Annotated in this window: 103 protein-coding genes, 1 tRNA gene and 6 pseudogenes (1 of these 110 running past the window's edge); 15 read left to right on the top strand and 95 right to left on the bottom strand. The window is 40.5% G+C overall.

All coding sequences use genetic code 11. From position 1 onward, the window contains the following. Positions 1-791, bottom strand: the 5' portion of a protein-coding gene (locus tag OC529_RS10410) for an Rpn family recombination-promoting nuclease/putative transposase (RefSeq protein WP_262082107.1). It extends 172 nt beyond the left edge of the window; only the first 791 of its 963 coding nucleotides appear in the window; its start codon is at positions 789-791; the stop codon falls past the left edge of the window. Positions 792-989: 198 nt separating this feature from the next. On the opposite strand from OC529_RS10410, the gene OC529_RS10405 reads away from it, so the two are divergent. Together OC529_RS10405 and OC529_RS10400 are read left to right on the top strand one after the other, a co-directional pair. Next, positions 990-1,967, top strand: coding sequence for a Gfo/Idh/MocA family protein (locus OC529_RS10405; RefSeq protein ID WP_262082106.1), 978 nt, complete (start codon positions 990-992; stop codon positions 1,965-1,967). Further along, positions 1,964-3,046 carry a DEAD/DEAH box helicase gene (locus OC529_RS10400; RefSeq protein ID WP_262082105.1) on the top strand — a complete coding sequence of 361 codons (1,083 nt, stop codon included), beginning with the start codon at positions 1,964-1,966 and terminating at the stop codon, positions 3,044-3,046. Before OC529_RS10405 ends, OC529_RS10400 begins: the two co-directional genes overlap by 4 nt. A gap of 79 nt (positions 3,047-3,125) precedes the next feature. Here the strand turns inward: OC529_RS10400 and OC529_RS10395 are convergent, their stop codons facing one another. The 9 genes and pseudogenes from OC529_RS10395 to OC529_RS10350 all read right to left on the bottom strand — a co-directional run bounded on the left by OC529_RS10395 (position 3,126) and on the right by OC529_RS10350 (position 20,905). Beyond that, complete coding sequence (locus tag OC529_RS10395; RefSeq protein ID WP_262082104.1) at positions 3,126-3,746, bottom strand: hypothetical protein; 621 nt, start codon at positions 3,744-3,746, stop codon at positions 3,126-3,128. A 96-nt stretch (positions 3,747-3,842) separates the two neighbouring features. Further along, the gene (gene tuf / locus OC529_RS10390; RefSeq protein WP_001040724.1) at positions 3,843-5,039 is read right to left on the bottom strand and encodes an elongation factor Tu; all 1,197 of its coding nucleotides are present in this window, start codon (positions 5,037-5,039) and stop codon (positions 3,843-3,845) included. Positions 5,040-6,143: 1,104 nt separating this feature from the next. Continuing rightward, entirely contained in the window at positions 6,144-7,013 is an 870-nt protein-coding gene (gene gla / locus OC529_RS10385) for an aquaglyceroporin Gla (RefSeq protein ID WP_112444212.1), read from the bottom strand. A 218-nt stretch (positions 7,014-7,231) separates the two neighbouring features. After that, positions 7,232-7,472, bottom strand: a pseudogene (locus OC529_RS10380) (ATP-binding cassette domain-containing protein); the annotation flags it as partial. Between the two features lie 160 nt (positions 7,473-7,632). After that, positions 7,633-8,001: pseudogene (locus OC529_RS10375) on the bottom strand (hypothetical protein); the annotation flags it as partial. A gap of 7 nt (positions 8,002-8,008) precedes the next feature. Then, positions 8,009-8,368 (bottom strand): annotated as a pseudogene (locus OC529_RS10370) (hypothetical protein); the annotation flags it as partial. Positions 8,369-8,377: 9 nt separating this feature from the next. Beyond that, on the bottom strand, positions 8,378-9,316 hold the full coding sequence (locus tag OC529_RS10365; protein WP_262082102.1) for an Rpn family recombination-promoting nuclease/putative transposase: 939 nt from the start codon (positions 9,314-9,316) through the stop codon (positions 8,378-8,380). A 601-nt stretch (positions 9,317-9,917) separates the two neighbouring features. Next, entirely contained in the window at positions 9,918-12,710 is a 2,793-nt protein-coding gene (locus OC529_RS10360) for a G5 domain-containing protein (RefSeq protein WP_262082101.1), read from the bottom strand. Positions 12,711-12,811: 101 nt separating this feature from the next. Beyond that, complete coding sequence (locus OC529_RS10350; protein WP_316043913.1) at positions 12,812-20,905, bottom strand: mucin-binding protein; 8,094 nt, start codon at positions 20,903-20,905, stop codon at positions 12,812-12,814. Positions 20,906-21,368: 463 nt separating this feature from the next. On the opposite strand from OC529_RS10350, the gene OC529_RS10345 reads away from it, so the two are divergent. From OC529_RS10345 to OC529_RS10315, 7 genes and pseudogenes are all read left to right on the top strand, one after another. Then, positions 21,369-22,268 carry an Rpn family recombination-promoting nuclease/putative transposase gene (locus OC529_RS10345; protein WP_262082100.1) on the top strand — a complete coding sequence of 300 codons (900 nt, stop codon included), beginning with the start codon at positions 21,369-21,371 and terminating at the stop codon, positions 22,266-22,268. Between the two features lie 209 nt (positions 22,269-22,477). Continuing rightward, positions 22,478-23,497, top strand: coding sequence for an Rpn family recombination-promoting nuclease/putative transposase (locus OC529_RS10340; protein WP_262082099.1), 1,020 nt, complete (start codon positions 22,478-22,480; stop codon positions 23,495-23,497). Positions 23,498-23,705: 208 nt separating this feature from the next. Then, positions 23,706-24,692 carry an Rpn family recombination-promoting nuclease/putative transposase gene (locus OC529_RS10335; protein WP_262082098.1) on the top strand — a complete coding sequence of 329 codons (987 nt, stop codon included), beginning with the start codon at positions 23,706-23,708 and terminating at the stop codon, positions 24,690-24,692. Positions 24,693-24,697: 5 nt separating this feature from the next. Then, positions 24,698-25,144 (top strand): annotated as a pseudogene (locus OC529_RS10330) (hypothetical protein); the annotation flags it as partial. A gap of 5 nt (positions 25,145-25,149) precedes the next feature. Next, positions 25,150-25,572, top strand: a pseudogene (locus OC529_RS10325) (hypothetical protein); the annotation flags it as partial. A 324-nt stretch (positions 25,573-25,896) separates the two neighbouring features. Then, the gene (locus tag OC529_RS10320) at positions 25,897-27,615 is read left to right on the top strand and encodes a phospho-sugar mutase (RefSeq protein ID WP_000121692.1); all 1,719 of its coding nucleotides are present in this window, start codon (positions 25,897-25,899) and stop codon (positions 27,613-27,615) included. Between the two features lie 111 nt (positions 27,616-27,726). Beyond that, on the top strand, positions 27,727-28,074 hold the full coding sequence (locus OC529_RS10315) for a thioredoxin (RefSeq protein WP_138702464.1): 348 nt from the start codon (positions 27,727-27,729) through the stop codon (positions 28,072-28,074). 277 nt (positions 28,075-28,351) lie between these two features. Here the strand turns inward: OC529_RS10315 and OC529_RS10310 are convergent, their stop codons facing one another. The 6 genes from OC529_RS10310 to OC529_RS10285 all read right to left on the bottom strand — a co-directional run bounded on the left by OC529_RS10310 (position 28,352) and on the right by OC529_RS10285 (position 35,212). After that, complete coding sequence (locus OC529_RS10310) at positions 28,352-29,188, bottom strand: amino acid ABC transporter substrate-binding protein (protein ID WP_173253534.1); 837 nt, start codon at positions 29,186-29,188, stop codon at positions 28,352-28,354. 12 nt (positions 29,189-29,200) lie between these two features. Beyond that, on the bottom strand, positions 29,201-29,830 hold the full coding sequence (locus OC529_RS10305; protein WP_173253535.1) for an amino acid ABC transporter ATP-binding protein: 630 nt from the start codon (positions 29,828-29,830) through the stop codon (positions 29,201-29,203). Between the two features lie 9 nt (positions 29,831-29,839). After that, the gene (locus OC529_RS10300; protein WP_031222863.1) at positions 29,840-30,481 is read right to left on the bottom strand and encodes an amino acid ABC transporter permease; all 642 of its coding nucleotides are present in this window, start codon (positions 30,479-30,481) and stop codon (positions 29,840-29,842) included. Positions 30,482-30,626: 145 nt separating this feature from the next. Next, complete coding sequence (locus tag OC529_RS10295; protein ID WP_173253536.1) at positions 30,627-31,856, bottom strand: tetratricopeptide repeat protein; 1,230 nt, start codon at positions 31,854-31,856, stop codon at positions 30,627-30,629. Continuing rightward, positions 31,846-33,012 (bottom strand): AI-2E family transporter, encoded by a 1,167-nt coding sequence (locus OC529_RS10290; RefSeq protein WP_173253537.1) that lies wholly within the window; start codon positions 33,010-33,012, stop codon positions 31,846-31,848. The genes OC529_RS10295 and OC529_RS10290 overlap by 11 nt, the downstream gene beginning before the upstream one ends. A gap of 223 nt (positions 33,013-33,235) precedes the next feature. Continuing rightward, positions 33,236-35,212, bottom strand: coding sequence for a peptide ABC transporter substrate-binding protein (locus OC529_RS10285; RefSeq protein ID WP_173253538.1), 1,977 nt, complete (start codon positions 35,210-35,212; stop codon positions 33,236-33,238). Positions 35,213-35,408: 196 nt separating this feature from the next. Between OC529_RS10285 and OC529_RS10280 the strand changes: the two genes are divergently transcribed. Continuing rightward, positions 35,409-36,422 carry a lactonase family protein gene (locus tag OC529_RS10280; RefSeq protein ID WP_262082097.1) on the top strand — a complete coding sequence of 338 codons (1,014 nt, stop codon included), beginning with the start codon at positions 35,409-35,411 and terminating at the stop codon, positions 36,420-36,422. 46 nt (positions 36,423-36,468) lie between these two features. Here the strand turns inward: OC529_RS10280 and OC529_RS10275 are convergent, their stop codons facing one another. From OC529_RS10275 to mltG, 13 genes are all read right to left on the bottom strand, one after another. Then, a complete protein-coding gene (locus OC529_RS10275) occupies positions 36,469-36,888 on the bottom strand; it encodes a F0F1 ATP synthase subunit epsilon (RefSeq protein ID WP_000068041.1) in 420 nt (139 codons plus the stop codon). Between the two features lie 10 nt (positions 36,889-36,898). Next, positions 36,899-38,305 carry a F0F1 ATP synthase subunit beta gene (gene atpD / locus OC529_RS10270; protein ID WP_000094360.1) on the bottom strand — a complete coding sequence of 469 codons (1,407 nt, stop codon included), beginning with the start codon at positions 38,303-38,305 and terminating at the stop codon, positions 36,899-36,901. Between the two features lie 85 nt (positions 38,306-38,390). Continuing rightward, a complete protein-coding gene (locus OC529_RS10265; RefSeq protein ID WP_173253307.1) occupies positions 38,391-39,269 on the bottom strand; it encodes a F0F1 ATP synthase subunit gamma in 879 nt (292 codons plus the stop codon). A 15-nt stretch (positions 39,270-39,284) separates the two neighbouring features. Next, the gene (atpA, locus tag OC529_RS10260) at positions 39,285-40,790 is read right to left on the bottom strand and encodes a F0F1 ATP synthase subunit alpha (protein ID WP_023942963.1); all 1,506 of its coding nucleotides are present in this window, start codon (positions 40,788-40,790) and stop codon (positions 39,285-39,287) included. 14 nt (positions 40,791-40,804) lie between these two features. After that, a complete protein-coding gene (locus OC529_RS10255) occupies positions 40,805-41,341 on the bottom strand; it encodes a F0F1 ATP synthase subunit delta (protein WP_173274608.1) in 537 nt (178 codons plus the stop codon). Continuing rightward, the gene (gene atpF / locus OC529_RS10250; protein WP_112444247.1) at positions 41,341-41,835 is read right to left on the bottom strand and encodes a F0F1 ATP synthase subunit B; all 495 of its coding nucleotides are present in this window, start codon (positions 41,833-41,835) and stop codon (positions 41,341-41,343) included. The genes OC529_RS10255 and atpF overlap by 1 nt, the downstream gene beginning before the upstream one ends. Before the next feature lie 13 nt (positions 41,836-41,848). Beyond that, positions 41,849-42,565, bottom strand: coding sequence for a F0F1 ATP synthase subunit A (gene atpB / locus OC529_RS10245; protein WP_000392851.1), 717 nt, complete (start codon positions 42,563-42,565; stop codon positions 41,849-41,851). A gap of 34 nt (positions 42,566-42,599) precedes the next feature. Further along, a complete protein-coding gene (locus OC529_RS10240) occupies positions 42,600-42,800 on the bottom strand; it encodes a F0F1 ATP synthase subunit C (protein ID WP_001054562.1) in 201 nt (66 codons plus the stop codon). A gap of 255 nt (positions 42,801-43,055) precedes the next feature. Continuing rightward, a complete protein-coding gene (locus OC529_RS10235) occupies positions 43,056-43,214 on the bottom strand; it encodes a hypothetical protein (protein ID WP_173274609.1) in 159 nt (52 codons plus the stop codon). Between the two features lie 44 nt (positions 43,215-43,258). Further along, positions 43,259-43,669, bottom strand: coding sequence for a GNAT family N-acetyltransferase (locus OC529_RS10230; protein WP_173274610.1), 411 nt, complete (start codon positions 43,667-43,669; stop codon positions 43,259-43,261). Between the two features lie 100 nt (positions 43,670-43,769). Next, complete coding sequence (locus OC529_RS10225; protein ID WP_173282867.1) at positions 43,770-45,134, bottom strand: amino acid permease; 1,365 nt, start codon at positions 45,132-45,134, stop codon at positions 43,770-43,772. A 75-nt stretch (positions 45,135-45,209) separates the two neighbouring features. Continuing rightward, positions 45,210-45,692, bottom strand: a complete 483-nt coding sequence (gene greA, locus OC529_RS10220) for a transcription elongation factor GreA (RefSeq protein WP_000818760.1) — start codon at positions 45,690-45,692, stop codon at positions 45,210-45,212. Positions 45,693-45,753: 61 nt separating this feature from the next. Further along, the gene (gene mltG / locus OC529_RS10215; RefSeq protein WP_262082096.1) at positions 45,754-47,418 is read right to left on the bottom strand and encodes an endolytic transglycosylase MltG; all 1,665 of its coding nucleotides are present in this window, start codon (positions 47,416-47,418) and stop codon (positions 45,754-45,756) included. Between the two features lie 207 nt (positions 47,419-47,625). Here mltG and OC529_RS10210 point away from each other — a divergent pair, with 207 nt between their 5' ends. Then, positions 47,626-48,792: an IS30 family transposase gene (locus OC529_RS10210; RefSeq protein ID WP_262081844.1), complete on the top strand. Its 1,167-nt coding sequence runs from the start codon at positions 47,626-47,628 to the stop codon at positions 48,790-48,792. Between the two features lie 293 nt (positions 48,793-49,085). Here the strand turns inward: OC529_RS10210 and OC529_RS10205 are convergent, their stop codons facing one another. The 15 genes and pseudogenes from OC529_RS10205 to OC529_RS10135 all read right to left on the bottom strand — a co-directional run bounded on the left by OC529_RS10205 (position 49,086) and on the right by OC529_RS10135 (position 65,433). Continuing rightward, a complete protein-coding gene (locus OC529_RS10205) occupies positions 49,086-49,643 on the bottom strand; it encodes a GNAT family N-acetyltransferase (RefSeq protein WP_262082095.1) in 558 nt (185 codons plus the stop codon). After that, positions 49,640-50,104 (bottom strand): GNAT family N-acetyltransferase, encoded by a 465-nt coding sequence (locus tag OC529_RS10200; RefSeq protein ID WP_041171089.1) that lies wholly within the window; start codon positions 50,102-50,104, stop codon positions 49,640-49,642. Before OC529_RS10200 ends, OC529_RS10205 begins: the two co-directional genes overlap by 4 nt. 9 nt (positions 50,105-50,113) lie before the next feature. After that, the gene (murC, locus tag OC529_RS10195) at positions 50,114-51,448 is read right to left on the bottom strand and encodes a UDP-N-acetylmuramate--L-alanine ligase (RefSeq protein WP_262082094.1); all 1,335 of its coding nucleotides are present in this window, start codon (positions 51,446-51,448) and stop codon (positions 50,114-50,116) included. Positions 51,449-51,458: 10 nt separating this feature from the next. Continuing rightward, positions 51,459-52,076, bottom strand: coding sequence for a cystathionine gamma-synthase (locus OC529_RS10190; RefSeq protein WP_262082093.1), 618 nt, complete (start codon positions 52,074-52,076; stop codon positions 51,459-51,461). Positions 52,077-52,123: 47 nt separating this feature from the next. Beyond that, the gene (locus OC529_RS10185) at positions 52,124-55,222 is read right to left on the bottom strand and encodes a DEAD/DEAH box helicase (RefSeq protein ID WP_262082092.1); all 3,099 of its coding nucleotides are present in this window, start codon (positions 55,220-55,222) and stop codon (positions 52,124-52,126) included. A 92-nt stretch (positions 55,223-55,314) separates the two neighbouring features. Continuing rightward, positions 55,315-56,481, bottom strand: coding sequence for a MalY/PatB family protein (locus OC529_RS10180; RefSeq protein ID WP_262082091.1), 1,167 nt, complete (start codon positions 56,479-56,481; stop codon positions 55,315-55,317). Positions 56,482-56,488: 7 nt separating this feature from the next. After that, positions 56,489-57,583: a cystathionine gamma-synthase gene (locus OC529_RS10175; protein WP_262082090.1), complete on the bottom strand. Its 1,095-nt coding sequence runs from the start codon at positions 57,581-57,583 to the stop codon at positions 56,489-56,491. Positions 57,584-57,721: 138 nt separating this feature from the next. Next, entirely contained in the window at positions 57,722-57,871 is a 150-nt protein-coding gene (locus tag OC529_RS10170; RefSeq protein WP_262082089.1) for a hypothetical protein, read from the bottom strand. Positions 57,872-57,945: 74 nt separating this feature from the next. Beyond that, the gene (locus tag OC529_RS10165) at positions 57,946-58,401 is read right to left on the bottom strand and encodes a hypothetical protein (RefSeq protein ID WP_262082088.1); all 456 of its coding nucleotides are present in this window, start codon (positions 58,399-58,401) and stop codon (positions 57,946-57,948) included. Positions 58,402-58,715: 314 nt separating this feature from the next. Continuing rightward, positions 58,716-59,438 carry an ABC transporter ATP-binding protein gene (locus OC529_RS10160; protein WP_262082111.1) on the bottom strand — a complete coding sequence of 241 codons (723 nt, stop codon included), beginning with the start codon at positions 59,436-59,438 and terminating at the stop codon, positions 58,716-58,718. Positions 59,439-59,624: 186 nt separating this feature from the next. Continuing rightward, positions 59,625-60,359, bottom strand: a pseudogene (locus OC529_RS10155) (ABC transporter ATP-binding protein); the annotation flags it as partial. 48 nt (positions 60,360-60,407) lie between these two features. Further along, positions 60,408-61,454 carry a DUF6895 family protein gene (locus OC529_RS10150; RefSeq protein WP_262082087.1) on the bottom strand — a complete coding sequence of 349 codons (1,047 nt, stop codon included), beginning with the start codon at positions 61,452-61,454 and terminating at the stop codon, positions 60,408-60,410. Beyond that, on the bottom strand, positions 61,448-61,612 hold the full coding sequence (locus OC529_RS10145; RefSeq protein ID WP_160313820.1) for a hypothetical protein: 165 nt from the start codon (positions 61,610-61,612) through the stop codon (positions 61,448-61,450). The genes OC529_RS10150 and OC529_RS10145 overlap by 7 nt, the downstream gene beginning before the upstream one ends. 35 nt (positions 61,613-61,647) lie before the next feature. Further along, the gene (locus tag OC529_RS10140) at positions 61,648-63,606 is read right to left on the bottom strand and encodes a peptide ABC transporter substrate-binding protein (protein ID WP_119942163.1); all 1,959 of its coding nucleotides are present in this window, start codon (positions 63,604-63,606) and stop codon (positions 61,648-61,650) included. A gap of 204 nt (positions 63,607-63,810) precedes the next feature. Then, positions 63,811-65,433: an oligosaccharide flippase family protein gene (locus OC529_RS10135; protein WP_262082086.1), complete on the bottom strand. Its 1,623-nt coding sequence runs from the start codon at positions 65,431-65,433 to the stop codon at positions 63,811-63,813. A gap of 105 nt (positions 65,434-65,538) precedes the next feature. Here OC529_RS10135 and OC529_RS10130 point away from each other — a divergent pair, with 105 nt between their 5' ends. After that, positions 65,539-66,984 carry a UDP-N-acetylmuramoyl-L-alanyl-D-glutamate--L-lysine ligase gene (locus OC529_RS10130; protein ID WP_262082085.1) on the top strand — a complete coding sequence of 482 codons (1,446 nt, stop codon included), beginning with the start codon at positions 65,539-65,541 and terminating at the stop codon, positions 66,982-66,984. 45 nt (positions 66,985-67,029) lie between these two features. Here OC529_RS10130 and OC529_RS10125 read toward each other — a convergent pair whose 3' ends face one another. From OC529_RS10125 to OC529_RS10045, 17 genes are all read right to left on the bottom strand, one after another. Continuing rightward, complete coding sequence (locus OC529_RS10125) at positions 67,030-67,224, bottom strand: CsbD family protein (RefSeq protein WP_262082084.1); 195 nt, start codon at positions 67,222-67,224, stop codon at positions 67,030-67,032. 101 nt (positions 67,225-67,325) lie between these two features. After that, complete coding sequence (locus OC529_RS10120) at positions 67,326-67,976, bottom strand: DUF1803 domain-containing protein (protein ID WP_262082083.1); 651 nt, start codon at positions 67,974-67,976, stop codon at positions 67,326-67,328. Further along, complete coding sequence (locus OC529_RS10115) at positions 67,960-68,472, bottom strand: YiiX/YebB-like N1pC/P60 family cysteine hydrolase (protein ID WP_262082082.1); 513 nt, start codon at positions 68,470-68,472, stop codon at positions 67,960-67,962. Before OC529_RS10115 ends, OC529_RS10120 begins: the two co-directional genes overlap by 17 nt. Before the next feature lie 86 nt (positions 68,473-68,558). Continuing rightward, complete coding sequence (locus tag OC529_RS10110) at positions 68,559-69,494, bottom strand: manganese-dependent inorganic pyrophosphatase (RefSeq protein WP_262082081.1); 936 nt, start codon at positions 69,492-69,494, stop codon at positions 68,559-68,561. A gap of 82 nt (positions 69,495-69,576) precedes the next feature. Next, a complete protein-coding gene (locus OC529_RS10105; RefSeq protein WP_218757479.1) occupies positions 69,577-69,864 on the bottom strand; it encodes a GIY-YIG nuclease family protein in 288 nt (95 codons plus the stop codon). Beyond that, the gene (locus OC529_RS10100; RefSeq protein WP_033685376.1) at positions 69,854-70,603 is read right to left on the bottom strand and encodes a tRNA1(Val) (adenine(37)-N6)-methyltransferase; all 750 of its coding nucleotides are present in this window, start codon (positions 70,601-70,603) and stop codon (positions 69,854-69,856) included. The genes OC529_RS10105 and OC529_RS10100 overlap by 11 nt, the downstream gene beginning before the upstream one ends. Before the next feature lie 53 nt (positions 70,604-70,656). Further along, positions 70,657-71,016, bottom strand: coding sequence for a S1 RNA-binding domain-containing protein (locus tag OC529_RS10095; protein ID WP_000689593.1), 360 nt, complete (start codon positions 71,014-71,016; stop codon positions 70,657-70,659). 1 nt (position 71,017) lies between these two features. Continuing rightward, complete coding sequence (locus OC529_RS10090) at positions 71,018-72,418, bottom strand: bifunctional Cof-type HAD-IIB family hydrolase/peptidylprolyl isomerase (RefSeq protein WP_262082080.1); 1,401 nt, start codon at positions 72,416-72,418, stop codon at positions 71,018-71,020. A gap of 82 nt (positions 72,419-72,500) precedes the next feature. Beyond that, a complete protein-coding gene (locus OC529_RS10085) occupies positions 72,501-73,004 on the bottom strand; it encodes a GNAT family N-acetyltransferase (protein ID WP_262082079.1) in 504 nt (167 codons plus the stop codon). A 150-nt stretch (positions 73,005-73,154) separates the two neighbouring features. Continuing rightward, positions 73,155-73,394 carry a 30S ribosomal protein S18 gene (gene rpsR / locus OC529_RS10080; protein ID WP_000068664.1) on the bottom strand — a complete coding sequence of 80 codons (240 nt, stop codon included), beginning with the start codon at positions 73,392-73,394 and terminating at the stop codon, positions 73,155-73,157. A 31-nt stretch (positions 73,395-73,425) separates the two neighbouring features. Next, on the bottom strand, positions 73,426-73,896 hold the full coding sequence (ssbA, locus tag OC529_RS10075; protein WP_000609606.1) for a single-stranded DNA-binding protein SsbA: 471 nt from the start codon (positions 73,894-73,896) through the stop codon (positions 73,426-73,428). Positions 73,897-73,907: 11 nt separating this feature from the next. Beyond that, positions 73,908-74,198 (bottom strand): 30S ribosomal protein S6, encoded by a 291-nt coding sequence (gene rpsF, locus OC529_RS10070; protein ID WP_001151785.1) that lies wholly within the window; start codon positions 74,196-74,198, stop codon positions 73,908-73,910. A gap of 152 nt (positions 74,199-74,350) precedes the next feature. Continuing rightward, complete coding sequence (asnS, locus tag OC529_RS10065) at positions 74,351-75,694, bottom strand: asparagine--tRNA ligase (RefSeq protein ID WP_262082078.1); 1,344 nt, start codon at positions 75,692-75,694, stop codon at positions 74,351-74,353. Between the two features lie 19 nt (positions 75,695-75,713). Beyond that, complete coding sequence (locus tag OC529_RS10060) at positions 75,714-76,079, bottom strand: VOC family protein (protein ID WP_218764233.1); 366 nt, start codon at positions 76,077-76,079, stop codon at positions 75,714-75,716. Then, the gene (locus OC529_RS10055; RefSeq protein ID WP_262082077.1) at positions 76,072-77,259 is read right to left on the bottom strand and encodes a pyridoxal phosphate-dependent aminotransferase; all 1,188 of its coding nucleotides are present in this window, start codon (positions 77,257-77,259) and stop codon (positions 76,072-76,074) included. Before OC529_RS10055 ends, OC529_RS10060 begins: the two co-directional genes overlap by 8 nt. After that, the gene (locus OC529_RS10050; RefSeq protein ID WP_262082076.1) at positions 77,256-77,744 is read right to left on the bottom strand and encodes a DUF5590 domain-containing protein; all 489 of its coding nucleotides are present in this window, start codon (positions 77,742-77,744) and stop codon (positions 77,256-77,258) included. The genes OC529_RS10055 and OC529_RS10050 overlap by 4 nt, the downstream gene beginning before the upstream one ends. A 292-nt stretch (positions 77,745-78,036) precedes the next feature. Continuing rightward, positions 78,037-79,233 (bottom strand): MFS transporter, encoded by a 1,197-nt coding sequence (locus tag OC529_RS10045; RefSeq protein WP_262082075.1) that lies wholly within the window; start codon positions 79,231-79,233, stop codon positions 78,037-78,039. Between the two features lie 420 nt (positions 79,234-79,653). Between OC529_RS10045 and OC529_RS10040 the strand changes: the two genes are divergently transcribed. Further along, on the top strand, positions 79,654-80,202 hold the full coding sequence (locus OC529_RS10040; RefSeq protein WP_173283216.1) for an NADPH-dependent FMN reductase: 549 nt from the start codon (positions 79,654-79,656) through the stop codon (positions 80,200-80,202). A 126-nt stretch (positions 80,203-80,328) separates the two neighbouring features. Here OC529_RS10040 and yaaA read toward each other — a convergent pair whose 3' ends face one another. From yaaA to OC529_RS10000, 8 genes are all read right to left on the bottom strand, one after another. Continuing rightward, positions 80,329-81,057 (bottom strand): peroxide stress protein YaaA, encoded by a 729-nt coding sequence (gene yaaA / locus OC529_RS10035; RefSeq protein ID WP_173283218.1) that lies wholly within the window; start codon positions 81,055-81,057, stop codon positions 80,329-80,331. Positions 81,058-81,135: 78 nt separating this feature from the next. After that, positions 81,136-81,300: a YczI family protein gene (locus tag OC529_RS10030; protein WP_049511965.1), complete on the bottom strand. Its 165-nt coding sequence runs from the start codon at positions 81,298-81,300 to the stop codon at positions 81,136-81,138. Between the two features lie 177 nt (positions 81,301-81,477). Next, a complete protein-coding gene (locus tag OC529_RS10025) occupies positions 81,478-83,073 on the bottom strand; it encodes a hypothetical protein (protein WP_262082074.1) in 1,596 nt (531 codons plus the stop codon). A gap of 11 nt (positions 83,074-83,084) precedes the next feature. Then, the gene (locus OC529_RS10020; RefSeq protein ID WP_083989349.1) at positions 83,085-83,495 is read right to left on the bottom strand and encodes a peptide deformylase; all 411 of its coding nucleotides are present in this window, start codon (positions 83,493-83,495) and stop codon (positions 83,085-83,087) included. Between the two features lie 115 nt (positions 83,496-83,610). Further along, positions 83,611-84,402 (bottom strand): glutathione-dependent disulfide-bond oxidoreductase, encoded by a 792-nt coding sequence (gene yghU, locus OC529_RS10015; protein WP_262082073.1) that lies wholly within the window; start codon positions 84,400-84,402, stop codon positions 83,611-83,613. Between the two features lie 12 nt (positions 84,403-84,414). Further along, on the bottom strand, positions 84,415-87,111 hold the full coding sequence (locus tag OC529_RS10010) for a cation-translocating P-type ATPase (protein WP_262082072.1): 2,697 nt from the start codon (positions 87,109-87,111) through the stop codon (positions 84,415-84,417). A 221-nt stretch (positions 87,112-87,332) separates the two neighbouring features. Then, positions 87,333-88,310 carry a glycosyltransferase family 2 protein gene (locus tag OC529_RS10005; protein WP_262082071.1) on the bottom strand — a complete coding sequence of 326 codons (978 nt, stop codon included), beginning with the start codon at positions 88,308-88,310 and terminating at the stop codon, positions 87,333-87,335. A 1-nt stretch (position 88,311) separates the two neighbouring features. After that, on the bottom strand, positions 88,312-89,745 hold the full coding sequence (locus OC529_RS10000; RefSeq protein ID WP_262082070.1) for an ArnT family glycosyltransferase: 1,434 nt from the start codon (positions 89,743-89,745) through the stop codon (positions 88,312-88,314). Positions 89,746-89,905: 160 nt separating this feature from the next. Here OC529_RS10000 and mntE point away from each other — a divergent pair, with 160 nt between their 5' ends. Continuing rightward, positions 89,906-91,090, top strand: a complete 1,185-nt coding sequence (gene mntE, locus OC529_RS09995) for a CDF family manganese efflux transporter MntE (RefSeq protein ID WP_262082069.1) — start codon at positions 89,906-89,908, stop codon at positions 91,088-91,090. A gap of 36 nt (positions 91,091-91,126) precedes the next feature. Here mntE and OC529_RS09990 read toward each other — a convergent pair whose 3' ends face one another. The 8 genes from OC529_RS09990 to cdaA form a co-directional block, all read right to left on the bottom strand. Next, entirely contained in the window at positions 91,127-92,998 is a 1,872-nt protein-coding gene (locus OC529_RS09990; RefSeq protein ID WP_262082068.1) for an ABC-F family ATP-binding cassette domain-containing protein, read from the bottom strand. Then, complete coding sequence (locus tag OC529_RS09985) at positions 92,995-94,194, bottom strand: CCA tRNA nucleotidyltransferase (protein WP_316043912.1); 1,200 nt, start codon at positions 94,192-94,194, stop codon at positions 92,995-92,997. The genes OC529_RS09990 and OC529_RS09985 overlap by 4 nt, the downstream gene beginning before the upstream one ends. Beyond that, positions 94,191-94,958, bottom strand: coding sequence for a 4-hydroxy-tetrahydrodipicolinate reductase (gene dapB / locus OC529_RS09980; protein WP_262082067.1), 768 nt, complete (start codon positions 94,956-94,958; stop codon positions 94,191-94,193). Before dapB ends, OC529_RS09985 begins: the two co-directional genes overlap by 4 nt. A 163-nt stretch (positions 94,959-95,121) precedes the next feature. Continuing rightward, positions 95,122-95,970, bottom strand: coding sequence for a DegV family protein (locus OC529_RS09975; RefSeq protein ID WP_173234782.1), 849 nt, complete (start codon positions 95,968-95,970; stop codon positions 95,122-95,124). A gap of 1 nt (position 95,971) precedes the next feature. Then, on the bottom strand, positions 95,972-96,346 hold the full coding sequence (locus OC529_RS09970; RefSeq protein WP_001050088.1) for a DUF1149 family protein: 375 nt from the start codon (positions 96,344-96,346) through the stop codon (positions 95,972-95,974). Between the two features lie 73 nt (positions 96,347-96,419). Beyond that, complete coding sequence (gene glmM / locus OC529_RS09965) at positions 96,420-97,772, bottom strand: phosphoglucosamine mutase (protein WP_262082066.1); 1,353 nt, start codon at positions 97,770-97,772, stop codon at positions 96,420-96,422. A 24-nt stretch (positions 97,773-97,796) separates the two neighbouring features. Beyond that, complete coding sequence (locus tag OC529_RS09960; RefSeq protein WP_262082065.1) at positions 97,797-98,576, bottom strand: YbbR-like domain-containing protein; 780 nt, start codon at positions 98,574-98,576, stop codon at positions 97,797-97,799. Next, entirely contained in the window at positions 98,563-99,420 is an 858-nt protein-coding gene (gene cdaA, locus OC529_RS09955; RefSeq protein ID WP_262082064.1) for a diadenylate cyclase CdaA, read from the bottom strand. Before cdaA ends, OC529_RS09960 begins: the two co-directional genes overlap by 14 nt. Before the next feature lie 135 nt (positions 99,421-99,555). Here cdaA and OC529_RS09950 point away from each other — a divergent pair, with 135 nt between their 5' ends. After that, complete coding sequence (locus OC529_RS09950; protein WP_262082063.1) at positions 99,556-100,524, top strand: NAD(P)/FAD-dependent oxidoreductase; 969 nt, start codon at positions 99,556-99,558, stop codon at positions 100,522-100,524. Positions 100,525-100,557: 33 nt separating this feature from the next. Here the strand turns inward: OC529_RS09950 and whiA are convergent, their stop codons facing one another. From whiA to codY, 18 genes are all read right to left on the bottom strand, one after another. Then, on the bottom strand, positions 100,558-101,469 hold the full coding sequence (gene whiA, locus OC529_RS09945) for a DNA-binding protein WhiA (protein ID WP_262082062.1): 912 nt from the start codon (positions 101,467-101,469) through the stop codon (positions 100,558-100,560). Then, the gene (locus OC529_RS09940) at positions 101,466-102,443 is read right to left on the bottom strand and encodes a YvcK family protein (protein WP_172929042.1); all 978 of its coding nucleotides are present in this window, start codon (positions 102,441-102,443) and stop codon (positions 101,466-101,468) included. The genes whiA and OC529_RS09940 overlap by 4 nt, the downstream gene beginning before the upstream one ends. Then, positions 102,440-103,330, bottom strand: a complete 891-nt coding sequence (gene rapZ / locus OC529_RS09935) for an RNase adapter RapZ (RefSeq protein ID WP_261026475.1) — start codon at positions 103,328-103,330, stop codon at positions 102,440-102,442. The genes OC529_RS09940 and rapZ overlap by 4 nt, the downstream gene beginning before the upstream one ends. Positions 103,331-103,381: 51 nt before the next feature. Continuing rightward, complete coding sequence (locus tag OC529_RS09930; RefSeq protein ID WP_001140420.1) at positions 103,382-103,762, bottom strand: RidA family protein; 381 nt, start codon at positions 103,760-103,762, stop codon at positions 103,382-103,384. 10 nt (positions 103,763-103,772) lie between these two features. Further along, a complete protein-coding gene (yihA, locus tag OC529_RS09925; RefSeq protein ID WP_000422580.1) occupies positions 103,773-104,360 on the bottom strand; it encodes a ribosome biogenesis GTP-binding protein YihA/YsxC in 588 nt (195 codons plus the stop codon). Positions 104,361-104,368: 8 nt separating this feature from the next. Beyond that, entirely contained in the window at positions 104,369-105,601 is a 1,233-nt protein-coding gene (gene clpX / locus OC529_RS09920; protein ID WP_262082061.1) for an ATP-dependent Clp protease ATP-binding subunit ClpX, read from the bottom strand. Positions 105,602-105,632: 31 nt separating this feature from the next. Beyond that, positions 105,633-105,803, bottom strand: coding sequence for a hypothetical protein (locus OC529_RS09915; RefSeq protein ID WP_049511125.1), 171 nt, complete (start codon positions 105,801-105,803; stop codon positions 105,633-105,635). Next, positions 105,803-106,309 carry a dihydrofolate reductase gene (locus OC529_RS09910; protein ID WP_262082060.1) on the bottom strand — a complete coding sequence of 169 codons (507 nt, stop codon included), beginning with the start codon at positions 106,307-106,309 and terminating at the stop codon, positions 105,803-105,805. Before OC529_RS09910 ends, OC529_RS09915 begins: the two co-directional genes overlap by 1 nt. A 131-nt stretch (positions 106,310-106,440) precedes the next feature. Next, positions 106,441-106,959: a Dps family protein gene (locus OC529_RS09905; RefSeq protein WP_262082059.1), complete on the bottom strand. Its 519-nt coding sequence runs from the start codon at positions 106,957-106,959 to the stop codon at positions 106,441-106,443. 237 nt (positions 106,960-107,196) lie between these two features. Continuing rightward, positions 107,197-108,687 carry a choline binding-anchored murein hydrolase LytC gene (lytC, locus tag OC529_RS09900; protein ID WP_262082058.1) on the bottom strand — a complete coding sequence of 497 codons (1,491 nt, stop codon included), beginning with the start codon at positions 108,685-108,687 and terminating at the stop codon, positions 107,197-107,199. 33 nt (positions 108,688-108,720) lie between these two features. Further along, positions 108,721-109,479: a triose-phosphate isomerase gene (gene tpiA, locus OC529_RS09895; protein ID WP_138702052.1), complete on the bottom strand. Its 759-nt coding sequence runs from the start codon at positions 109,477-109,479 to the stop codon at positions 108,721-108,723. A 97-nt stretch (positions 109,480-109,576) separates the two neighbouring features. Next, entirely contained in the window at positions 109,577-110,254 is a 678-nt protein-coding gene (locus OC529_RS09890) for a DnaD domain-containing protein (protein WP_173226800.1), read from the bottom strand. A gap of 8 nt (positions 110,255-110,262) precedes the next feature. Beyond that, the gene (metA, locus tag OC529_RS09885) at positions 110,263-111,207 is read right to left on the bottom strand and encodes a homoserine O-succinyltransferase (protein ID WP_262082057.1); all 945 of its coding nucleotides are present in this window, start codon (positions 111,205-111,207) and stop codon (positions 110,263-110,265) included. A gap of 182 nt (positions 111,208-111,389) precedes the next feature. Continuing rightward, positions 111,390-111,902: an adenine phosphoribosyltransferase gene (locus OC529_RS09880; protein ID WP_001049318.1), complete on the bottom strand. Its 513-nt coding sequence runs from the start codon at positions 111,900-111,902 to the stop codon at positions 111,390-111,392. 272 nt (positions 111,903-112,174) lie between these two features. Further along, positions 112,175-113,305 (bottom strand): ABC transporter ATP-binding protein, encoded by a 1,131-nt coding sequence (locus tag OC529_RS09875; RefSeq protein ID WP_000229957.1) that lies wholly within the window; start codon positions 113,303-113,305, stop codon positions 112,175-112,177. A gap of 288 nt (positions 113,306-113,593) precedes the next feature. Beyond that, positions 113,594-113,679: transfer RNA gene (locus OC529_RS09870), tRNA-Leu, on the bottom strand. An 80-nt stretch (positions 113,680-113,759) separates the two neighbouring features. Continuing rightward, positions 113,760-114,335, bottom strand: coding sequence for a cysteine hydrolase family protein (locus OC529_RS09865; RefSeq protein ID WP_262082056.1), 576 nt, complete (start codon positions 114,333-114,335; stop codon positions 113,760-113,762). Beyond that, positions 114,335-115,123, bottom strand: coding sequence for a GTP-sensing pleiotropic transcriptional regulator CodY (gene codY, locus OC529_RS09860; protein ID WP_000940732.1), 789 nt, complete (start codon positions 115,121-115,123; stop codon positions 114,335-114,337). Before codY ends, OC529_RS09865 begins: the two co-directional genes overlap by 1 nt. Positions 115,124-115,343 lie beyond the last annotated feature (220 nt).

Here is a 115,343-nt window from a genome sequence, read left to right as displayed (position 1 = left end):
TCTGCACGACCGCGTTCAAGACCACGCTCTAACCCTTTTTCTTCAGCTTGTTCCAAGGCATAGTCCTGTGCTAACAAGGCCTGTTCTTCACGCATACGTAGTTGACTAAACATTTTCCTGTCCTCCTCGGACCAGCTCTTATAGTCTAGCAGTTGGTCTGCTTGGCTGATGGCTCGCTCGGGGCGCTGGGTAAAGGGTTTATTCCCAAAAAACTCCAACCACGGCTTGCGAACCTCGTCTTTGCTGGTTTCTCTGTATTTTTTTAATTCCAAGAATGCCATCTTAACCAGATGGTTTTCTTGTCCGTTATTGGTAATGGTTAAAACCTCACCTGTCGTATCCTCTCGCATGCTAAAGCTATGAAAAGCCAAATCATCTGAGAAATAATTGCTATCTACGATTGCAATGGCATAAACGGGGGCGATGTGTTTATAACTCTGGTGGGTATCACCTTCTCGTTGGCGAATTTTTTCTAGGTTTTGATTGACCTGACTGCACAAGTAAGCCCACAGGCGATTGATGAAAAAATTCTGATGATGTACCTGAATCTCAATGATAACCTGTGTCCCATTATCCAACTCTGCCAAGACGTCTATACTGGTATAAAAATCCTGCGCTGAGTAGGGCAGGGAAGGCAAGACGTGAATGTTGCTCCCCTCCAAAATGGTCACATTTTTTGCTGGCAAGTTCAACATATCGCGAATAAATTGACAAGTAATTTCTGGGTTGCTGAAAATCTTCTTAGCAACCAAATCATTAGTTGGGCTGATGCCCGGATGTCTTAAAATCATCCTTTTCCTCCTTCTATTATAGCACATTTTTTAATCTAGGTTTGCTAGATTATCTGCTTCTATCTATTTATTCGTAAAAGAAAGCTTTTCTTCAGAAGAAAGCTAATCGCTTATTTGAAATTTTTTCTCCTCTGTTGGATAGTCTCGTCCATCTATGTTATAATGAAAGAAGGATTTAAAATCGGAAAAGGAGTATCTATGATAAAATTAGGTGTCATCGGCACTGGCGCTATCAGCCATCACTTCATAAAAGCAGCCCATGCTAGTGGAAAATACCAGCTGGTCGCAGTCTATTCTAGGAAACTTGAAACCGCAGCAACCTTTGCTTCTCGCTATCAGAATATCCAACTATTTGATCAATTAGAAGACTTCTTCAAGAGCTCCTTTGATGTGGTCTATATTGCTAGCCCAAACTCCTTGCATTTTGCTCAGGCAAAAGCTGCATTGACTGCAGGTAAGCATGTCATTCTTGAAAAGCCAGCTGTCACTCAGCCACAAGAATGGCTTGATTTGAGACACACAGCTGAGAAAAATAATTGTTTTATCTTTGAAGCAGCTCGCAATTACCATGAAAAAGCTTTCACTATCATCAAAAACTTTTTAGCAGACAAACAAATTTTGGGAGCAGATTTCAACTATGCCAAGTATTCTTCCAAAATGCCTAACTTGTTGACTGGGGAGACACCAAATGTCTTCTCAGACCGTTTTGCTGGTGGAGCTCTTATGGATTTAGGGATTTATCCCCTCTACGCTGCCGTTCGTCTCTTTGGAAAGGCTCAGGATGCAACCTATCAGACTCAACAGCTTGACAATAGCATTGACCTAAATGGTGACGGAATCCTCTTCTACCCAGACTTTCAAGTTCATATCAAGGCTGGGAAAAACATCACTTCCAATCTTCCTTGCGAAATTTACACAACAGATGGAACCTTGACTCTCAACACGATTGAGCATGTTCGCTCGGCTATTTTTACCGACCATCAAGGCAATCAAATCCAACTCCCTATCCAACAGGCTCCTCATACGATGACTGAGGAAGTCGCTGCATTTGCACAGATGATTCAGCAACCAGACCTGAATCTCTACCAAACTTGGCTGGATGATGCAGGCTCTGTTCATGAGCTACTATATACCATGCGCCAGACTGCTGGCATTAGATTTGAGGCAGAAAAATGAAAACCAAACTACCGACTGAATGGCAAGAACTGAGTGACCAACTCGGTTTTCAAGAATTCACCCCCATTCAAACTCAACTATTTGAGCCCCTTCTTGCTGGAGAAAACCTCCTAGGAGTGAGCCCAACAGGAACTGGTAAGACCCTAGCTTACCTCCTGCCAAGTCTTCTCAGACTACAAAAGAAAAAAGCCCAACAACTCTTGATTCTAGCACCAAATACAGAACTTGCTGGACAGATTTTTGACGTATGTAAAACGTGGGCTGAGACTATCGGCTTGACTCCCCAACTCTTCTTATCAGGTTCGAGTCAGAAACGCCAGATTGAACGCCTAAAAAAAGGACCAGAAATTCTGATTGGAACTCCTGGTCGTATCTTTGAACTCATTAAACTTAAAAAAATCAAGATGATGAATGTGGAAACCATCATCCTGGATGAATTCGACCAATTACTAGATGATTCTCAGATTCACTTTGTTGAGAAAATCACTCACTACGCACCGCGTGACCACCAACTGGTCTACATGAGTGCGACGACCAAGTTTGACCAAGAAAAAATTGCACCTAACACACATACTATTGATCTTTCTGACCAAAAACTAGATAACATTCAACATTTCTATATGCAGGTAGACCAACGTCACCGAGTGGATATGCTACGAAAACTAGCTCATGTGGAGGATTTCCGCGGTCTGGTCTTCTTTAACAGCCTATCAGACCTTGGAAGTTCAGAAGAAAAATTACAGTATCGGGAGATCCTAGCTGTTTCCCTCGCTAGTGATGTCAATGTTAAATTTAGAAAAGTCATCTTAGAAAAGTTTAAAGACAAGCAACTGACCCTACTCCTTGCAACTGACCTTCTTGCACGTGGAATTGATATCGATAGCCTAGAATGCGTCGTAAACTTTGATGTTCCTAGAGATATTGAAACCTACACTCACCGCGCTGGCCGTACAGGTCGCATGGGTAAGGAAGGTTACGTTATCACTCTCGTCACTCATCCAGAAGAACTTAAAAAACTCAAGAAATTTGCGAGCGTACGTGAAATTGTCTTGAAAAATCAAGAACTCTATATTAAATAAAGCCCCCATTACTCTATACACATCCAGTGTATGGAGCTTTTTTATAAGCAATTCAATTTTATACTCTTCGAAAATCTCTTCAAACCGCGTCAGCTTCGCCTTGTCTTATGTATATGATACTGACTTTGTCAGTTCTATCTACAACCTCAAAATGGTGTTTTGAGCTGACTTCGTCAGTTCTATCTACAACCTCAAAAACATACTTTGAGCTGACTTCGTCAGTTCTATCTACAACCTCAAAACGGTGTTTTGAGCTGACTTCGTCAGTTCTATCTACAACCTCGAAACCATGTTTCGAGCTGACTTCGTCAGTCTTATCTACAACCTCAAAATGGTGTTTTGAGCTGACTTCGTCAGTCTTATCTACAACCTCAAGACCATGTTTTGAGCTGACTTCGTCAGTTCTATCTACAACCTCAAGACCATGTTTTGAGCTGACTTCGTCAGTCTTATCTACAACCTCAAGACCATGTTTTGAGCTGACTTCGTCAGTCTTATCTACAACCTCAATACAGTGTTTTGAGCTGACTTCATCAGTTCTATCTACAACTTCAAGACCATGTTTTGAGCTGACTTCGTCAGTTCTATCTGCAACCTCAAAACAGTGTTTTGAGCTGACTTCGTCAGTTCTATCTATAACCTCAAAAACATGTTTTGAGCAGCCTGCGGCTAGCTTCCTAGTTTGCTCTGTGATTTTCATTGAGTATTAGTTCAATACCTGAAAAAAAGAACCTTGCAAAGCAAGATTCTTTTAGTGTCTGACTTAAATAATTGTTCTTCTGGGAACTAAATCGAATTAAGCTTCGATTTCTGTAACCATACCTGAACCAACAGTACGTCCACCCTCACGGATAGAGAATGTAGTACCTTGTTCTACGGCGATTGGGTGGATCAACTCAACGTCGATTGTCACGTTATCACCAGGCATTACCATTTCAGTACCTGCTGGAAGTTCGATTGAACCTGTAACGTCAGTAGTACGGAAGTAGAATTGTGGACGGTAGTTGTTGAAGAATGGAGTGTGACGTCCACCTTCTTCTTTAGTAAGGATGTAGACTTCACCTTTGAATTTAGTGTGTGGGTTGATTGAACCTGGTTTAGCGATAACTTGTCCACGTTCGATTTCGTCACGTTGAACACCACGAAGAAGGACACCTACGTTATCTCCGGCAAGACCTTCGTCAAGTTGTTTACGGAACATTTCAACACCAGTAACAACTGCTTTTTGAGTTTCTTCTTTGATACCAACGATTTCGATTTCGTCGTTGACTTTAACGATACCACGGTCGATACGTCCTGAAGCAACTGTACCACGTCCAGTGATTGAGAATACGTCTTCGACTGGAAGAAGCAATGGTTTGTCAGTGTCACGTTCTGGTTCTGGGATGTACTCATCAACTGTGTTCATCAATTCCATAACGATGTCTTCGTATTTAGAGTCACCTTCAAGAGCTTTAAGAGCTGAACCTTGGATAACTGGAAGATCGTCACCTGGGAAGTCGTATTCTGACAATAGGTCACGGATTTCCATTTCAACCAATTCAAGCAATTCTTCGTCGTCAACCAAGTCAACTTTGTTCATGAAGACGATAAGGTGTTTAACACCAACCTGACGTGAAAGAAGGATGTGTTCACGAGTTTGTGGCATTGGTCCGTCAGTTGAAGCTACTACAAGGATAGCTCCATCCATTTGAGCGGCACCAGTGATCATGTTTTTAACGTAGTCCGCGTGTCCTGGAGCGTCGATGTGAGCGTAGTGACGTTTTTCAGTTTCGTACTCAACGTGCGCAGTGTTGATAGTGATACCGCGTTCGCGTTCTTCTGGAGCAGCATCGATAGACGCATAGTCTTTAGGTTGGTTAACTGATGAAGGCAAGCGACGTGCCAAAACAGTTGTGATAGCTGCAGTTAGGGTAGTTTTACCGTGGTCAACGTGTCCGATAGTACCAATGTTAACGTGTGGTTTACTACGATCGTATTTTTCTTTTGCCATTTGAGTAAAAGCCTCCAATAAAATATATTTTATAGATAGACAGTAGGCAATACAGTCTAACTTTCCTTACTATTTTATCAAATTTCAGCTAAATTGCAAGTGTTTTACAACGTTTTTGTGAATTATTCTTGGTAAAAATTTAGCTAGCTAATAGAAAGTACTAAATAGACTTATCCTTCAAGGAGTTTTCAGCATTATCCATCCACTCACTTGCTGAAAATGTAAACAGTCTCTGTTTTATACTACAAAAGCAAACTAGGTAGCTAGGTATAAGTTACTCACAACATCGGTTTAATACTCTTCGAAAATCTCTTCAAACCACGTCAGCGTCGCCTTACCGTAGGTATAGTTGAGACTGGTCAAAAAGTCTTTGCAATCAGAAAACATATAGTATCAGGTCTTGAGAAACCTTGGTACTATACGTTTTATTGTGGGAAGATTTACTTCATTTTCTCCTAAAGTCGAGTTTTTGCCCAACCTCTTCATCTACAACCTCAAAACACTATTTTGAGCTGACTTCGTCAGTTCTATCTACAACCTCAAAGCAGTGCTTTGAGCAACCTTCGGCTAGCTCCCTAGTTTGCTATTTGATTTTCATTGAGTATAAGATTGCAGATAAAACGATAACAATCATAGGACACAGCAGAGCCAATGTCGGTCGAAGAATAGCCCCCTAATCGCTTATTTTATAGCAAAATGAAATAAAAACTGAACATTTTGTTGAGGAAGGCAAATCCATTCCTCACAATGTTTGAGAAAGAAGGGCGGACTATTCCAACTTCAACCCACTATAAAGCAGACTTACAAGATAGGGAACCCATCTCCGATAACATAATATATAGTAGAATGAAAACTGCACAATTTGATTGGGGAATTCAAACCAATTTCTCACAATGTTTTAGAAACAAGGCTCTATTATTTCAACTGCAACCTACTATAATAGACCATTGAAGCTGGAATAGCCCACTGAGACTTCTAAACCACTGCTGGAGAGGAGTTTGTTTAGACTTTCTTTCATTTCCCTAAAAAATCAAAAAGAGAGAACCAGTCTGATCCTCTCTTACTTATAGATGGTGCTCACTCAAATGTTAAAGGAGCTATTTCTTAGAGATAAAGGAATTTGAATACAGCTACTGCCGCAATTGCTGCTGCAATAGGTGCTACTACTGGTACCCAAGAATACCACCATTTTGAATCGCCTTTATGCTCACCAAGAACTGATTTTGGAAGGAAAGCATGAAGGAGACGTGGTCCCAAGTCACGAGCTGGGTTCAAGGCAGGTCCTGTAGGTCCTCCAAGTGATGTTACCAAAGCCATAACGAGGAATCCAAGTGCCAAGTGAGCCACAGAAAGTCCTGAAGCAGTGTGTGGAGCCACCTGTGCTTTAATAGCCAAGTCAGAAAAATCAACTGTTTGTCCTGCTTGTGTTGCCATTTGTTTCATGTATTGAAGCACTTCGGCACCAAAGAAGTTTTTAGTCAAACCAAGAGCTGCAAAGAACAAAACAAATGAACCAACAAACTCGTTTACAAAACCATTAACAGTTGCTGCATAGCGACTTTCTTTTGTACCATGGTCAATACTTGAAATAGTTGAGAAAGTTCCCAAGATGTTATTTGAGTTTTCAGTTTTCAAGTAGAATGGACGGTGTGTTGCCACAACCAAGGCTTGACCAAAGATAGCCCCCAAGACTTGCGCGATAATGTAAGGTACCACTTGTGCCCAAGGGAAAAGACCGCTAACTGCAAGTCCTAGAGTGAAAGCAGGGTTGATGTGGTTCCCAGATACGTTACCAAACATCAAGGCTGGGATCATAACCCCCATACCATAACCAACAGCGATGACGATCCAGCCACTTTGGTGACCTTTCGTACCTTTAAGTTCAACGTTGGCAACTGCACCATTCCCAAGAATGATCAAAATGGCAGTTCCCAAAAATTCAGTGGCATACTTCAGTGCCCATGTGAAATCCATTTGCTAGATTCTCCTTAAAATTTTTTAGATATTCCTTATTTTATCAATTTTTACCCTATTTAGCAACTAGTTTCTGGAAAGATTTTTTAAAAATAATACTCTTCGAAAATCTCTTCAAACCACGTCAACGTCGCCTTGCCGTAGATATATGTAACTGACTTCGTCAGTCTTATCTACAACCTCAAAACAGTGTTTTGAGCTGACTTCGTCAGTCTTATCTGCAACCTCAAAACGGCTATCTTGGGCTAGGTAAGACAGAGAAATATCTTTTTTCTTATTGATTTCTCCGCTAGTTGACTCCTCTTCTCCAACTAAAATCTTAAAAAGAGTAGACTTACCTGCACCATTTTTCCCAACAAGGGCAATCCGATCTCGTTCATCAACCTGTAGGTTGATATTATCAAAAAGAACCTCTCCTGCAAAAGAACGTTCAATTTTATTAGCTTGTAAAATAATCATACAAGTAGTATAGCATGTTTCCCTAAGGCATTCAAGACAATCGTCTTAACCCAAATATCCTAGAAAAACCGGCTCTGCTTATTCTTGGTATTAAAAAGTATTTGGATTATAAACTCTACTTATTTTTTTGCAAGATAGCTAGCTAAACATTTTCGCTCGTTTACAAGAGTGACTCAAACTCAGCGACAGTCATTCCTAACTGCTGGCTGGCAAATTCAGAAGTTAAAACATGTTGACGAACCATGTCTAAGAAGGCAAAAAGTTTTCCACGTTCAAGACCACATTCCAACCCCTGTTCAATACCTTCTGCCCTAGCTTGTTCCAAAGCATAGTCCTGTGCTAACAAGGCTTGTTCTTCGCGCATACGTAGTTGACTAAACATTTTCCTGTCCTCCTCAGACCAGCTTTTGTAGTCCAGTAGTTGATCTGCCTGGCTGATGGCTCGCTCGGGTTCCTGGGTAAAGGGTTTATTCCCGAAAAACTCCAACCACGGCTTGCGAACCTCGTCTTTGCTGGTTTCTCTGTATTTTTAGGTCTTATTTATTACGGTCTTTCAATAGTGACTCAAACTCAGCAACTGACATACCTAATTGCTCACTCGCAAATTCGGAAGTTAAAACATGTTGATGTACTAAATCAAGAAAGGTAGATATTTTCCCACGCTCTAAACCTTTTTCTTCAGCTTGTTCCAAGGCATAGTCCTGTGCTAATAATGCTTGTTCTTCACGCATACGTAGTTGACTAAACATCTTCCTGTCCTCCTCGGACCAGCTCTTATAGTCCAGCAGTTGGTCTGCTTGACTGATGGCTCGCTCGGGTTGTTGAGTAAAGGGCTTGTTCCCAAAAAACTCCAACCACGGCTTGCGAACCTCGTCTTTGCTGGTTTCTCTGTATTTTTATTATTCTTATTTACAATGGTCTTTCAATAGCTCCTCAAACTCAGCAACTGTCATTCCTAACTGCTGGCTGGCAACCTCAGATGTCAGAAGACCTTGGCGAACGAGATTTAGTAGCATAGACAAACTACCTTCAACTTTTCCACGCTCCAGTCCTTGTTCAAGACCACGTTCTAAACCTTGTTCAACCCCCTCAGCCCTAGCGGTTTCCAAAGCATAGTCCTGTGCTAACAAGGCTTGTTCTTCGCGCATACGTAGTTGACTAAACATTTTCCTGTCCTCCTCGGACCAGCTCTTGTAGTCCAGCAGTTGGTCTGCCTGGCTGATGGCTCGCTCGGGTTCTTGGGTAAAGGGTTTATTCCCGAAAAACTCCAACCACGGCTTGCGAACCTTGTCTTTGCTGGTTTCTCTGTATTTTTTTAATTCCAAGAATGCCATCTTGACTAGATGGTTTTCTTGTCCATTATTTGTGATGGTTAAGACCTCACCTGTCGTGTCCTCTCGCATGCTAAAGCTATGAAAAGCTAGATCATCTTGGAAATAATTACTATCCACAATAGCTATTGCGTAAACAGGTGCGATATGCTTGTAACTCTGGTGGGTATCACCTTCACGTTGGCGAATTTTTTCAAGATTTTGATTGACCTGACTGCACAAGTAAGCCCACAAACGATTGATGAAAAAATTCTGATGATGAACCTGAATTTCGATGATAACTTGCGTACCATTATCCAACTCCGCCAAAACATCTATACTTGTATAGAAATCCTGTGCCGAGTAGGGTAGAGAAGGCAAGACGTGAATGTTGCTTCCCTCCAAAATGGTCACATTTTTTGCTGGCAAGTCCAACATATCGCGAATAAATTGACAAGTGATTTCTGGATTGCTAAAGATTTTCTTAGCAACCAAGTCATTGGTTGGGCTAATGCCCGGATGACGTACAGTCATGTTTGCTCTCCTTTCATTATAGCACATTTTTTAATCTAATTTACTAGATTTGATGCTTCTATCTATTTATTCGGAAAAAGAGTAGAAAAAACAAAAGAAATTCAAACTTTATAGCAAAAGGAAATAAACTCTGAACAAATAGGATAGTAAAGTCGAATCAATTTCTAGCAATGTTTTATAAGTTATAATGTTCTGTTCTGAATTTAAGATAACATATAATTTAAAGAGACTGGACCAAAACTCAACTTCCGGAGAAAATAAAGTAAATCTTCCCACAATAAAACGCATAGTCTCAAGTTTTGAACACCTGATACTATGCGTTTTTCTGATTTGAGAGGCTTTTTCTCAGCCTCTTCTTAATCTTATACTCAATGAAAATCAAAGAGGAAACTAGGAAACTAGCCGCAGGTTGCTCAAAGTACTGCTTTGAGGTTGTAGATAAGACTGACGAAGTCAGTTACATATATCTACGGCAAGGCGACGTTGACGCGGTTTGAAGAGATTTTCGAAGAGTATTAGCTTTTCTTCAACCCACTACAGTTGACAAAGAGCCAAAAAAAGAAGATGACGAATCATCTTCTTAAAAACTATGAGTTTTTTTTTAGTCTTCTTTTTTCTTGAAGAATCCTAGTCCTAGACCTGCTAACAAGGTCATGATACCAGCGCTAGCCAAGCTAGCATTCGCTTCTGTACCTGTGTTTGGCAACTCTGCTTTATCAGATGTTTTCGTGGATGTTACACTATCTACTGTCTTTTCTGATGTAGCTGTAGCCACTGCTTCACCTTTTTGTTCTGAAACTTTAGATGGTGCTGGGCTTGGAGTTTGGTCTTTTGGAGCAGGAGTTTGAGCTTGCTTGGTTCTAAACACATGAACTGTCAAGTTATCTCCCTCACGGTGACTCTCAACAAATTCATAGCCTGGAACTTCACCTGCTTCTTGCTTATCAACTGATGGCACTTTCAAGTCTTTTCCGTTTTCATCGCGCCATACTGTACGAATCGCTGGAGTTTCAGCTTTGTTTTGTTTTTCTGGCGTTGAAGTTGATGGCGAACTTGACGGAGTCATTGGATGACTAGTTGGGCTTTCTGGTAAAATTGGAGTTCCATTCGCTACTTTCTCAAATGTATGCGTTAAAATACCTTCTTCTAAGCGACTAGATAGCCACTTGTAGCCTGCAATTTCGCCAGCAAGTTCTTTCTTACCAACTACTGGTTTCTTAAGCTCAGTTCCTGCTGTATCTACCCATAGCGTTACTGGATGCTCTGGGTTTGCTGCTTCGATTGATAAAGCAGCATATACAAACGGAGTAAAATCACTCGTTTTATGCTTGGCTTGAGCTTGGACTTTTTGTTTATTGACAACTGATTCTCGTGGAATGGTTACAGTACCAGTTTTCTTGTCTAATGTAACATTTTCAGGTTGGTTGTCTAAAGTCCATTCGCCACTAGGTTGCTTGGTAAGAGTGAGAACCTCCTCACCAGAGCCATCACTCTTAGGATAGGTGATTTTGACTGTATCCGCATCTTTCTTAGGTGCTTTTACTTCGATGCTTGCTTTATTTGGTTCTTCCACAATAGCGATAGTCGGCGGAGCTACCTTAAGATTTGGTTGGTCTTCAGGCTCAGATGGCTGTCCTGGTTGAGCTGGTGCTTCCTCAGGAGCGGTTGGTTGTTCAGGTTGTGGAGTCTCCGGTGTTTCAACTACTTTTGGTTTTGTTCCGACTGTAATAATTTCCTCTGTTGGTTCTTCTCTTACTACTGTTGGCTTGTTTTCTGTCACAGTTCCGTTGTTTGGATCCATTGTGTACGTTGTAGTTGTTGTTTCTTTTCCTTTTACTCCCACTTGTGTAGTTTCTCGATAATCCTTATCTTTTGTATTATCTTCTACATAACGTGTTGTAAATGGTAATTCTTTTTCTTCTACTTTCGGTTTTGTTCCAACTGTTATAATTTCTTCTGTTGGTTGTTCTGTATCCGTTGTTGGAGCATTTTCTGTGACTGTACCATTCGTTGTATCCAACGTATAAGTAGTTGTTTTTGTTTCCTTACCCTTAACACCTTGTTGAGTTGTTTCTCGATAATCTTTGTCTTTGGTTTTATCTTCTACATAGCGTGTTGTAAATGGTAATTCTTTTTCTTCTACTTTCGGTTTTGTTCCAACTGTTATAATTTCTTCTGTTGGTTGTTCTGTATCCGTTGTTGGAGCATTTTCTGTGACTGTACCATTCGTTGTATCCAACGTATAAGTAGTTGTTTTTGTTTCCTTACCCTTAACACCTTGTTGAGTTGTTTCTCGATAATCTTTGTCTTTGGTTTTATCTTCTACATAGCGTGTTGTAAATGGTAGTTCTTTTTCTTCTACTTTTGGTTTTGTTCCAACTAAAACAACTTTATTAACAGGTTTTTCTGTTTCCTCTGTTGTAGATGGATTCGCAGTACGTGCACCTGTCTCTGGATTGACTGTATAGGTAGTTGTCGTTGTAGAAGTACCTTTTTTACCAGGAGTTTTTTCTATTTGATGTCCTGCAACATCTTGATCATTTGGCTCATAAATCGTTTTAAAATCAATCTCATTGGTTGTGACTGTTGGCTTTGTACCAACTTCATAGATGTCATCGTCTTTATTAGCTGTGTCTCCTTTATTCACATGAATACGATAATACTTAGATAAGACAACTGTTCCATCTTCTTTTACAACATTTTCGTTTGCCTCTGGATTGACTGTTATCGGTTTATTGGCATCTACAATAGTATCTTGATCATCAATCATACCATCAGCTCTATCTGGTTTACCATCGTTATTACTATCATATGTCTCAGTAATATTCGTTACCCCTGAATCAACACGATGAGGATATTTAGGGTCAATTTCACTTATTCTAGGTTCCTTAAAACCTGACCCATCTGTAAGATCGTCACCTGCATGCTCATTTATAGTAGCAGCATCCTCTCTTTTATATTTCTCATCAGTTTGACGATCTTCGTTTTCATCATATAATTTTGTGAATAAATTTTCTAGTTCATTTCCTTCTTCTTCAAAATAACCATCTATTTCACTTTTACTCAGATTATCAGCTTCTTCAGCTTTTAAGATAAAACTTCTACCATCATGACCTTTATGTTTCAATACAGGATCAGTACTTTCAATCTTGTCATTTCCTACATATTTTTTCCCTTTAGGAATTCGTACTTCATACCCATCTGCGTTACTACTTAAATCTGTAATATCCTGAGGCTCTCCCCCCGAGTCATTACCTGAAGCATAAACTGTAACACTTGGTGCCATGATTGCAACACCACCTAGGGTAATGACAGTAGCCACTACACAGGAACCGAAAACTTTTCCAATTTTGCGTAGAGCGTATTTTTTATTCTTAGTTGATTGTCTTGACATATTTTCCTCAATTTTACTTTTATTTTAGTTTCTAGGTTGTTGACTCCGAGCCAAAAGCCAGATAACTCATCCAACTTTTGGCAGGAAGCAACGTTTTTATATTATTCGGATTCATCTTCTTTTTTCTTGAAGAATCCTAGTCCCAAACCAGCTAACAAGGTCAACAATCCTGCCCCAGCTAAGCCAGCATTAGCCTCTGTACCTGTGTTTGGCAACTCCTCTCTCTTACCTGTCTCATAAGTCGGAACTTCTGGATCTGGACTCACTGGAGTTTCAGGTCTTGGAGTATCTGGTTCTGGTATTGGAGTCTCTTGATTTGGTAGTTCTGGGCTTGGAGTAGGAGCACTTGGATGCTCTGGATTTGGTTGTGGTCTCGGCTCCTCAGGTCTATCTGGAATTGGTTCGTTAGGGAGAACTGGCGGTATCTTTTCAAATCTATGAATCGTAATACCTTCCTCCGTTACAGTTGTAATATATCTGTATCCTGGAATATTTCCAGCTTCATGAGTACCTGGTTGATCTGGTTTAAGTGGATTACCATCTTTATCAAACCAGACTGTAATTTTATATTCTGGCTTATCTACAGATGGAGAACCTGCAAAGAAAATATGTGTGACTTTATTTCCTTCCAAACGACTTTCCAACCAAACATGATTTGCAATTCGACCTTTTTCATGTAAACCATTTTCAGTTGGTCTTAAGACATTTCCATTTACGTCAATCCATTCTGTTGTTCCTTCAAATTTAGGTACATCAAGAATATTCGGCATAACACTAACAATCTTACTTTGTTTGTATTTATGTTTTGTTTGCGTATCTACCCATGTCTTCGGTTGAACTTGTTCACTTGGAATGTAAACACGACCATTCGTCGGATTGATAGTCACTCCAACTGGAGATTTTTCAATTTTCCACGTACCATCTTTATCTTTCTTCGTAACGATAGTTTCTTTTTCAGTACTGTTTCGTTTTGTAAATGTAATAGATAAAGTATCAGCATCTTTATTTGGCACGTCAACTTCTACAGTATTACCGCTTGGACGTTCGACAATTCTCGGTGTCGGTGGAATAACATAGATTTGACGTAACTTCACGACAAAGACTTGAGACGGATCTTTTCCTTCTTCATCTTTTACGTTGTCAAATGTCGCTCCATCTTTCAGAGGATTGTCTACTAACTCGTAGTCACCATTATTAACTGGGTCACCTGTTAGTTTCTTCAATGTATCATTAAAGTTTTCTGTTGGGATTTTCTCTCCAGTTTTACCTGTCAGCGACATCCTTGAAGCAACAAGCTCCGTTTCTTTTCCATCTTCGCCTATGACAACAAATTTGACAATAGCTCTTTGTCCATCTGGTGTATACTTGATTGGTGTATCCATCTTAGGATCATTTGGCGTTTCTGGAACCGGTGGCACCTTATATCCTTTTTCTGGATGTTCTGGATCTATAGGTACTAATGGAGTTCCGTTTGGTGTCTTAGGTGTATAGCCTGGAACGTATGGAATCACTGGCACTTTCGGTACTGGTTGCCCTGGTTGTGGCGGAGTGGTTGGATAATCTGGAGTTTTAGGCTTAGTTGGATCATCTGGATCATTTGGATACGGAATTGGTGTCGGTTCTTCTTTTCCTGGTACTTTTGGCACCCATGAACCGATTTTTCTGTATTCAACTACTTCTTCTATTGAATCAGATTCTGGCGTTACCTCTTTAGAAGGTACTGACACTTTATTTGCTAAATATCCTTCTAAAACTGGTGTATCTACTTTAGGGAACTCTTGTTTTTCATGATTCCAAGTTCCAATTTCCGTTAAACCTGTTGTTAGATTAGTTGTTGTATCTCTTGAAAACTCAACCTTATCTACTTTCATCGTGATTTTTTCCGTGTTAAGTTCTGTTCTGACTTCTTTTCCATCTTGAACATCAACTTTAACGTATTTAATTGTACGTGTTACAGTTGTAGACTCTTTATCAGCTGAGATTTTTTCTCTTACTACTAATTTATATGTCTGAGTCGGTTCTTGTTTTCCAGCGTCAGACTCTGTATCATATTTTGTAGTTGCAGTTAGTGGATTTACTGTATCTACAATGTATCCACGATTTCTTAGTGAAGTTATCTTAGCATCAACAGAATTTTTATCAGTTTCTTTAACCGTTTCTCCTGATTTGCCGTTAAATTCTAATTTTTCATTGTCTAGTGGCACTTCTACCCCTGTAGTTACATTAACTACTTTAATTAAAATCTTTTGTGGATTTCCTTCATAAGTAATCGGTGTATCCTTACCTGGTGTTTCTGGTACTGGTGGTACTTTGTATCCTTTTTCCGGATAGTTTGGATCAACTGGTTCTAACGGTTTGTCTCCAATTTTTGGTGTGTATCCAGGTACATATGGAATTACCGGTGTACCAGGTGTGATTGGTTGTCCTGGTTCAGGATATACTGGTGTTCCAGGTTTTGTTGGATCTGCTGGATGGTTTGGATATGGTTTTGGATCGAAATTCGTTCCTTCTGGTGGTGTTACACCTGTTGGCGGTGTTAATACCCATGATCCTAACTTAGTGTACACCACATTTACATTTTGATTTTTAGAAGCTTCTGTTAAGTTTTCACTTGCTGCTACACTTGTTCCATCTGTTGATACCAAATTACCTTGTGAGTCTTGATTTGATTTTAAGATGTATCCTTTTACTACTGGTGATGTTACTTCATCGAATGTTGTGTCATTATCTTTAGCTGTCCATTCTCCATAAGTAATCTCACCTGTTACTACGTTAATCTTAGCTTCACGTGTAAAGGTTACTTTATCTGTTTTTGGCTCTTTTGTTTCTTTACCGTTATCCGTATATGTTAGCTTAGTTCCTGATTCGTCAACATAATTAATTGTACGTGTTACTTCTTTTGTAGTTTCCGCGTTCTTAACTTTATTGATTAAATCCTCTGTCCATACTGGTGTGTTTGGATCAACAGGAGTATTAGGATCTACCGGCACATCTGGATCAATTGGTTTTCCAGGTTCAAGTGGTTTTTCTGGTGTTGGCGGTGTTACTGGTACAAGTTTTTCATGTACTTTCAACTTAAATACTTGAGTAGGATCTTGAGAATCTGAATCTTTTTCACTATCAAATTTTTCTCCATTTTTTAGTGGCTCTTCATCAATAATATATCCACGTTTTTTCAATTCTTCAATTTTATCTTTCAATGATTGAGTAGGAATAACTTCATCAGTTTTACCATTCATTGTTAACTTGTCATTCGTTAATTCAGTTTCCACACTATCCTTGACATTATAAACTTTAACTACTGCTTTTTGCGGATCTGCTTCATACGTAATCGGTGTATTCGTTTCTGGTGTTTTAGGTAAATCTGGAACTTTATATCCTTTTCCTGGATGTTCTGGTTCTACTGGTACCAACGGTTTCAGTGGGTTTGTATTTGGATCTACTGGTTTTGTTGGGTCCGTAGGAACCATTGGTGTGTATCCTGGTACGTATGGAATTACTGGCGGTTCCGGTGTATTCGGATCCTTTGGAATTCCTGGCTCAGGGTATACTGGTGTTCCAGGTTTTGTTGGATCTGTTGGGTGATTTGGATATGGTTTAGGTTCAAAATTACTTCCATCTGGTGGCGTTACGCCTGTTGGAGGTGTTAATACCCATGACCCAATTTTTCTGTATTCAACTGTCACCTCATATGATTCTGTAGCAGGTTGAACAGTTTTATTTTCTACAGATGCGACATTTGCAAGGTAGCCATCTAATACAGGTGTATCAACTTTTAATAACTCTTTTGTTTCAGCATCCCAATTGCCAAATTTTGTTATATATGTTGTCAAACTAGTAGATGCATCTCTTGAAAATTCAACTTTATCTACTTTTGTTTTGATTTTTTCTGTATTAAGTTCTGTTTTGACTTCTTTTCCGTCTTTAACATCGATTTGAACGTATTTAATTGTACGTGTTACTGGTATAATTTCTTTATCTTTTGATATAAGTTCATTTACTACAATTTTGTAAATTTGTGTTGGTTCTGTAGAATCGTCCTTTGTATCATATTTAGTTGTTTCTGATATAGGGTTCTTCGTTGATACGATATATCCTCGTTGTTTTAAAGATGCAATTTTATTATCAACTTTTTCCCTATCTTCTGTTGTTACTACTTGATCAGAAACGCCATTGAATTCAAGTTTTTCTTTAGGTAATTCTACTTCTTCTCCAGTTGTGACGTTTACAACTTTGATAAGAATTTTTTGTGGATTTGGTTTGTACTCAATTATAGTATTATTTTGAGGATCCTTTGGTATTTCTGGTACCTTGTATCCTTTTTTAGGATCTTTTGGATCAACTGGTTCTAACGGTGTTTCACCAATTTTTGGTGTGTATCCTGGTTCGTATGGAATTACCGGCAATTCTGGAGTTTTTGGTTTTTCAGGAGTTCCTGGAGTTTCACCACCTGGGGTCTCATTGCCTCCACCGGGAGTGTTATTTCCTCCTGGGTTCTCAGGTTGAGGGTTTGGTGTTTCTCCTGGATTTACTGGTGTTGTTGGATAATCAGGATATTTAGGTTTTGTTGGATCTGTCGGATTGTTTGGATATGGAATCGGTGTTGGAGTTTTTCCTGGTATTTTCGGTACCCATGATCCTAACTTAGTATAAACAACTTTTTTGTTAATGTTTGTTATTTCACCTGTCTCAGTAGGTTTTGGAGCATCTTGCCCTTCTACTTGTTTAATATCCGCTACATAGCCAGTTTTTAATGGTGTATCGACTGCTGGTAATTGACTTGCTGGATGGCTTTCATCCGTAGTTGCCGTCCATTCCCCATAAGTGATTTTTTTAGTAACCACATTATATGTTGCAGTTCGTTTGAATAGAACTTTATCTACCTTATCTTCTACTCCACTTGGCTCTTCTTGTCCATCCGCTGTTTCTTTCTTAACGTAAGTAATTGTTCTTGTTACTTCTTTTTTAAGATCTGACTCTTTTAGTCCTGTTTCTGGCCATTTTGGTCCTTCTCCGTTATTCGGATCTACTGGATCGTTTGGATTTTTCGGCTCTGTTACTGTTTCCACTTTTTCTCTTACAGTAATCGTATAAGACTGCGTTGGCTCTTCTCCGTCTTTATCCTCTTTGTCGTCTCCTTTTCTTGAATCAGGAGTTCCCTTTGTAAAGGTATTATCGACGATTTCATATCCTAAGTTTTGCAACTCTTTTACTTTGTCTTCTACAGATTTTGATGGGAATTCTTCGCCTACTTCTGTTTCAAGATTTAGCTTATGGTCAACTAATTCGACAGGGTCTCCTGCTTCTTGTTGCTTCTTCACATGAACAACCGCTTTTGCCTTGGCTGGCTCCCCTTCTTCGTAGACAAAGGTTACAATCTTATCAGCTGAAGTTACTTCACCTCTGACAGCTGCTGAGTCATTGTATAGCCCATTATTTAGAGATCTTTTTAGACGGTATTTTTTCTCACCTGCGTTAATCCCACGTAATTGCTTACTTGTTACATCGTAGCTTGACCCAATAAGGGCTTCTTTTTCTACAAGGTAGGTACCATTATCAGATTTTTCTCCAACTTTTTTAGCTTCTTCATCAGATAGTGGTATATCTTGTCCCTGTTCATCGACATACTTGACCTTTACATTCCCTGAGATAGCTTTTCTAACTTCCGATGTTTTCTTACTTTCATCGATTTTTCCTTTGAGTTTTTTCCCTTCTTCTGGTGGAATTTTTTTATCTTCCACCTGTTTATCAATGATCCGTTTGGCTACTTCTTTAGACGGTTCTACCGTATCTTGGATTACTGAGAAGTCGGCTAGGATAGGTAGGTTATATTGAAGTCTTGGACTTTGCTTATTAACACCGACACGCTTTTTATTTTCCGCAAACACTTGTATTTTATAGGCTACGACATCTTTGTCCAATGGAATATCTCCTGTTGAGAAGTATCCACCTTTACCTAGTTTATCCTGATCACCATCAATTTCTTTTTCAATCTCTTTTGATAATTTCTCATCAGAAATTACACTATTACGTATAACGTTTTCTTTTTCAACAAAGTAGGCAGTGAATGCTTTAAGACCATCATCATTCTTCGAATCATGTTGCGCAGCAAGTTCATTAGTATGATATTTTGCATAGTTAGCATCTGTTATTTCACTACTATCAGGTTTTTTAGCTGCTTCCATGTGTGAGCCAAGGATTTTTGCTTCTTTACTTCCGTTTCTTGCTTCCAAGTAAGTGTAGGCGTTTGTGGATCCAAGGGCTGCTTTTAAGGCTGAGATCTCTTTGTTAAGTTCAGTTTTTTTATCGTCATCCGTAGTAGTCTTTAAAAGAGCTTCTTTTGCATCTAGGCTCTCTTTTAACTTAGCACGATGATTCCTCACTTTTTCTGGGTCTGTTTGGAGTTCTAATTGATCTGTATCTCCATGATAGATAATTTTTTTAGCAGTTGGCAATACAAAATCTAATAATTTATAGACACGATCTGAGTCTTTAGATTTATCTGTTTCGTTGCTATTTACCCAGATTGGAGAGTTTTTTTTCACCTCCGTATCCTTTATTTTGTTATTCAATTCATTACGGAATTCATTTGCATATCTAGAAAACGTTTCTTTCAAATTAGTCTCATTTTTGAAGTTTTTTTCATTCAATTTATCCTTATCTATCGGTAACTCAACTATCGCTTCTCCCTTTTCAGCGAGCTCTTTTTCAATAGCAGGTTTTACAGTATTCTTTTGTTGTGCACTTACTTTCGTAACTCCTGGATTTTCTTTCTTATATCGTTCCTCTGCAAGAATATTAACTTTTTTATCGTACTCAAGCTTCAATAATTTTTTAATTACTTTATTAAACTCACTTAAATCTACACCTTGGCTATAGCGTTCTTCATTCTCTACTACTCCGTCAATTCTGTTAATAGTATGGTCATAGATGGTCTCTTCTACTTCTTTTGAAGTATCATTCTTATCCTTTTTAATAGCTTTAACAACAATACGATAGGTCCCTTTTGACCCTTCATAGTCTGAGATATACCCTGTTACAAAGTCGATTTTCAAGCGACTTCCATATTTGGTAGAAAAGGCAGTGAAGGTTTTTTCTATTCCATTGAATCCCTCAATATTTGGAGAATGTTGGAGAATATCTTCCTTCTCTTTTACAGGTAATTTATCAAGAGTATTCCCAGTTCTTTTCTTTGTCTTTATTTCAAACGTAGATCCATCTTGTGCTGTATCAGTTCTATTGGCGATAGTACGTCCTTTGGCAAGCATCAACATGTAATTAAAACGACGATCTAGGGCTTGCTCGTGGAGGTAGACTCGGTCCATGGCGTCAGAACCCAGCATCCCCCCTTGCTCTTTTTCTGTGGTTGAACCCTTTTTATAGTACCAACCAGTGAAATACCCTTGAGCATTTTTCTTACCGATGGCGAACGTTCCGCCGTTTATAGCTTTCCAACCACCGAACTCGTTAATTTCACGAATTTCACCATCTTGTAGTTTATCGCCATCTTCATCTTTAACGACTTTTCCGTCTTTAAATCTCAGTGCATCACCAAGGGTGTTCATATTTCTCAAGTATGAACGCTCATTGTTTTGGAAGTCATCCGGCATATTTTGGATGATTTTGTACATGTACTCAACTGTAGCATTCTCACTAGGAGTATCAAATGTTAAGTTGGCATTCTTATCATCCGACCCCTCTTCTCCATCTTTAGGTACACGTACCCCAGGCTGATTGTCTTTTACTGTGTCACCCTTACGATTGGCATCCAGTAAAGCTGAATCAGTATCTGCTGGGTCTGAACCTCCCTCATTTCCAGAAGTCGGCTCTGATTCAGTCCCTGTAGCGCCAGCTGGTGTCTCTCCTGTATCCCCATCAGGTAATTCTCTTTTACTACGAGTACGAGGTTTCGTACTTTCTGGAGCTACTAGCGGATTTTCAGCTACGGGAGCATTATAGGTGTTTGCTGCTGCATCAGTATTGCTTAGGTCAGGCTTGTTTCCTGTCTTTCCATTTCCAGACTGTTCTGGATCTGTCGGGTTTGCTGTCCTCTCAGCTTCCCTCGCTGACTCCACGCCCTCAGCATGAGCAATCCCAGCTCCCATCAAAAGATAGAGCGCCCCAATGACAACACTAGCTGCACCGACACTCACTTTCCGAATACTGTATTTTAATTGTTTTTCTGGATGATTCATTCTTACACTCCATATATATATATATATATATATATATATATTGTGCCCTATTACTTCCTATATAATAGAATACAATTCATGAATATATTATACACCAGTCGGCTTGAAACTTCAAATTTTTTGAATGGAAGACTAGGAGATAGACGACTCTTTTTACTGAGACCAAAGCTAGGTTAGGAGTCCATCATCAGTAAGTCGACACCAAAGATGAAGCCTCATCATCCTTGCCTTGTCGTGTGCATCTTATGGACTTACTTCCTCCTATCAGCAAGCTCAGCGCCGTGCTTTGAGACCTTTCCAGCTTGCTTTTGGATCTCCATTAACTTTTACACTTATTTCTTTAAAAATGAGACAATTTGACATTTTTTCTACTCTTTTTCTACTTTTTCCCGAATAAATAGATAGTAGCATCAAATCTAGCAAATTAGATTAAAAAATGTGCTATAATGAAAGGAGAAGAAATATGACTGTACGTCATCCGGGCATTAGCCCGACTAATGACTTGGTTGCTAAGAAGATTTTTAGCAACCCAGAAATCACTTGTCAATTTATCCGCGATATGCTGGACTTGCCAGCAAAAAATGTAACCATTTTGGAGGGAAGTAATATTCATGTACTACCTTCCCTGCCCTACTCGGCTCAGGATTTCTATACCAGTATAGACGTCTTGGCAGAGTTGGACAATGGCACGCAGGTTATTATCGAAATCCAAGTTCATCATCAGAATTTTTTCATCAATCGCCTGTGGGCTTACCTTTGCAGTCAGGTCAATCAAAATCTTGAAAAAATTCGCCAACGAGAAGGTGACACTCACCAGAGCTATAAACACATCGCCCCAGTTTATGCTATTGCAATTGTAGACAGCAATTACTTTTCAGATGAATTGGCTTTTCATAGCTTTAGTATGCGAGAGGACACGACAGGTGAGGTCTTAACCATCACCAATAATGGACAGGAAAACCATCTAGTCAAGATGGCATTCTTGGAATTAAAAAAATACAGAGAAACCAGCAAAGACAAGGTTCGCAAGCCGTGGTTGGAGTTTTTCGGGAATAAACCCTTTACCCAGCACCCCGAGCGAGCCATCAGCCAAGCAGATCAACTGCTGGACTATAAAAGCTGGTCCGAGGAGGACAGGAAAATGTTTAGTCAACTACGTATGCGCGAAGAACAAGCCTTGTTAGCACATGATTATGCCTTGGAAACAGCTAGGGAAGAAGGTTTAGAGAGAGGTCGTGCAGAAGGTGGTTTCGCAATGTTAGCAAATCTAGTTCGTCAAGGTATTCTGACTTCCGAGGTTGCCAGCCATCAATTAGGCATGACTGTCGCTGAGTTTGAGGCGTTATTGGCAAGACATGAGTGAGAAATCTGTAAATATTATACGATATGAAAACAATTAAAAAGAATAGCTAAATTTCTTGATGTAAAGAGTTTGGCTATCTTTTTTTATCTAAGATATTGTTATTTTCAGGAAAGTTTGAACTTTTCACTCTCTTTTCCGAATAAATAGATAGAAGCATCGAATCTAGTAAATTAGATTAAAAAATGTGGTATAATAAAAGGAGGAAAAGGATGATTCTAAGACATCTGGGCATCAGCCCAACTAATGATTTGGTTGCTAAGAAAATTTTCAGCAACCCAGAAATCACTTGTCAATTTATCCGCGATATGCTGGATTTACCAGCAAAAAATGTGACGATTTTGGAGGGAAGTAATATTCATGTCTTGCCTTCTCTACCCTACTCGGCTCAGGACTTCTATACCAGTATAGACGTCTTGGCGGAGTTGGATAATGGAACGCAAGTTATCATTGAGATTCAAGTTCATCATCAGAATTTTTTCATCAATCGCCTGTGGGCTTATCTGTGTAGTCAGGTTAATCAAAACCTAGAAAAAATTCGCCAACGAGAAGGTGATACACACCAGAGTTACAAACACATCGCACCAGTATACGCTATCGCAATCGTGGACAGCAATTACTTTTCAGATGACTTAGCTTTTCATAGCTTTAGTATGCGCGAGGACACGACGGGTGAAGTCTTAACTATCACCAATAACGGTCAAGAAAACCATCTGGTTAAGATGGCATTCTTGGAATTAAAAAAATATAGAGAAACCAGCAAAGACGAGGTTCGCAAGCCATGGTTGGAGTTTTTCGGCAACAAGCCCTTTACTCAAGAACCCGAGCGAGCCATCAGCCAAGCAGACCAACTGCTGGACTACAAGAGCTGGTCCGAGGAGGACAGGAAGATGTTTAGTCAACTACGTATGCGAGAAGAACAGGCATTGTTAGCTCAGGACTATGCCTTGGAACAAGCGGAAGAAAAGGGCTTGGAGCGTGGTCGCGCAGAAGGACTTGAACGCGGTCGTGCAGAGGGGATTGAACAAGGTTTAGAGCGTGGTCTTGAACGTGGTCTTGAACGTGGTCGTGCAGAGGGTCGTGAACAAGGACGAGAAGAAGGCATTGAAGAGGGATTAAAAGTAGGTTTAGTAAATCTAGTACGTCAAGGTCTTCTAACACCTGAGGTTGCCAGTCAGCAATTAGGCATGACTGTCGCTGAGTTTGAGGCACTGTTGAAAGAACATAAGTGAGAAATCTGTAAATATTACACGATACAAAAACAACTAAAAAGGATAGCTAAATTTCTTGATGTAAAGAGTTTGGCTATTTTTTTTATCTAAGATATTGTTATTTTCAGGAAAGTTTGAACTTTTCCCTCTCTTTTCCGAATAAATAGATAGAAGCATCAAATCTAGCAAATTAGATTAAAAAATGTGCTATAATGAGAGGAGAAGAAATATGACTGTACGTCATCCGGGCATTAGCCCAACTAACGATTTAGTTGCTAAGAAAATATTTAGCAATCCAGAAATTACTTGTCAATTTATTCGCGATATGCTGGACTTGCCAGCTAAAAATGTAACTATTTTAGAGGGAAGCAATATTCACGTCTTGCCTTCCCTGCCCTACTCGGCCCAGGATTTCTATACCAGTATAGACGTTTTAGCTGAACTAGACAATGGCACGCAGGTTATTATCGAAATTCAGGTTCATCATCAGAATTTTTTCATCAATCGCCTGTGGGCTTACTTGTGCAGTCAGGTCAATCAAAACCTAGAAAAAATTCGCCAACGTGAAGGTGATACACACCAGAGCTATAAACACATCGCACCAGTATACGCTATCGCAATTGTCGATAGTAATTACTTCTCAGATGACTTGGCTTTCCATAGCTTTAGTATGCGAGAGGACACGACGGGTGAGGTTTTAACCATTACCAATAACGGACAAGAAAACCATCTGGTCAAGATGGCATTCTTGGAATTAAAAAAATACAGAGAAACCAGCAAAGACAAGGTTCGCAAGCCCTGGTTGGAGTTTTTTGGGAACAAACCCTTTACTCAAGAACCCGAGCGAGCCATCAGCCAAGCAGACCAACTGCTGGACTATAAGAGTTGGTCCGAGGAGGATAGGAAAATGTTTAGTCAACTACGTATGCGAGAAGAACAAGCCTTGTTAGCACAGGACTATGCCTTGGAACAAGCTGAGGAAAAAGGGTTGGAGCGAGGTCTTGAACGCGGTCGTGCAGAGGGGATTGAACAGGGGCTGGAGCGAGGTCTTGAACGTGGACGAGCTGAAGGGATTGAACAAGGTCTAGAGCGTGGAAAACTTTTTGCCTTCCTAGATATGGTTCGCCAAGGACTTCTGACTTCCGAGGTTGCCAGCCATCAGCTGGGTATGAGCGTCGCTGAGTTTGAGGCGCTATTGAAAAAACATTACAAATAAGACCTAAAAAATACAGAGAAACCAGCAAGGACGAGGTTCGTAAACCGTGGTTGGAGTTTTTTGGTAATAAGCCTTTTACCCAGCGCCCCGAGCGAGCCATCAGCCAAGCAGACCAACTGCTGGACTACAAGAGCTGGTCCGAGGAGGACAGGAAGATGTTTAGTCAACTACGTATGCGCGAAGAACAAGCCTTGTTAGCACAGGACTATGCCTTGGAACAAGCTGAAGAAAAAGGGTTGGAGAGAGGTCGTGCAGAAGGACTTGAACGCGGTCGTGCAGAGGGGATTGAACAGGGCATCGAAAAAGGTTTAGAACAAGGACTTGAACGTGGAAAACTTTTTGCCTTTCTGGATATGGTTCGCCAAGGACTTCTGACTTCTGAGGTTGCCAGTCAGCAGTTGGGCATATCAGTCTCTGAGTTTGAGGCGCTATTGAAGGCCCACCATAAATAAGACCTAAAAAATATAGAGAAACCAGCAAAGATAGCATTCGCAAACCATGGTTGGAGTTTTTTGGGAACAAACCCTTTACCCAGCAACCTGAGCGAGCCATCAGCCAAGCAGACCAACTGCTAGACTACAAGAGCTGGTCCGAGGAGGACAGGAAAATGTTTAGTGAACAACGCAGGCGTGAAGAACAAGCCTTGTTAGCACAGGACTATGCCTTGGAACAAGCTGAGGAAAAGGGCTTAGAACGTGGTCGTGCAGAAGGTATTGAACAAGGTTTAGAGCGTGGACGAGCTGAAGGCATCGAACAGGGATTAAAAGTAGGTTTAGCAAATCTAGTTCGTCAAGGTATTCTGACTTCCGAGGTTGCCAGCCAGCAGTTAGGTATGTCAGTATCTGAGTTTGAAGCCTTGCTGGAAGATTATCACCAATAACGGTCAAGAAAAACATCTAGTCAAGATGGCATTCTTGGAACTAAACATCTAGTCACAGATTACTCCAAACACTGTTTTGAGGTTGTGTATAAAGAGGCTGGGTAAAAGTCTTCTCATAATAAAACGTTTGGTATCAATGTTTTATTATGAGAAGACTTACTTTTTTACTGAGATTGAATTTTTCCTAGCCTCAACATCATATAAACCCCAAATTCAATCTGACCTGGTTTGAAGAGATTTTCGAAGCAGATAAGGTTTTACTAAAACTAAAAAAAATGATATAATCAAACTGATTAAATGTTTTAAAAATAAAGGAGAATTTTAATGTCTTACCAAGAAAATTACCAGAAATGGGTTGATTTTGCGGAGCTTCCTGACTACCTTCGTCAAGATTTGGAAAATATGGACGAAAAAACAAAGGAAGATGCCTTCTATACAAATCTTGAATTTGGTACTGCAGGTATGCGTGGCTTGATTGGTGCTGGTACAAACCGTATCAACATCTACGTTGTTCGCCAAGCTACTGAAGGATTGGCTCGTTTGATTGAGTCAAAAGGCGGAAACGAAAAAGAACGTGGGGTAGCAATTGCCTACGATAGCCGTCACTTCTCACCTGAGTTTGCCTTTGAATCTGCGGCAGTTCTTGCTAAACACGGCATCAAATCTTATGTATTTGAAAGCCTTCGTCCAACTCCAGAACTCTCATTTGCAGTTCGTCACCTCAACTGTTTCGCTGGTATCATGGTCACAGCCAGCCACAACCCTGCTCCATTTAACGGTTACAAGGTTTACGGTGAAGACGGTGGACAAATGCCTCCACACGACGCGGACGCTTTGACTACTTATATCCGTGCAATCGAAAACCCATTTGCAGTTGAAGTTGCTGATGTGGAAACTGAAAAAGCTTCTGGCTTGATTGAAGTTATCGGTGAAGCTGTTGACGTAGAATACCTTAAAGAGGTTAAGGACGTAAACATCAACCCAGCCTTGATTGAAGAATTCGGTAAAGACATGAAGATTGTCTACACACCACTTCATGGTACTGGTGAAATGTTGGCTCGTCGTGCTCTTGCCCAAGCAGGATTTGACTCAGTTCAAGTCGTTGAAGCGCAAGCAACTGCTGATCCAGACTTCTCAACTGTAAAATCTCCAAACCCAGAAAGCCAAGCAGCCTTTGCCCTTGCTGAAGAACTTGGTCGTCAAGTTGGTGCAGATGTTCTTGTTGCAACTGACCCAGACGCTGACCGTGTTGGTGTTGAAGTTCTTCAAAAAGATGGTAGCTACCTTAACCTTTCAGGTAACCAAATCGGTGCTATCATGGCTAAATACATCTTGGAAGCCCACAAAAATGCTGGAACTCTTCCTGAAAATGCAGCCCTCTGCAAATCTATCGTATCAACTGACTTGGTAACGAAGATTGCTGAAAGCTACGGCGCAACCATGTTCAACGTTTTGACAGGTTTCAAATTTATCGCTGAAAAAATTCAAGAATTCGAAGAAAAACACAATCACACTTACATGATGGGATTTGAAGAAAGCTTCGGTTACTTGATTAAACCATTCGTACGTGATAAAGATGCTATCCAAGCTGTTCTTGTCGTTGCTGAACTTGCTGCCTACTACCGTTCACGTGGTTTGACCCTTGCTGACGGTATCGAAGAAATCTACAAAGAGTACGGCTACTACGCAGAAAAGACAATCTCTGTTACCCTTTCAGGTGTCGATGGTGCTGAACAAATTAAAGCGATTATGGCTAAATTCCGTAACAATGCTCCAAAAGAATGGAATGCAACAGCTATCACTGTCGTAGAAGACTTCAAGGCACAAACTGCTACTGCTGCTGACGGTACTGTTACAAACTTGACAACTCCTCCAAGTGATGTGTTGAAATACACACTTGCTGACGGTTCATGGATTGCCGTTCGCCCTTCAGGTACCGAACCAAAAATCAAGTTCTACATTGCAGTTGTAGGTGAAACAAACGAAGAATCACAAGCTAAGATTGCTAATATCGAAGCAGAAATCAATGCTTTTGTAAAATAAGACCCTATAAAAGATGAGACCAAGCGATCTCATCTTTTTTTCGTATCAAATCTAAGCAATTTTAGAAACTTTATGGCATACTAGACTTATCAATGAAAGCGAGGTAATCTCATGGAACAATTTTTAGATAACATTAAAGACCTTGAAGTCACTACAGTGGCGCGTGCGCAAGAAGCTCTTGATAAAAAAGAAACTGCCACTTTCTTTATCGGTCGTAAAACTTGCCCTTACTGCCGTAAATTTGCAGGTACATTGGCTGGTGTCGTAGCTGAAACCAAAGCTCACATTTACTTCATCAATAGTGAAGAACCAAGCCAACTCAATGAATTGCAAGCATTCCGCTCACGCTACGGAATCCCAACTGTACCAGGATTTGTTCACGTTGCAGATGGACAAATCAATGTCCGTTGCGACTCTTCAATGTCAGCACAAGAAATCAAAGATTTCGCAGGATTGTAAAAAATCAGCTAACAAGTCTTAAAATCACAAAAACGCATAATGTAAGGTGCAAAAACCTTGATATTATGCGTTTTATTGTTCCTAAAACAGTTACATCAGCGTTTCGTTACAGCACATTTTAATTTTGGAAGTCAAATCAATTTTTAACAATGGTTTAGAAATCACAGTGGGCTATTCCATATTCAATTATCCAGATTCAATCGCTATTATCGTTTTCCTAGATTACAAAAAAACTGCGTTTTGCTAATCAAAACGCAGTCTCAGCCACTATTTTATCTTACTGTCCTTCTTTTACTTCTTTGGTTGCTACATCTTCTCCAAACCATTTTTGGCTGATTTCTTGGAACTTGCCGTCCTTGTAAAGACTAGAAAAAGCTTCATTTATCTTCTTAACCAGAGTTGTATCTTCCTTACGGGCTCCAACCGCAAAAGCTTCTGTTTCTAGTCCAACTGTAAAGACATTATAATCGTTTAAAACACCTTCTGCTTCTAAATAATAGTTTGCATAGACACGGTCAATCAATAGACCGTCAATTCGATCGTTTTTCAAATCAATCAAGGCTTCATTAAAGGTTTGGTATTGATTCGCTTCCTTATTAGCGACAATATCCTTTAAAATCGCTGGGTTTGCTTCAAAGTCCGCATAACCAGATGAACCGGCTTGAGCTCCTAATGTCTTTCCAGCCATATCCTTTGCAGTCGTGATACCAGATGATTTCTTCGTAACCAATACCTGCTCATTCTTCATATATGAGTTACTGAAAGCTACCTTTTCACGGCGTTCGTCTGTAGCGGAATAGCCATTCCAAATCAGATCAATCGTTCCTTTTGTCAATTCAGCTTCTTTCAAATCCCAATCAATCGGTTGCCAATTTACTGTAATTCCGTATTTTTCAAAAACAGCTGTAGCTAAATCAATATCAAATCCTGCATAAGAACCATCTTTCTGAGCAAATCCCATTGGAACAAAAGTGCTATCAAATCCAATAGTAATAGACTTGTTAGACTGGTACTTAGACCAATTGTCTCCACTAGTTTCGCTAGTATTTTTCCCACAAGCTACTAAGAACAAAGCAGTCATCAGACTGACTAATACAAGCATCCATTTTTTCATCCATTTTTCCTCCTATTTAGGTTCTACTTTCAATAATACATCTGCGATATTTTCCGCGAACTGCAAATCGTGGGTTACCACAATCTGGGTCATCCCAAGTTCCCTATTTTGCAAGATTAGTTTTTCCACTTCCAAGCGCAATTCTGGATCTAGGGCAGAAGTTGGTTCATCGTAGCCAATGATTTCTGGGTCAATCATCATAGCACGCGCCAAAGCCACCCGCTGCTTTTGCCCACCAGATAATGAAAATGGATAGGCATCTGCATGCCCTGCCAGTCCTAACTGTTCCAAGAGTCCACTCGCCTTCTTCTCAGCTTCTTCCTGCTTCATCCCCATGGTCTTCACAGGCGATAAAGTCAAATTGTCCAAAACTGATAAATGAGGGAACAGTTGAAAATCTTGGAAGACAAATCCCAGTAGGTTTCGCTTCTGCAATTCATCCAGCTCTAAAGGTTGTCCATTATAAAAGATTTGCCCTGAATCAATGGTTTCAAGACCCGCAAGCATACGTAAAAGAGTTGTCTTACCGCCACCGGAAGGCCCAACGATAGCCAGGATTTGCTTTTCAGGAATACTTAGACTGAAATTAGATAAAATTTGCTTTTCACCAAATCCCTTATTGATATTTCGTAATTCTAACATGGCAGCCTCCTATCTATAATAACTATACTTCTTCTCAACTTTTTTAGAAATAATTGTCACAATCCCAATCAAAATCAAGTAAATGGCTCCTGCCAAGAACATGGGAACCAGACTGGCGTCACGGTTGGCAGCTGTTCGACTAGCCAAGATAAGGTCTGAAATTCCAAGAGCATAGACCAAAGAAGTATCCTTGACCAAACTCATAACTTCATTAAAGACACTAGGAAGAACGATCTTGGTCACTTGGGGCAAGATAATATAGCGCACTGTGGCAAAGGGACTAAACTTCAAGACCTTGGCAGCCTCATACTGTCCTCTTGGAATAGTGTCAATTCCTCCACGGAAAATTTCTGCAAAGTAAGCTGCATAGTTGAGAACAAAGGCAATAATGGCAGCAGGAAGGCGGTCTAAACGAATCCCAATACTTGGAAGCACATAATAAATAAAAATCAGTTGCAAGAGTAAGGGGGTGCCACGCATAACCCAGATGTAAATGTTAATCAGATAATGGAGGGGCTTCCAATGGACTTGCAAGGCAAAGGCAATCAAAACGCCCAAAGGAATCGAAAATAGCAAGACCAGTGCAAAGACCTGTACAGTCGTGCTCGCACCATTCAGTAAACTCGGTAATATCTCAAATAAATAAGACATACTGCACCTCCTAAAAGTAATTGTTCCTATTATAGCATGAATAAACAAAATAACCAACCATTTTTGTAAAAAAATTCTATCATATACAAATAAAAACCGTAGCTATCAAAAGAGATAAACTACAGTTCTATATGTTTAAACATTCTTACAATCTCTCAAACAGTTCTTGCATTTGCACATCATCTGGAATCAGTTTTAAGTAAGCTTGTGCATTAACTTTTGCTTCCTCAAAGTAGCCCAATTCACGCAAGAGGTAGATATAGTGTTCCAGAAACTCTGGATTGTCCTTTAAATCTCCTGCCAACTCTTGGTAAAGCTCATAGGCAGTATCCAAATCGTCCATTTCTTGATAGGAACGAGCAATCATCCACTTGGTCAAGAGATTTTCTGGCTCTTCGCTCTGCAAGTCTATAATATCCTCATAACGCTCCTGCTCCAGATAAATAGTTGCTAGACGGAGTAAGATTTCTTCCGTATCCTCAGCATCTTCTTTAGCAGTAAGGAGATAATTTTCTGCCCCACTAGCATCATGCAATTCATAAGAGAATTGTGAAGCAGCTAGCAAGAGGCGAGTTTCAAAGGGATTTTTCTCTAAGCCTTGCTTAGCGATACGCAGGGCTTCTTGAACTTGATGTTCCTTATGTAAGGCCTGACTGTACCCATACTCATATCCTTCAAAATCAGGAGAAATGGTATCAAGCTGCTTAAAGTAGAGGGTGGCTTTTTGATATTCTTCTTGATCAAAGTAAAGACTGGCCAGCTCAAAAGCTGTTAGGTCATCGTATTCTAACTCCAGAGCTTTTTCTAAAAACTCAGTAGCCGTTTCAAATTTCCCTAACTGGGCATAGGCAAAGCCAATTCGTTGATAGGTAGAAATGCCTGTTTGCTCATAAATAGTACGATTATCTAACTGGGCATAGCCTTGAATAGCTTCTTGGTAATTTTCCAACTCACTATCCAACTCTGCTAAGCCCAATATCAAGAGAGGATCCTCTGAGTAAGTCAAGGCCTCCAATAATTTCTCACGCGCCACATCTGTCAAACCTTCCAGCTGGTAAAGGTCTGCTTTAAGCGCCAAAGCCGAAATATACCAGTCACTGTCAGCTTGGATTTCCTCTAGATAGGCAAAGGATTCTTCTATTTGACCATCCTCGCTAGCGATTGCTGCTAGATTAAGATGAACCTCTGGAAAGTCCTCTACGATTTTCAGGTAAATTTCCTTGGCCTGAGGATAAAAACCAATCCCTTCAAGATAAGTTGCCAACTCATACAGAAGGTCACTTGGATCATTTTCTAAAGCTTTGACGAAATAATGTTCTGCCTTGGCTAAATCTTGCTCCTCCAAAGCCTGTAACATCTGTTGACTATTGTTCACTCTTGACTTCCTCGCCCTCTAATTCATATAGACCACTGACTACCTTATACCATTCGAAAATGGCTGAAATGACAACCTTAGCAGAGGCATAAACCGGAATACCAAGTAAAACTCCCCAGATACCAAACATAGATCCTGAAGTTAACAAAACAAAGAGAACATTAATGGGATGGATGTTTAATTGACTTCCCAAAATCAATGGAGAGACAAAACGGCCTTCAATAGTTTGTTCTACGATAAAGACAATCACTACTTTCAAAAGCATGACTGGACCAGCAATCAAGCCCAGAACTAAGGCAGGAAGCATGGCTAGGAAGCTACCAAGATAAGGAACCAGATTTAGAATACCGGCAGTAACACCCAGCGTAACCGCATAGCGTAGACCAATGATCTTGAAGAAGATCATAAACATTACTGCAACAATAATAGCCACTGTCACTTGCCCTCGAACATAGTTGGACAACTGTTGATTCACATCTGACAAAACTTGTCCTACAGGTTCTTTCAATTTTGTTGGCATGAATTGGGTCAAATAGTTACGCAAGTCTTTCCCATCACGCAAGAGATAAAAGAGCATGAAAGGAACGATAATCAAGGCAACAATCACTTGAGATGCCCCGCTAATAAAGGCGCTCACCCAGTTGACTGCCTGAGATGAAACCTTACTTGCCCAAACTGTAGCCTGGCTAGAGAAGTTTGTCAAAACTTGTTCTAACTGAGGCCTGAAATCATCTGGTAAACGCTTGGTTACCAAATCATCAATAACCCTATCTGCATCTTCAAGATAGATTGGTACATTTCTTGCGAATGTCAAAACCTGACGTTGCAGATTTGGAATGGCGACTGCCAAGCCCCAAATGATAAAGAGAGCTATGATGACAAAGACAATGCTGATGGCTATGACGCGATTAACCTTACGCTTCTCCATCCAATCAACAATAGGATTCAGTAAATAGTATAGTAAACCAGATAGAATGACTGGCAACATCACAACTGCTAAAAAGTCTAAAACAGGTGAAAATAGAAAACTAATCTTACTTAAAATAAAAAGATTCAATCCCAATAATAAGGTTACTAAAAATACCGTAATGGCCTTGTTATCTAAAAACCACTTAAAAAACCAAGATAGGCTAAAATGTTTCTCTTTTTGCTCCATAAATACTTCCTTTCTATCGTTCTCTCATTATACCATTTTTGAAGTAAAATAACTCTTTTTTTAAGTGCTTATACTCTTCGAAAATCAAATTCAAACCACGTCAGCTTCGCCTTGCCGTACTCAAGTACAGCCTGCGGCTAGCTTCCTAGTTTGCTCTTTGATTTTCATTGAGTATTACATGGAGACAGCGACATAAAAAATCTCCTCAAAAGAGGAGATTCAATTATTCTTGAATATGACGGTCTAAGTTCTTCTGATAATCAGCATTTGATTTGGCTTTTTCATCAGCAAATTTCTTACGGAACTCATCCATTTCTTTAGACGTTACAATCTTGTCTTGTAATTTTTGGTACTTGTAGCTGTGTTCACTTGTCTTATCACCTACCCAACCATCTGCACCGCTACCTGGAACTTTCTTCGTTATTAGCATTTGGGCACCATCTGAGTATACAGGAATAACCAAGGCACTATCTGTTAACCAAGCTTGAGCTTTAGCATATTTAGAATAACGTTTTTGCAGATCTGTTTTCTCACCACTAGCATCCGTAATTAACTCTTTAAACTTATCTAAACCAACAGCTTTGATTGCCGGATTATCTGTACCTGGTGCTACACCAAGTGCTCCTAGAAGAGTTGGGCCAGACGTTGGATCAAATACATCTAAATAGGTTGATGGATCTGCATAATCAGGACTCCAACCACTATTTACATTGATATCCCAATCAATATTGTCAGTTGATGTTGCAAATACTGTCATATTTCCCAATTCATCATCAGAAACTTGTTGAATGTCAATCACTATATTTTCAGAGCCTAAGGCTTCCTCAATGGATTGTTTATAAGATTGGGCTTGACGAATAAAATCTGTCTGAGTAGAGGAAACTGGAAGGTCTAAATGAACGGGGAACTGTACTCCATCGGCTTGAAGTGTTTTCTTAGCAACTTCAAATTTAGCTTTAGCCTTGTCTACATTATGAAGTGAATCTTGTGCATCATCAAGACTCACGTCTTTCCAAGCGCTATCCAACTTATCCAGTTCTTCCTTAGCTACTTGCCCAAACGACTGCTCTCCAACTTGGACAAATGTTGGAGGGGTAAAACTTGTACGTAATTTACGAGGTGCCACTTCGTCCCCAAATACTTGAGATACTGCAGCCGTACGATCTGCAGCGAAAGCCAAGGATTGACGGAAATCTTTATTCAACAAAGCCTTTTTAGTGGATGATTTTTCCACATCACTTGTTTTAGCAGTATGGTTATAAGCTACACGATCAATATTAGTAGACATATAGAATACGCCACCTCTTTGTTGACCATATACAATATTATCCTTGTACTTTTCTTTTAGACGTTCATAGTTGGCAGAATTTTTAAAGAGAGGTGCCGCTGGATAATGTCCTTCATCAAAGCCACGTCCAAGAGAATCGGCATCCTGACCATCAAAGAAAGACAATTTAATATCATCAATAAAGACATTTTGCTTATCCCAATAGTTTTGATTTTTGGTCATCTCAATGGAAGATTTAGATGTCAATCCCTTGAGGAGGTAGGCACCATTATAAAGAATGCTTGTTACATCAGTCGCCTTCCCAAAGTCATCTCCTTTAGAAGCCAAAAAGTCCTCGCTAATTGGGGCAAGAACGCCCATTGTTGTCTTAGAATTCCAGAAAGATTCTGGATGGTTCAAAGTGTAAACAACCGTATAATCATCTGTTGCTTTTACACCAACAGTAGAGAAATCTGTTGTTTTCCCATTGACATAATCGTCCAAACCTTGAACCGAGTCTTGAACCAGATAAAGAGCCTGTGATTTCTTATCAGCTGCGTGCTTCAGACCAGTTACAAAGTCCTGAGCTTTGACTTCACCATACTCTTCGCCTTCATTGGTATACCATTTGACACCCTGACGGATTTTATAGGTATAGGTCAAACCATCTTTTGAAACAGTCCAATCTTCTGCAACTGATGGAACCAGATTCCCATATTGGTCATTTTCAAGTAGACCGTCAATAACGTTCCCTGTGACCTGTTTTGTACTCTTGTTACCAGAAACTGTATAATCCAGAGTCGTAGGATCTGTAGAGAAGACATAGGTATAGGTAACAGGTTTAGTAGCATCTTTACCACCTGTTGAACACGCTGCTAGCATAGCTGCCGAGAGTATAGCTACACCAGCTGCTAGAAAAACTCGTTTTTTCATAGTAAGGACTCCTTTAAACATTTTATGAGTTCATTATAGCACTTTTAAGAAGAAAAGTAAGGAAAACAATCTCAATATTATTATGTTTTTTAAAAAACCAATCAATTATTTTTTAAAGTGCTTACATCTAATTGGATGTCTTTAATTGGCTTGTTTTTGTGATATAATAGTCTTATCTTTATATAGAGGTAGAGTTATGAAAGAAACTGTTTATTTTGGAACTTACACACGTCGTACTTCCCAAGGGATTTACAAGGCTGACTTTGATACAGAAACTGGTCAGCTTTCAAACCTAGAACTTTTTGCAGCTGAGCCAAGTCCAACCTACCTTGCCTTTGACCAGCACCAACACCTATACACTGTTGGTAGTCAAAATGGCAAGGGGGGCATTGCAGCCTATCAAACTGACGGGACTTTATTAAATCACGTCGTTGAGGAGGGAGCCCCCCACTGTTATGTTGCCGTTGATGAAAAGCGTGATTTGGTCTATGCAGCCAACTACCATAAAGGACAGGTCCTTGTTTATAAACGTCAGGAGGATGGGAGTCTTTTACTTAGTGATGTAGATCAACACAGTGGCCAAGGTCCACATGAGAATCAAGCTTCCCCCCATGTTCACTATACAGATTTAACACCTGACCACTATCTAGTGACCTGTGATTTGGGTACTGACCAAGTTATCACTTATGACCTTGATCAAGAAGGGAAATTATCTAAGCTCTATACCTACAATAGTATTCCTGGAGCTGGTTCTCGTCATATTGTTTTCCATAACCACTATAAAATCGCTTATCTCATTTGTGAACTCAATAGCACTATCGAGGTTTTAATCTACGATGGCGTTGGCGAATTTGAACGTATGCAGGTCATTTCAACTTTACCAGAAGCTTACGAAGGCTTTAATGGAACCGCTGCTATTCGTCTCTCTAAAGACGGTAAATACCTCTACGCTTCTAACCGTGGCCATGATTCTATCGCAGTATATACCATCCTTGCGGACGGTAGCTTAGAGTTGCTAGAAATCGTTCCAACACATGGTCAGACCCCACGTGATTTTGATTTGACACCTGACCAAAAATTTCTCATTGCTGTCCACCAAGACTCTGACAATGCAACTGTCTTTAAACGTAATTGTGACAATGGTCGTCTAGCAGAACTTTCCAACGACTTCCATGTTCCCGAAGCAGTCTGCATCCGTTTTGCTCCTTAATAAAACATATAAAAAATGAACTTGGAATTTTCAAGTTCATTTTTTCTTATAGTCTATTTCCGACATTAATACGGTTAATGGCACGTTGCAGTGCAATCTTAGCACGACGTTCTTGGTCAATCAAGTGTTTGTCTTGTGCTTCTTCAATTGCACGTTCTGCACGAAGTTTGGCACGTTCTGCACGACTGATATCGATATCACGAGCACGTTCTGCAGAGTCAGCGACGATTGTGATCATATCATTGGCAATTTCAATAACACCGCCGTTTACTGCAATCCAGTTCACGTGATCTTCGTCATCAATACGTTTTACCTTTACTTCATCAACTGCTAAAACCGCAATCATATTTTCATGTCGTGGCAAGATCCCCATCTCACCATCCAGAGTTCGAACCGATACATAGCTGGCATGGTGATCATAGACGAGGCCATCTGGTGTCACGATCTGGACAGTTAACTGAGCCATAGATCACCTCTTAAAATCCCATTTTTTCAGCTTTTGCAATCACATCTTCGATAGAACCTACACCACGGAAGGCATCTTCTGGCAAGTGATCGTATTTACCATCAAGGATTTCCTTAAAGCCACGTACAGTTTCAGCAACTGGAACATAAGAACCTGGCTGACCAGTAAATTGTTCCGCAACGTTGAAGTTTTGTGACAAGAAGAACTGGATACGACGGGCGCGAGCAACCAAGGTCTTTTCTTCATCAGAAAGCTCATCCATACCAAGGATAGCAATGATATCTTGCAATTCATGGTAACGTTGAAGAACGCGTTTTACTTCAGCAGCAACTGCATAGTGCTCTTCTCCAACAATTTCAGGTGCCAAGGCACGTGAGCTTGAAGCAAGTGGGTCAACAGCTGGGTAGATACCCAATTGTACCAACTTACGTTCCAAGTTGGTTGTTGAATCCAAGTGAGCGAAGGCTGTTGCTGGCGCTGGGTCAGTATAGTCATCCGCTGGCACATAGATAGCCTGGATAGAGGTTACAGACCCCTTCTTAGTTGATGTAATACGTTCTTGCAATTGACCCATTTCCGTAGCAAGTGTTGGTTGGTAACCAACGGCTGATGGCATACGACCCAAAAGGGCAGATACTTCTGAACCAGCCTGAGTGAAACGGAAGATATTATCGATAAAGAGAAGCACGTCTTGGCCTTCTACATCACGGAAGTATTCAGCGATTGTCAAACCAGTAAGGGCAACACGCATACGTGCTCCTGGTGGCTCATTCATCTGACCAAATACCATGGCTGTTTTCTCGATAACGCCTGATTCTTTCATTTCCCAGTAAAGGTCGTTCCCCTCACGAGTACGTTCCCCAACACCGGTAAATACTGAAATACCACCATGTTCTTGGGCAATGTTGTGAATCAATTCTTGGATTAAGACGGTTTTACCAACTCCGGCACCACCGAAGAGTCCAACTTTACCACCTTTAAGGTAAGGGGCAAGAAGGTCGATAACCTTAATCCCTGTTTCAAGGATTTCAGAAGAGGTAGACAACTCATCAAAAGTTGGAGCTTTTTTATGAATTGGCTGACGCTCTGCGTCTTCTGTAAAAGGAGCTTCCAAGTCAATGGTATCTCCCAAAACGTTGAAGACACGTCCCAAAGTTTCTTTACCTACTGGTACAGAGATTGGACGACCTGTGTCCAATACTTCCATTCCACGAGTCAAACCATCTGTTGATTCCATGGCGATAGTACGAACCATACCATCTCCCAACTCTAAGGCTACTTCAAGGACGATTTTTGTTTTTCTTTCGTCATTTTTGTAGACGACAAGTGCATTGTTAATCTCAGGAAGTTTTTCCCCTGCTGCAAACAAGACGTCTACAACGGGACCGATAACCTGAGCAATTTTACCTGAACTCATCTCCTTCTCCTATTCTATATAAGATACTGTCGGTTCCTAGCTAAACTAGGTCCTAAGTTCATTTTCATGCGAGCTGGACTAGACCCTATTCTAAGGCACTAGCTCCTGCTACAATTTCTGTAATTTCTTGTGTAATCGCCGCCTGTCTGGCACGGTTATACTGAATTGTCAAATCATTGATGACTTTCTTAGCATTATCTGTCGCTGTTTGCATTGCTGTCATACCAGCAGCATTTTCAGCTGTCTTAGCATCGATAATAGCACCGTAAATCATACTTTCTGCAAATTGAGGCAACAACTGCTCCAAAATTTCTTCTCGGCTGGTTTCCAATTCAAAAGTCAAGCTATATTCTTCATCCGCTTCATTTGGATCCAAATCCACAATTGGGAGCATTTGTTCCACACGCATCTGGCTTGTCAAGGTATTGACATGGTGGTTGTAACAAACATAAAGCTCATCAAAAAGTTCATTTTGGTACATTTCAACAGTTTTTGAAATAATCTTACGAACTTGATCAAAGCTAGGTTGGTCTGCCAAGCCACGTAGTTCATAAAGTGGTTGAATACCACGGGCCTTAAAGAAATCAGCTCCCATTCCACCGATACAGATCATTTCAAAACTTGTACCGTCTGGGTGGTATTCTTCCTTCAACTCCATAACAGCTTTCAGAATAGAGGAATTATAACCTCCAACCAAACCGCGGTCTGAAGTAATGACGATATAACCTGTCTTCTTAACTGGACGGCTAATCAACATGGGATTAGTTGAACCACCAGCTCCATTACCATGAAGGATGTCTGTCAAAAGTTTGCGAACTTTCTGAGCGTAAACTTGGAAGTTGCGAGCAGCTTCTTCAGAGCGACCTAGCTTAGCAGCCGATACCATTTGCATGGCATTAGTGATTTGACTCGTATTTTTTGTTGAGGCGATTTTTGTTTTAATATCATTTAGAGATACTGCCATCTGACACCTCTATTCTTATTGGAAGCTAGATTGATTGAGAAACTCTGTAATCGCAGCATCCAAGACTGCTTCTTCTGGCAAGTCTTTTGTATCACGAATGGTTTCCAAAATCTCTGGATGTTGAGCATCAAAGAAGGCATGGAACTCTTCCTCGAAACGAACAATATCATCTACTGGAACAGTATCCAAGAAACCATGTGTCAAAGCATAAAGAATGGTTACTTGTTTCTCAACAGGCAATGGTTTATGAACAGGTTGTTTCAATACTTCAACTGTACGACGTCCACGGTTCAATTTAGCCTGTGTTGCCGCATCCAAGTCAGAACCAAACTTAGTGAAGGCTTCCAACTCACGGTATGAAGCAAGGTCAATACGAAGTGTACCAGCAACCTTCTTCATGGCTTTGATTTGTGCAGAACCACCTACACGTGATACAGATGAACCCGCATCGATGGCTGGACGAATACCCGCATTGAAGAGACCATCGCCAAGGAAGATTTGTCCATCAGTGATAGAAATCACGTTGGTTGCGATATAGGCAGAGATATCTCCTGCTTGTGTCTCGATAAATGGTAGGGCTGTAATTGATCCACCACCAAGTTCATCAGAAACTTTAGCTGAGCGCTCAAGCAAACGGCTGTGAAGATAGAAAACATCACCTGGGAAGGCTTCACGACCTGGAGGACGACGAAGCAAGAGTGACAGTTCACGATAAGCTACCGCTTGTTTTGAAAGATCATCATAAACGATCAAAACATGCTTACCTTGATACATAAATTCTTCCGCCATGGCAACCCCAGCATAAGGAGCTAGGAAAAGCAATGGAGATGGTTGTGAAGCAGAGGCTGTCACAACGATTGTGTAATCCAAGGCACCGTACTGACGTAGTGTTTCTACTTGCGTACGAACTGTTGATTCTTTTTGTCCAATCGCTACGTAGATACAGATCATATCTTGACCTTTTTGGTTCAAGATTGTATCAATCGCAATGGTTGTTTTCCCTGTCTGACGGTCACCGATAATCAACTCACGTTGACCACGACCAATCGGTACAAGGGCGTCAATAGCTTTCAAACCAGTTTGCAATGGTTCTGATACAGACTTACGTTGCATAACACCAGGAGCTGGCGCTTCTACTGGACGAGTTTTATCAGTGTGGATTTCTCCAAGACCGTCAACCGGACGACCAAGCGGATCCACAACACGACCAATCAGACTTTCACCTACTGGGACTTCCATGATTTTACCTGTACGGCGGATTGTATCGCCTTCACGGATATCTGTAAAGTCACCTAGGATGATAATACCAACGTCTGTTGACTCCAAGTTTTGAGCCATACCATAAGAGCCGTTTTCAAAAATCAACAACTCTCCACTCATGGCATTTTCAAGGCCATGAGCACGCGCGATACCATCCCCGATATAGGTTACAACACCTGTTTCAGTCACATCAAAATTGGGTTTGAAATTTTCAATTTGTTGCTTAATTAAAGCGCTGATTTCTTGTGCGTTAATTGCCAAAAGAACACCACTTTCTATTTCAAATTTTCTTTAACAACTTTAAGTTGTTGTTTAATACTCACATCAATTGTCTTGTGATTGGCAAAAATGACAAAACCACCAATGAGACTTTCATCGATTTCTTCTTTTACACTCCTTACTTTCAGAGACATTTTTTTCTCAATCAAAGGGAGCAAGCGACTCTTTTGTTCATCTGTTAAAGGATGAGCTGAAGTAATCGTCACTTCAAATCGATTTGTTTCTTTTTCAAGTCGGTTCAAGCAATCTACAAGCACATCATAAAAAAGATTTACTCTGTGATTGTAGGCCAGAACCTGGATAAAGTTTTGTAATAAAGGTGACACAGAGTCTTGGAAAAAAGCAATCGTTTTTTTCTTGTCAGACTCATCTACTGTCACTTTTTTTAAAAAAGAAGGTAAACCTGTTTCTTCAGCAACTTGCTTGATTTGAGTCAAGTCTGAAAAGATACGGGCTTCTTCTCCTTTTTCAAGTACCAATTGGACAAAAGGCATGCTGTATTTTTCAATTACCTTTACTGTTTTCTTGTCCATTAAGCTTCTCCTAGCTGATCGATATACTGATCAATGAGTTCTTTATGGGCATGACCGTCAAGGTTTTGTGAGATGATTTTACCAGCTAGGCTGATGGTCAAATCTGCTACCTCACCCTTAACGCTTTGTAAAGCTTCAGCTTTGTTTTGAGCAATTTCTTGGTTTGCTTTTTCTTTTAAGCGTCCTGCTTCTAGTTTAGCATCTACTAAAATACTAGCCTTACTTTTCTCAGCTGTTGCTTTCGCATTCTCAATGATTGCCTTGGCTTCTTTACGGCTACCAGCCAATTCATCTTCGCGTTTTTGAGCCAATACTTCTGCTTTTTGACGGGCTTCTTCAGCACTGTCAATATCAGTAGCAATTTTTTCAGCTCTTTCTTCGAAAATGCCTGTAATATTAGACCATGCAAATTTTTTAATCAAGACTAGCAAAAGAATAAAAGAGCCAGTGATTAAAATAAAATTACCAATCAATTCACCTACTGTTACGTGCATCAGTTACTCCTTTCTATTCCTCTTCAATATTAATCTTATTCCCTAAATACACAGATGTCAAAAGAGTAAAGACATAAGCTTGGATGCAGGAAATAAAGACAGAAAATGCAGTCCAAGCCAAATTAGCTCCAAAGGCTACTGGATACCAATAAATAGCTTGGTGGGAAAGAAGAAGTAACAAACTCGTCATGACCTCTCCTGCAAAGATATTCCCAAAAATCCGCAAAGCCAAAGATAAGAAGTTTGTAAATTCTTCCAAGATATTCATCGGTATGACAAAAACAGGACTCATAAAAGATTTTATACTTTTTTTAAATCCACGACGACGAACGCTTTCTATATGTGTCAACAAAATGACAAGAAAAGATAAGGTTAAGTCATACTGTAAATTAGCGGTTGGCGAACTCCACCAGTTAGTCCCATCGATCGTTTGAAGCTTTGTCATTAAGCCAAGGTTATTGGCAATCACCATGAAAAGAAATAAACAAAGGAAAAAGAGTGAGTAATCTTTCATGTAGCGCGAACCAATGTTAGGTTCTGTAAATCCAATAACAAAGTCATAGACATACTCAAGTACATTTTGCTTTCCTTTGGGTTTCAAGGTCATATTGCGGCTTGCCCAATAAATAAAGACAAAAATAACTCCCACAATCAACAAGGTCATGGCTAACATAGTCAGATTGAAGATAACAGGACCAATAGAGATGATTGGATTAATACTTTCTTCCATCTAAAATCCTCCCTTTTCTTCTCGTTCCATGTATTTATTTGATAATAAATGAGAAGACAAGAGTTACAAAGAAAGTTCCTTCAATAAAGGCAACACCTAAAAACATCAAACTACGAAACTCAGAAAGCATATCTGGTTGGCGTGCTACTGATTTAAACAGTCCATTCATCAATAAACCTTCACCGACAGATACGCCCATACAGGCAATACATAAGCCTAAAAATGTTAAATTCATAACGAATTCTCCTTTAAAATAAAATTTACTTACTTAGTGTAGTCCTAAAATTTAAATTTGTCAACTTTTTTTGCACATTGGAAGCGTTTAATGAAAATTACTTCCATTTTCTTTCGTATTTCACTCTATTCTGAAAAGCTTGTGTATATTTACTGAAGCTAGCAAGTCTTACCTGTAAATTTAATGAAAGCAACACAAAATCCGAGAGGGGAATCTCGGATTAAGGTCAATTTAAAAAAATAGAGAGTGTTAAGTTTAAATATAGGATTTCAAAATATCGACGGCATCGCTTCTTTTCTTAACCTGATAGGACTTGATTACCAATTTCTCAGCTGTCATTGCATTGTACCCAATATTGCCCAGAAAGACACAATTTGTAGGATTTAACTGGTATTTATCAAGAATCTCCTTCATACTTATGTCAAGCCCCCTCTTTACTTTATGATTTCATATTCTCCTTACAAATCCTTTTGGTAATAATATCTTTGCCCAATGTAGGGATAGTCTTGTAAGGTAAAGACTTCCTTGTAGCCATGCCTTTTATAAAAATCTGGAGCTTGAAACTGGTAAGTATTGACAAAAGCAAAACGACAGTCTCGATTCTTAGCTTCAGTTTCTGCTTGCTGCAATAGTTTTGAACCGATTCCTTGTCCTCTCAATTCCTCTTTTACAAATAAATACTCGATTTCTAGCCAATTTCCAAAAGTCTCTGCTATCAAACCTGCCAGGAGATTGCCCTTTTCATCTTCGACATAAAGATTAAGTGGCTCACTTTCGGCATCTTCTCGTTTTGAACGGTTATAAACACGAATCAAATTCCCAATTTCTTGTGCTTTCTGAGACTCCTTGTTTTCCAATCTAAAGTACATCTAAACCTCCTCAAACACTATTACAACTTGATTATAGTCTTATTTCAATAGACTGTCAAACTAGCAAAAACCCACCAACCTGAGTTGGTGAGTCTTTAATCTATTTTCTAAATTTCCACTGGCTATAAATACCGAAACCGATAATCCAGATAGCTGAGCCGATTGCTCCTACAAATGTAGACTCTTGTAAAAAGAGGGTTACAAAGACAAAGGCAAAGAAGAGCATGGTTAAAGGATTTAGGAAACGATAATGGGGCATGAGATAGCCATCCGCCATAAAGTCTGGTGACTTGCGGTATTTAAGGTGAGCCACCATGATTAAGATATAAATGGCAATATAGACACCAGACGACGATGCCGTAATCAAGGCAAAGGCATCAGAAACACCTGGCAATACGTTGATAAAGGCTGCTAGGGCAATCAAAATTGCTGAGGCGATGATGGCATTTTGTGGTACGTTGTGACGGGAAAGAGTATCTGCCTTAATAGCCTTTAAGAATGGATTTGGTGAATCATGGGCAATCTGATACAAATGACGTCCTGTTGAATAAAGGGTTGAGTTAAGAGCAGATGCTGCTGACGTCAAAACGACGAAGTTAATCAAGGCTGCCGCCCACTTGATACCTGCTAACTCAAATACTGTAACAAAGGGAGAATCAGCCGATGCAAGTTCACGCCACGGAATGATAGCCATGATGGCTAAGAGGGCACCACCGTAGAAAAAGGCGATACGCAAAGGAATTTCCTTAACGGCTTTTGGCAAGACCTGGCGTGGATTTTTTGTTTCTGAAGTCGTTACCCCAATAAACTCAATCATGAGGTAGGCAAAAAAGACCATCTGGAAGGCCATGACAAAGTTCACTCCACCATTTGGGAAGAGGGAGAAATTGTCGGCAATATTAGCCAAACTTGCTACTCCATGAGGTGTCTTAAAGCCTGTCAAGACCATAAAGACTCCTGTGGCAATCATGGCTAAAATAGCCACAATCTTGACCATCGCAAACCAAAACTCAACTTCTCCAAAGAGCTTCACCGCAATCAGATTGACCAAGGCTAGAATAGTCAAAAATCCAATCTCAATCATCCAACTCGGCCAAGTTGGAAACCAAAATTGCACATAATGTGCGATAGCAGTGATTTCCGCCATACCGATAAAGACAACAGATAGCCAATAAGACCAAACCGAGAAATAGCCCCAGCCCTTACCCAAATGACGCGTGATAAAGTTGATAAAGGTATGTTGCTCAGGATCTTGGTAGAGCATTTCCCCAACCGCACGCATCATGAGGAACATGAAGGCCCCAGTAATCATATAAATCAGTACAATGGAAGGACCTGTTAGGCTGATAGAGCGACCTGCTCCCAGAAAGAGTCCTGTTCCGATTGTTCCCGCAATGGCCATAACCTGCACGTGACGATTGGTTAGACCACGCTCCATCTTATTTTTTTTCTTCTTTGAACTCATATCGTCTCCAATTCAATTTAAAATGGAAAAAGGAGTGAGTGAAGCGCATAGCCTCCCCACTCCTTTTTTCTGTTTTTAGGCTGTTTTTTCAACCTTCAAGATTTTTACATCATAGCTACCAACAGGTGTTTCAATCGTTGCTGTGTCACCTGTTTTCTTGCCAATCAAGGCTTGTCCAATTGGGCTTTCATTTGAAACTTTACCTGCAAAGGCATCCGCACCAGCTGAACCTACGATAATATAAACTTCTTCTTCGTCCTCACCAATTTCTTGGATGGTGACTGTTTTACCAATCGCTACTTCGTCCTGGGCAACTGCGTCGCTATTGACGATTTCAGCATAGCGGATTTTTGTTTCCAAGCTAGAGATTTGTCCTTCAACAAAGGCTTGTTCATCCTTCGCTGCTTCGTACTCACTGTTTTCTGAAAGGTCACCGTATGAACGGGCAATCTTAATGCGTTCTACCACTTCTGGTCGACGAACTAATTTCAATTCTTCTAATTCTTTTTCAAGTTTTTCCTTTTCCTCAAGGGTCATAGGATATGTTTTTTCTGCCATTTTTCTCAACTTTCTTCTGATGATATTTTCGAAAGAAAATTATGTGAAGTATCACATAATTTTAGTTTGTTTGGTTTAATTTGCTGTTGACATGTTCAGCGACATTGCGGTCGTGGTCTTCTTGATTGTTAGCATAGTAGACCTTGCCATCTGTGACATCTGCTACAAAGTAGAGGTTATCGCTCTTAGTTTGATTGATGCTTGACTCAATCGCATCCAGACTTGGACTATCGACTGGACCAGGCATGAGACCTACATTTTTATAAACATTATAAGGTGAATCAATGTTGGTATCAATCGCAACATCCTCAGCTAGGCTGATATTTTGCCCCAGTTTTCCTTGGGCATACAAAATTGCAATGTTACTTTGAAGTGGCATATCACGATTCAAACGATTGTAGAATACACCGGCAATGAGCTTACGATCTTCTGTCTTGGCACCTTCTTTTTCGACCAAGGAAGCAATGGTCAACAACTCATTGACAGTCAAGTTTTTAGATTTGATAGTACTATAGTAAGGAGATAGGTTCTTATCCATAGCAGCTAACATCTCATCAATCAAGCTCTCAACAGTTGTGCTTTCCTTGATAGAGTAAGTAGCTGGGAAAAGATATCCTTCCAAACGATAACGAACGCCACTTTCCTTTGTAGGCAAGCTTTCAAGTATACTCGGATATTTGGCAACTTCTTGACTGATAAACGTCTCATCTTGAACTTTTGCTAGGAAAGCATCCGCTGTCAAAGGCTCTTTGAAGTCACCTTGCAATTGACCCACAGCTTGAGCAATCTGATCCAAGGTATAACCTTCTGGAATTGTCAAAGTCGCAAGGACAGGTTCTTGTGGTTCATCTGTTCCACCTTTTTGCAACTCTTTGAGTAAGTCTTCTGTACTCATACTCTTTTGCAAATTGTAGTAACCTGCTTTCAAATCGGTATAATTTTTATACTTAGCATAAAAGCTAAAAATCAGACCATGCTTTACCAAACCAGCTTTTTCAAGCGTCGTACCGATTTCTTGAACGTTTGAACCTTCTGGAATTCCAACAGTCACATATTGTTTCGATGAAGCATCCACAGGCTGTAAAGATGCCTGAACATACTGGTAACCAAAGTAACCACCTGCTGAGAGCAAGGCAAGGAATACAAGGAATGAAATCACAAAGGCTTTCACATGTGACTTCTTCTCTTTCTTAGGCTTAACGGGTTTTGCTCCTTCTCTACGGCTACGACGTGGTGTATCGCTGATGATATCCACTGTTTCTGTAGCAGGCGTAGGTGTTTCTGAACCTGCTTGTTCTGCTTTTTTCTCTGCCGTCTTATAGGAAACAGCTACCCTTGTTGGGTTTTCATTGTATTCTCTTTCAAATTTCTTAGGTCTAACAGGACCTGGACCTGGTCTTGATCCACTTTCTTCCGCTGGAGAAGAAGGTACATCTTGACTTGGATGACTTGGAACACCAGGAGTTTCTCTTTGAATCTCATCTGCTGGAGAAGCTGGTACATCTTGACTTGGGTGAGTAGGAACGGTAGGAGCTTTTCTCATAATCTCCTCTACCGTTGACAAGGAATCAGCCATGAGTTCTTCAGCTGAAGGTTCATTTGCAGGAGTGCGAACTACTGCCTTATCTTCTTTCAGAACTTCATCATAGCCTTTTACTTTTTCTAAATCTCTCAGAATCTGCTCTTTAAAGCTTAATTTCTCTTCTTCTCTTGACTTTTCACTCAAAAGTTTTTCCTCCTTGTTGACAATCCATAATATTATATCTTAAAAGTCCAAGAAAAGCAACCTATGATACTTTTCCTAGCTTATTTTTTATACTCTGTAACTTCTCAAAGTAACTTCCACTTGCCTGACCAAAGTGGAAATTAGTCTAAAACGGATTTTTATGGTGGAATTAAGTGTGAGACGTTTGAGTTAGAAATGAGATTCACTATGACAAAACATAAACACCTTACCCTTTCAGACCGTAATGACATCCAATTAGGCTTAGAGCGCGGTGAAACCTTCAAAGCGATCGGGCAACTTATTCTAAAAGACCCGACTACTGTTTCTAAAGAAGTCAAACGAAACAGACAAGTCCGAGAGTCTACTTGTGATAACCTCCCTTGCCCTCTGCTCGACAAAGCTCCCTTTGTCTGTAACGGATGCCTTAAAAGAAGACAGAATTGTGGCTATAAGAAGATTTTCTACCTCGCTAAACAAGCTCAAAAACAATACGAACAAACTCTTGTAGAAGCTCGTGAAGGAACTCCCCTCAATTCTAAGACCTTCTGGGACATGGACAAAGTCATTTCTGATGGTGTTAAAAAGGGACAACACATCTATCATATCCTCAAAACTCACAATCTTGATGTCAGCTCCTCAACTGTCTATCGACACATCCGAAAAGGTTACCTGTCTATCGCTCCTATTGACCTAACCAGAGCCGTTAAATTTAAAGAACGAAGAAAAAGTAAGCTACCTCCCATCCCTAAAGAAGCTAAAAAAGGCCGTTCCTATGAGGATTTCCTAAATTATTTAACCCTTAATCAACTAGACTCTTGGCTAGAAATGGATACCGTTATGGGCAGAATGGGAGGTAAAGTCCTACTCACCTTCAATCTATCTTTCTGTAACTGTATCTTCGCTAGACTGCTGGATAATAAAACTGCCCTTGAGGTTACCAAACACCTCTATGACATCAAGAACACTCTTCACCAAGCTGACAAAGATTTCTTCCAACTCTTCCCTGTCATTCTTACCGATAATGGTGGAGAGTTTGCAAGGGTTGATGACATCGAAATGGATGTGCGAGGAGAGAGTAAACTCTTCTTTTGTGACCCTAATCGCTCTGACCAGAAAGGGAGAATCGAGAAAAATCACACCTTGATTCGCGACATCCTAACAAAGGGAATTTCCTTTGACAACTTAACTCAAGAGGACATCAATCTCGTCTGCTCTCATGTCAACAGCGTCAAACGTGCTGCTTTGAATGGAAAGTCAGCTTATGAACTCTTTGCCTTTACTTATGGAGAAGAAATTCCTAAGCTTCTCGGCATTTCTAAAATACCTGCAGAAGACGTCTGTCAGTCGTCTACATTACTCCAACATAAGTTCTAAAAACTAACCTAAAACCCTATTCAAACGTCTCACACTAACTTCCACCATAGCGGAACTTAATCTGAAACGCTTTCAGATGAGGGGATTTTGTGCGCTCTTTTTTTCGATTCCTTTCGGCTACAAAAACAATAAAATCAAGCATTAGTAAAACCAGTGGAACTTACCCTGACATGGATTTCCACTGGTTTTTACAATTTTTATCAGATTAACTTCCACTTCTACTAGCGGTGGAACTTAGTTTGGGAATTTACCATTTTTTATACTCAATGAAAATCAAAGAGCAAACTAGGAAGCTAGCCGCAAGCTGTACTTGAGTACGGTAAGGCGACGCTGACGTGGTTTGAATTTGATTTTCGAAGAGTATTAGCTTCCCAGACCATATCATACCATGTTTCCCCTGCAAAGGTTGACTGGGACTGGCCTTCGTTGACAAATCCATGTTTTTCATAATAGGCGATGAGATAGTCATGACAGGTTAGATTAATGCCATCTCTCTCATCTTCAAGAGCAACTTCTTTCAAGGCTGTCAGCAATTTCTGACCCAGTCCGAGTCCCTGTGCCTCCTTGGCAATAGACAGACAGGTCACAGAGATATAACCACCAGGCTCATGACTATAGTCTTTTATTTCTTCTGTAAAAGACTGGTCTTGCAGATGGCGGTGCAGGCCAACTGGTCCTTCGATATAACCCATGATTCTTCCTTCTTTTTCAGCAACCAGAAAAGAGGTCTGAATTTCTCTCAAATGTGCTTCAAAGACAGAAGGAGGAATGGCTTCTTCGACCGAAAAATTTTCAAATTCAAGTTCAACAATCCGATCCAAATCTTCTAATCTTGCTTGTCTGATTTTCATTGTTCCTCCAGATAAAAGGGATTAAACCAAATCATACTATAGCCCTGGCTAGTTGCATAGAGCAAAGTTGCTTCTTCATCAACAAAACCGTTTATTTCAAAATAGGAAAGCAGCTCATCAGGACTCTCCAAACGAATCCCTTTGTAATCCAGCTCAACTGCCACCTCTTTCAAGGCTGCAAGAAGAAGTGTTCCCAAGCCCTGTCTCTGATGGTCAGACTCAATGACTAAAGAATGTACTTTTAGACATTGCGGATTGTCTGACTGGGGACTTGATAAAATATAGCCTAAAAGTTGATTTTCATCCTTAGCTAGAAGAAAGGTATCCGCACACTTACGGATACTTTCTTCTAAGATATGGGAAGGTTGCTGCTTTTCAGCTGGAAAAGACGAGGTCTGAAGTGCCTCTATCTCAGGCAAATCAGACTTGCTTGCCTGAATGATCTTAATGGGAATTTCCATGGGAACATCCTATTGAACATTGCTTGTCAAGTTAGACAAAAGACGCTCAAATGAGTATTCATAGGTTTGGATGTCTCCTGCTCCCATAAAGACGTAAACAGCATTGTCATGGTCTAGGAGTGGAGAAACATTTTCAACAGTAATCACTTGGTGTTTTTTGTTGATTTTGTTGGCTAGGTCTTCTACCTTAACGTCACCATGATCTACTTCACGAGCCGAGCCATAAATTTGCGCTAGATAAACAGCATCTGCTTGGTTTAAAGCATGGACAAAGTCGTCCAACAAGGCAATGGTTCTTGTAAAGGTATGCGGTTGGAAGACTGCTACAATTTCCTTGCTTGGGTATTTCTGACGAGCCGCATCCAAGGTCGCAATAATTTCTGTTGGATGGTGGGCAAAGTCATCGATAATAACTGTATCATTGACAATTTTCTCAGTGAAACGACGCTTAACACCGGCAAATGTTTTCAAGTGCTCACGCACCAAGTTCAAATCAAATCCTGCTGTGTAAAGAAGACCAATAACGGCTGTCGCATTCATGATATTGTGACGACCAAAGGTTGGAATGTGGAATTGCCCCAAGTCTTGTCCACGGAAATGAACCGTGAAAGTTGACCCAGTTGTAGAACGAAGAAGATCGCTAGCTACAAAGTCATTACCTTCTGCTTCAAAGCCATAATAATAAATCGGAGCATTGGCTGTAATCTTACGCAATTCTGCATCTTCACCATAGACAAAAAGACCCTTGGTAATTTGTTTGGCATAGTCGTTAAAGGCATTGAAAACATCCTCGAGACTTGTGAAATAGTCTGGATGGTCAAAGTCAATGTTGGTAATAATAGAGTATTCTGGGTGATAAGGCATGAAGTGACGCTCATATTCGTCAGATTCAAAGACAAAATATTTGGCATTGGCCGAACCACGACCTGTTCCATCTCCAATCAAGAAGCTAGTGTCTGTGATGTGAGACAAGACATGCGACAACATACCTGTCGTTGAAGTTTTTCCATGCGCTCCAGCTACTCCCATGCTAACAAAGTCACGCATAAAGCTACCTAGAAACTCATGGTAACGTTTGTAGCTGATACCATTTTGGTCTGCATAGGCAATTTCGACGTTGTTATCTGGACGAAAGGCATTTCCAGCGATAATTTCCATATCACCGTCCAGATTCTTTTCATCAAAAGGAAGAATGGTAATGCCTGCCTGCTCAAGACCACGTTGAGTAAAGTAGTACTTTTCAACATCTGATCCCTGTACCTTATGCCCCATTTGGTGCAACATCAAGGCTAAGGCACTCATCCCTGATCCCTTAATTCCGATAAAATGATATGTCTTTGGCATGTTTTCTCCCCTATTCTGTAATTCTGGTCAGATTCAACTCTTGGGCAACCCGACGTTCTTGTTCTCTTTGTTTACTTTTTTTATTGTAGATTTGGCTCTTCTTTAGAAAATCATAGTTGTTTTTCTTTGGAGCAGGTGCTGACACTTCTTCATTCTTGGTAGGGATAGAATGAACTTCTTCCGCCAAGATGTACTGAGACTGGGTCAATTTTTGGCTATATTTGACAAATTCACCAGGATTTTCCTTTTGGAAAGGCGCGGTCGGTTGATTGCCCTGTCTAAGAAGGCCTGATTTAGAATGACGTCTCGCACGGCTGAAATCCTGAGTTAAATAGTTAGCAGAGCGTTTCTTTTTCAAATCTGCACGCGCTTCTTCACGCGCCACCTCCGCATAGCTCTTTCCTTCTTTTTTAACCCCTAAAGGAGCCTTTTTAGGTTTCTCGACTTGCTTTTCAATCGGTTTGACTGGCGCCTCTTCAGTAATAGGAGCCCATTCTAAATAATTTTTATCTCGATACTCACCCTTGATATTACTGATCAGATCAGACTCATCATAGAGATTCATGACTGGCATTTCAGTCAACATGACCTCGTCATCTGACACCAATGGAAATCGTTCTTGTTTCATTTTCTATTTCCTTTCAACACTTCATTATAGCGTATTGTCTTGATTTTTCAAGTACTGGCTTCAGAAATTCCCAAAATTTCTCTAATTTCTGCTAGGGTCAGACTGCCACGTGACTCTGTGCCGTCCAATACTTGTGACACCAGATGTTTCTTCTGTTCTTGGAGTTCCTGTATTTTTTCTTCAATGGTTCCCTTGGTCACCAAGCGATAAACCTCAACCGTTTCTTCCTGACCCATCCGATGGGCACGACCAATGGCTTGCGCTTCCACCGCAGGATTCCACCAAAGGTCAACCAAAATAACCGTATCAGCACCTGTCAGGTTCAGTCCGACACCACCAGCCTTGAGGGAAATCAGAAAGGCATCTCTTTCCCCTTGGTTAAAGGCCTTGGTCATGTCTTGTCTTTCCTTGGCTGGTGTTGAACCCGTGATTTTAAAGGAAGTTAAGCCCAAGTCTGGCAGTTCTTGTTCAATTTTCTCCAACATTCCCTTGAACTGCGAGAAAATCAAGACACGGTGTCCACCGTCTGCCACCTGTACCAGCAGGTCTCGGAGACTATCCAGTTTGCCACTGGCTCCCTGATAATCTTCCATAAAGAGGGCAGGGGTGTCACAGATTTGGCGCAAGCGCATCAGACCAGACAAGATTTCCACTCGACTTCGCTGAAATTCCTGATCTGAAACTTGAGCTAGGCGGTCTCGCATCTGTTGCAACTGGGCTAGGTAGATAGCCTTTTGCTGGTCTTCCAGTTCATTCTTATAAACCACTTCAATCAAGTCTGGTAATTCAGTCAGAACTTCTTCTTTCTTGCGCCGCATCACGAAAGGTTTGATAAACTGAGCAACGCGCTCAGCTGGTAATTTCATAAATTCTTTCTTGCTTGGCAAAAGTCCTGGCATGACGATTTGAAAAATAGACCACAACTCACCTAGATGGTTTTCAATAGGAGTTCCTGACAGGGCAAAGACCGACGGCACCACAAATTGTCTCAAGGTCTGGGCAATCTTGGTCTGGGCGTTTTTCATGACCTGAGCCTCATCTAAGAAAAGGAAGTCAAAGGCCATACCCTGATAAAGCTCACTGTCCTGACGGAAGGTAGCATAACTCGTCACATAGATCTGATGACTCTCAGCAAGAATCTCCTCACGACTAGCTTTCAAACCATGAACAACAGCCACATCCAACTGTGGGGCAAATTTCTGAAATTCATCTGCCCAGTTGTAAATCAAACCTGACGGAGCGAGAATCAAAACACGACTTTCTTTTGTCACTTGACTGGTCAAAAAAGCAATGGTCTGCAGGGTTTTACCCAATCCCATATCATCAGCCAAAATTCCACCAAAACCATAATGATGGAGCATTTGCAACCAGCCGATTCCCTTTTCCTGATAATCTCGTAAATCAGCCTGAACCTGAGTTGCTTGTCTAGGGAAGTCCTCTGGATGCGTCAAATCATGAGCCAGATTCTGGAATTCTTGTGAAAAAGAAACACGGTCACGCCCTTCAAAGAGATGGGCTAAACTGTAGGCCAAGGATTTCCGAGCCTGTAAGGAGCCATCTTTTAGTTCAAACTGCACCAGCTCCTGTAGATTTTGACGAATTTTCTTGGTTTCTTCATCAAAAAAGTAGACTTGGTTAGACGAATCAATGTAAAAATCCTTGTTGGCAACCAAGGCCTGCATGGCTTGGTCGATTTCCTCTTGGGCAATATCTTGAAAATCAAACTGGATTTCCAAGAGACCTCCCTTGGAAGCAATCTGCACTTGAGGGCTTGCTAGGCTATAAAGCTCTTCTAGCTTGTCTGATAGGTCAACATGACCGAGTTTTTCAAAGACTGGAATGATTTCGTGGAAGAAATGATAGACAGACTCCACTTTTAGGGCCTGACGCCAAGATTGAAAGTCGGCTTCAAATCCAGCTGCCAAGCAGACTTGGAAAATTCTTTCTTCTAAGTCCGCGTCACTCGAAAATGGCAGTTCTTCTAGCTCTTGTCGGCTTGATACCTGCCTATCCCCATAATCAAACTGAATTTCTAAACGAATCCGATTATCTTCTTCCCTGTCAAAGTAAAAAGAGGACGCAAACGTTTTGATTTGTAGACGTTCTGGAGCTGAGACGGTCCCCATTTGGCTAAAAAGAGTGAGACAGGAAGCCAACTTATCGCGGTCACTGCTATCAAATTGCAGGTATTTCTTTCCATGTTGATCAAAGGGCAACGCTTTGATTTCCTTGAGAAGACGCATCTGCTGGTCTGTTAGAAAATAAACCTGTCCTTTATGAAATAGCACAGCTCCCTGATAAAAGACATTGACCCTTGGACTCTCACTGATTTCCATTTCAAAATAGTCCGAGTATGCTGTTACTGTAAAGGCAAATAGATTGGCATCAGCATGCATATCCTGAAAAAGCAGAGTCTGGTAACTATCCACTTGATGGTCAAATTGAAAATGGGGCAAGGTCATCAATAAATTCACACCCTGCTCAAAAAAGGTCAGAGGGAAAAAGAGATGCCGACCTTGGTTTTGGAAAAAGAGGTCTGGAGCCTGTCCTTCCTCCATCAGTCCTCGCAAAAAAGTCAGAAGTTCTTGACTGGCCTCATCAAAGGCTTCCCAAGAAAGAGACTCCTCATAAATCTTGCCAATCATATAAGACTTTCTCTGCTCGACAATCCTTAAAAAGAGTAGAATATCTCGAATGACATAGTATTTTTGGCTATTGATTTGGCCGATTCTCAGAGTCCACAAGATATGATTGGTTCCTGCTTCCACTTGCCCCACAGCCGATAATTCATAGGCGCGTTCTGATTTTGGAGACAAGATTCGATCCAAAAATTTGCCACCCAAGGTCACCTTGGTTTCAACGGCCTCTTTTTCTTCATAACCTTCTTCCAGACTCTGCAAGATTTCCTGACCACGCTCATCATTTTTCAGAAAATGCTCTAGCGCTGCCAAATGCACACAGTAGCCCCTCTTTTGGAAAAAATCGCAGGCACAAAAAACCAAATCATCCTCTAAACTATAGCGCAGTTCTTCTTCTGCAACGCGAGCGTAGAGTCGATTATTCTTTTCTTTGATGATGTCAACCTTACCAGTTTCATAAAGGGCAACGCCTTCGATACGGACTTTCCCCGGAATCAATTTAGCCATATTTTTACCTTTACCTTATCTTTTTATTATACCATATTTTCCCCTATGAAAATAGCCTTCTAGGATGACTTTTCTCCTAGAAGGCTGGATTTTTAACGTTTGGCAAAAGTCGTCACAATTCGCTGACAAACTTCTTGCAACAGAGATTTAGGCATGGCTACATTGAGGCGGGCATGGAGACTCCCTTCCTCTCCAAAATCCAAACCACGGTTGAGGATAACCTTAGCTTCATTTCTCAACAGCTCTTGCAATGCTTCATCAGTCAGGTCATAGGCTGAAAAATCAAGCCAAATCAAGTAGGTTCCTTGCGGTTTCATAACCTTGATTTTAGTCTCTTTTCCAAATAAATCCACCACGTAATTGATGTGGTCTTCAAAGACTTGCTTGAGTTCCTCTAGCCAACCCTTCCCATAGCGATAAGCAGCTTCTGTCGCCAAATAACCCAAGCCTGAAATTTCATGCTGATTATTGGTCAACTGGCGTTTCTGGAAAGCCAGCCTCAACTTAGGATTTTCAATAACTGCATAGGAATTTTTTGTTCCAGCGATGTTAAAGGTTTTAGTGGCACTGGTCAAGACGATAGCAAATTCTTTAAAGTCAGGGTTGACAGTATTGAAGGAATGATGCTTGTGACCAAAGAGGGCCAAATCTTGGTGAATCTCATCCGAAACCAAGAAAACACCGTGTTTTTGGCAGAGTTGACCAATCTTCTCCAAGACTTCTTTTTCCCACACACGTCCACCAGGATTGTGAGGATTGCAGAGAATATAGAGTTTGACCTCCTCTTCCACCAAATCCTTTTCAAGTCGGTCAAAGTCAATCTCAAACAGACCATCCTTTTCCACCAAAGAATTGGTAATCAATCTACGGTTGTTCAACTTGACACTGCGAGCAAAGGGTGGATAGACAGGTGTGTTAATCAGAACCGCTTCGCCTTCTTTTGCGAAAGCTTGAATAGCTGTTGAGATGGCTGGTACCACACCCTCGATAAAGACAAGGGCCTCTTTGTCAAAGTGGTAACCGTGTTGTGTGGCTTCCCACTTTTGAACTTCCTTAATTAACTCTTCACTGGCATAGGTATAACCATAAACCAGTTGATCCGCATAAGTTTGCACGGCTTGACGGATTTCAGGCAAGACTACAAAGTCCATATCCGCTATCCAAGCTGGCAAGACTTCACTATCCGTTTCTGCCTCTTTCCATTTATAGGTATGGTGCCCTATACGATTGGGCAGGCTTGTAAAATCATATTTTCCCATCTTTTTCTTATCCTTCTAAGGCTTGGCGCAAATCTGCAATCAAATCTCTAGCATCTTCAATCCCAATTGACAAGCGCAAGAGGTCATCTGTCAAACCATAAGAATGGCGCACTTCTGCTGGAATATCAGCGTGAGTTTGCGTCGTTGGATAAGTAATGAGACTTTCCACCCCACCCAAACTTTCCGCAAAAGAGAAGACCTTGAGGCTGTTCAAAATGTGAGGAATGCGTGTTTCATCCGCTACCTTAAAGGAAATCATGCCCCCACGACCCGTATAGAGAACTTCCTTGACTGCTGGAGAATCCTTCAAAAAGGCGACCACTTCTTGAGCATTGGCTGTTGAACGTTCCATACGAAGAGACAAGGTCTTGAGACCACGGATCAATTGATAACTGTCAAATGGAGACAAGACTGCCCCTGTCGTATTGAGATTGTAGAAGAGTTTTTCGTATAGTTCTAAACTATTGGTCACAACCACTCCAGCCAAGACATCATTGTGGCCTGCCAGATACTTGGTTGCTGAGTGGAGAACGATATCTGCTCCATCTTCAATCGGACGTTGGTAAATAGGACTGTAGAAGGTATTGTCAACCACCACTTTGGCACCCTTAGCATGAGCCAATTTTACTAGTTTTTCAATATCAAATTCCAACATCAAAGGGTTGGTTGGTGTTTCGATATAGAGAACATCCACATCCTTCTCTAACTCGGCAATCAATTCTTCTTCTGTATTGGCATAGGTAAAATGGAAACGGCCTTCCTGTTCCACTTGGTTGAACCAGCGGAAAGAACCTCCGTAAAGGTCACGGACAGCCAAGACCTTACTTCCTACTGGAAAGACGCTAAAGGCCAATACAATTGCTGACATTCCTGAGCTAGTCGCTAGGGCATAGTCTGCTGACTCAATAGCCGCCAAGACTTCTTCCGCCTTACTACGAGTTGGATTTTTAGTACGCGTATAGTCAAATCCAGTAGACTGACCAAACTCTGGGTGCTGATAAGTCGTCGAAAAATGAATCGGTGTCACCAAAGCTCCTGTCGCTTCATCTGACTTGATACCCGCCTGGGCCAAAATTGTGTTAATGTGTAATTCCTTGCTCATACAATTCCTCCAAATCTATAGTAACTATTGTACCACTTATTTTCATCAACTTATTTTCTTCTTTTCAAGAGCTAGTTATAGTTTTAAACTATAGACTTATACTCTTCGAAAATCTCTTCAAACCACGTCAGCGTCACCTTACCGTAGGTATATGTTACTGACTTCGTCAGTTCTATCTGCAACCTCAAAACAGTGTTTTGAGCTGACTTCGTCAGTCTTATCTACAACCTCAAAACAGTGTTTTGAGCAACCTGCGGCTAGCTTCCTAGTTTGCTCTTTGATTTTCATTGAGTACTAGATAGTAAAGCTAAAAAGAATCCAGAAAAGCTTCCAGATTCTTTTGTGAAAATGATTGCTAGGGTTTACTGTGAACGAAAGAAATCCTGTTGGGCTAAATAATCATAATGGTCTTTGTTAAATTGATATTGGCCCACACGCTGACTAATCTGACCAACATCCACAGAAAAAATATAGGCTTCATTTTGATAGTTCCAGTTCAGCCTAACTGTATTCAAGACTGGCTTATAAGTAAAATCTTGAACTTGATTCCAAGGCATCTCTACGACTTGATTAGAACGATTTTCAGTTATATCACTGATGTCCATCAAGAAAATCCCCTTAGGTGTGAATGCCAGAATTTTAGGCTTCACACTCGACTGAACATAGTAGGAACCACCTATAATGAAAAAATCAATAAAGGATTTCAACCATGTCTTTTTCTTGAAAGCCATCAGAAAATTCTTTTGCCCTTCAATGCGACAAGTTGAAAGAAATGATGCAATCTGTTTTTCTGTTGCAAACTCCATAATAGCGCCCATGATGTTACCTCCATAACGATTAGTAAATAGGCAAATAAGAACTCTTCACATAAAGAAGAACTTATCATTTGTTGCATTTTATCTTACTTTTCCAGTAGACGACATCCCTCCTATAAAATCATCCTAGCATGTACACACTTCAGTTAACACTGGAAGAGGATTTAAAAAATAGCTTCTCACAACTTTTATCATATTTATTATATCATAAATCCGATAAACAAATAAAAAAATATAATCATTTCTACCCAAAATTTGCCATCTCTCTATAAAAAACGAAAAACGACAGTTTCCTTCTAAACCATCGTTAGACACACTCACTCTATCATTTGCTCCTGCACAAAACGAGCATAACGCTCATGATTTTCCAGTAACTCCTTATGAGTTCCTGAGCCAGTGATTTTCCCCTCCTCTAAGAAGAAAATACAATCCACATCTTTTACCGTTGACAAACGATGCGCTATAATCACAACCGTCTTCTCCTTTAATACAGAATAGAGGCTACTGATAATCGCATACTCAGAATCCGCATCAAGATTAGCAGTGGCTTCATCAAATATAAGAATTTCAGCATCTTTTAAGTAGGCTCTAGCTATTTGAAGTCTTTGGCTTTGCCCCCCTGACAAGAGTCGTCCGCGTTCACCAACTTCAGTATCTAACCCCTCTTTCATGGAGCGAATCTCATCACCTAGTGATACCAAGTCTAGCACTTTCATCAATTCATCATCAGTTACTAAGCGATTCAAACCGAGACAAAGATTGTCACGAATACTGCCAGATAAGACTGCATTATTTTGTGAAACCCAAGCGATTTTACCTCTCCATTCTTTTAAGTTAAAATCATATATACTTGATTGCTCCATTAGAATATCTCCTGAAAGCGGTTTATAAAACCGCTCTAACAAACGCACAATCGTTGATTTTCCTGATCCAGATGGTCCAACAAAAGCAATTTTTTGCCCCTTAAAAATTGAAAAAGTAATATCCTTTAAGACAGGTCGATTTTCATCATATTCAAAATAGACATGGTTAAAATTCAACTCTTGTCCTGATATCGATTCTCCTCCCTCAAATGTTTCTCTAGGAACTGCAAGCAAGTTTTCCAGTGCAACTGAAGATCCCTTACTCCTAGAATAAACAGTTACAAAATTAGCTATATTACTAATAGGATTAAGTAATTGAAAGAGGTAAATCAAAAACGAAACCAAGGTTCCCACAGATATATATCCTGCACTGACCCGATAACCCCCATAGGTTAGCATCACAGCTATAGTCGCAAAGATAAATAAGAGAGCAAACGGGGTCTCAAAAGAAGTAACCCTATCTGATTTCAGTGAATTGTTTTGTACCCTTTCAATACAATTATCCAAAACATCCTGTACACTTTTCTCTGCTTGGTTAGTCTTAATTAATTCATGTTCTTGAATCTTTTCAGTCAATTGCCCTGTTAAAAATCCGATTTCCTCCTGTAAACGACGACTATACTTTTCACTGATATTGGAAAGGGGCAAGATAATAAACATCATACAAGGAAGAGTGATGAATAAAAGTAGAGAAAGATTCCAATCAAGACTAAATAAGACTACAATGGAACCAAGTACCATAACTAAACTCAGAATAATATTTGGGAAAGTCGTAATTAAAAACTCACGAATGACACTCGTGTCATTGACAATGGCAGAAGTCAACTCCCCACTTTGGCTCTTATCAAAGAAGGATTTCTCTGCATAAATCAACCCCTCTATCACTTTTTTCCTGATTTTTGCTATCTTTTTTTCACCCGATTGACTAAACAGATAGTAACCAATAGAAGAAAACAAGGCTTGACCAATAAAAATCAAAAACGATTGAAATACTTTGGAACCTATATTTTCAATAGAACTCCCATCTATTAAACCTTTTAAGATAAGGGGAAGCAACAAAGCAAGTAGACTAGACAGAACAAGGAAGAAACTCCCCATAATCACCTTAGTATCTACTCTTAATAATTTTAATTTCATAAATACTCCTTATAATAGCTCTATGAGACGATTTCGAAATAGTTTTACTTCTCCACCTATCCTTTCATAAATAACTAATAATTTTTCTACCGTCTTAATATTTTCATAAAAAAGATGTATCAAAATATAAACAGCGATAATTTCTTTATAAGTTTTCAATTTTTCTATCCTATAAGAATATTCTTCTGAATCGTTCTTCATCTTTTCATATAGCAAATCAATGCTTTCAACGGTTATATTTTGTAACAATTCTAAAGCCCTATCAGACTTTACTTCTGTTGCTTTTGATAAGAAAAGCTCAGAATAGTTCATATTATTTTTTATAAGTTTATTTAATATATTTGCTACAAGAGTCGTATGATATACCTTTGGAAAAAAATCTTCTATCTTATCTAGTAAAAGTCTATCCTCATCATATATAAAAAAACCATTGTCAACCTGAGAATTAGCTAATATAGACACTGATATTTCTAAAATATAGTCAGAAATTGGAATATTCAATATAGACAAACAGCACATCAACTCCATAATAACATCTATATCTTTTCGTTTAATAGAAATCAGTAATGAGAGTTCTAAAATAGAAGACAACTTATTTTGATCAATATTTTCAAAAATACTTTTATCTTTTGAAAAAATAGAAGTATAGAATATATCATGTGTGATAGCATATAAATGTTCACGACTTAATAAAATATCCAATGGAATATCTCCCAATAACAATTGGTGCAGAAAACCGCTATTGAATAAATTTAAAATTTTTAATCTATATTCTCTACTATTTCGATAATCCTTTAAAGACATTAAGGCTAGATACTCTATCTTACGATAATATATCTCATCGCTATTCATTAAATTATTTAATGACTGATACTGACTGTTGTAACACTTTAACAGTATGTCTACAGATTTCATATCAACTCTATCTCCATATAAAGTCATTTGATGATACTCTAATAGAGATTTTTTATTTTTATAAAAATAAGGTAGATGATTGTCAATCCAATCCTCCACCTTATTTAATGATAGGAAAAACCTATCCATCCCTGTTACCATTCTAGGGACATAACATCAAAAATATCGCCAGTCATTTCATCTTCTAAATCCTTAAAGTATATAAAAACATGTGTAGTATCTTTATAAATACGTACTGGTCGAGTTTCCTCAATAATTACTTTAGTGTTTTCAGAAAATTTATTAAACAATGATTTCATTAGCTTCTTCCTTTCGATATATTATTCTTTTATCCTTATTTGACATGTTTTGCCAATTCTTCTTGGGCTTTTTTATTGGATTCTTCTTTTTCTTTCAGCCATTTTTCTTTAGCTTTTTCATATTCGTCTGTTGTGACTGTCTTATCTTGTACTTTAAGGTATTTATAGGATTCAACCCCTTTATTACCAGCCAATGAATAAGGTGCTGAGAAAGGAACTGTTTTTCTCAAGCTAGGCGTTCCACCTAATGAAACATTTGGAATCGCTAGAGAACTATCTATCAACCATGCTTGAATATCAGCATATTTCTCATAACGTTTGGCTGGGTCTTGCTCCTTATTAGCCTCTTCCAACATTTGAGTATAAGTGTCAAGTCCAACTGCCTTAGCCTTGTCATTGGCTTCACCAGGGTCGAGTCCAAGATTTTGTAGAACCCCACCATTCTTGACACTAAAGATATCAAGATAGGTTGATGGATCTAAGTAGTCAGGACTCCAACCACCATTGTAAAGGTCGTAGTCTTTCTGAGTAGCAGTCTGAGCAAGGTAACTTGAGTTATCATAGTCCTCTGTTGATAACTGTTGGATATCAATAACGACGTTCTCCGTACCTAAAGCTGCTTCAATAGATTGCTTCATAGAGCTTACTTCTTGAATCCCCTTCTTAGAAGCTTGGTCAACTGTCGCATCCAAATGAATAGGGAATTGAACTCCCTTAGCTTCTAGCTCTTTCTTGGCCTCAGCAAATTTAGTCTTGGCTTTCTCAGGATTGTAATAAGGGTCTTGACCATCCGCAAAGTTGATACCTTGCCATTCCTTACCATAATTGACCATCTTAGAGGCTACTACTTCACCAAAGTCTTTTCCCTTGATACTTACAAAGGTTGGAGGAACAACCAAGTTACGCAAAATCTTAGTCGCTCCGTCTTCTCCCTGAGTTTGAGCCCCATAGGCTGTACGATCATAGGCAAAGTTAATAGCTTGACGGAAGTTTTTATTAAGAACTGCTTCCTGAGTTGATTTCTTTTCAATGTCGGTCATCTTAGAAGTAAATTTATAAGCTTGTCTATCTAGGTTAAAATTCCAGTAATAAGACGTAGCAGTCTGCATACTGTAGATGATATCATCTTTGTATTTTTCTTTAATCCCTTCAAAACTTGAACTATTTGGATAGAGACGAGCGTAGCTATAGGCTCCGTCTGTAAAGTTACGAACAAGAGCATCTTGGTCACTACCATCATAGTAGGTCAATTTAACATCATCTACAAAGACATTCTTAGCATCCCAGTAGTTAGGATTTTTCTTGTATTCGATGACAGATTTTGAAACAAAAGCTTTCATCAAGAAAGGTCCACTGTACAAAATATTAGCAGGGTCTACCTTGCCAAAATCATCCCCTTTTGATTTTAGGAAATCCGCATTGACTGGGAAAAGAATGGTTGATGTCGTTTTTGAGTTCCAGTAAGGTTCTGGTCGAGCCAAGGTGTATTGAACCGTTTGGTCATCAAGAGCCTTGACACCGACAGTTGAAAAGTCGCTTGTTTTACCAGTGATATAGTCATCCAAACCTGCAACAGAGTCCTGCACTAGATACAAGGCTTCTGATTTTTTATCAGCCGCATATTGCAAACCTGTCACAAAATCTTGGGCAGTTACAGGAGCATATTCTTCTCCCTCAGAAGTAAACCACTTGGCATCCTTACGAAGTTTGTAGGTATAGGTCAAACCGTCCTTAGAAACACTCCAATCCTCTGCCAAGGATGGCACATAGTTCCCATATTGGTCATTTTCCATGAGACCATCTACCAGGTTGGTCACAATATCATTTGTTGTTGCGCGGTTTTCTGCTAGATAGTTCAAACTAGATGGATCACTTGAATAAACATAGTTATAGGTTTTTGATCCTGTGCTAGAATTTCCACACGCGCTCAATAAAATTCCTGTACCCAGGACAAGACCTGCCAAGGTTAGATATTTGCTCTTAGACTTTTTCATTTCCAGAACCTCCTGCTTTAAAGATTTGTTTTATTATACAACGTTTAGTTTGTTTAGTCAATGATTTTTTCCAAAAAAATCGAAAAAGACCTCATCTTCTACTTTCAAAAGATAATTTTAGCTATTTTGACGCTAAAAAAGGAATAAGTTTCAAGTTCTCCTAAAAGATTGTTCAACTTATTCCTTTTATTTATAAATGCTATCTTACGAAAGATTAAATTTTGCTCGCATGCGATCTGCTTGGGCTTTTCCAATCACCTTATCCAATAAACGAGTACGGAGACTCATGACTCCGTATACTCCTCCACCCATGGCACCGACAAGAGCTACATAAAAGAAGCTCCACAAACGTCCACTTGGTTGGAAGAAAAATCCTAACAGCCACTGGATGATTCCTATTAACAAAAACATGACTAGGGTCAGCAAACTGATTAAAATGGTTCGCTTCACAATCACCTTGCGCTTAACACCCGTTACTTTACAAATATCCCGATACATCAAGACGTTAGGAATGATAAGAGCGATGGTTGTTGAAATCAAGGGACCATAACTGTGGAAAAGGGCGATGGTAGGCAGTTGCAAGACCAGCTTGGCAATAGAACCATAGATAAAATAGAGAACGGCCTTGCGGTTGCGGAACATGGCTTGAAGCATGGGGGACAAGACCATGTACAAGCCTAAAATAATAGACTGCAAAACTGCAAAGATAAATAAGCCCATAGCCAAACTGTCTGGCTTGCCATAGAAGACTGTATAAAGAGGTTCTCCTACCATAACCACTCCAACCGTTGCTGGTAGCAAGAACATAAAGAGTAGGGTGAGACTGTCCTGAACGAGACGAGAAGCTGCCTTCAAGTCCCCCTTGACATAGTTTTCTGTCAAAAGCGGCAAGCCTACACTCCCAATCGAAACCCCAACAGAAATCAAAATCATCGTGATTTTATTAGGATTGGCTGAGAAATAAGAAAACATGACAACCAAGTCCTCATTGCTGTAGTTGGTAAACCAGCTCATACTATTGATAAAGGTCAGCTGGTCCAAAATCTGGAAGAGCTGGATGGCAGACCCTGTCAGGATAAAAGGAATGGCTTCCTTAATGGTATCAACCAAAAGACGCTTACTGTTAATCTTATCTCCTGTTTCAAAAACTCTTTTGAGTGAACCTTCTTGGGCAAGGAAATAAATCAAGACTGCAAAACTGGCGACCATGCCGACAAAGGCAGCAAAAGTGGATTGAGTAACGGCTGCTAGGTAATCTCCTGAACCAAGCTTCATAATGATAAAGGTTGCTAGGAGCATCCAGATAACACGAATGACCTGCTCAGCAATTTGACTCATAGCATAAGGTTTGAGGTTATTCATCCCTTGGAAAAATCCTCGGATAACACTCATAGATGGGAAGATCAAGACTCCCCAAGCCAAGCTCTGCATAATTGGGATCAGGTCTTTCCCTACACCCGACAAATCTGCTAGCCAAGGAGCAAAGATATACAAGACTAAAGCAAAAACCAGGCCTAGTCCTGTCATAAAGCCTAAAAAGCTCCGAATCAGGGCAAAGCTATGCTCTTCTTCTCGCATGGTATTGTACTTGGCAACTTGCTTGGCCACCGCAACTGGGATACCCGCTGTTGAAACCAGTAAGAACCAGGCATAGATATTATAGCCCATGGTAAAGAGACCATTGGCTGTAGCCGCATAAGACCCCATCCAGATGTACCAAGGGATAATGTAAATAGCCCCAAGCAGGCGACTGATAAAGTTACTAGCCGTTAACCAAGCAGTCCCCCGTAACATCTGGGCCTGCTGGTGATTGTTTTCGTGCGACATAGATTCCTCATTCAATTTTGATAACTAGGAAAAACTCCTTATCTTCCATTATAAACTTTTCCTTGTTACTTGTAAATTTGCGACTTTCGGTTTACAATAGAAAGTATGATAAAGATTGAAACCGTATTAGATATATTAAAGAAAGATGGTCTCTTCCGCGAGATTATCGACCAAGGACACTATCACTACAACTACAGCCATGTCGTATTTGACACCATCTGCTATGACAGCCGCAAGGCTAAAGAAAAGAGCCTCTTTTTCGTTAAAGGTGCTGCCTTTAAGAAGGAATTTCTGCTTTCAGCCATCTCTCAAGGGCTCGGTTGGTATGTTGCTGAAAAAGACTACGAAGTCGGTATCCCTGTCATCATTGTGAACGATATAAAGAAAGCCATGAGTTTGATTGCCATGGAGTTTTATGGCAATCCACAGAAAAAACTCAAACTCCTTGCCTTTACTGGTACTAAAGGTAAGACAACAGCAGCTTACTTTGCTTACAACATCCTATCTCAACGCCACCCAACCGCCCTCTTGTCAACCATGAATACGACTTTAGATGGCAAAACTTTCTTTAAATCTTCATTCTCAACACCTGAAAATATCGACCTCTTTGACATGATGGCTCAAGCTGTTAAGAATGGAAGAACCCATCTCGTAATGGAAGTCTCTAGTCAAGCCTATCTAGTCCATAGAGTCTATGGTCTGACCTTTGATGTAGGAACCTTTCTTAACATCACTCCAGACCATATCGGCCCGATTGAACACCCTAGCTTTGAAGACTACTTCTACCACAAGCGTCTTTTGATGGAAAATAGCCGAGCAGTCATCATTAACAGTGACATGGACCACTTCTCTGTCTTGAAAGAACAAGTGGCAGATCAAGACCATGATTTCTATGGTAGCCAATCAAATAATCAAATCGAGAATTCCAAAGCCTTTAGCTTTTCAGCTACGGGTAAACTCTCTGGAGATTATGATATTCAACTCATTGGTAACTTCAACCAAGAAAATGCCGTTGCTGCTGGACTTGCTTGCCTCCGTCTCGGAGCCAGTCTTGAGGACATCAAAAAAGGAATCGCTGCAACCCGCGTTCCTGGTCGTATGGAAGTCCTCACCCAGAAAAATGGAGCCAAGGTTTTCATCGACTACGCCCACAATGGGGACAGTCTCAAAAAACTCATCAATGTGGTTGAAACTCATCAAACTGGAAAGATTGCTCTGGTTCTGGGGGCTACTGGAAACAAGGGAGAAAACCGTCGTAAGGACTTTGGCCTCCTCCTTAATCAACACCCTGAGATTCAAGTCTTTTTGACTGCTGATGACCCCAATTATGAAGACCCAATGACCATTGCAGATGAAATCAGTAGCTACATCAATCATCCTGTTGAAAAAATTGCGAATCGCCAAGAGGCCATCAAGGTGGCAATGACCATCACTGAACAAGAACTCGATGCTGTGATTATTGCTGGTAAGGGAGCTGATTGCTACCAAATCGTCCAAGGAAAAAAAGAAGCCTATCCAGGAGATGCCGCCGTAGCAGAAAATTATTTATAAGAATAGAAAAAATCAAGGGAAAACGAAACCCTTGATTTTTTACTATTATTTAGTAAAAACGTTTTTCAAACCTTCAACGGCACCTTCTACGGCACCTTTAGCATCTTCAACTACTTCTTTTGCCTTAGCAACTGTTTTTTCAACAGCTCCTTCAAGTTCTGTCTTGCTGTCTCCAGTAACTTTACCAAAACCTTCTTTGATAGTGCCTGTTGCTTGTTCCAATTTGTTTTCAAGTGACATATGATTGTCTCCTTTGGGTTTATTCCGATATATGTTACCGGTTACATATAGTTTATACTGAATACTAAGGGAAGTCAAACAATTTGCTCAGAAACAAGAAATCACGCCAAGTAGAAAGTTAATCTTTCCTTATCAAAATCGATAGCCAACTCATACTTCCCATCTTCCTTTTGGACAATATAGCCTAGAACGACTAAACTGTCCACAAAGATATCACGGCGTTTCTGCATCAGTTGATCTTTTTTGAGAAATTTCAACAAAAAAGTTGTCATGTATTTGAGAGCATACTCAGGATTGACATCTCCTAAAATGTCATAAAGTTCCTGCTGTTTTTCTGTCAAAGGATACTGCTGTTTGACCTTGTAGAAATAATTGGACAGGGTCATTTTAGTCCGCGCAAAGTCCGTCTTTTCAACTAAAATAGCAGCATTGGTTTGATTTCGTAATTCTGTCTCAAAAGTCTGCTCCAACAAGGCTTGATAGACCGGACTATCTTCGCTGACAAAAATCTCTTGATCCAGTTCGAGACTATCGAGTGATTCAAGCATAGGAAGATTGAGGTAATAGCGCTTATTTTCCCGTAGAATCAAGCCTGCCTTTATATACTCTTCCATGAGTTTATCAACTGCCACATCTGGAAATTGAGCCTTAATTTCTCTCAAAATAACATCATCATGCTGGTCCAGATAGCGGATCAATTCTCCAAAAAATGGCTGTCTCGTCAAACGAGAGGGATTAAAAATCTGAATCATGAAGATTCCTTTCTTTACATTCTAACAGAGGCGATGCTGCCAACTGACTAGGATTGGTCCCAGCTTGGTTCAGAGGAACAGGAAGACCTAATTCTCTGTAATACTCCCTCCAAAAATCACTAATCTCTTGCTTCCCATCCCCAAATTTCATGGGAATAGTTTCAAAAATGGGGAGAATTTCTGCCATGTACTGGGAACAGTAAAAACCAGCTTCATCTGGATAGAAAGAAGCATTGTAGGGTGCTCCAAGATGTTTGCAAGCTTCTTCCTTCACAGACTGGATATCCATTTCTGGGTAAACATAGATGTCGTACAAATGATTGGGCTCAAAGAAGTCTGCTGGTTCCTGACAGACCACACCAAATTCTCCACTAGCGTGGTAAATCATCTCATCCAAATAAATGGCAACATGGCTATAGTTGCCTGTTGAAATCTGGATAGCCTGTCCCATATCTGACTCATCTCTCACAAAAATCAAATCGCCATTTTCTAACATACTTCACTCCTAGAAAAAAAGGAGCCGAAACTCCTTTCGATATAAGGCAAACTAGCCTTTCCTAATTTGAATTAACACTCAAACTCTTAAGCATTGAAGCTTTCAGTCAATTGAGGTACCACTTGTTTCTTACGTGAAACGGCACCAGCAAGGAAGGCATGATTGTTTTCAAGTTTGAAGTTGAAAGCCGCTTCGACTTTGCCCATATTGGCACCAAGCGCCAAGATTTCTGAGTTTGAGTTGACGATATCTGTAATCATCAAGACAAAGTCAGAGTAGCCGTTTGCTGCGTTAGCAGCTTGCATTGCAGCTTCAATTTCTGCTTGGCGTTCCAAAACTTCAGCGATGTCAACTGTGTTTACTTGAGCAACACGGACATTATTTCCTTTCAATTCAAAAGTCTTAGCATCAATGTCAATCAATTCGTCAGCAGATTTGCTAGCCAAGTTGGTACCAGCTTTCAACATTGCCAAACCATATTCTTCCAAGTTTACACCAGCCAATTCAGCCAATTCAGGAGCAATGACTTTATCTGTTGGGTGTGTTGTTGGTGATTTCAAAAGAAGAGTATCTGAAATCAAACCTGAAAGCATCAAACCAGCAATCTCTTTAGGTACAGCTACACCATGTTCTTTGAACATACGGTAAACGATTGAAGACGCAGATCCAACTGGCTCCAAACGCATGTAAAGTGGGCTTGCGGTTTCAAAGTTAGCCACACGGTGGTGGTCTACAACACCATAAACTTCTACTTCAGCAATATCTGATACAGATTGTTGGAATTCATTGTGGTCAGTCAGGATAACTTGCTCTGCACCTTCTGCTTTAGCAGAAGTGATAACACGCGGTGCTTCCACACCAAAATAGTTCAAGACAAAGGCTGTTTCTTCATTTGGAGTTCCAAGGGCAACAGCTTCCGTATCCAAACCGTAAGCTTCTTTTGCAAGGTAGGCAAAGGCTACAGATGACCCGATGGCATCTGAGTCTGGATTTTGGTGACCAAATACTAGAATCTTAGACATGATAATACCTCATTTTGTTTATTCTCTTTATTGTAGCATTTTTTTCGCTTTTTGACAAAAGTAAGAGGAGTCAAAGGACTCCTCACGATTCTTCAAAATAACTGAGTAAATTTCTATCTTGATTTTCAGATAAAAATTGCTCCTTCTGTGGTCTCTTCTTACGCTTGAGAAGGGCTTCAGCTGACATGGCTTCTTCCTTACTGGCAAAACCTTGAGCATAGATAAGTTTGACTGGCAAGCGTGCTCGTGTATATTTGGCTCCCTTCCCACTATTGTGGACAGCAAGGCGTTTTCTCACGTCAGTCGTATAACCTGTATAGTAGGAGCCATCACGACACTCCAGCACGTACATATAAGCCTTATGATCCATAATAAATCTCTTCGAGTTCCGGCGTGTAAGAGCCATCATCATTGTGGACAATGAGAGGTGGCAAGACCTTAAAGCCACTTGTCGAGCCATCCTTGATAGCCTCAATCAAAAGCATATTGGCTTCTTTTTCCCGCTTTGGATAAACAAACTGCAGGCGCTTAGGGGCTAGATTATGCCGTTGTAAGGTATCCAAAATATCCAGAAGACGGTCAGGACGATGAACCATAGCCAACCGTCCATTAGACTTGAGAATACTCTGGGCACTGCGACAGATTTCCTGCAAATTGGTCGTGATTTCATGGCGCGCCAAGAGGTAATGTTCGCTCTCGTTCAGGTTTGAATGAGGATCCACCTTAAAATAGGGCGGATTACACAAAATCATATCCACCTTACTTCCCTGGATGTAAGCAGGCATATTTTTCAAATCATCACAGATGACCTCCATCTGCTCTTCCAAACCATTCAAACGGACAGAGCGTTCAGCCATATCCGCCAAACGCTCCTGAATCTCAACAGCCAAAATCTGTGCCTGAGTTCGAGTGCTAGCAAATAGCCCCACTGCTCCATTTCCAGCGCAGAAATCCACAATCAAGCCCTTTTTAGGGAAACGTGGAAAGCGTGACAAGAGAACACTATCTACCGAATAGCTAAAAACCTCTCTATTTTGAATAATTTTGATATCTGTTGAGAAGAGCTGGTTAATTCGCTCCCCTGATTTTAATAATTGTTCTTCTTCCATGGTTCTATTATAGCAGATTTATATTAACATTACAAAAAATATAAAATTCTAAACTACTTCTTCTTTTTCAAATAGTGCAAGGCTTCTCTAGTCCAAATTGGCATCATTCGTTTAAGAGGCGCAAAGCCGTAGTTAAAACGGTCGCTTGAAAAGCGTCTCCGTCTCGGAAACTGGTGCTTTTCTTCCTCCAAAGTGCGGATAGAAAGACTAGCTTTCCCTGTAAATTCATCTAAATCCACTACCTGAACCTGAACCTCTTCATCGACTTTCAAGGCTTCATGAATATTTTCAATAAAGCCAGTCCGAATCTCTGAAATGTGAATCAGACCCGTATCACCTGTCTCTAGCTCAACAAAGGCACCGTAGGGCTGAATCCCTGTAATACGGCCCTTTAGCTTATCACCGATTTTCATCTTAGTCCTCAATTTCAATTGTTTCAATCACAACATCTTCAACTGGCTTGTCCATAGCCCCTGTCTCAACAGAAGCAATGGCATCCAAGACAGCGTAAGAAGCTTCATCAGCTAGCTGACCAAAAACCGTGTGACGGCGGTCTAGGTGAGGGGTTCCACCTTGGTTGGCATAGATTTCTGCGATCGGTTCTGGCCAACCACCACGAGCAATTTCTTTCTTAGAATAAGGCAGGTGTTGGTTTTGGACGATAAAGAACTGGCTGCCGTTGGTATTTGGACCAGCATTGGCCATAGAAAGGGCACCACGGATATTGTAAAGTTCTTCTGAGAATTCATCCTCAAATGATTCGCCGTAGATGGACTCGCCTCCCATACCAGTTCCAGTTGGATCTCCACCTTGAATCATAAAGTCCTTGATAATACGATGGAAAATGACTCCATCATAGTAGCCATCTTTTGAAAGTGCAACAAAGTTAGCCACAGTTTTAGGAGCATGTTCAGGGAAGAGCTTGATACGCAAGTCTCCGTGATTGGTCTTAATAGTCGCGATAGGACCTTCTGCTGTTTCAATGTCTACTTGTGGGAAATGCAAGTCTTTTTCTACCATACCAAATCCTTCTAAGGCATCAAAAATGCCATCTTCTTCTAGTGTTTTTGTAATATAATCTGCTTTTTCTTTGATTTTATCATGAGAAATTCCCATGGCAACGCTGATTCCAGCATAATCAAAGAGTTCCAAGTCGTTGAGTCCATCTCCAAAAACCATGACGTCCTCTGGTTTCAAGCCAAGGTGTTCCACAACCTTTTCCACACCCGTCGCTTTGGAGCCTGAAATCAGCACAATATCAGACGAATGCTCATGCCAACGAACCATGCGAAGTTTGTCTGAGAGACTGTCAGGCAAGTGCAAGTCATCTCCTTTATCTTCAAAAGTCCACATCTGATAAATCTCTACTTTTTCATGGAAATCAGGATCTACATCCAAATCAGGGTAAATTGGATTGATAGCTTCACTAATCATATCGGTGCGAGTCGACAACTTGGCATCATGACTCCCAACCAAACCATACTCAATTCCCTCTTGCTTGGCCCAAGAAATATACTCCTCAACATCTGACTTCTCGATCTGATACTGATAAATGACCTGACCTTTTTTATCTTCGATATAAGCCCCATTCAGGGTCACAAAAAAGTCAGGCTTGAGTTCACGAATCTCCGGAACGACACCAAAAATCCCTCGTCCAGAAGCAATACCTGTCAAGATTCCTTTCTCACGTAATTGCTTAAAAACAACTGGGATTGAAGTTGGAATAAAACCCGTCTTGGAATTTCGCAATGTATCATCAATATCAAAAAAGACAATCTTGATTTTCTTTGCCTTGTATCTTAATTTCGCATCCATCTCACTACCTCTTTCAATCTAACTCTTTCCATTATACCATAAAGTAGCTAAATCCCCTATTTTCAAAGAAATTCGCTATCTCTTATTCGAACTTCTTGGATAAGTACAGAACTAAATCATCATTATTTTGAATAGTAGCATTCATTTCCAACGGCTGATTTCGATACCAAACGCCTGAACCATCTGGAATATAGCCTCGTTTGATGTACAATCTCTGGGCAGGTCCATAGCCTGAGTGCAAACCTACACCCAACGTCACTCTGTCTGAAAAAAACTTAACTCGATTTTCTGCTTCTTCTAGCAGTTGACTCCCAATCCCTTGATTTCGAAAAGGTTCAAACACATTAAAATCTGATAATTCTGGATAGACTTCTGCAAAAGGACCATGTTTAGCAGAGGGCAAAATGGTAACGTAGCCCGCTACAGCACCATCAATCTCTGCAACTAAGACTTCTCTCTCCCCACTTTCCTGTTCCAGAAAATATCTAGCCAAAATTTCCTCTCTACCAGGCCAACCTTGATTGATAAATCCATGAGATAAGGATTCAATATCAGACTTAATCATATTTCTAATCGTACAATTCATCTTTGACTTACCCACCTTTACTCTTTTTATTACCATTATAGCACGCCAAGGTCAGAAAAAAACTATTTCGTGAAAAAGAGGTCCAACTGGACCTAAACTCGCTCTCTTATTTCAAAGCTCGTGAAAAAAAGACCCAACCGGGTCTTTTCTTTAATCTTCGTTTACGAAAGGCATCAAAGCCATTACGCGAGCGCGTTTGATAGCTGTTGTTACTTTACGTTGGTTTTTAGCTGAAGTTCCTGTTACACGACGAGGAAGGATTTTCCCACGTTCTGAAACGAAACGGCTAAGAAGCTCAGTATCTTTGTAATCAACATATTCAATTTTGTTTGCTGCGATGTAATCAACTTTTTTACGGCGTTTGAATCCGCCACGACGTTGTTGAGCCATGTTTTTTCTCCTTTATAATTTTAGTTGTCCATTAGAATGGTAAATCATCATCTGAAATATCCAAAGGATTTGTTGCTCCAAATGGATTTTCATCACGTGAAAAGTCTGGTACTGAATTTGTAGGTGCTGAATAGTTTGCAGTTGGGGCAGAGTAAGCTCCACCTGTATGACCTTCACGCACACTACGGCTTTCCAACATTTGGAAATTCTCAGCCACGACCTCTGTCACGTAGACACGTTGTCCTTGCTGGTTATCGTAACTACGAGTCTGGATACGGCCTGTCACCCCGATAAGTGAGCCTTTTTTAGCCCAATTAGCAAGGTTCTCAGCCTGTTGGCGCCACATAACGACATTGATAAAATCAGCCTCACGTTCGCCATTTTGACTCTTAAATGTACGGTTTACTGCAAGAGTAAAAGTCGCAACTGCTACATTTGATGGGGTATAACGTAACTCAGCGTCACGTGTCATACGCCCTACAAGTACAACATTGTTAATCATAGTTTACCTTCTTACGCGTCAATTTTGACGATCATGTGACGAAGAATGTCAGCGTTGATTTTTGAAAGACGGTCAAACTCTTTAAGAGCTGCATCGTCGTTTGCTTCAACGTTAACGATATGGTAAAGTCCTTCACGGAAATCTTGGATTTCGTATGCAAGACGACGTTTTTCCCAAGTTTTTGATTCAACAACAGTTGCACCGTTGTCAGTCAAAATAGAGTCAAAACGTGCTACCAAAGCGTTTTTAGCTTCTTCTTCAATGTTTGGACGAATGATATAAAGAATTTCGTATTTAGCCATTGATATGTTCCTCCTTTTGGTCTAATGACCCCAAGACTTTGCAAGGGGTAAGTGAGGTTCGCTCACAATAAACTATTATACTAGAAAAAATTTTTTTACGCAAGTAAAAACTCTGAAATTCGAAAAAACGCCACATGGGCGTTTTCCTGTTCTTACGGTTTAATACGGTGCAACATACGTGGGAATGGAATAGCTTCACGGATGTGTTTTGTTCCTGCCGCGAAGGTTACCATACGCTCGATACCGATACCAAATCCACCGTGTGGAACTGTACCGTATTTACGAAGGTCAAGGTAGAATTCGTACTCTGTACGATCCATACCAAGTTCATCCATCTTAGCTACAAGAGCATCGTAGTCTTCCTCACGCATAGACCCACCGATAATTTCTCCATAGCCTTCTGGGGCAAGCAAGTCTGCACAAAGCACGCGCTCTGGATTTCCAGGAACTGGTTTCATGTAGAAGGCCTTGATGGCTGCTGGATAGTTCATGACAAATGTTGGCACACCAAAGTGGTTTGAAATCCATGTTTCATGTGGTGAACCAAAGTCATCACCATGTTCCAAATGCTCGTAGTCAGCATCTTCATCATTTTCATGCTCTTGTAAAAGGTCAATGGCTTGATCATAAGTGATACGTTTGAAGGGCTCTGCAATGTAGCGTTTCAAGAGCTCTGTATCACGTTCCAAGGTTTCCAAGGCTTGAGGCGCACGGTCAAGAACACCTTGAAGAAGAGCTTTCACATAAGCTTCTTGCAAGTCGAGTGACTCATCGTGTGTCAAGTATGAGTACTCTGCGTCCATCATCCAGAACTCAGTCAAGTGACGGCGCGTTTTTGATTTTTCGGCACGGAATACTGGACCAAAGTCAAAGACACGACCAAGAGCCATAGCTCCTGCTTCTAGGTAAAGCTGACCTGACTGGCTCAAGTAGGCTGGAGTACCGAAGTAGTCTGTTTCAAAAAGTTCAGTTGAATCTTCTGCTGCATTTCCTGAAAGAATTGGGCTATCAAATTTCATGAAGCCGTTCTTGTCAAAGAACTCATAAGTTGCATAGATAATAGCGTTACGGATTTGCATCACAGCCACTTGCTTACGAGAACGAAGCCACAAGTGACGGTTGTCCATCAAGAAGTCTGTTCCGTGTTCTTTTGGTGTGATTGGGTAGTCTTGAGATTCACCGATCACTTCGATGTCTGTAATGTCCAACTCATAACCAAATTTAGAACGTTCATCTTCTTTGACAATTCCTGTCACATAGACAGACGTTTCTTGGCTCAAACGTTTGATGACATCAAACTTCTCAAGCCCCACTTCTTCACCAAATTTTTCGACAAAGTTTGGTTTAAAGGCTACACCTTGAAAGAAGGCTGTTCCATCACGCAATTGCAAGAAGGCGATTTTCCCTTTTCCTGATTTGTTGGCAACCCAAGCGCCAATCGTCACTTCTTGACCAACATAGTTTTTTACATCAATAATCGTTACACGTTTTGTCATTGTTTTTCCTTTTTCTTTTTTATTCTTTATGGCAAACCACTTCTATATTGTTCCCATCTGGGTCAATCACAAAAGCAGCGTAGTAAATCGGATGCTCACTGCGATAACCAGGAGCTCCATTGTCTCGCCCACCTGCCTCTAAGCCAGCCTCATAACAAGCTTGAACCTCTTCCTTATTTTCTGCTAAAAAAGCAAAGTGAATAGGATCTTGTGTCCCCTGAGCCAGCCAAAAATCACCACCAGGATGAGGGCTATTTGGGGCATGAAAACTGATTAGAGAACTAGTCTTAAAAGCCAATTTATAGCCCAAAGGAGCGAGAAAACTCTTATAAAATCCTTCTGAAATTTGTAAATCCTTTACCTTAATTTCAAAATGATCAATCATTCTCACTACCCATAAATGCTTTCAAGCGTTTAACTGCTTCTTTAAGCGTGTCTAGGTCTGTCGCATAGCTGAGGCGGACATTTTCTGGCGCTCCGAATCCTGCTCCTGTAATCAAGGCTAGACCAACTTCTTCAAGAATAGCCGTTGTAAATGCTGTTACATCGCTATAACCTTTCATCTCCATAGCTTTTTTGACATTTGGAAAGAGATAGAAAGCTCCTTGTGGTTTGACAACTTCAAAACCAGGGACTTCACACAAGAGTGGATAGATGGTATTGAGACGTTCTTCAAATGCTTGACGCATAACTTCCACAGAATCTTGCGGTCCAGTTAGGGCTTCGATAGTTGCATATTGTGAAACAGCAGTTAGGTTAGAAGTTGTTTGGCCTGTCAATTTGCTCATAGCAGCAATGATTTCTGGGTCACCCACTGCATAACCTACCCGCCAACCTGTCATGGCATAAGCTTTTGATACACCGTTAATGACAATGGTTTGCTTACGAATTGCTTCTGATAGACTTGAGATTGGAACAAATTCATTTCCATTATAAACAAGGCGACCGTATATATCATCAGCTAAAATCAGAATGTCATGCTCAACTGCCCAATTTCCGATAGCTAGTAATTCTTCACAAGTATAGATCATACCAGTCGGATTAGATGGTGAATTGAGAAGCAAAACCTTGGTCTTATCAGTGCGAACTGCTTCTAACTGCTCTACAGTTACCTTAAAGTGGTTGTCTTCCTTAGCAGGAACAAAGACGGGAACGCCTTCTGCCATCTTGACCTGGTCTCCATAACTAACCCAGTATGGAGTTGGAATAATAACCTCATCTAAAGGATTGATTACAGCCATAAAGAAAGTATAGAGGGAAAACTTGGCACCTGTAGCAAAGGTAACCTCGTTACTTGCGACAGAATAGCCATAGTAGCGCTCGAAGTAGGTATTCACTGCAGCTTTTAATTCTGGTAGACCTGAAGCTACTGTATAGAAGGAAGCCTGTCCTTCTCGAATAGCTTTAACTGCTGCATCCTGAATATTTTCAGGAGTGTGAAAATCTGGTTGTCCCAAGGTCAAGAAAAGGACATCCTTACCTTGAGCTTTTAATTTTTTTGCTCTCGCATCACTAGCTAAAGTAACACTTTCTTCCATTTCTAAAACACGGTTGGATAGTTTCATAGGCCCTCCTTATTGACCAATGCTCCTGTTTCAAAATCTACTAGATAAAAGTCAGAGCCTGACTTAACTTCCCAGATTGGCTTGTCTTGATAACGGCCAAAGATAATCTTGTCAATCTCGCCGGCTCCTTTTTCCTTAGAAACGGCTTCTGCTTTTTCTTGTGAAACACCTTGATTTAGCTGATAAACGTAAATCTTATGGTCATCTTTTCCAATCAGGACAGCAAGTACTTCTTGTTTTTTATTGCGACCAAGAACGCTATAATAAGATTCTAAGCCATTGTATAAATCAACCTGATCAGCCTGCTCTAATCCTGCATACTGCTGAGCTAATTTTTCTCCTTCACTTTTAGCTGTTTGATAAGGTTTCATGCCAAGAGAAACCAGATACAGAAAGGAAGCACTGATAACCACAAGCAAAATCGTCATCCCTAGACCATACTGCCACAGTAGATTATTTTTTGCTTTATTTTGTCTTTTTTTCACTCGTCTATTTTACCATCTATTAAGCTTTATTACAAGTGAATGCAAGAATACTCTTCGAAAATCAAATTCAAACCACGTCAGCGTCGCCTTACCGTACTCAAGTACAGCTTACGGCTAGCTTCCTAGTTTGCTCTTTGATTTTCATTGAGTATAAGCAACCAATTCTATTTCTTCCTTCAAAGCAAACTGATTTTTCTTAGTTAAAATCGAGTAAGAAAAGTAAAGACAGCTCCAAAATCAACCTATTAAAAAACCTGAGCTTGGCACTCAAGTTTTCAGAAATTATTTTAATCTAGGAAATAATTTTTTCATCCATTCTTTTAGCCAATTTTCCTAAAAAGATAGCCAGTAGAAGACTAATCATGACTAAAAAGAATCCTAGATAAAGAAATGTTACTACAAAGCCTAAATGGTCAATCAACCACCCTGTCAGTGGGAAGAAGACAATCATACTAAGGCTAAACATCATAGAGTAAACACTCAGCATGGTTGCCCTTACTTCACTTGGGAGCCGCTCTTGCAAATCGTTGTCAAAAATCGGCTGAAAAAGAGCATATAGAGCATTACTCATCAAATAAATCAAAATATAGATTAGAGGTGTTCCAAAGTAGGACAACATATAAGTGACGCCAGTCAGCAGGACGAGGACAGGGAAAAGCTTCAAGGCAGCATATTTCTTTCCAATCTTACTCGCTAGATAGACTGCGACGATATTCAAGAGACTACCAAGTAGCATAACTGCTGAAATTTGCCAACTACTTAAATCTGGTAACTGATTTTGATAGTAAAAATAAAACATGCACATGAGTACTCCGACAATCTGAGACAAAATCATCCAGTTGAACAGCATGGGATTTCGCTCCAACTCTTCCTTAACAGTCCAAATAATCTGTTTCATGGTCACACTATCAGCTTTTTCTAGCTTGACACTAGGTTCTTTCAGCATCCAAATCAGGAAAAGAACTATGATAGAAGTCGCAATCATGATATAGTAGGTCAGGTGCAATTGACCATGGACAAAAAATCCTGCCAACACTGTTCCCAAAGACTGAGTTCCTTCCGACACCCCTGATAGGAAGCTTGAAATGGATAGATAACGCTCCTTTAGTCCAGCCTCTACAGCCGAGTCATAGACCATTGCTGCGCTTGTTCCTGAATCAAAATTATAAGACAAGGCACTTACCGCCATCGCTAAGGCATAAATCCAAAAATTCCCCTGCCCAGCCAACATGAGAATAGAAGACACAATCCCTGCTATTCGACTTAAATAAAGGTTAGTCTTATAGGAATAACGATCAGCTAACATACCAGATGGAATTTCACAGAGAAGACTGGTCGTATGAAAAATACTTTCCAGAAGTCCAATCTGCCAAAGAGACATTCCGTTTTGACTGAGAAAGAGAATCCAAAAACTGGTAATCCCTAGAAATGCAAAAAACTCAACTCCAGCCATCAGGCCAATATTTTTCCGATAATTTCTTATTAACATCTTTTCTCCTTAACAAGTGTATTATTATTTCTTTTGTCCGTCACTTGTTAATCTTTGCCTTACATGATCTCCACCCCTTTTTAGAAGCATTCTTCAATGCCATTATTGTTCCTTTAATTTTTTATGAAATGATATCAGAAAATAACCGTTCTGCGGTTTCTATTGCGAGTTTTTTCGTTTATTTTAGCACTTATGTCATCATATTACAAGAGAATGTTAGAATACTCTTCGAAAATCAAATTCAAACCAGAATCCAAAAAACAGTTCTTGCTTTTCTAGTCGCAAATGACTAGAATTTCTGCAATTTTATCATTTTCAAATTAACTCTGAGCAAATTTCTTGCAAGTCCTTTTGTTTTGTTGTAATATATTTTATAACAACGAGAGGATTCTCGGAAATTTAAGAAAAAGGAGACACATCATGTCTAAAAAAGTATTATTCATCGTCGGATCACTACGTCAAGGTTCTTTCAACCACCAAATGGCTCTCGAAGCTGAGAAAGCACTTGCTGGTAAAGCGGAAGTTAGCTACCTTGATTATTCAGTCCTTCCTCTCTTCAGCCAAGATTTGGAAGTTCCAACTCATCCAGCTGTAGCGGCTGCTCGTGAAGCAGTTCTCGCTGCGGATGCTATCTGGATTTTCTCTCCAGTCTACAACTTCTCTATCCCTGGTACAGTGAAGAACTTGCTTGACTGGCTATCTCGTGCCCTTGACTTGTCTGATACACGCGGCGCTTCTGCTCTTCAAGACAAGTTTGTCACCGTATCATCTGTAGCCAATGCAGGTCACGATCAACTCTTTGCTATCTATAAAGACCTCTTGCCATTTATCCGTACACAAGTCGTTGGTGATTTCACGGCTGCACGTGTTAATGACTCTGCTTGGGCAGATGGAAAATTGGTTCTAGAAGAAACAGTCCTAAACTCACTTGAAAAACAAGCGGAAGACTTGGTTAATGCTATCAAGTAACTAATATAATAAAAGCGAACAAGACTACTTTTCTGACACTCAGAATACTAGCTTGTTCGCTTTTTTTCTCATTTATAAACTAAAATAGCTGATGATACATATTGCCAAATACAAAATATCTGATTTCTATACTTCCTTTACAAAAACCAATTCCTGTGGCTGTGACAAATCTTCTCGGTAGTTAAATTCTGCAAAACTTAATCGACGAGCTTCATCGACCGTCTGTACTTGATTTTCTATCAGGGCTGTCAGGAAGGCACCACGGGCTTTCTTAGAAATAGTTGAGTGAATTTTCAGCTGACCACCTCTATCCTCCATGAATTTGAAAGTCACCATTTTTTCTCTAATTTCCTTAGAAAATACAGTTTCAAATTCTGATGACAAGAGAGAGAAAATCATTTCTTCCTGCTTCACAGCTTCATCATAGGCTGCCTTCCAATGGCTCTTCAAAGTCTTACCAGCGACTTTCAACTTCATCAAAAAGTCCAAACGGTGAGGTGCCATAGGTGACAAGGCTGGAATAACACCGTACAAAGCCGAGGTAATGAAGACATGATTTTCAAGATAGGCTTGTTCTGCCTCGGTTAACTTATCTCGCTTGATATGGCGATACATCAGCCCATCAAAAAGTTTCAAGGCTGGATAGTGTTGAGCAGTTTGCCTTTTCAAAGCTTGGATATTTTGAAATTCTTCCGCAGACTTCTCGGCTGATACCTTGTAAAAACTCTCCAATTGACTAGCAGAATAGAGGGCCAAGGCATCCAGCACAGCCTGACTTTCTGGTTTTAAAGGAGCGGCTTCAATACTTGGCAAGTCTGTGTTCATTTCTTTTGCTGTTGGGATTAAAATTTTCATATTGATAGTGTAGCATATTTTTTAGCCACAACCAAGAAATTCATCTGAAAAACCTCGGTTTGACCGAGGTTTCTCTATTTATTTTGGCCATCCTAACCAGACAGCCACGAGAACAAGGGCTAGCCCAGCTAAACTTGTTAAGATAGATAAGAATTTATCTTTTTTCTCCTTGAACTGAGAAAAACCTATCTTCAAAGCAAGCAGTCCGAGTAGCATTGAAGCAAGCATCAAATAAAAACCCATTTCTTTGTCCTCCATTAGGCTTAATTTACCTTATTATAACATATATTTTTAAATAAACCTTTTTTATACTCAATAAAAATCAAAGAGCAAACTAGGAAACTAGCCGCAGATTGCTCAAAGCACAGCTTTGAGGTTGCAGATAAAGCTGACGTGGTTTGAAGAGATTTTCGAAGAGTATTACTGTACTTTAAAGGTCTTGAGATAGTTGTCTTTTCCTACTTGACCTTCGAAGGTTTTACCATTTTCAAGGTAAGGAAGGTCATCTGATACAGAGGCCTTGACCTTGTATATCTTACCATCAACTTTAAAGAAGTAGACGGTGTCGCCCTTGATAACAGCTGATTTGAGGTCTGCCACCACACCCTTGATACTTTCAGTTGTTGAATTATCAATTTCAAGGTCGTTTTTATTAGCGTACTTGCTGAGCAGCTCTTCCACTGTAGTAGCTACGATAACATTTTGGTACTCGACTGCGTCCACCAAAGCATACTCTTTGACCAAACCAGCATTGTCCTTCAAGCCCATGATGTACAAAGGCTTGTCATTAAGGTTGATGAGGATTGGGAAGGTTGCCTTGTAGGATTTCTCTTGAACAGCACCTTCGGCTGATTCACGGGCTGATTCTTCAGTCGCAGAAGCCAAGCTATACTTCGTGATTTCTCCTGTTCGCATATTTTCAAGAATGAAACCAAGATTACTCTCATCTGCATTGGCCGATGTCACACCTGTGTAGAGGTAGATGTCATTACCGATAGACAAATAATTATATCCCTTGGTAGTCTGGGTCACGTTTTTCTTGGAAATCATAGCATTCCAGAAACCATCCTTGTACTTTCCGTTGTAGTTGATTTGCTCAATGGTTTCCTCAGCTGGATAGACCCTGTCCACCCATTCTGGAACATCTGCCAAGCTGTATTCCTTGGTGTCTCCATTTGTGGCATCCAAGATAATGACTGAAACGGGACGAGGAACTGCAAGCCCAAATTGCTTTTGGTAAACCGTTGCTACATAGAAAGGATTGCCCTCATCGTCCACCTCAAAAGATGGAGTCTTGAAGATTTTAGTTGGGTACTTCAAGCGTAGGTGACGCTTGACATCACGGTTAAAATACTCCGAGTCAGAATACTTGATTGGTGTCTTCAAGTCCACCAAGTCTGCATTCCCGGTTACCATATCCACCTTGATATACTCGCCGATTCCCTTGGCCTGATTGTTAAACCACTTGATAGGGTCTGCGTATTCTAAGGGTGTAACCCGATAAGGCTTCCCATCAATTGTCAATTGAGTATAGGTATCTGCCGCTACGTACTGCGACACCTTATCCGTTAGGGAACCCAAGTAGCGGTCCCCAATTTTTTCAGCAGTACTTCTATCTAAAATAGGAACCTTACTGGTGTCAGTCTTAGGAAATTCAGTAAAGTCTTTTTCCGTGACCGTGACTACATTGGCATAATTTTTAGCCTGAAAAATGCTAGAAGTCACCAAGGAAACCAAGGCTGCCAAGAGAAGAATTCCTCCAATAGAAGCTAAAAGGATTTTCCCTAACCGATTGATTTTGAAACCTTCAAGATTTAAGGCAGCTTCTGCCTTGCCGTGGCGCACATGAACCGTTTTGACCAGATTGATTCCCTTGCCAAAGCCAAATAAGACTGCTACAACCAGCAAATGCCCACAGAAGAAAAAGAGAAATTCCCAGCTGGTCAGGTTAAGGGGCGGTAAAAAGATATACCAGGTCGTTGCGATAAAAATAAGTTCAAAGACTATTCGTTTCATTTGCTTTCCTCCTAAATGATTCGTCCTTCCAAGTGATCCAGTTCATGCTGGCAAATCTGAGCTGGGAAGCCTGTCAAGGTAATGGTCTGTTCCTGCCACTTGCTGTCACGATAGGCAACCCTTATAGTTTCATAACGCCTAGTAGGTTTCACACCTACCAAGGACAAACAACCTTCCTCTGTCTCATAAGGTCCTTCAAATGACAGGAGCACTGGGTTAAACATGACCATGGGAATCAAGCCAAGATTAAAGATAATCACGCGCTTCTGCACCCCAATCATATTGGCAGCTAAACCGACACAAGTCTCACTATTTGCTAAAAGCGTATCCTGTAAATCACTAGCAAGATAAAGGTCTTCCTGACTTGCTGGCTGAGACACCTGAGATAAAAACAAAATATCCTTTACAATTTTCTTCTCCACTTCCTCACACTCCTCTTGATGTTTACTATATTATAGCAATTATAGCACAAAAGCCGATAACTGCAAGCCCTTTCCCTCAACTGTAGTAAAAAGCCATCCGAAGATGACTTTTTTTCTATTTAATTTTTTTATAAGTTACTTCCATCCCACGCTTAATAGCTGGACGATTGGCAATTTTTTCTGCCCAGTTTACTAAATTCTGGTAACTTGAGGCATCTAAGAATTTTGCAGAACCTTGGTAAAGTTTTCCTTGAACCAACTGGCCATACCAAGACCAGATAGCAATATCTGCAATCGTATAGTCATTACCTGCAATATAAGGCTTCTGAGCCAATTCCTTATCCAATAAATCCAACTGGCGTTTCACTTCCATCGTAAAACGGTTAATAGGATATTCCAATTTTTCAGGAGCATAATTGAAGAAATGTCCAAATCCCCCACCTAGAAAAGGTGCAGCACCTGCTTGCCAGAATAGCCAATTCAAAACTTCTACCTTTTCCACAGGATTGCTTGGTAAAAAGGCTCCAAATTTCTCAGCAAGATAAAGGAGAATATGAGCAGACTCAAAGACTCTTACATTTTCAGTCCCTGACTGGTCCAACAAGGCTGGAATCTTTGAATTTGGATTGAGCTTTACAAAGTCTGAACCGAATTGATCCCCATCCATGATAGCAATCTTATACAAGTCGTAAGCCGCTTGCTCAAAACCAGCTTCTAGTAATTCTTCCAATAAGATAGTGACCTTCACACCATTTGGTGTTCCCAGTGAATAAAGTTGAAAAGGATGCTTTCCTTTTGGCAAGTTTTGTTCGAAACGGGCGCCTGCTGTTGGTCTGTTTAGTCCCGTAAAAGCTCCTTGATTACTAGTTTCATCCTGCCATACGGTCGGTAATTGATATGCTGACATCCGAAACCTCCCTTAAATCGCATTCTTATCAAAGCCAAGTTTACGTTGAACAAACTTAACAATTTCGACGATAATAATCATTGAGAAGCTTCCGCCCATAACGATTCCCCATTGTGACAAGTCTAGTTTGGTTACGTGGAAGATTCCTTCAAGCGGTTCTACGACGATTGTTGCCATGAGAAGGATGAAGGATACCAAGATAGACCAGTTGAAGGTCTTAGACTTGAATGGGCCAACTGTCAAGATGGATTGGTAAACAGATTTCACATTGTAGGCATGGAAGAGCTGAATCAAACCAAGGGTTGCAAAGGCCATAGTTAGGGCATCTGCATGAATGGCATGATTGTCACCCACATGTACTGGGTAAGCAATCGCAAGACCATAAACACTCATAACAATAGCTGCTTGGAGTACACCTTGATAGATGATAGAACTCATGACACCACCTGAGAAGAAGCTCGCCTTGCGTCCACGCGGTTTGTGGGTCATAACACCTGGTTCAGCAGGTTCAACCCCAAGAGCGATAGCTGGGAAAGTATCCGTTACCAAGTTAATCCACAAGAGATGAACTGGTTGTAAGACATCCCAACCAAAGAGGGTTGATAGGAAGATAGTTAATACTTCAGCAGTATTGGCAGAAAGTAGGTACTGAATGGTCTTTTGAATGTTTGAGAAGACCTTACGTCCTTCTTCAACTGCGACGATAATAGTCGCAAAGTTATCATCTGCAAGAATCATGTCAGATGCACCCTTAGAAACCTCTGTACCAGTGATTCCCATTCCAATACCGATGTCTGCTGTTTTCAGAGCTGGCGCATCATTGACACCGTCACCTGTCATGGCAACGACCTTACCTTGTTTTTGCCATGCCTTGACGATACGAACCTTATGCTCTGGAGACACACGCGCATAAACAGAATACTGGCCAACTACTTTTTCAAAGTCTTCATCTGACAGTTCGTTGAGTTCAGCACCAGTTAAAACGTGTCCTTCTGTATCGTTTGCGTCAATGATTCCCAAACGTTTGGCAATAGCTTCTGCAGTGTCTTGGTGATCACCCGTAATCATGATTGGACGAATTCCAGCTTCCTTAGCCACACGAACAGCCTCAGCAGCTTCAGGACGTTCAGGGTCAATCATCCCAATCAAACCAGTAAAGATTAAATCATTTTCAAGCTCTTCAGAAGTCAGGTTTTCTGGAATGCTATCAATAATCTTATAGGCACCTGCTAGGACACGCAAGGCTTGGTGGGCCATTTCAGAGTTGTTTGTATGGATGAGGTTTGTAACCTTTTCGTCAATCGGAGCAATATCCCCAGCTTTGTCACGAAGAATACAACGTTTCAAAAGTTGGTCTGGCGCACCTTTAACAGCTACGAGGAAGCGTCCATCTGCAAGTGGATGAACTGTTGACATGAGCTTACGTTCAGAATCAAATGGCAACTCAGCCACACGAGGATATTTCTCTAAAAATCCTTTAACATCATAACCTTTGTCCAAAGCATACTGGATAAAGCCTGTTTCGGTTGGATCACCAATTAGATTGCCTTCCACATCGATTTTCGTATCATTGGCCAAAACAACTGAACGAAGAAGGGGCATTTCAAGACCCAGTTCAATGTCGTCAGCTGAGTCATGTAGGACTGCATCGTAGAAGACTTTTTCAACGGTCATCTTGTTCATAGTCAGCGTACCAGTCTTATCAGAAGCAATGATTTCAGTTGAACCAAGGGTTTCTACTGCTGGCAACTTACGAACGATAGAGTTTCGTTTGGCCAAAACTTGAGTACCAAGGGCAAGAACGATGGTTACGATAGCTGGGAGACCTTCTGGAATGGCTGCAACAGCAAGGGCAACAGAGGTCATCAACTCACCAAGTGGATTTTTCCCTTGGATAAAGACACCAACTACAAAAGTAACAAGGGCAATGACCAAGATTGCATAGGTCAAAACCTTAGAAAGGTTGTTCAAGTTTTGTTTGAGTGGTGTATCCGTCTCATCCGCATCTTGGAGCATGCCAGCAATATGACCAACTTCCGTGTACATCCCTGTATTGACAACAACACCAAGACCACGACCATAGGTCACATTTGAGTTTTGGAAGGCCATGTTGACACGGTCACCAATACCAGCATCTGTCGCAAGCTCGACTGTCAAGTCTTTTTCGACTGGAACAGACTCACCTGTCAGGGCAGCTTCTTCGATTTTAAGAGAGTTGGCTTCTAGCAAACGTAAGTCTGCTGGTACAACATCACCAGCTTCGAGAGCGACGATATCACCTGGTACTAATTCTTTAGAATCAATCTCAGCCATATGACCATCACGAAGAACGCGGGCAGCTGGACTAGACATGGATTTGAGGGCTTCGATAGCTTCTTCTGCTTTTCCTTCTTGGTAAACACCAAAGGCAGCATTGATGATAACCACGGCTAGGATGATAATGGCATCTGCGATATCTTCCCCACCAGAAGTCACGACTGACAAGATTGCTGCCGCAACTAGGATGATAATCATCAAATCCTTAAATTGCTCGATGAATTTGACCAGGATTGATCGTTTCTCGCCTTCTTCGAGTTCATTGTGGCCAAATTCGGCAAGGCGTTTCTGCGCTTCGCTAGATGAAAGACCCTGCTCGGTCGCATCCACAGCCTGCAAGACCTCTTCAGGACTTTGAGTGTAAAACGCTTGGCGTTTTTGTTCTTTTGACATGTGTCTCCTCCTTGACATTGTGTGCAAAACAGGCTCTCTTTTTCTCATCGTATCTTTTCACGACAAACAAAAAGAGACCTGTTAATCATAACAAGTCTCGCTGTTTAAGATAGTGCCGGAAAGCATACTTTTCAGTATAAAATTCGGAATGACGACACTATCACAGGTTTCTGCCAGCTACTCCCTTGAGTAGTACTATTATACCAAATTTTGAAAAGTTTTCAAAGAGTAAAGATTCTATCCTTATCAAAAGTACGTTCACTGATGATATATCTCGGACGACGTTTCGTTTCTAGGTAAATCTTTCCAATATACTCACCAATTACTCCCAAACTAATCAATTGAACCCCACCAAGTAAACTGACTATTGCATAGGTGCTTGCCCAACCAGCCACAACCGAACCAGCAAACTTGCTCCATAAAACCCAAATAATCAATAGAAAGCTAAATAGTGACGTCAAAACACCAAGACTTGTAATCAACCGAATCGGTTTGATTGATAAACTGGTAATACCATCCATAGCCAAACCAAGCATTTTAGATAGTGGATAGTGGCTCTCACCAGCAATTCGTTCATGGCGTTTATATGAAACGTAAGAATATTTAAAACCAACTAAAGGCATTAAACCACGAAGAAAAAGATTAACTTCTTGGAACCTCTCTAACTCCTGCAAAAATCTTTTTGATACCAATCGATAATCGGCATGATTAAAAACAACTTCTGCCCCAAATAGGCGCAGAACTTTATAAAAACCTTCAGCTGTAATTCGTTTAAATGCAGAGTCCGTATCACGATTATCACGGACACCATAGACAATTTCAGAACCACTTTTATATTCTTCAACCATTTTGTCCATACAATTGATATCATCTTGTCCATCAGCATCTATAGTAATGACAATATCAGCAAACTGAATAGCTTCATACATACCTGCAAGAACGCTACTCTGATGCCCCCTATTACGACTTTGCGACACACCAACTACAGAAGGGATGGTTTTAGCATAACTTTCTATCAGTTCCCAAGTCTGATCCTTACTACCATCATTTACATACATGATTTTACTAAGAGGATGGATTACTTCTTTCTTCACTAATTGTTCAATTTTTTCAACGAACATTGGATTAGTATGTGGTAGGACTTGCTCTTCGTTATAACATGGAACAACAATATATAAAATTGGCTTTTTCCTGCTCATGCTATTCTCCTCCTTTTCTATAAATCATAGCCGTATCAATCTGTTTTTCTAAGTGATAATTTACTTTAATATAATCCTTTATAAAAGAGTCAGTTCTCTTACCATAATCCCATTCAGTATCAAATACAATATAGATAGGAGGATTTTCTTGTATAGATTTTCTAAACTCATCAATAATAACTCGATCATCTGTCACAGCTGGAATAAAGAAAAATTTTGTACTAGCTAGCCGTTCACTATACAAATAAATTGTTCCATTTTGACGGTGTGTATAAATTCGGTCATCCATCGACGTATTTTTCTCTATATAGCTAGCAACGCGTTGCTGTTTCTCCGATCTATTCAGATATCTTGTATTCATACTTTTCATGATGGATTTTACATCATTCTGGTATACAATAATAAATCCTAAGAATAAGACAAAAAATACTTGAAAAGACATTTTCTTGGATATGCTATGAAATAAATAGGAAATATATGGAATCAAAATCGGGAGCATTACTAAAATGTAATGACCATAGCTTCTTTTTGAGATAAGAGCCAGAAGTAAACAAACAATAAAAACAAAATGATAGAAGATTGATTTTATTCCAAATTTCTTCCATAGTGGTATCAAGGAAAATAACATCAATAAATTAAGACTTAAGAGATTTGTTTGAGAAATGTACCATCTGATAATCTCATACATCGAAACGTTATTAGACTCTGTAGTATAAATAAAATTAATTCCAATCGACTGGTATACCATTTCAAAAAAGATGCCCTTTGATAACAGATATAGGCACAAAGGGATAGTTGGTATTAATACTCCAACGAAAAATAATCCTATCAAAGAAAACAATTCCCTATATGTTTTCTTTAGTATAAAATCAATCAATACATAAATACAAAATACTAGCCAAATCCCTATCATATTTGCTTTCGTAAAAAATACAATAGCGAAAAATGCACCTGATACTACGATATCATTTTTGCTGAAATCATTTTGTATAAATAATTTTAAAAAAATGTATAATGAATAAGCCAAAAAAGGTAAAATAAAACCTTCTAAACTCCAGCCACCATCAAAAAAATACTCATAAATTATAAAGATAATTGCTAAAGTTAAAATTGTTTGCTTATTCCCAGTAAATAACCTTGAAATCTTATAGCTAACTATAAAGAATAGAAATGTGCAAAATAGGTATAAAAATTTAATTCCTAACGCACCACCAATAAGATATCCTAGGTAGTTCAGTAAAAAAACAACTGGCCCCTTATGATCAAATAGGTCTGCATACATCAATTCTCCTCGATTCATTGCATACCCAAAATATTCAAAAATACTAGCATCTGAAAACGGTATTCCTTGTTTGACATTTGTTACCATCGAGAACCAGACTAAAACAGTAAAGAGTAAAGAAATACTCATTACTAAAATACTCATTTTTTTCAATTTTATTTACCTCAACTTTTCACTTTATCAGTCTATCATATTTCCTAAAAAAAAAAAGCATTTTCTGCTTTGTATTTTCTTAATTTTATCTGTCCTATTTGAATTTTCCCTTGAAAACCAGTATAATGGTAGAATGCTATGTGACTAGAAAGGAAGTTGAATGAAGCAATCTATTTCAAATCTCAAGTTAGCTGAGCGTGGGGCCATTATCAGTATTTCGACCTATTTGATCTTGTCTGCAGCCAAATTAGCAACTGGGCACCTCCTCTATTCATCCAGTTTGGTGGCCGATGGTTTTAACAACGTGTCGGACATCATTGGAAATGTGGCCCTCTTGATTGGGATTCGAATGGCACGCCAACCTGCTGACCGAGACCACCGTTTTGGCCACTGGAAGATTGAGGATTTGGCTAGCTTAATCACTTCCATCATCATGTTCTATGTTGGCTTTGATGTTCTAAGGGATACCATTCAAAAGATTCTCAGTCGGGAAGAAACGGTCATTGATCCTCTTGGTGCAACTCTAGGAATTATGTCTGCAGCAATCATGTTTGTGGTCTATCTCTACAATACTCGTCTCAGTAAGAAATCCAACTCCAAGGCACTGAAGGCCGCAGCTAAGGACAATCTTTCTGACGCTGTTACCTCACTTGGTACTACTATTGCCATCCTAGCTAGCAGTTTCAATTATCCCATTGTGGATAAACTGGTTGCCATTATCATCACTTTCTTTATCTTGAAGACTGCCTATGATATCTTTATCGAGTCTTCCTTTAGTCTCTCAGATGGTTTTGACGATCGTCTGCTTGAGGAATACCAAAAGGCTATCATGGAAATTCCCAAAATCAGCAAGGTCAAATCCCAAAGAGGTCGCACCTACGGTAGCAACATTTACCTTGATATTACGCTAGAAATGAATCCTGACTTATCTGTTTATGAGAGTCACGAGATTGCGGATCAGGTCGAATCTATGCTGGAGGAACATTTTGGCGTCTTTGATACCGATGTCCATATTGAGCCAGCACCTATCCCTGAGGATGAAATTTTAGACAATGTCTATAAAAAATTGCTTATGCGTGAACAATTGATTGACCAAGGAAATCAACTGGAAGAACTATTGGCTGACGATTTTGTCTATATTCGTCAAGATGGAGAGCAGATGGATAAAGAGGCCTATAAAGCCGAAAAAGACTTGAATTCCGCTATCAAGGATATTCAGATTACTTCCATCAGTCAGAAGACCAAACTCATCTGCTATGAGTTAGATGGTATCATCCATACCAGTATCTGGCGTCGCCACGAAACTTGGCAAAATATCTTTCATCAAGAAACCAAAAAAGAATAGAGAAATCCTGTCATGAGACGGGATTTTTCTATTCTTCTAGCTATCAAAGTCACTTAAATATTCATAGCGTTCGTATTTTTCAAGGAGTGCTTCGTTTTTCTCATCCAGTTCTTTTTGGAGAGTAGCCAGTTTGCCAAAGTCAGAGCTGTTGGCCTGCATCTCCTCTTCAATAGCAGAGATACGGTTTTCTAAAAATTCAATATCACCTTCAATGCTTGCCCACTCCTGCTTTTCTTGGTAGGTCATGCGTTTCTTGTCTTCACGGACCTTGACCACTTTCTCCTTTTCAGCCTTTTGCACTTGATTAGCCATCTCTGTTTCAAAGGCTTTTTCATCAAGATAGTCGGTGTAATGACCAAAGAAAGGACGAATTTTACCATCCTCAAAAGCGAGAATCTTGGTCGCTACCTTATCCAAGAAATAGCGGTCGTGACTAACAGTCAAAACTGGACCAGCAAAGCCTTGCAAGAAATTCTCCAAAACTGTAAGAGTAGCAATATCCAAATCATTGGTCGGCTCGTCCAAGAGAAGAACATTTGGTTTTTCCAAGAGCAATTTGAGGAGATAAAGACGTTTTTTCTCGCCACCTGACAATTTCTCAATCAAGGTTCCATGCGTCGAACGTGGGAAAAGGAACTGCTCCAACAACTCTGCAATCGAAGTCGTAGAACCACCACTGGTCTTGACCTCCTCTGCCACTTCCTGCAGGTAATTGATAACTCGCTTGCTTTCATCCAATCCCTCAATTTGCTGAGAGAAATAGGCAATGCGAACCGTTTCCCCAATGATAACTTGTCCATCAGTTGGTTCAAGACTTCCTGCAATCAAGTTGAGGAGAGTTGATTTTCCAACACCGTTGTCACCAACAATACCAATACGATCTTTAGCCTGCACCAAGAGATTAAAATCTTGCAAAATGGGCTTGTTTTCATAGGCAAAAGAAACATCCTGAAACTCGATGACTTTCTTCCCAATCCGACTGGTTTCAAAGTTCATGGTCAAGTCTGTCTCAGCAGTATTGCCTGAAACCTCTTTCTTTAAGTCATGGAAACGATTGATACGAGCTTGTTGCTTGGTTGCACGCGCCTGCGGTTGTCTGCGCATCCAGGCCAATTCTTGCTTATAAAGTTGTTCCTTTTTGTGGAGAAGAGCCGCATCGCGCTCGTCCTGTTCCGCCTTAAGGCGAACATAATCCTGATAATTTCCCTGGTACTCGGTCAAGCCTGCGCGATCCAATTCGAAAATCCGAGTTGACAAAGCATCTAGGAAATAGCGGTCGTGGGTAATAAAAAGGACGGTCTTCTTGGAATTTTTCAAAAAGAGGGTCAGCCACTCAATAGTCGCAATATCCAGATGGTTGGTCGGCTCATCCAGAAGCAAGAGGTCGTGGTTGCCAAGAAGAACTTGCGCCAACTGGGCCCGTCTTCTTAGACCACCTGACAATTCTCCAACTGGAGTAGATAAATTCTGAATACCCAGCTTGCTAAGGACAGTCTTGACCTGACTCTCAATTTCCCAAGCTTGAAGAGAGTCCATCTCCGTCATGACACGCTCCAAACGAGCCTGCTTGTCCTCACTGTAGTTGAGCATAATCAACTCATACTCACGAATGAGCTGGATTTCCTTGAGGTCGCTGGAAAGAACCGTATCCAAGACCGTCTTGCTATCATCAAAATCAGGATCTTGAGTCAAGTAGCCAATCTGGTAATCATTCTTAGCTGAAAAGGGACTGACGTCCCCATCAAAGCCAGAAACGCCAGAAAGAACATCTAAAAGGGTGGTCTTACCCGTTCCATTGACACCAATCAAACCAATTCTGTCTAGGTCATGGATAATAAAGGAAATATCCTTAAAAACGGTCTTGTCACCGACGGATTTACTTAGTTTTTCAACGATAAAATCACTCATTTTTTCTCCCTCAGATAAGCATGGATGGCTTGACGGTCATTTTCCAATTCTCCATCGACAATGGCATATTCAATCTCTGTTAAAATCTCTCCCAAGTCTGGGCCTGGTTGATATCCATATTCCTTAATCAAAATACCACCGTTGATTTGGATTTCTTTCTTGTCATGAATGGTCAAACTCTGATAGGTTTCTGTGATGGCTTGTGGGTTGACTGGTTTCCCTTGGGCCTGACGAAGATTTTCAGCCTGTAAAAGTAAATCCAAGTCAAAGCGATAACAATCGCGCTTGCTCAATTCTCCCTTTTCACGCAGAGCCAAAATAGTCAGCAAATCCTGAACTTGCTTGGCAAACTGTCGTGAGGTCTTCCAAGCCTTCAAAAATGGCTGCGCATTTTCAATCTCCAAAGCCCACAAAAGAGCTGCCCAGGCTTGTTCAGAGGATTCAAAGGTGAAATTAGCCTCCAAATCAAACAGTCTGTTGAGCTTGTCTTGGCTAGATGCCATATCAGGGAGATAGTCATAAGCTTGACTCTCAATCATGGAAGCCAAACCCCTTCTCCAAAATGGAGCCAGCAAGAGTTTATCAAACTCAACAAAGGTACGCTCTACAGAAATTTTCTCCAAAAGTGGCGTCAAGGTCTTCATCGCTTTAAATGTTTCTGGCTCAAGTTCAAAGCCAAGACTGGCCTGAAAACGGAAACCACGCATAATCCGCAGAGCGTCTTCGTTGAAACGCTCACTAGCTACACCAACCGCTCGCAAAACTTGATTTTCTAAATCGTCTAGCCCATGAAACAAGTCAATGATTTCCCCTGTCTCGTCCAAGGCAAAGGCGTTGACTGTGAAATCACGGCGTTTGAGGTCTTCTTCTAGCGAGCGCACAAAGGAAACCGCACTGGGTCTGCGATAGTCCACATAGACATCCTCTGTCCGAAAGGTGGTTACCTCATACTCCTCATCCCCATCTAAGACCAAGACGGTTCCATGCTCGATTCCGATATCGGCTGTTCGCGGAAAAATCTGCTTGGTCTCTTCTGGATAAGAAGACGTCGCAATATCCACATCGTGGATGGGACGATTGAGGAGGGCATCTCGAACAGAGCCCCCAACAAAATAGGCTTCAAATCCTGCTTCTTTAATTTTTTCTAATACTGGTAAAGCCTTCTGAAATTCAGAAGGCATTTGCGTTAATCTCATAATAAGTGTTCTAATCCATAGACAAGCTCATGACGCTTGACAACTTCTTTAATTCCCAAATTGACCCCTGTCATGAAGGAGCTGCGATCATAGGAGTCATGACGGAGGGTCAATCCTTCTCCCTGATTGCCAAAGATGACTTCCTGATGGGCTACCAAGCCTGGTAAACGAACTGAGTGAATACGCATACCATCAAAGTCAGCACCACGGGCACCTGCAATCAATTCTTCCTCATCAGGCGCACCTTGCTGGATAGACTCTCGAACTTCTGCCATCAACTCAGCTGTTTTAATAGCTGTTCCACTCGGAGCATCCTTTTTCTTGTCATGATGGAGCTCAATAATCTCCACATTTGGGAAATATTTAGCAGCCTGCCTTGCAAATTGCATAAGCAAGACAGCACCCAAGGCAAAGTTAGGGGCAATCAGGCCACCCAAGTCTTGGGCACGAGAAAATGCTTTTAGCTCTGCAATTTCTTCACTCGTGAAACCAGTCGTTCCAACTACTGGAGCAAAGCTATTTTCAAGAGCAAAGCGTGTATTTTCATAGGCAACAGTTGGAGTAGTAAAATCTACCCAGACATCCGCTTCAAAGCCTGCTAAATCAGCCTTATCCTTGAAAACAGGAATTCCCTGCCATTCTGACTCAGACTCAAAAGGATCCAAAACTGCTACCAAGTCCAAGTCTGGATCAGCCAAGACCATCTGACAAGCAGCTTGGCCCATCTTTCCCTTAAAACCGGCAATAATTACTCGAATACTCATCTCTACTCCTGTCTAAGATACAGAGGACATTAGCTACCCATGAAAAATAGGGAATGGCGCTGACTTTCCACGAAAGGCCAGACAGGCATCTTTTTTTAAGAGGTAGGTAGTCCGTGTTCAATTTCTAAGATACAAGGCATCTTAACTAGTCTAGAAGTGCCAACTAAATCACTGGAATATAACCCAGAGCAATACTTCCTGCTCCTAGGTGAGTTCCAATGACACTACCAAATGTAGCAAGTGAAACATCCGAACCCACTCCAGATTCTAGCAAGTGCTGACGCAATTCTTCAGCCTTTTCAGGAGCATTTCCATGAATGACAATGACCCGATATTGGCCTGAAGCCGTTGTTTCCTTGATAATTTCAATTAAGCGCTTGGTTGCTTTCTTTTCAGTACGAACTTTTTCGTAAACTTCAATCACACCTTGGTCGTTGAAATAAAGGATTGGCTTAATGCTTAGCAGATTGCCCAAAATGGCAGCCCCATTTGAAAGGCGCCCACCTTTTACCAAATGATCTAAATCATCTACCATGATAAAAGCTGACGTACGGCTGATTTGAATGGCTAGCTTTTCCTGAATGCTGGCAAAATCATCGCCCTGGTCACGCCAATTAAAGACGCTTTCAACCATGATACCCAGAGGAGCACTTGTAATCAAAGTGTCTGGAAAAGCAATAGTTAAGCCCTCATAGTCATCAACCATATACTGGATATTTTGGTAAAAACCAGAAATTCCAGAAGATAGGAAAAGCCCCAAGGCATGTGTATAACCTTGTTCTTTGAGCGAAGTTAAGATTTCATCTAACTTGGCAATACTTGGTTGACTAGTCTTAGGCAATTCAGAAGCCTGAGCCATTTTTTGGTAAAATTCCTCAGCAGTCAGATTGATACCTTCGACATACTCCTCACCATCAATATTGACAGGAATATCCAAGACAAATAAATCTTCTCTTTGCAAGGTCTCTGCACTGAGATAGGCAGAAGAATCTGTGATAACAGCTAGTTTCATATTAGAACTCCAAATTGATTCCTGGTAAGTCTAATGCAATTTCAGTTACTTCGTAAGTCAAACGGTTGAGCATGTTCAAACTTGGGCGAGCCAAAGTTTCCACTTCTTCTTGGCTCAATTCACTTGGTTCATTGACAATACGGCCATCGATATGATTTACCTGTGAAATGGTTCCACTGATGACAAACTTATCAAATACAATCATAAAGGTCAAGATGACAATCAAGGAAGTCACTTGATTTTCTTGATCATGTTGGAGCAATTGGAAGTTCACATCCACCTTAGTTTCAGGAGCCCCATTTTCATTTTCCCATTCAAAATTACGCGCATCAAAATGATACTGACTAACAAATTCTTGTTCACGTTTAAGATTCATGTCTTTCTCCCTCGGCTACAATATTATAAGCTATTGTACCATAATTTTTTATTTTCATCTAGTTTTCTAGGATTTAGTCAATCCCGATTTCAGCTCGAACTACGTCTGCGATGGTATCAACATAGTAGTCTACTTCTTCTGTTGTAGGCGCTTCTGCCATAACACGCAAGAGAGGCTCTGTTCCACTTGGGCGAACAAGGATACGGCCATTCCCTGCCATTTCTTCTTCCATCTTCTCGATGATAGCCTTGATAGCTGGCACTTCCATAGCCTTTTCCTTCATGGCATTTTCCACTCGAATGTTGACTAATTTTTGTGGATAGATGGTTACTTCTGCTGCCAACTCTGACAAGCTCTTACCAGTTTCCTTCATGATTTTTGTCAATTGGACAGCGGATAATTGACCATCACCTGTTGTATTGTAGTCCATCAAGATAACGTGCCCAGACTGTTCACCACCAAGGTTGTAGCCTGATTTTCTCATTTCTTCAACAACGTAGCGGTCGCCAACTGCAGTGACTGCCTTGTTAATATCTTCGCGGTCCAAGGCCTTGTGGAAACCAAGGTTAGACATCACAGTCGTCACGATTGTATTTTGGGCCAATTGTCCTTTTTCAGAAAGGTATTTCCCGATGATGTACATGATCTTGTCACCATCAACGATCTTACCATTTTCATCAACAGCAATCAAGCGGTCACTGTCTCCATCAAAGGCCAAACCAATAGCTGATCCGCTTTCTTTGACCACTTCTTGAAGAGCTTCTGGGTGAGTTGAACCAACATTAAGATTGATGTTAAGACCGTCTGGTGTTTCCCCTATAACCGTCAATTGGGCACCAAGGTCTGCAAAGATTTGACGGGCACTAGTAGAAGCTGCTCCATTAGCTGTATCCAAGGCAACCTTCATTCCTTCAAGAGGAGTTCCAGTTGAAACAAGGTATCCTTCATACTTTCGCAAGCCTTCTGGATAATCTACCAAGGTTCCCAAGCCTTCTGCACTTGGACGAGGAAGAGTGTCTGCCGCAGCATCTAGCAAGGCTTCAATTTCTGCTTCTTTTTCGTCATCTAGTTTGAAGCCGTCACCACCAAAGAACTTAATCCCATTATCAAGGGCTGGATTGTGGCTAGCAGAAATCATGACACCGGCACTTGCTCCTTCAGTTTTGACCAAGTAAGCTACTGCTGGTGTTGCCAGAACACCTAGTTTGTAGACGTGAATTCCTACAGATAGGAGACCTGCCACCAAGGCCGATTCCAGCATTTCCCCTGAAATACGTGTGTCACGTCCTACAAAGACTTTCGGTGCTTCCGTTTCATGTTGACTAAGAACATAGCCTCCAAAACGTCCTAATTTAAAGGCTAATTCTGGAGTAAGTTCTACATTAGCTTCTCCACGGACTCCATCAGTCCCAAAATATTTACCCATTTTTATAAAATCCTTTTTCTATTTTTAATTCGTTTTTGAACCAGTTGCTTTCGTTGACGAAGATGTCTCCGATGAACTGCTTGTGCTTGAATTTGATGTGCTTGAACTTGATGCTACTGGTTTTGTAGTCACCTTCATTATTGTATCAAAGGGAGTGATAACTGCCGGTAAGACAACACCATTGCGGTCGATTGCCTGCAAAGGTACTGAACCACTGTAATTACCTGTTATGCGTTCGCTAGTTGGCAAGACAGCGATAATCTTATCAATTCTATCCAATGTCTCTTGGTCACTCGTAATCGACACTTCTTCATCTGACAGCGTGACATTTTCAATCTGTACCCGACTATCAATTTGACTAGGGTCAATCTCTGGTACAACCTTTACCTTATTCTTCTGAGCCTTCTTACCAATCTTGACTGTAATTTTTTGCGGAGTCGCCACAGCGGTCAGCCCATTGGGTAAATCTTCAATGCTCAAAGGAACTTCAATCGTTCCAACACTGGCATCTGTTAGGTCAGCAGTAACCTTGAATTTACGTGTACTTTCTTGCATTTCACTAGCTAGCGATAGGCGATTTGCACCAGTCAAGATCACTGATACTTCTGAAGCAAAACCGCTAATAAAATACTCATCACTATTATAGCGTATGTCAATAGGGACATTTGTTACTGTATTCGTATAGGTTTCCGTTTTTACCTGCCTAGCACTGGTACTGTTTTGAAAATTCGTCGCCGTAGCATAGACAAATAAGACACAAGCAAAAAAGAGTGAGGATATGATATATAAACTATTTTTTCTCATGTTTCCATCCTCCTAGCAATCGTTCTTTAAAACTAAGACCTGCTTCCTCTTTTGGAAGTAAGATTTCACGTAATTCTGTTTCAAATTCATCAAGTGTTAGGTTGTGCTTAAAGCTTCCATTATAGGTTATCGAAATTCCTCCCGTTTCCTCTGATACGACAAAGGTCAAGGCATCGGATACTTCTGATAAACCAATAGCCGCCCGGTGTCTGGTCCCAAATTCCTTGGAAATCCCTGTGTTTTCTGTCAAGGGCAGATAGGCAGACGTCACAGCGATACGTTCTTCTCTGATAATCACCGCGCCATCATGTAGGGGAGTGTTGGGAATAAAAATGTTAATGAGAAGTTCTGCAGAAATCTTAGCATCTAAGGAAATTCCTGTCGAAATATACTCCTGCAAGGTACGGACACGCTGAATAGCAACCAAGGCTCCGATTTTACGAGGACTCATGTATTCAACAGACTTAACAAAGGCACGAATCATCTGTTCCTCAGCACTAATAGGGGCATTGGAAAAGAAATCTGTCGCTCTTCCCAAACGTTCCAAACCAGTCCGAATCTCTGGAGAGAAGATAACAACCGCCGCAATAACCCCATAAGTAATAATTTGATTGATTAACCAAGAAATCGTAGTCAAGCCAATCATATTTGCAAGGATTTGAGCTAAAATAAACACCAAAACTCCACGTACCAAAATCATAATCTTGGTTCCTGCAATAGCTTTTGTAAAATGATATAAAATATAAGCAACAATCAAAATATCAATCAGATTGATAGCTATCGTCCATGGACTTGCAAACAAACTGGTCCAATATTGCAGATTGGATAATTGTTGAAAATTCATCCCTGATATCCTCCCTATCAAAACACTTTCGTCCTATTATACCATTTTCTGGCATTTTTTTCCCTATCCTAGTCCATTTTACATTGAGCAAAAATATGATACAATAAACTGACTAGAAAAAACAAAGGAGAAACCATGTCTCAACTCTATGATATTACCATTGTAGGTGGTGGTCCTGTCGGTCTTTTTGCAGCCTTTTATGCCCACCTACGCCAAGCCAAGGTCCAAATCATCGACTCCCTTCCGCAACTAGGTGGACAACCTGCTATTCTCTACCCTGAAAAGGAAATTTTAGACGTCCCAGGTTTCCCAAACCTGACTGGAGAAGAATTGACCAACCGTCTAATCGAGCAATTAAATGGCTTTGATACCCCTATTCATCTCAACGAAACGGTTCTTGAGATTGAAAAACAAGAAGATGGCTTTGCCATCACAACTTCTAAAGGAAGTCACCTGTCTAAAACTGTTATCATCGCTATGGGTGGCGGTGCCTTTAAACCACGTTCTCTAGAACTAGAAGGCGTTGAGGACTATGAAAATATCCACTACCACGTTTCCAACATCCAGCAATATGCTGGTAAGAAAGTGACGATTCTGGGTGGTGGAGACTCGGCTGTGGATTGGGCTTTGGCTTTTGAAAAAATTGCGCCAACTACCCTTGTTCACCGCAGAGATAATTTCCGTGCCTTGGAACACAGTGTTCAAGCCTTACAGGAATCATCTGTAACCATCAAGACACCATTCGTCCCTAGCCAACTCCTTGGAGATGGAAAAACGCTCGATAAACTTGAAATCACAAAAGTCAAATCTGATGAAACAGAAACGATTGACCTAGACCACCTCTTTGTCAACTATGGTTTCAAATCTTCTGTCGGTAACCTTAAAAACTGGGGTCTCGACCTCAATCGTCACAAGATTATTGTCAACAGCAAACAAGAATCTAGCCAAGCAGGTATCTATGCTATCGGTGACTGCTGCTACTATGACGGAAAAATTGACTTGATTGCGACAGGTCTCGGAGAAGCTCCAACTGCTGTCAATAATGCTATCAACTACATCGACCCTGAGCAAAAAGTACAACCAAAACACTCTACTAGTTTATAAAAAAGAACCACGAGTCACATAGGATTCGTGGTTTTATAGTTCATCGGCTATCTTGTTGATTTTTCTTAATCTATGATTGACACCACTTTTGGTCAGAGGGGTGCTGAGGCTATCTGCCAACTGTTGGATAGAGTAGTCTGGGTGCTGAATCCGCAACTGCGCTACTTCCTGCAAATCCACTGGCAGATTTTCTAAGCCTATAATATCTTTGATTTTGCTGATATTGTTGATAGTCTTCATGCTGGCAGAAACTGTCCGAGCAATATTAGCTGTCTCGGCATTATTGGCTCGATTAAGATCGTTACGAGTTTCCCGCAAAATCTTAACCCGCTCAAAATCATCACGCGCCTTCATGGCTCCGATTACTATAAGAAAGTCCATAATATCTTCGGCACGCTGGAGATAGGTCACAGCTCCCTTCTTGCGTTCAAGCACCTTGGCATCCAGTAAAAACTGCTGGAGAAGGGAGGCAATCCCTTGCGCGTGGTCCAGATAAACAGAACTGATTTCCAACTGATACTTGCCTGACTCAGGGTCACGAATGCTTCCATTTGCCAAGAAAGCACCACAGAGATAGGCACGGCCTGCTTCCTCGTCTGATAAAATCTCCTCATCAATACCTGTTTCCAAACCAAAAAAGGAGTCTGCCAAGTGCAAATCACTTAACAAATCCTGCACCTTTTCATCTGTAAAAACGGTATAGACCCGATTCTTGCGGAGATTGCTTCTTTGGTGGTGACGTATTTCCGATTTGATTTCATAGAAATGGAGAAAGGACTCATAGAGGTGACGAGCCAGTTTGGCATTTTCTGTCACGACGGACAAGGTCAGGCCCGAGGTCGAGAGACCGATGCTACCAGACATCTTGATAATGGCAGATAATTCATGCCGGCTTAGATGGTGCTGACCTAGGATTTCTTCTTTTACTGCTACTGTGAAACTCATTTTCTCACCTGTATAATCCGCATCAACTCATCCACTATCAAATTCCCATCGTGGAAGGCACCACCATTTTCCAGACGGAGGAAGTTGGATGAAATCACGCGCGGAACTTGCTTACAAAGACTTGCAAAATCATGTTCCACCTGCACCAAGTATTCATCAAACCGGTTGGAATTCATGTATTCCTGAGGCACTTTTTCGATATTTACCAAGACAGTATCGATAAAAGGGCGACCAAGATGACGATGCAAGACCTCCACATGATCACTATCTGTAAAGTGTTCTGTCTCCCCACGTTGGGTCATGATATTGCAGACATAGGCGATTTCTGCCTTAGTTTCCAAAAGCGCCTGCCCAATTTCCTTAATGACAATATTGGGCAAAATAGAGGTAAAGAGAGAGCCAGGCCCTAGGACAATCATGTCACTTTCAAGAATGGTCTGCACTACTCGACGACTGGCCAGAGGCGTATCATCGTTGAGGGTATTGGTCACATAGACATGGTCAATCATGCCTGGATGGTCTGCAATATGACTCTCTCCAGCCACTTCTGTCCCATCCTGAAAGACTGCATGCAGGGTCAAAGGATGGTCACTGGAAGGATAAATCTTCCCAGTCGTATGGAAAAATTTGCTCAGCAACTGCATGGCATTATAGGTCGAACCCTGCATTTCTGACAGACCTGCAATAATGAGATTTCCCAATGGATGTCCAGCAAAGGCTCCAGCATCTTCAGAAAAGCGATACTGAAAGACCTTTTCATAAAACTTAGGCATATCCGACATGGCCACAAGGACATTACGAAGATCACCTGGCGGTGTCAATTGTTGCATATTTTTTCGGAGTTCACCTGAAGAACCACCATCATCTGCCACCGTTACGATAGCCGCGATTTCCACATCTTTTTCCCGCAGACTTTTAAGAATGACGGGGATCCCAGTACCTCCACCAATCACCGTTATCTTTGGTTTTCTCATGAACGGTTTACCGTTTCCTTTCTTCGGTCTTTGTCGCGATGCCCTTCATTGACAGGCCAAGTCTTGGATAAGTCCTGCGCCAAGCGTTTGGCAAAGGCCACACTACGGTGTTGTCCACCCGTACATCCCATGGCAATGGTCAAAACGGACTTACCTTCCTTTTGGTAACTTGGCAAAATCGGTTCAATCAAGGCCAACAAATGCTGATAAAAATCTTCTGACTCAGGATGATTCATGACATAGTCATACACTGGTTCATCCACACCCGTTTGGTTTCTCAGTTCTGGAAGGTAGTAGGGATTTGGCAAGAATCGGACATCAAAGACCAAGTCCGCATCAATCGGGATTCCATATTTAAAGCCGAAAGACATGACTTCGATACGGAAAGACTGGGCTTGTTCTTGATCTGAAAACTGCTCTGCAAGGGTTTTACGCAGCTCACGAGGAGTAAGTTCAGTCGTATCCACCACATTTTGGCTCATATTTTTCAAAGGCGCCAAGAGCTCACGTTCCAGCTTGATTCCATCCAAAATCCGACCATCTGCAGCTAATGGGTGACTCCGTCTGGTTTCCTTGTAACGCGCGACCAATTCCTTATCGGCTGCATCCAAAAAGAGAATTTTAAAGTCCAGTTCTTCCTTGTTTTCCAACTCATCCAAAACAGCTTGAATCTCCGAGAAGAAAGAACGGCTACGCATATCCACTACCAAGGCCAACTTAGGATCGTCTTCCTTAGTTTCCACCAACTGCAAAAACTTAGGCAAGAGGGCTGGCGGCATATTATCAATAGTAAAATAACCTAAATCCTCGAAAGACTGAATGGCTACAGTTTTGCCCGCACCACTCATCCCTGTCACAATCACCAAGTGAAGTTGTTTCTTTGTCATCTTTTTCTCCTTATATCAAAAGAAGCTTGGCAGCACCAAACTTCAACTAGCTTATCCAATCTCTGCGATGACTTCAATTTCGACTTTTACATCACGAGGAAGACGAGCTACCTCCACAGCTGAACGAGCTGGAAATTCCTCTTTAAAGGCCGTTTGGTAAACCTCGTTAAAAGGAACGAAGTCGTTCATATCGCTCAAGAAGCAAGTTGTTTTGACAACATGGTCAAAGTCTGTTCCTGCTTCTGCCAAAATAGCACCGATGTTTTTTAAGACTTGCTCTGTCTGTTCTTGAATCGTTTCTCCAACGATTTCCCCAGTTTCAGGAGAGAGAGGAACTTGACCACTAGCAAACAAAAGGTTCCCAACGATTTTTCCTTGAACATAGGGTCCGATAGCCTTTGGAGCTTTGTCTGTATGAATTGTTTTTGCCATTTTCTTTTCCTCACAATTTTTCTAAGATTGCATCCCAAGCCTCATCCATCCCTGCCTTGCTGACAGATGAAAAGAGGATGAAATCGTCACTTGGGTCAAAGTTTAATTTCTTTTTGATTGCTGATTCGTGCTTGTTCCATTTACCACGAGGAATCTTGTCCGCCTTGGTCGCAACGATGATAACCGGAATCTCGTAATACTTGAGAAATTCGTACATCTGCACATCATCTGCTGACGGGTCATGACGAAGGTCAACTAAACTGACTACCGCACGGAGATTTTCCCGAGTCGTTAGATACTCCTCAATCATGCGCCCCCACTTTTCACGTTCCTTTTTGGAAACACGGGCATAACCATAGCCAGGAACATCCACAAAGCGCATCTTGTCGTCAATGTTAAAGAAGTTGAGCAGCTGGGTTTTCCCAGGTTTCCCTGACGTACGAGCCAGATTCTTACGATTCAACATAGTGTTGATAAAGCTAGACTTACCAACATTGGAACGCCCTGCTAGGGCAATCTCTGGCAGTTCATCCTGTGGGTAGTGGGATTTATTCGCCGCACTGAGCAAGATTTCAGCATTATGTCTATTCAGTTCCATAGTCACCTCTAGGCTGTTTCTAGGATTGGTTTATCCGTTCCATCGACAGCTTCTTTTGTGATGCGAACCAATTTCACATTTTCCTGACTCGGTACTTCAAACATAACGTCCAACATGGTTTCTTCAATAATCGAACGAAGACCACGCGCCCCAGTCTTCCGTTCGATGGCCTTGTTGGCAATCTCTTGAAGGGCCTCATCGTCAAATTCCAACTCGACATCATCATAAGAAAGCAAGGTTTGATATTGTTTGACCAAGGCATTTCTTGGCTCTTTCAAGATGCGAACCAAGTCATCCACTGTCAATTGCTCAAGAGCCGCAAAAACAGGCAAGCGCCCAATCAATTCTGGAATAATCCCGAATTTTTGAATATCTTCTGCGATGATTTCTTGCATGTAAGAGCTATTTTCATCAATCGCTTTATTATTTTGACCAAATCCGATGACTTTTTCTCCAAGACGTTGTTTAACAATTTCTTCAATACCATCAAAGGCACCACCAACAATGAAGAGGATATTCTTGGTATCTACTTGAATCATTTCTTGTTGCGGATGTTTGCGTCCACCTTGAGGTGGTACGCTAGCAACTGTTCCTTCGATAATCTTGAGAAGGGCTTGTTGCACCCCTTCACCAGAAACATCACGTGTGATAGACACGTTCTCACTCTTCTTGGCAATCTTGTCAATTTCATCCACATAGATAATGCCACGCTCTGCACGTTCAATATTAAAGTCAGCAGCCTGCAAGAGTTTGAGGAGGATATTTTCCACATCCTCACCTACATAACCAGCTTCAGTAAGAGCTGTTGCATCCGCAATCGCAAAAGGCACGTTCAAGCTCTTAGCCAAGGTCTGGGCAAGGAAAGTTTTCCCTGAACCAGTTGGGCCAATCATCAAGATGTTTGACTTCTGCAAATCCACATCTTCTGACTCTTCACGCGTATCGTGGAAATTGATGCGTTTGTAGTGGTTGTATACTGCTACTGCTAAAGCACGTTTGGCACGATCTTGACCAATTACATAGTAGTTCAAGATATGGAGGAGTTCAATTGGTTTTGGCACCTCAGACAAGTCTGCCAAGACTTCCTCAACCAATTCTTCTCGAATGATTTCCTGAGCTAGCTCCACGCATTCATTACAAATAAAAGCATTGTTCCCAGCGATTATTTTTTGTACTTCTTCTTGGTTTTTGCCACAAAATGAGCAATAAACCATCATATCATTTTTTCTATTTGTAGACATGATTTCCTTCCATTCTATACTGTCATTCTATCTAAAATAAGGTCATGTAAAAAGCATGAATACTATTGACCAGATTGGTAAAGGCATTTAACCAAAGGAGGATAGAAAGCCCGTAACGCTTTTTACGAAAAGCCTGTGCCCCTGCAAGCAAGCAGACCAAACACAGCATGGCTGTGAAAAAACCAAATATACTACGTTCCATTAGACTTCCTTTCTCTTGCGGTATTGGATGGTAAAATCATAAGGGTTTTTCTCATCTTTGGTATAGGATTTGCTTGAAACTGTCTCAAAAAGGGACAAGTCAAACTCTTCAGGGAAATAGGTATCTCCCTCCACCCGAGTATGAATTTGAGTCATAATCACTTCATCAAGGTAGGGTTCAAAAGCCTGAAAAATCTGCTTCCCACCGAGAATATAGAGATTCTTGTCTTGACCCTGATACCAGTCCAAGACAGACTGGACATCCTTAAAAGTAGTAACCCCATCTATCTTTTCTTCCAAATTACGTGTCAAAATCAAGGTCTCCCGTTTTGGAAGAAGACGACGTCCTATTCCATCAAAGGTCACACGCCCCATCAAGATAGCATGATTCAGAGTTGTTTCTTTAAAGTGTTGCAATTCTGCTGGTAAATGCCAAGGCAGACGATTGTCCTTACCAATCACACCCTCTTCATCCTGGGCCCAAATAGCTACGATTTTCTTAGTCATGCTTCCATCCTTTTCACTGATAGTACTATTTTATCAAAAAACTCAAAAAAAGACTGGTTTGGAATAGCTTACAGAATAGAAAAAAATCTGTAAGAGGCATCCTACAGATTTTTATATGATTATTCTATTTCTTACAAACCAGGTGCTTGTCCAAGTTCTGCGGCAAGCATCCAGATTGTTTTATCAGTTTCAGTTTTAGCATCTGTAAAGATACCGTTTGTCACATCGTCACCTTCTTCATCAGTAACATCCAAACCTTTTTGGAAGAGTTCTGACAAGTAACGGTAGATAGCAAGCACACGTTCCAAGCTTTCTTCAACATTGCGGTATTCACCAGCTTCTTCTTCGATTTCACTATTTTGAAGGAATTCTGTCAATGTAGAGAATGGGCTACCTCCAAGTGTAATCAAACGTTCGCTGATTTCATCTAAATGACCATCAAGAGCATCCATGTACTCATCCATTTTTGGATGCCATACCATAAAACCGCGTCCACGCATGTACCAGTGCACTTGATGAAGAGCAATATGCGCTACATACAAATCTGCAACAGCTTGATTCAAAACTTCCTTTGTTTTTGCCAATGCTACTGGCGCTGCTTTTGTTAATGTTGCGACATCTTTTGCTGCTTCTTTTTTCAATTCTACCATTTTATTTTACCTCGTTCATTATTTTTTGTAACCACTTCTTAATGATTACTACCTTAGTATACTACTAAGGAAAGACAATAGCAAGCCAAATGACCCACATGAGAAAAGTTGCAATAGACTGATAATTTAAGAATTCTTTAGAATAAAACACAGTCCCCTTACACATCTCTTAACTGCGACAAAATAAAGAAAAAGAGGATGCAATTTTCTTGCACACTCCTTTTTCAAACTTATATCTTAATACCAAACGCTGACATCCACACGCCCTTGGATTCCTTTCATGTATTCAGAAGAGGTATACTGCCAACCTTTTTCTCCTGAATAATGAGGATTTTCCCATTCTAAAGCATTGGTATAGGCCGCTACCCAGTTTACATGTTTTAAAATATCTGGGTGTTTTAAACGCGTCTGTAATAAACTACGATAGCTATAGACATACACATTTTGATAGCCCGCCTGCTTCATCGTCTCCATGTACTTGTTGATAATCTTAACCCAAGTACCTGTATCACTCGGAGCACGCTTACTTTTATTCACATACTCCCAGTTCTCAACATCATAGTAGATAGGGTAAGACAAGTTCATATTGTATTTCTTCAGAAGTTCAATGGTCTGTTCAGCGTCATTCTCAGCATCGGTCTCATTTTCAGCATAGGTATAGAGATAGACACCATAAGGAATTCCCAGACGGTTTAACTCCTTAATGTTATGCGCCAATTCCTTGTCTTCTTTACCGCTATAACCTAGACGAACAATGACACCATCCACCTCGTTCTCATCAATAACCTTTTTCCAATCATTGATACGACCATTGTGCTCACTAATATCAATAACTTTCTTAGCATGTTCGGTTCCCACTTGCTCTTCTCTATTATTAAAGAAATAGCGTTTACCATCTCTGTGAACCCAGCCGACATTCAAATCTTTCTTTTCTTTGAGCTCACCAGAAGCCGCAAAGATATAGCGAGCACCATCCATAATCACTTCATCAGTCGCCATGGCACCACTTCCAGTCAAATAGTAGTTGCCTTGCCACTCATTCCGCGCCATATAGCCCCACTTCTTGAAATAGTACCATTTGCCGCCCACTTTTTGCCACTCTTGGTTGGCATAAGTTCCATCGGATTTTAGATAAAAATAAGCAGAATAAGCCGGATCATAAAGCCATTCATTTTGCATCATGGCACCTTGACCATTCAAGAAATAACTTCCTTGCCATTGGCTTTTAGCCATGTAACCCCACTTCTTGAAGTAATACCACTTATTTCCAATCAATTGCCATTCTTGATGAGCATAAGCCCCATCTGACTTAAGATAAAACCAACTCTTGTAATTACTGTCATAGATCCACTCGTTTTGGGCCATATAGCCACCTGATTTCAGGTAGTAATTTCCATGCCATTCATTCTGCGTGTAACGACCATCTGAATTAATATAAAACCAAGCCTTGTAGTAGTTGTCAAAAATCCATTCACTTTGAGCTTTAGAACCATCAGCCTTTACATAATAATCCCCATCCCAGTGGGCAGAGACACTGTTTCTCTGTTCATTGCTACTAGTTGATGAAGTCCCTGTTGATAGACTAGATTTTTCTGAAACTGTGCTTCCACTTGTTTCATCTGCCGCAATTCCTGAAACTCTTGCGCCAAGTAAGCAGAGACTTGCTAGCCCTATACATACAATTTTTGTTTTCAATCTTTCCTCTCCTATAAAAAATGGAACAGGCACCTGAATGCTGTTCCACCTAGCTTTTGCTACTGATTATTTTACAAAGTCAAGCAAAGCCAAGAAGCTTTCAGCTTCAAGTGACGCACCACCTACAAGGGCACCGTCAACGTCTGGACAAGCCATGTATGAAGTAACGTTCTCAGGTTTAACAGAACCACCGTATTGAACACGAACTTTGTCCGCAACTTCTTGACCGAAGTCAGCAGCTACAACGTCACGAACAACTTTACACATTTTTTGTGCATCGTCTTGTGAAGCTGATTTACCAGTACCGATAGCCCAGATTGGCTCATAAGCGATAACTGATGCAGCAACTTGTTCAGCAGTCAATCCAGCCAATGCAGCAGATACTTGAGCACCTACGAATTCAGCAGCTTTACCAGCTTCGTAAGTTTCAAGTGACTCACCACAACAGATGATTGGAAGCATACCGTTTGCAAAGATTGCTTTTGCTTTTTTGTTGATATCTTCGTCAGTTTCATGGAAGTAGTCACGGCGTTCTGAGTGACCGATAACAACGTAGTCAGTACCGATTTCTTTCAAAACTTGTGGGCTAGTTTCACCAGTGAAGGCACCTGCATTTTCAAAGTAGCAGTTTTGAGCAGCAACTTTAAGGTTTGAACCTTTTGCAGCAGCAAGAACAGTTGTCAAATCAACTGCAGGAGCTGCGATACCTGCTTCAACAAGATCTGATGAAGGAAGTTTTGATGCAACAGCTTCAACGAATGCTTTAGCTTCTTCTGGATTTTTGTTCATTTTCCAGTTACCAGCGATAAATGGTTTACGTGACATTTCACATACCTCTTTTTTCAATTTATTTTCTACTTATTTTATCACAATTAGACACAGCTTGCAAATCTTACTCGGATTTCAAGCCTGCTTCCAACGATTAATCCTTCCAGAGATCCATGGCATTTCTAAAATCCACAGATACCTGTGTCAACTGAGGATTGCTGGCTTCTCTTTCTGCCCGCTTAGCCTCAATTTGAGCCACACTTTTGATACCTTCATGGCGCCAGTTTCTCAAAATCGCCTGAATGTACTTCCAGTTTGCTTTTCCATTTAAAACAGCTTCACGAAGAGCCTCCTTAATCAAGTCAGCACTGGTTCCATCTTCCTTTAGTGTCTTGGTCAAATCTTCAATCTCAAAAGGTGTCAACAAGCGTCCCAATTCCTGCTGGAAGGTTTCCACCAAATCCTTGAGCTGATTCTGAGGTGTCAACTGGTCTGAACTTGAATCAGCGACTCCAAGCAAGTCGTCCAAGCGTTCCAAAGCCAAACTAGCATCAAAAAGCAATTCGATTTCACCATTTAATTCGATAGTACGATACTGGAGAAGTCCCCTCTCCGTCAGATTAGAGATAGACTGGTTGACATCCGAAATTTCCTTGCCAATCCTTTCAGCAATCTGGCTTGGCGACATTTCTTCCAAGCCTGTCGTATTTTGCAAATAGAAAAATTGCCAGACCAGAAAATCGTCGCTAGAAGGAAAGAGTTCCTTAAAATGCAAGAGCAGGGCACTCGGTAAAACCAAGTTCCCTGATTTAAAAGCGTCTAAATATGTCATAATTCCTCTTATAAATACCCAAATGCGGATGCATCATCTTCTATCTTTCTCCAGTCAAAAGGCGTCTCCTGATAGACCGCATAATTCACCCAGTTACTGAAAAAGAGGGCTGCTGATGAAGACCAACAAAGACAAGGTATCTGGTTGACATCATCATCCTTAAAGTAATTTTCTGGAATATGAGGATCCAAACCTGCATCACGATCTCGGAAATATTCATTTGCCAAGGTATCACGATCATATTCCAAATGCCCAAAACTATAAATTTCTCGTAAATCACGACTAGCCAAAATCGAAACCCCAACCTGTGGCCCTTCTGATAAAATCTCGAGATTGGTTTTGTTTAAGACTTCTTCCTTAGAAATCTCCGTGTGCCGTGAATGAGGGGATACATAGCTATCGTCAAAGCCTCTAAAAAGAAGGTGCCCTTCTTTTAAAGCATCCTGAGGATAAATACCTGATAACTTACTGTCCATCTGGTATTTTTCTACCCCATAGCGTAGGTAGAGCCCAGCCTGAGCCCCCCAACAGATATGAAGCGTCGAATAGACATGAGTCTTGGACCACTCAAGCACCTGGCTAAATTCCTCCCAATAGTCCACTTCCTCAAATGGTAAATGTTCAACTGGAGCACCCGTGATAATCATCCCATCAAAATACTCATCCTTGACTTCAGGAAAAGTTTTATAAAAGGTCTCCATGTGCTCTGAACGAGTTGTCTTAGAACGGTGGCTCTCCATATAGAGAAAATCAATATCCAGTTGTAGGGGGGTATTAGCCAAGTGGCGTAACAACTGGGTTTCTGTGACCATTTTCTGTGGCATGAGATTTAAAATTAAAATCTTCAAAGGACGAATATCTTGGTGAGCAGCACGTTGATCATCCATGACAAAGATGTTCTCTGTCCGTAAAATCTCAACAGCTGGCAATTTTTTATCAATTCGAATCGGCATAACCCTCTCCTAACTGTATTCTTTCAGGAATCATTGCATATGTTTGAAGCCAAATCTCAAACACTTAGTCCTTTTATTATACTGCAAGAAGATATAGTTTTCAATTATAGTTTTTCTCTAACTAGCTATAGTCTATTTTTATATCCTAATGTAGAGAAAACAGCCCTAGGGACTGTTTTTCATTAATAATGCATCAAAACTTTGTAATCGTAGTCACCGATTTTTTCACGGCCGTTCAATTCATCCAATTCAACAAGGAAGGCACAACCTGCTACAACACCACCAAGTTTTTCAATCATCTCGATGGTTGCCTTAACAGTTCCACCTGTTGCCAAGAGGTCATCTACAATAAGAACACGTTGACCTGGCTTGATGGCATCCGCATGCATAGTCAAGGTATCAACACCGTACTCTTTTTCATAGTCAGCAGAAATGACTTCACGTGGTAATTTACCTGGCTTACGAACAGGGGCAAAACCAATTCCCAACTCAAAGGCAACTGGACAGCCCACGATAAATCCACGAGCCTCAGGCCCTACAATCATGTCTATTTTCTTGTCAGTAGCATACTGAACAATTTCACGAACAGCGTAGCTATATGCATTTCCATCAGCCATCAAAGGACTGATATCACGGAAGGTAATCCCTTCCTTTGGATAATTTTCAATTGTTGCAATGTAATCTTTTAAATTCATCTTTTTCTTTCTTTCAAAGTTTTTTACTCTCTATTATACCATACTTTCTAGTAAAGAAGAAAGAGAAAACAATATTTCATCTGCTAGTCACCCTATAAGGCAAATAAGATGACCATTTTTATTCAAAGGGTATCACAAGATAGATGCATAATATGACTTCCCTAGCAAAAAGGAGAGAAGCATTTTGTTTCTCTCCTTAGATTAACTGATATCTCTCCACTACAATTGATAAAGAGATATCTTTTCTTGTAGTGCTTTGAATTTTATTTATTTTAGTAGACTGTTTTTTCAGTTTCTACATCAAAGAAGTGTGCTTTGTTCAAGTCAAATCCAAGTTCAACTGTTGCACCTGTTTGCAAGTAGTCACGAGCATCAACTTTTGCAACAAATTCATCTTTACCAACTTGGCAGTAAAGGTGAGATTCTGAACCAAGCAGTTCTGATACAGAGATAGTCGCTTTTACAACACAGTCTGGGAATGTTTCAAGGAAAGCAGGTTCTGCATTCACGTCTTCTGGACGAATACCGAAGATCAATTCTTTACCTTCGTAGCCTTTTTCACGAAGAACTTTCAAAGCACCTTCTGGAACTTTCAAACGGAAACCATCAGAAATAATTTCACTTCCAACCAATTTCACATTGATGAAGTTCATAGCTGGGCTTCCGATGAATCCTGCTACGAATTTATTAACTGGGTTTTTGTAAACTTCTTGAGGAGTACCGATTTGTTCAACACGTCCGATAGTACCTGTACCAGCAGGGTTCTTAGTTGCTGACATGATAACGATACGGTCTGCAAGTGTCATCGCTTCTGTTTGGTCGTGAGTTACGTAGATAGTAGTAGCTCCGATACGACGGTGGATTTTCGCAATCTCAGCACGCATTGATACACGAAGTTTAGCATCCAAGTTTGACAAAGGTTCGTCCATCAAGAATACTTTTGCATCACGGACGATGGCACGACCCATGGCAACACGTTGACGTTGACCACCTGAAAGGTCAGCTGGTTTACGTTCCAAAAATTCTTTCAATCCAAGAATTTCAGCTGCTTCTTGCACACGTTTGTCGATGTCTTCTTTGCTGTATTTACGCAATTTCAAACCGAAAGCCATGTTGTCATAAACAGTCATGTGTGGGTAAAGAGCGTAGTTTTGGAATACCATGGCGATGTCACGGTCTTTTGGAGCTACGTCGTTGACAACCACGCCATCGATAGATGCAGTACCTTCTGTGATGTCTTCAAGACCAGCAATCATACGGAGTGTAGTTGATTTACCACATCCTGAAGGACCTACGAAAACGATAAATTCTTTATCTTTGATGTTCAAGTTGAAATCTTCAACTGAATAGTGTTCGCTGTTTGGATATTTTTTGTAAATATTTTTAAGATTTAATTCTACCATGAGGTGAACTCCTTTTGTCTTTTGATAATTATATTATAGATGAAAACGCTTTACATTTCTATGGCAAGGTGACCAAAAAAACAAAAAAGTTCTGTGCAACTTGCACAAAACTTTAGAGAATATCGGAGAATTTTAAGAAGATAATCTTTATTATTCTTCTATACAAAAGACAAAAGCAGAAACAAGGATTAGTTTTCCCATATTTTCGCTGATTCTCCACTACATTTGACTGGATTCTAATTTTTTAGAGAAATACAAAAGAGCTAGCCTAAGCTAACTCTTATCCTATGCGGAGAGAGGGACTTGAACCCTCACGACCTAAAGCGGTCACAGGATCCTTAGTCCTGCGCGTCTGCCAATTCCGCCATCCCCGCGTCGATTACTTTACTAGTATATCAACTTTTGGGATACTTGTCAACACTTTTTTTCAAAATTTTTCATTTCATCTACCAAATTACTCAGAAAGTTCATTTAGATTTTCATCTACCAACTTAGCTCCAAGTGTATTTTTGAAATGACCTAGGGCAAATTGATGATTTTCAGGCCAGATAGAAGCAACAGCTGGTTTAACAATCTCGATGTCATATCCTAGATTATAGGCATCTATAGCTGTATGCAGGACACAAATATCCGTCAAGACTCCTGTTAAAATAACTGTAGACACTCTACGCTCTCTCAAACGAATATCTAGGTCAGTCCCTGAAAAAGCTGAGTAATGGCGTTTATCCATCCAAAAGACACGACTGTCTGAACCATGCTCTTGATAAAAGATCCCCAAATCTCCATATAAATTCCGTCCACTAGTCCCAATCAGATTATGAGGCGGGAATAGTTTACTTTCTGGATGGAAACAATCGTTTTCTTCATGAGCATCGATAGTAAAGAAGATGTAATCTCCGCGTTCAAAAGCTAATCGAGTCACCTTGCTAATGGCTTCCGAAATAGCTTGAGCTGGAGCCCCTGCTGTCAATTTTCCACTATCAGCAACAAAATCTTCTGTATAATCAATCGAAATTAAAGCCTTTACCATTAGTAATCTCTTTTCTTCACTTCTTCAAAAATATCTGAAATCAAGACCTTAAGATAGGTTCCCTTCATTCCAAGTGAGCGACTTTCAATAATTCCCGCAGATTCAAGTTTACGAAGGGCATTGACAATCACAGAGCGGGTAATCCCGATACGGTCTGCAATCACTGATGCAGTTAACTGCCCTTCATTTCCATTTAATTCTCCTAAAATTGCTGAAACAGCACGGAGTTCGGAATAAGAAAGGGTATTAACCGCCATGGTAACAGCAGTACGGCGACGGATATTTTTCTCATCTTCTTCACGCTGGAAGTTAAGAAGCTGAATCCCAACAACGGTACTGGCAATCTCAACAAGAATCAAGTCCTCATCTTCGAATTTTTTATCATTGCGCCAAATAATCAAAGAACCAAGGCGAATCCCCGATACATGAATCGGTGCAATAGTCGTCAAGCCATCTGGAAAATCGTCTCTACTCTCAACAGGGAAAATACTCATATCATGCTCAACAGGCAAATTTGCTTCTGTTTCGTAAATCATATTAGCCCCTTGAACGTAGTCATCTGGGAAAATCTTAGTTTGGAAGAATTGCTCTACGCGATCTGTATTTGTTTTATAACGCATAAAATAGCCAAGCAGACGTCCCTTACTATTGATAATGCAGGCATTGCAATGAATAATATCCGCTAACTGACGCGTAATAGCGTTGTAAGGCAGCTCATCCTGCAACTGCTCCTCTGAGCGCTTCAAAATTGATGTAATCTTTCTTGTTTTTTCTAATAAATGTGCCATTTTTCACCTCGAATTTAATCGCTATCATTATAACATAAAAACGTCTCTTTTTCAATAATTATCTGAAAATTCCTTATTGACTTGCAATTTTTAAAAACCTGTAACTTCTCAAAGTAACTTCCACTTGCCTATCCAAAGTGGAAGTTAGTCTAAAACGGATTTTTATGGTGGAATTAAGTGTGAGACGTTTGAGTTAGAAACGAGGTCTACTATGACAAAA

The sequence above is a fragment of the Streptococcus sp. Marseille-Q5855 genome (assembly GCF_946901985.1).
GTDB lineage: Bacteria > Bacillota > Bacilli > Lactobacillales > Streptococcaceae > Streptococcus.
Note: the sequence above shows the minus strand (reverse complement) of the source record. Positions and strands in the feature narration are given on the sequence as shown.

Coding starts and splice junctions, on each gene's coding strand:
- rpsF (WP_001151785.1), bottom strand. CDS start 74,198: ATGGCTAAATACGAAATTCTTTATATCATTCGTCCAAACATTGAAGAA.
- OC529_RS10300 (WP_031222863.1), bottom strand. CDS start 30,481: ATGTCTTATTTATTTGAGATATTACCGAGTTTACTGAATGGTGCGAGC.
- OC529_RS10190 (WP_262082093.1), bottom strand. CDS start 52,076: ATGAAACAAGAACGATTTCCATTGGTGTCAGATGACGAGGTCATGTTG.
- codY (WP_000940732.1), bottom strand. CDS start 115,123: ATGGCACATTTATTAGAAAAAACAAGAAAGATTACATCAATTTTGAAG.
- cdaA (WP_262082064.1), bottom strand. CDS start 99,420: ATGAATTTTCAACAATTATCCAATCTGCAATATTGGACCAGTTTGTTT.
- OC529_RS10145 (WP_160313820.1), bottom strand. CDS start 61,612: ATGAAATCATTGTTTAATAAATTTTCTGAAAACACTAAAGTAATTATT.
- OC529_RS10115 (WP_262082082.1), bottom strand. CDS start 68,472: ATGTTAGAAAATGGCGATTTGATTTTTGTGAGAGATGAGTCAGATATG.
- OC529_RS10040 (WP_173283216.1), top strand. CDS start 79,654: ATGTCTAAAAAAGTATTATTCATCGTCGGATCACTACGTCAAGGTTCT.
- rapZ (WP_261026475.1), bottom strand. CDS start 103,330: ATGACAAAGAAACAACTTCACTTGGTGATTGTGACAGGGATGAGTGGT.
- OC529_RS10360 (WP_262082101.1), bottom strand. CDS start 12,710: ATGTCAAGACAATCAACTAAGAATAAAAAATACGCTCTACGCAAAATT.
- OC529_RS10055 (WP_262082077.1), bottom strand. CDS start 77,259: ATGAAACTATCCAACCGTGTTTTAGAAATGGAAGAAAGTGTTACTTTA.
- metA (WP_262082057.1), bottom strand. CDS start 111,207: ATGCCGATTCGAATTGATAAAAAATTGCCAGCTGTTGAGATTTTACGG.
- OC529_RS09970 (WP_001050088.1), bottom strand. CDS start 96,346: ATGAATCTTAAACGTGAACAAGAATTTGTTAGTCAGTATCATTTTGAT.
- OC529_RS10400 (WP_262082105.1), top strand. CDS start 1,964: ATGAAAACCAAACTACCGACTGAATGGCAAGAACTGAGTGACCAACTC.
- OC529_RS10170 (WP_262082089.1), bottom strand. CDS start 57,871: ATGAAAATCAAAGAGCAAACTAGGAAGCTAGCCGCAGGTTGCTCAAAA.
- OC529_RS09975 (WP_173234782.1), bottom strand. CDS start 95,970: ATGAAACTAGCTGTTATCACAGATTCTTCTGCCTATCTCAGTGCAGAG.
- OC529_RS10140 (WP_119942163.1), bottom strand. CDS start 63,606: ATGAAAAAGTCTAAGAGCAAATATCTAACCTTGGCAGGTCTTGTCCTG.
- OC529_RS09960 (WP_262082065.1), bottom strand. CDS start 98,576: ATGAGAAAAAATAGTTTATATATCATATCCTCACTCTTTTTTGCTTGT.
- OC529_RS10315 (WP_138702464.1), top strand. CDS start 27,727: ATGGAACAATTTTTAGATAACATTAAAGACCTTGAAGTCACTACAGTG.
- OC529_RS10175 (WP_262082090.1), bottom strand. CDS start 57,583: ATGAGCAAGGAATTACACATTAACACAATTTTGGCCCAGGCGGGTATC.
- OC529_RS10150 (WP_262082087.1), bottom strand. CDS start 61,454: ATGGTAACAGGGATGGATAGGTTTTTCCTATCATTAAATAAGGTGGAG.
- OC529_RS10125 (WP_262082084.1), bottom strand. CDS start 67,224: ATGTCACTTGAAAACAAATTGGAACAAGCAACAGGCACTATCAAAGAA.
- OC529_RS09915 (WP_049511125.1), bottom strand. CDS start 105,803: ATGGAACGTAGTATATTTGGTTTTTTCACAGCCATGCTGTGTTTGGTC.
- OC529_RS10230 (WP_173274610.1), bottom strand. CDS start 43,669: ATGTACTTTAGATTGGAAAACAAGGAGTCTCAGAAAGCACAAGAAATT.
- yaaA (WP_173283218.1), bottom strand. CDS start 81,057: ATGAAAATTTTAATCCCAACAGCAAAAGAAATGAACACAGACTTGCCA.
- OC529_RS09985 (WP_316043912.1), bottom strand. CDS start 94,194: ATGAGATTAACGCAAATGCCTTCTGAATTTCAGAAGGCTTTACCAGTA.
- OC529_RS09890 (WP_173226800.1), bottom strand. CDS start 110,254: ATGACATATTTAGACGCTTTTAAATCAGGGAACTTGGTTTTACCGAGT.
- OC529_RS10235 (WP_173274609.1), bottom strand. CDS start 43,214: ATGAAGGAGATTCTTGATAAATACCAGTTAAATCCTACAAATTGTGTC.
- OC529_RS10280 (WP_262082097.1), top strand. CDS start 35,409: ATGAAAGAAACTGTTTATTTTGGAACTTACACACGTCGTACTTCCCAA.
- OC529_RS10200 (WP_041171089.1), bottom strand. CDS start 50,104: ATGGAAATTCCCATTAAGATCATTCAGGCAAGCAAGTCTGATTTGCCT.
- rpsR (WP_000068664.1), bottom strand. CDS start 73,394: ATGGCTCAACAACGTCGTGGCGGATTCAAACGCCGTAAAAAAGTTGAT.
- dapB (WP_262082067.1), bottom strand. CDS start 94,958: ATGAGTATTCGAGTAATTATTGCCGGTTTTAAGGGAAAGATGGGCCAA.
- gla (WP_112444212.1), bottom strand. CDS start 7,013: ATGGATTTCACATGGGCACTGAAGTATGCCACTGAATTTTTGGGAACT.
- yghU (WP_262082073.1), bottom strand. CDS start 84,402: ATGTCAGCATATCAATTACCGACCGTATGGCAGGATGAAACTAGTAAT.
- OC529_RS10310 (WP_173253534.1), bottom strand. CDS start 29,188: ATGAAAAAATGGATGCTTGTATTAGTCAGTCTGATGACTGCTTTGTTC.
- OC529_RS09875 (WP_000229957.1), bottom strand. CDS start 113,305: ATGGTAGAATTAAATCTTAAAAATATTTACAAAAAATATCCAAACAGC.
- OC529_RS09990 (WP_262082068.1), bottom strand. CDS start 92,998: ATGAGTGATTTTATCGTTGAAAAACTAAGTAAATCCGTCGGTGACAAG.
- OC529_RS10135 (WP_262082086.1), bottom strand. CDS start 65,433: ATGTCGCACGAAAACAATCACCAGCAGGCCCAGATGTTACGGGGGACT.
- mntE (WP_262082069.1), top strand. CDS start 89,906: ATGAAGCAATCTATTTCAAATCTCAAGTTAGCTGAGCGTGGGGCCATT.
- OC529_RS10265 (WP_173253307.1), bottom strand. CDS start 39,269: ATGGCAGTATCTCTAAATGATATTAAAACAAAAATCGCCTCAACAAAA.
- OC529_RS09940 (WP_172929042.1), bottom strand. CDS start 102,443: ATGAGAAAACCAAAGATAACGGTGATTGGTGGAGGTACTGGGATCCCC.
- OC529_RS10345 (WP_262082100.1), top strand. CDS start 21,369: ATGACTGTACGTCATCCGGGCATTAGCCCGACTAATGACTTGGTTGCT.
- OC529_RS10005 (WP_262082071.1), bottom strand. CDS start 88,310: ATGAGCAGGAAAAAGCCAATTTTATATATTGTTGTTCCATGTTATAAC.
- OC529_RS09930 (WP_001140420.1), bottom strand. CDS start 103,762: ATGGCAAAAACAATTCATACAGACAAAGCTCCAAAGGCTATCGGACCC.
- OC529_RS10090 (WP_262082080.1), bottom strand. CDS start 72,418: ATGGATGCGAAATTAAGATACAAGGCAAAGAAAATCAAGATTGTCTTT.
- OC529_RS10240 (WP_001054562.1), bottom strand. CDS start 42,800: ATGAATTTAACATTTTTAGGCTTATGTATTGCCTGTATGGGCGTATCT.
- OC529_RS10225 (WP_173282867.1), bottom strand. CDS start 45,134: ATGAGTTCAAAGAAGAAAAAAAATAAGATGGAGCGTGGTCTAACCAAT.
- OC529_RS10320 (WP_000121692.1), top strand. CDS start 25,897: ATGTCTTACCAAGAAAATTACCAGAAATGGGTTGATTTTGCGGAGCTT.
- OC529_RS10130 (WP_262082085.1), top strand. CDS start 65,539: ATGATAAAGATTGAAACCGTATTAGATATATTAAAGAAAGATGGTCTC.
- OC529_RS10395 (WP_262082104.1), bottom strand. CDS start 3,746: ATGAAAATCACAGAGCAAACTAGGAAGCTAGCCGCAGGCTGCTCAAAA.
- OC529_RS10290 (WP_173253537.1), bottom strand. CDS start 33,012: ATGGAGCAAAAAGAGAAACATTTTAGCCTATCTTGGTTTTTTAAGTGG.
- OC529_RS10205 (WP_262082095.1), bottom strand. CDS start 49,643: ATGAAAATCAGACAAGCAAGATTAGAAGATTTGGATCGGATTGTTGAA.
- yihA (WP_000422580.1), bottom strand. CDS start 104,360: ATGGAACTGAATAGACATAATGCTGAAATCTTGCTCAGTGCGGCGAAT.
- OC529_RS10110 (WP_262082081.1), bottom strand. CDS start 69,494: ATGTCTAAGATTCTAGTATTTGGTCACCAAAATCCAGACTCAGATGCC.
- tpiA (WP_138702052.1), bottom strand. CDS start 109,479: ATGTCACGTAAACCATTTATCGCTGGTAACTGGAAAATGAACAAAAAT.
- OC529_RS10025 (WP_262082074.1), bottom strand. CDS start 83,073: ATGAAACGAATAGTCTTTGAACTTATTTTTATCGCAACGACCTGGTAT.
- OC529_RS10060 (WP_218764233.1), bottom strand. CDS start 76,079: ATGATTGATCATTTTGAAATTAAGGTAAAGGATTTACAAATTTCAGAA.
- OC529_RS10305 (WP_173253535.1), bottom strand. CDS start 29,830: ATGTTAGAATTACGAAATATCAATAAGGGATTTGGTGAAAAGCAAATT.
- OC529_RS10165 (WP_262082088.1), bottom strand. CDS start 58,401: ATGGGCGCTATTATGGAGTTTGCAACAGAAAAACAGATTGCATCATTT.
- OC529_RS09910 (WP_262082060.1), bottom strand. CDS start 106,309: ATGACTAAGAAAATCGTAGCTATTTGGGCCCAGGATGAAGAGGGTGTG.
- OC529_RS10350 (WP_316043913.1), bottom strand. CDS start 20,905: ATGAATCATCCAGAAAAACAATTAAAATACAGTATTCGGAAAGTGAGT.
- OC529_RS10405 (WP_262082106.1), top strand. CDS start 990: ATGATAAAATTAGGTGTCATCGGCACTGGCGCTATCAGCCATCACTTC.
- OC529_RS09950 (WP_262082063.1), top strand. CDS start 99,556: ATGTCTCAACTCTATGATATTACCATTGTAGGTGGTGGTCCTGTCGGT.
- OC529_RS10105 (WP_218757479.1), bottom strand. CDS start 69,864: ATGGATCATAAGGCTTATATGTACGTGCTGGAGTGTCGTGATGGCTCC.
- OC529_RS09905 (WP_262082059.1), bottom strand. CDS start 106,959: ATGGTAGAATTGAAAAAAGAAGCAGCAAAAGATGTCGCAACATTAACA.
- OC529_RS09880 (WP_001049318.1), bottom strand. CDS start 111,902: ATGAATTTAAAAGATTACATTGCAACAATTGAAAATTATCCAAAGGAA.
- OC529_RS10210 (WP_262081844.1), top strand. CDS start 47,626: ATGACAAAACATAAACACCTTACCCTTTCAGACCGTAATGACATCCAA.
- OC529_RS10365 (WP_262082102.1), bottom strand. CDS start 9,316: ATGACTGTACGTCATCCGGGCATTAGCCCAACCAATGACTTGGTTGCT.
- atpB (WP_000392851.1), bottom strand. CDS start 42,565: ATGGAAGAAAGTATTAATCCAATCATCTCTATTGGTCCTGTTATCTTC.
- OC529_RS10120 (WP_262082083.1), bottom strand. CDS start 67,976: ATGATTCAGATTTTTAATCCCTCTCGTTTGACGAGACAGCCATTTTTT.
- OC529_RS10275 (WP_000068041.1), bottom strand. CDS start 36,888: ATGGCTCAGTTAACTGTCCAGATCGTGACACCAGATGGCCTCGTCTAT.
- OC529_RS10285 (WP_173253538.1), bottom strand. CDS start 35,212: ATGAAAAAACGAGTTTTTCTAGCAGCTGGTGTAGCTATACTCTCGGCA.
- OC529_RS10340 (WP_262082099.1), top strand. CDS start 22,478: ATGATTCTAAGACATCTGGGCATCAGCCCAACTAATGATTTGGTTGCT.
- greA (WP_000818760.1), bottom strand. CDS start 45,692: ATGGCAGAAAAAACATATCCTATGACCCTTGAGGAAAAGGAAAAACTT.
- OC529_RS10100 (WP_033685376.1), bottom strand. CDS start 70,603: ATGGAAGAAGAACAATTATTAAAATCAGGGGAGCGAATTAACCAGCTC.
- OC529_RS10045 (WP_262082075.1), bottom strand. CDS start 79,233: ATGTTAATAAGAAATTATCGGAAAAATATTGGCCTGATGGCTGGAGTT.
- whiA (WP_262082062.1), bottom strand. CDS start 101,469: ATGAGTTTCACAGTAGCAGTAAAAGAAGAAATCCTAGGTCAGCACCAT.
- ssbA (WP_000609606.1), bottom strand. CDS start 73,896: ATGATTAACAATGTTGTACTTGTAGGGCGTATGACACGTGACGCTGAG.
- OC529_RS10030 (WP_049511965.1), bottom strand. CDS start 81,300: ATGGGTTTTTATTTGATGCTTGCTTCAATGCTACTCGGACTGCTTGCT.
- OC529_RS10095 (WP_000689593.1), bottom strand. CDS start 71,016: ATGAAAATCGGTGATAAGCTAAAGGGCCGTATTACAGGGATTCAGCCC.
- OC529_RS10255 (WP_173274608.1), bottom strand. CDS start 41,341: ATGGACAAGAAAACAGTAAAGGTAATTGAAAAATACAGCATGCCTTTT.
- OC529_RS09865 (WP_262082056.1), bottom strand. CDS start 114,335: ATGGTAAAGGCTTTAATTTCGATTGATTATACAGAAGATTTTGTTGCT.
- OC529_RS10180 (WP_262082091.1), bottom strand. CDS start 56,481: ATGGGAAAATATGATTTTACAAGCCTGCCCAATCGTATAGGGCACCAT.
- glmM (WP_262082066.1), bottom strand. CDS start 97,772: ATGGGTAAATATTTTGGGACTGATGGAGTCCGTGGAGAAGCTAATGTA.
- OC529_RS10185 (WP_262082092.1), bottom strand. CDS start 55,222: ATGGCTAAATTGATTCCGGGGAAAGTCCGTATCGAAGGCGTTGCCCTT.
- atpF (WP_112444247.1), bottom strand. CDS start 41,835: ATGCACGTAACAGTAGGTGAATTGATTGGTAATTTTATTTTAATCACT.
- clpX (WP_262082061.1), bottom strand. CDS start 105,601: ATGTCTACAAATAGAAAAAATGATATGATGGTTTATTGCTCATTTTGT.
- murC (WP_262082094.1), bottom strand. CDS start 51,448: ATGCCAAAGACATATCATTTTATCGGAATTAAGGGATCAGGGATGAGT.
- OC529_RS10335 (WP_262082098.1), top strand. CDS start 23,706: ATGACTGTACGTCATCCGGGCATTAGCCCAACTAACGATTTAGTTGCT.
- OC529_RS10010 (WP_262082072.1), bottom strand. CDS start 87,111: ATGTCAAAAGAACAAAAACGCCAAGCGTTTTACACTCAAAGTCCTGAA.
- tuf (WP_001040724.1), bottom strand. CDS start 5,039: ATGGCAAAAGAAAAATACGATCGTAGTAAACCACACGTTAACATTGGT.
- atpD (WP_000094360.1), bottom strand. CDS start 38,305: ATGAGTTCAGGTAAAATTGCTCAGGTTATCGGTCCCGTTGTAGACGTC.
- asnS (WP_262082078.1), bottom strand. CDS start 75,694: ATGACAAAACGTGTAACGATTATTGATGTAAAAAACTATGTTGGTCAA.
- OC529_RS10085 (WP_262082079.1), bottom strand. CDS start 73,004: ATGAATTGTACGATTAGAAATATGATTAAGTCTGATATTGAATCCTTA.